At 64.3% G+C, this 85,111-nt stretch carries 83 protein-coding genes, 1 other RNA gene and 1 pseudogene; 67 read left to right on the top strand and 18 right to left on the bottom strand.

The window, feature by feature from the left end:
• Together GRZ55_RS19730 and GRZ55_RS19735 are read left to right on the top strand one after the other, a co-directional pair.
• A partial coding sequence (locus GRZ55_RS19730; RefSeq protein ID WP_169288680.1) for an IS3 family transposase occupies positions 1 to 118 on the top strand: 118 nt, incomplete at its 5' end.
• 647 nt (positions 119 to 765) lie between these two features.
• Positions 766 to 2,145: a UDP-glucose/GDP-mannose dehydrogenase family protein gene (locus tag GRZ55_RS19735; RefSeq protein WP_169288681.1), complete on the top strand. Its 1,380-nt coding sequence runs from the start codon at positions 766 to 768 to the stop codon at positions 2,143 to 2,145.
• Here the strand turns inward: GRZ55_RS19735 and GRZ55_RS19740 are convergent.
• Positions 2,140 to 3,072, bottom strand: coding sequence for a DMT family transporter (locus GRZ55_RS19740; protein ID WP_246734895.1), 933 nt, complete (start codon positions 3,070 to 3,072; stop codon positions 2,140 to 2,142). The two genes, GRZ55_RS19735 and GRZ55_RS19740, sit on opposite strands and share 6 nt — an antisense overlap.
• 132 nt (positions 3,073 to 3,204) lie before the next feature.
• Here GRZ55_RS19740 and GRZ55_RS19745 point away from each other — a divergent pair, with 132 nt between their 5' ends.
• The 5 genes from GRZ55_RS19745 (at position 3,205) to GRZ55_RS19765 (ending at position 6,413) form a co-directional block, all read left to right on the top strand.
• Positions 3,205 to 4,425 carry an alanine racemase gene (locus GRZ55_RS19745; protein WP_169288682.1) on the top strand — a complete coding sequence of 407 codons (1,221 nt, stop codon included), beginning with the start codon at positions 3,205 to 3,207 and terminating at the stop codon, positions 4,423 to 4,425.
• Positions 4,426 to 4,776 (top strand): VOC family protein, encoded by a 351-nt coding sequence (locus GRZ55_RS19750; protein ID WP_169288683.1) that lies wholly within the window; start codon positions 4,426 to 4,428, stop codon positions 4,774 to 4,776. It abuts the gene before it with no gap.
• Positions 4,777 to 4,895: 119 nt separating this feature from the next.
• Entirely contained in the window at positions 4,896 to 5,396 is a 501-nt protein-coding gene (locus GRZ55_RS19755) for a hypothetical protein (RefSeq protein WP_169288684.1), read from the top strand.
• Between the two features lie 76 nt (positions 5,397 to 5,472).
• On the top strand, positions 5,473 to 6,027 hold the full coding sequence (locus tag GRZ55_RS19760; RefSeq protein ID WP_169288685.1) for an RNA polymerase sigma factor: 555 nt from the start codon (positions 5,473 to 5,475) through the stop codon (positions 6,025 to 6,027).
• Between the two features lie 2 nt (positions 6,028 to 6,029).
• On the top strand, positions 6,030 to 6,413 hold the full coding sequence (locus tag GRZ55_RS19765) for a DUF6768 family protein (protein WP_169288686.1): 384 nt from the start codon (positions 6,030 to 6,032) through the stop codon (positions 6,411 to 6,413).
• Between the two features lie 21 nt (positions 6,414 to 6,434).
• On the opposite strand, the gene GRZ55_RS19770 is transcribed toward GRZ55_RS19765, so the two are convergent.
• Together GRZ55_RS19770 and GRZ55_RS19775 are read right to left on the bottom strand one after the other, a co-directional pair.
• The gene (locus GRZ55_RS19770; RefSeq protein ID WP_169288687.1) at positions 6,435 to 7,613 is read right to left on the bottom strand and encodes a lytic murein transglycosylase; all 1,179 of its coding nucleotides are present in this window, start codon (positions 7,611 to 7,613) and stop codon (positions 6,435 to 6,437) included.
• Between the two features lie 88 nt (positions 7,614 to 7,701).
• The gene (locus GRZ55_RS19775; RefSeq protein WP_169288688.1) at positions 7,702 to 8,532 is read right to left on the bottom strand and encodes a GH25 family lysozyme; all 831 of its coding nucleotides are present in this window, start codon (positions 8,530 to 8,532) and stop codon (positions 7,702 to 7,704) included.
• A gap of 164 nt (positions 8,533 to 8,696) precedes the next feature.
• Here GRZ55_RS19775 and GRZ55_RS19780 point away from each other — a divergent pair, with 164 nt between their 5' ends.
• The 7 genes from GRZ55_RS19780 (at position 8,697) to rnpB (ending at position 14,304) form a co-directional block, all read left to right on the top strand.
• Positions 8,697 to 10,061, top strand: a complete 1,365-nt coding sequence (locus tag GRZ55_RS19780) for a serine hydrolase (RefSeq protein ID WP_169288689.1) — start codon at positions 8,697 to 8,699, stop codon at positions 10,059 to 10,061.
• A 142-nt stretch (positions 10,062 to 10,203) separates the two neighbouring features.
• Positions 10,204 to 10,356, top strand: a complete 153-nt coding sequence (locus tag GRZ55_RS19785) for a hypothetical protein (protein WP_169288690.1) — start codon at positions 10,204 to 10,206, stop codon at positions 10,354 to 10,356.
• Between the two features lie 179 nt (positions 10,357 to 10,535).
• Positions 10,536 to 11,516 carry an aldo/keto reductase gene (locus GRZ55_RS19790; protein WP_169288691.1) on the top strand — a complete coding sequence of 327 codons (981 nt, stop codon included), beginning with the start codon at positions 10,536 to 10,538 and terminating at the stop codon, positions 11,514 to 11,516.
• Positions 11,517 to 11,547: 31 nt separating this feature from the next.
• Entirely contained in the window at positions 11,548 to 12,258 is a 711-nt protein-coding gene (locus GRZ55_RS19795) for a DnaJ family molecular chaperone (RefSeq protein ID WP_169288692.1), read from the top strand.
• Complete coding sequence (locus tag GRZ55_RS19800) at positions 12,255 to 13,013, top strand: N-acetylmuramoyl-L-alanine amidase (RefSeq protein WP_169288693.1); 759 nt, start codon at positions 12,255 to 12,257, stop codon at positions 13,011 to 13,013. Before GRZ55_RS19795 ends, GRZ55_RS19800 begins: the two co-directional genes overlap by 4 nt.
• A gap of 139 nt (positions 13,014 to 13,152) precedes the next feature.
• Complete coding sequence (locus GRZ55_RS19805) at positions 13,153 to 13,797, top strand: lytic transglycosylase domain-containing protein (protein ID WP_368856650.1); 645 nt, start codon at positions 13,153 to 13,155, stop codon at positions 13,795 to 13,797.
• 78 nt (positions 13,798 to 13,875) lie between these two features.
• Positions 13,876 to 14,304: RNase P RNA component class A (rnpB, locus tag GRZ55_RS19810), an RNA gene on the top strand.
• An 85-nt stretch (positions 14,305 to 14,389) separates the two neighbouring features.
• Here the strand turns inward: rnpB and GRZ55_RS19815 are convergent.
• A complete protein-coding gene (locus GRZ55_RS19815; RefSeq protein ID WP_169288694.1) occupies positions 14,390 to 15,505 on the bottom strand; it encodes a cystathionine gamma-lyase in 1,116 nt (371 codons plus the stop codon).
• A gap of 357 nt (positions 15,506 to 15,862) precedes the next feature.
• Here GRZ55_RS19815 and mraZ point away from each other — a divergent pair, with 357 nt between their 5' ends.
• The 22 genes from mraZ to GRZ55_RS19925 all read left to right on the top strand — a co-directional run bounded on the left by mraZ (position 15,863) and on the right by GRZ55_RS19925 (position 41,923).
• Positions 15,863 to 16,327, top strand: a complete 465-nt coding sequence (gene mraZ / locus GRZ55_RS19820) for a division/cell wall cluster transcriptional repressor MraZ (RefSeq protein ID WP_169288695.1) — start codon at positions 15,863 to 15,865, stop codon at positions 16,325 to 16,327.
• A complete protein-coding gene (gene rsmH / locus GRZ55_RS19825) occupies positions 16,324 to 17,343 on the top strand; it encodes a 16S rRNA (cytosine(1402)-N(4))-methyltransferase RsmH (protein ID WP_169288696.1) in 1,020 nt (339 codons plus the stop codon). Before mraZ ends, rsmH begins: the two co-directional genes overlap by 4 nt.
• Positions 17,344 to 17,349: 6 nt before the next feature.
• Positions 17,350 to 17,715: a hypothetical protein gene (locus GRZ55_RS19830; RefSeq protein WP_169288697.1), complete on the top strand. Its 366-nt coding sequence runs from the start codon at positions 17,350 to 17,352 to the stop codon at positions 17,713 to 17,715.
• Positions 17,712 to 19,430: a penicillin-binding protein 2 gene (locus GRZ55_RS19835; protein WP_169288698.1), complete on the top strand. Its 1,719-nt coding sequence runs from the start codon at positions 17,712 to 17,714 to the stop codon at positions 19,428 to 19,430. Before GRZ55_RS19830 ends, GRZ55_RS19835 begins: the two co-directional genes overlap by 4 nt.
• 54 nt (positions 19,431 to 19,484) lie before the next feature.
• Positions 19,485 to 20,939 (top strand): UDP-N-acetylmuramoyl-L-alanyl-D-glutamate--2,6-diaminopimelate ligase, encoded by a 1,455-nt coding sequence (locus GRZ55_RS19840; RefSeq protein ID WP_169288699.1) that lies wholly within the window; start codon positions 19,485 to 19,487, stop codon positions 20,937 to 20,939.
• On the top strand, positions 20,936 to 22,378 hold the full coding sequence (locus GRZ55_RS19845; protein ID WP_169288700.1) for a UDP-N-acetylmuramoylalanyl-D-glutamyl-2,6-diaminopimelate--D-alanyl-D-alanine ligase: 1,443 nt from the start codon (positions 20,936 to 20,938) through the stop codon (positions 22,376 to 22,378). Before GRZ55_RS19840 ends, GRZ55_RS19845 begins: the two co-directional genes overlap by 4 nt.
• A gap of 25 nt (positions 22,379 to 22,403) precedes the next feature.
• Positions 22,404 to 23,486, top strand: coding sequence for a phospho-N-acetylmuramoyl-pentapeptide-transferase (gene mraY / locus GRZ55_RS19850; RefSeq protein WP_169288701.1), 1,083 nt, complete (start codon positions 22,404 to 22,406; stop codon positions 23,484 to 23,486).
• Between the two features lie 6 nt (positions 23,487 to 23,492).
• On the top strand, positions 23,493 to 24,893 hold the full coding sequence (gene murD / locus GRZ55_RS19855; RefSeq protein ID WP_169288702.1) for a UDP-N-acetylmuramoyl-L-alanine--D-glutamate ligase: 1,401 nt from the start codon (positions 23,493 to 23,495) through the stop codon (positions 24,891 to 24,893).
• A complete protein-coding gene (gene ftsW, locus GRZ55_RS19860; protein WP_169288703.1) occupies positions 24,893 to 26,044 on the top strand; it encodes a putative lipid II flippase FtsW in 1,152 nt (383 codons plus the stop codon). Before murD ends, ftsW begins: the two co-directional genes overlap by 1 nt.
• Before the next feature lie 2 nt (positions 26,045 to 26,046).
• Positions 26,047 to 27,171 carry an undecaprenyldiphospho-muramoylpentapeptide beta-N-acetylglucosaminyltransferase gene (gene murG / locus GRZ55_RS19865; RefSeq protein WP_169288704.1) on the top strand — a complete coding sequence of 375 codons (1,125 nt, stop codon included), beginning with the start codon at positions 26,047 to 26,049 and terminating at the stop codon, positions 27,169 to 27,171.
• On the top strand, positions 27,168 to 28,580 hold the full coding sequence (gene murC, locus GRZ55_RS19870; RefSeq protein ID WP_169288705.1) for a UDP-N-acetylmuramate--L-alanine ligase: 1,413 nt from the start codon (positions 27,168 to 27,170) through the stop codon (positions 28,578 to 28,580). The genes murG and murC overlap by 4 nt, the downstream gene beginning before the upstream one ends.
• Positions 28,577 to 29,542: a UDP-N-acetylmuramate dehydrogenase gene (gene murB, locus GRZ55_RS19875; RefSeq protein ID WP_169288706.1), complete on the top strand. Its 966-nt coding sequence runs from the start codon at positions 28,577 to 28,579 to the stop codon at positions 29,540 to 29,542. Before murC ends, murB begins: the two co-directional genes overlap by 4 nt.
• 299 nt (positions 29,543 to 29,841) lie before the next feature.
• Positions 29,842 to 30,768: a D-alanine--D-alanine ligase gene (locus GRZ55_RS19880; RefSeq protein ID WP_169288756.1), complete on the top strand. Its 927-nt coding sequence runs from the start codon at positions 29,842 to 29,844 to the stop codon at positions 30,766 to 30,768.
• 74 nt (positions 30,769 to 30,842) lie between these two features.
• Positions 30,843 to 31,655 carry a cell division protein FtsQ/DivIB gene (locus tag GRZ55_RS19885; RefSeq protein WP_169288707.1) on the top strand — a complete coding sequence of 271 codons (813 nt, stop codon included), beginning with the start codon at positions 30,843 to 30,845 and terminating at the stop codon, positions 31,653 to 31,655.
• Positions 31,652 to 32,956 carry a cell division protein FtsA gene (gene ftsA, locus GRZ55_RS19890; protein ID WP_169288708.1) on the top strand — a complete coding sequence of 435 codons (1,305 nt, stop codon included), beginning with the start codon at positions 31,652 to 31,654 and terminating at the stop codon, positions 32,954 to 32,956. Before GRZ55_RS19885 ends, ftsA begins: the two co-directional genes overlap by 4 nt.
• Before the next feature lie 68 nt (positions 32,957 to 33,024).
• The gene (gene ftsZ, locus GRZ55_RS19895; protein WP_169288709.1) at positions 33,025 to 34,683 is read left to right on the top strand and encodes a cell division protein FtsZ; all 1,659 of its coding nucleotides are present in this window, start codon (positions 33,025 to 33,027) and stop codon (positions 34,681 to 34,683) included.
• Positions 34,684 to 34,959: 276 nt separating this feature from the next.
• Complete coding sequence (gene lpxC / locus GRZ55_RS19900; protein WP_169288710.1) at positions 34,960 to 35,910, top strand: UDP-3-O-acyl-N-acetylglucosamine deacetylase; 951 nt, start codon at positions 34,960 to 34,962, stop codon at positions 35,908 to 35,910.
• Positions 35,911 to 36,117: 207 nt separating this feature from the next.
• On the top strand, positions 36,118 to 36,939 hold the full coding sequence (locus GRZ55_RS19905; RefSeq protein WP_246734898.1) for an outer membrane protein assembly factor BamD: 822 nt from the start codon (positions 36,118 to 36,120) through the stop codon (positions 36,937 to 36,939).
• A gap of 15 nt (positions 36,940 to 36,954) precedes the next feature.
• Positions 36,955 to 38,625 carry a DNA repair protein RecN gene (gene recN / locus GRZ55_RS19910; protein WP_169288712.1) on the top strand — a complete coding sequence of 557 codons (1,671 nt, stop codon included), beginning with the start codon at positions 36,955 to 36,957 and terminating at the stop codon, positions 38,623 to 38,625.
• Between the two features lie 105 nt (positions 38,626 to 38,730).
• Positions 38,731 to 40,839, top strand: a complete 2,109-nt coding sequence (gene ligA, locus GRZ55_RS19915) for an NAD-dependent DNA ligase LigA (RefSeq protein ID WP_169288713.1) — start codon at positions 38,731 to 38,733, stop codon at positions 40,837 to 40,839.
• Positions 40,840 to 40,922: 83 nt separating this feature from the next.
• Entirely contained in the window at positions 40,923 to 41,630 is a 708-nt protein-coding gene (locus GRZ55_RS19920; RefSeq protein ID WP_169288714.1) for an AzlC family ABC transporter permease, read from the top strand.
• Positions 41,627 to 41,923 carry an AzlD family protein gene (locus GRZ55_RS19925; RefSeq protein ID WP_169288715.1) on the top strand — a complete coding sequence of 99 codons (297 nt, stop codon included), beginning with the start codon at positions 41,627 to 41,629 and terminating at the stop codon, positions 41,921 to 41,923. Before GRZ55_RS19920 ends, GRZ55_RS19925 begins: the two co-directional genes overlap by 4 nt.
• On the opposite strand, the gene GRZ55_RS19930 is transcribed toward GRZ55_RS19925, so the two are convergent.
• Positions 41,912 to 43,747, bottom strand: a complete 1,836-nt coding sequence (locus tag GRZ55_RS19930) for an aminopeptidase P family protein (RefSeq protein WP_368856653.1) — start codon at positions 43,745 to 43,747, stop codon at positions 41,912 to 41,914. The genes GRZ55_RS19925 and GRZ55_RS19930 overlap by 12 nt on opposite strands.
• A 228-nt stretch (positions 43,748 to 43,975) precedes the next feature.
• On the opposite strand from GRZ55_RS19930, the gene GRZ55_RS19935 reads away from it, so the two are divergent.
• Positions 43,976 to 44,167, top strand: coding sequence for a hypothetical protein (locus tag GRZ55_RS19935; protein ID WP_169288717.1), 192 nt, complete (start codon positions 43,976 to 43,978; stop codon positions 44,165 to 44,167).
• 61 nt (positions 44,168 to 44,228) lie between these two features.
• Here the strand turns inward: GRZ55_RS19935 and GRZ55_RS19940 are convergent, their stop codons facing one another.
• The 3 genes from GRZ55_RS19940 to GRZ55_RS19950 are packed head-to-tail and all read right to left on the bottom strand — an operon-like array spanning position 44,229 to position 45,868.
• Positions 44,229 to 45,101 (bottom strand): 50S ribosomal protein L11 methyltransferase, encoded by an 873-nt coding sequence (locus GRZ55_RS19940; RefSeq protein WP_169288718.1) that lies wholly within the window; start codon positions 45,099 to 45,101, stop codon positions 44,229 to 44,231.
• A gap of 7 nt (positions 45,102 to 45,108) precedes the next feature.
• Positions 45,109 to 45,684 (bottom strand): SCO family protein, encoded by a 576-nt coding sequence (locus GRZ55_RS19945; RefSeq protein ID WP_169288719.1) that lies wholly within the window; start codon positions 45,682 to 45,684, stop codon positions 45,109 to 45,111.
• A 40-nt stretch (positions 45,685 to 45,724) separates the two neighbouring features.
• Positions 45,725 to 45,868: a hypothetical protein gene (locus GRZ55_RS19950; RefSeq protein ID WP_169288720.1), complete on the bottom strand. Its 144-nt coding sequence runs from the start codon at positions 45,866 to 45,868 to the stop codon at positions 45,725 to 45,727.
• 115 nt (positions 45,869 to 45,983) lie between these two features.
• On the opposite strand from GRZ55_RS19950, the gene GRZ55_RS19955 reads away from it, so the two are divergent.
• The 3 genes from GRZ55_RS19955 (at position 45,984) to GRZ55_RS19965 (ending at position 47,806) form a co-directional block, all read left to right on the top strand.
• Positions 45,984 to 46,613 carry an antibiotic acetyltransferase gene (locus GRZ55_RS19955; RefSeq protein ID WP_169288721.1) on the top strand — a complete coding sequence of 210 codons (630 nt, stop codon included), beginning with the start codon at positions 45,984 to 45,986 and terminating at the stop codon, positions 46,611 to 46,613.
• Positions 46,613 to 47,101, top strand: coding sequence for a GyrI-like domain-containing protein (locus tag GRZ55_RS19960; protein ID WP_169288722.1), 489 nt, complete (start codon positions 46,613 to 46,615; stop codon positions 47,099 to 47,101). The genes GRZ55_RS19955 and GRZ55_RS19960 overlap by 1 nt, the downstream gene beginning before the upstream one ends.
• Positions 47,102 to 47,185: 84 nt before the next feature.
• Entirely contained in the window at positions 47,186 to 47,806 is a 621-nt protein-coding gene (locus GRZ55_RS19965; protein WP_169288723.1) for a LysE/ArgO family amino acid transporter, read from the top strand.
• On the opposite strand, the gene GRZ55_RS19970 is transcribed toward GRZ55_RS19965, so the two are convergent.
• Positions 47,798 to 47,950, bottom strand: a complete 153-nt coding sequence (locus GRZ55_RS19970) for a transcriptional regulator (protein ID WP_169288724.1) — start codon at positions 47,948 to 47,950, stop codon at positions 47,798 to 47,800. The two genes, GRZ55_RS19965 and GRZ55_RS19970, sit on opposite strands and share 9 nt — an antisense overlap.
• A 358-nt stretch (positions 47,951 to 48,308) precedes the next feature.
• Between GRZ55_RS19970 and cysS the strand changes: the two genes are divergently transcribed.
• From cysS to rarD, 4 genes are all read left to right on the top strand, one after another.
• Complete coding sequence (gene cysS / locus GRZ55_RS19975) at positions 48,309 to 49,835, top strand: cysteine--tRNA ligase (protein WP_169288725.1); 1,527 nt, start codon at positions 48,309 to 48,311, stop codon at positions 49,833 to 49,835.
• Positions 49,832 to 50,320, top strand: coding sequence for a GFA family protein (locus tag GRZ55_RS19980; protein ID WP_169288726.1), 489 nt, complete (start codon positions 49,832 to 49,834; stop codon positions 50,318 to 50,320). Before cysS ends, GRZ55_RS19980 begins: the two co-directional genes overlap by 4 nt.
• Position 50,321: 1 nt before the next feature.
• Positions 50,322 to 51,935: a citramalate synthase gene (gene cimA / locus GRZ55_RS19985; protein ID WP_169288727.1), complete on the top strand. Its 1,614-nt coding sequence runs from the start codon at positions 50,322 to 50,324 to the stop codon at positions 51,933 to 51,935.
• Between the two features lie 125 nt (positions 51,936 to 52,060).
• The gene (rarD, locus tag GRZ55_RS19990; RefSeq protein WP_246734899.1) at positions 52,061 to 52,999 is read left to right on the top strand and encodes an EamA family transporter RarD; all 939 of its coding nucleotides are present in this window, start codon (positions 52,061 to 52,063) and stop codon (positions 52,997 to 52,999) included.
• A 10-nt stretch (positions 53,000 to 53,009) separates the two neighbouring features.
• Here rarD and GRZ55_RS19995 read toward each other — a convergent pair whose 3' ends face one another.
• Complete coding sequence (locus tag GRZ55_RS19995; protein ID WP_169288729.1) at positions 53,010 to 53,402, bottom strand: GFA family protein; 393 nt, start codon at positions 53,400 to 53,402, stop codon at positions 53,010 to 53,012.
• Positions 53,403 to 53,476: 74 nt separating this feature from the next.
• Positions 53,477 to 54,085, bottom strand: coding sequence for a TIGR00730 family Rossman fold protein (locus GRZ55_RS20000; protein ID WP_169288730.1), 609 nt, complete (start codon positions 54,083 to 54,085; stop codon positions 53,477 to 53,479).
• A gap of 115 nt (positions 54,086 to 54,200) precedes the next feature.
• On the opposite strand from GRZ55_RS20000, the gene GRZ55_RS23500 reads away from it, so the two are divergent.
• From GRZ55_RS23500 to pssA, 5 genes are all read left to right on the top strand, one after another.
• Complete coding sequence (locus tag GRZ55_RS23500; RefSeq protein ID WP_246734896.1) at positions 54,201 to 56,318, top strand: LysM peptidoglycan-binding domain-containing protein; 2,118 nt, start codon at positions 54,201 to 54,203, stop codon at positions 56,316 to 56,318.
• Positions 56,319 to 56,383: 65 nt separating this feature from the next.
• Positions 56,384 to 56,740 carry a helix-turn-helix transcriptional regulator gene (locus tag GRZ55_RS20010; RefSeq protein WP_169288731.1) on the top strand — a complete coding sequence of 119 codons (357 nt, stop codon included), beginning with the start codon at positions 56,384 to 56,386 and terminating at the stop codon, positions 56,738 to 56,740.
• On the top strand, positions 56,737 to 58,623 hold the full coding sequence (locus tag GRZ55_RS20015; RefSeq protein WP_306785618.1) for an ABC transporter ATP-binding protein/permease: 1,887 nt from the start codon (positions 56,737 to 56,739) through the stop codon (positions 58,621 to 58,623). The genes GRZ55_RS20010 and GRZ55_RS20015 overlap by 4 nt, the downstream gene beginning before the upstream one ends.
• Before the next feature lie 82 nt (positions 58,624 to 58,705).
• Positions 58,706 to 59,404, top strand: coding sequence for a phosphatidylserine decarboxylase (locus tag GRZ55_RS20020; RefSeq protein ID WP_169288732.1), 699 nt, complete (start codon positions 58,706 to 58,708; stop codon positions 59,402 to 59,404).
• 27 nt (positions 59,405 to 59,431) lie between these two features.
• The gene (gene pssA, locus GRZ55_RS20025) at positions 59,432 to 60,208 is read left to right on the top strand and encodes a CDP-diacylglycerol--serine O-phosphatidyltransferase (protein WP_169288759.1); all 777 of its coding nucleotides are present in this window, start codon (positions 59,432 to 59,434) and stop codon (positions 60,206 to 60,208) included.
• A gap of 7 nt (positions 60,209 to 60,215) precedes the next feature.
• Here the strand turns inward: pssA and GRZ55_RS20030 are convergent, their stop codons facing one another.
• Entirely contained in the window at positions 60,216 to 62,426 is a 2,211-nt protein-coding gene (locus GRZ55_RS20030) for an AMP-binding protein (protein WP_368856651.1), read from the bottom strand.
• A gap of 433 nt (positions 62,427 to 62,859) precedes the next feature.
• On the opposite strand from GRZ55_RS20030, the gene rpsF reads away from it, so the two are divergent.
• The 9 genes from rpsF to purF all read left to right on the top strand — a co-directional run bounded on the left by rpsF (position 62,860) and on the right by purF (position 72,201).
• Positions 62,860 to 63,327 (top strand): 30S ribosomal protein S6, encoded by a 468-nt coding sequence (gene rpsF, locus GRZ55_RS20035; RefSeq protein WP_169288734.1) that lies wholly within the window; start codon positions 62,860 to 62,862, stop codon positions 63,325 to 63,327.
• On the top strand, positions 63,327 to 63,575 hold the full coding sequence (gene rpsR, locus GRZ55_RS20040; protein WP_019170551.1) for a 30S ribosomal protein S18: 249 nt from the start codon (positions 63,327 to 63,329) through the stop codon (positions 63,573 to 63,575). Before rpsF ends, rpsR begins: the two co-directional genes overlap by 1 nt.
• A 205-nt stretch (positions 63,576 to 63,780) precedes the next feature.
• Positions 63,781 to 64,398 (top strand): 50S ribosomal protein L9, encoded by a 618-nt coding sequence (rplI, locus tag GRZ55_RS20045; protein WP_169288735.1) that lies wholly within the window; start codon positions 63,781 to 63,783, stop codon positions 64,396 to 64,398.
• A gap of 135 nt (positions 64,399 to 64,533) precedes the next feature.
• Positions 64,534 to 65,835, top strand: coding sequence for a cyclopropane-fatty-acyl-phospholipid synthase family protein (locus tag GRZ55_RS20050; RefSeq protein WP_169288736.1), 1,302 nt, complete (start codon positions 64,534 to 64,536; stop codon positions 65,833 to 65,835).
• A 227-nt stretch (positions 65,836 to 66,062) separates the two neighbouring features.
• Positions 66,063 to 67,553 (top strand): replicative DNA helicase, encoded by a 1,491-nt coding sequence (locus tag GRZ55_RS20055; RefSeq protein WP_169288737.1) that lies wholly within the window; start codon positions 66,063 to 66,065, stop codon positions 67,551 to 67,553.
• A 3-nt stretch (positions 67,554 to 67,556) separates the two neighbouring features.
• On the top strand, positions 67,557 to 68,732 hold the full coding sequence (alr, locus tag GRZ55_RS20060; RefSeq protein WP_368856652.1) for an alanine racemase: 1,176 nt from the start codon (positions 67,557 to 67,559) through the stop codon (positions 68,730 to 68,732).
• A complete protein-coding gene (radA, locus tag GRZ55_RS20065) occupies positions 68,725 to 70,110 on the top strand; it encodes a DNA repair protein RadA (RefSeq protein ID WP_169288738.1) in 1,386 nt (461 codons plus the stop codon). The genes alr and radA overlap by 8 nt, the downstream gene beginning before the upstream one ends.
• A gap of 48 nt (positions 70,111 to 70,158) precedes the next feature.
• Positions 70,159 to 70,692 carry a CvpA family protein gene (locus tag GRZ55_RS20070; protein ID WP_169288739.1) on the top strand — a complete coding sequence of 178 codons (534 nt, stop codon included), beginning with the start codon at positions 70,159 to 70,161 and terminating at the stop codon, positions 70,690 to 70,692.
• 42 nt (positions 70,693 to 70,734) lie between these two features.
• A complete protein-coding gene (purF, locus tag GRZ55_RS20075) occupies positions 70,735 to 72,201 on the top strand; it encodes an amidophosphoribosyltransferase (RefSeq protein ID WP_169288740.1) in 1,467 nt (488 codons plus the stop codon).
• A gap of 9 nt (positions 72,202 to 72,210) precedes the next feature.
• Here purF and GRZ55_RS20080 read toward each other — a convergent pair whose 3' ends face one another.
• Positions 72,211 to 72,525, bottom strand: a complete 315-nt coding sequence (locus GRZ55_RS20080) for a multidrug efflux SMR transporter (protein WP_169288741.1) — start codon at positions 72,523 to 72,525, stop codon at positions 72,211 to 72,213.
• Positions 72,526 to 72,707: 182 nt separating this feature from the next.
• On the opposite strand from GRZ55_RS20080, the gene GRZ55_RS20085 reads away from it, so the two are divergent.
• A complete protein-coding gene (locus GRZ55_RS20085; RefSeq protein ID WP_169288742.1) occupies positions 72,708 to 73,451 on the top strand; it encodes an SDR family NAD(P)-dependent oxidoreductase in 744 nt (247 codons plus the stop codon).
• A 7-nt stretch (positions 73,452 to 73,458) separates the two neighbouring features.
• Here GRZ55_RS20085 and GRZ55_RS20090 read toward each other — a convergent pair whose 3' ends face one another.
• Both GRZ55_RS20090 and GRZ55_RS20095 read right to left on the bottom strand, forming a co-directional pair.
• A complete protein-coding gene (locus tag GRZ55_RS20090; protein ID WP_169288743.1) occupies positions 73,459 to 74,220 on the bottom strand; it encodes an ABC transporter permease in 762 nt (253 codons plus the stop codon).
• On the bottom strand, positions 74,217 to 75,161 hold the full coding sequence (locus GRZ55_RS20095) for an ABC transporter ATP-binding protein (RefSeq protein ID WP_169288744.1): 945 nt from the start codon (positions 75,159 to 75,161) through the stop codon (positions 74,217 to 74,219). The genes GRZ55_RS20090 and GRZ55_RS20095 overlap by 4 nt, the downstream gene beginning before the upstream one ends.
• A gap of 228 nt (positions 75,162 to 75,389) precedes the next feature.
• Between GRZ55_RS20095 and fabD the strand changes: the two genes are divergently transcribed.
• From fabD to gmk, 7 genes are all read left to right on the top strand, one after another.
• On the top strand, positions 75,390 to 76,334 hold the full coding sequence (gene fabD / locus GRZ55_RS20100) for an ACP S-malonyltransferase (RefSeq protein WP_169288745.1): 945 nt from the start codon (positions 75,390 to 75,392) through the stop codon (positions 76,332 to 76,334).
• 39 nt (positions 76,335 to 76,373) lie between these two features.
• Positions 76,374 to 77,111: a 3-oxoacyl-[acyl-carrier-protein] reductase gene (fabG, locus tag GRZ55_RS20105; RefSeq protein ID WP_169288746.1), complete on the top strand. Its 738-nt coding sequence runs from the start codon at positions 76,374 to 76,376 to the stop codon at positions 77,109 to 77,111.
• A gap of 218 nt (positions 77,112 to 77,329) precedes the next feature.
• Complete coding sequence (locus GRZ55_RS20110; RefSeq protein WP_169288747.1) at positions 77,330 to 77,566, top strand: acyl carrier protein; 237 nt, start codon at positions 77,330 to 77,332, stop codon at positions 77,564 to 77,566.
• A 39-nt stretch (positions 77,567 to 77,605) separates the two neighbouring features.
• The gene (gene fabF, locus GRZ55_RS20115) at positions 77,606 to 78,862 is read left to right on the top strand and encodes a beta-ketoacyl-ACP synthase II (RefSeq protein WP_169288748.1); all 1,257 of its coding nucleotides are present in this window, start codon (positions 77,606 to 77,608) and stop codon (positions 78,860 to 78,862) included.
• A 91-nt stretch (positions 78,863 to 78,953) separates the two neighbouring features.
• Positions 78,954 to 80,126, top strand: coding sequence for an endolytic transglycosylase MltG (gene mltG, locus GRZ55_RS20120; RefSeq protein ID WP_169288749.1), 1,173 nt, complete (start codon positions 78,954 to 78,956; stop codon positions 80,124 to 80,126).
• A gap of 61 nt (positions 80,127 to 80,187) precedes the next feature.
• Complete coding sequence (locus GRZ55_RS20125; protein ID WP_169288750.1) at positions 80,188 to 81,075, top strand: YicC/YloC family endoribonuclease; 888 nt, start codon at positions 80,188 to 80,190, stop codon at positions 81,073 to 81,075.
• 4 nt (positions 81,076 to 81,079) lie between these two features.
• Positions 81,080 to 81,742, top strand: coding sequence for a guanylate kinase (gene gmk / locus GRZ55_RS20130; RefSeq protein WP_210257435.1), 663 nt, complete (start codon positions 81,080 to 81,082; stop codon positions 81,740 to 81,742).
• Here the strand turns inward: gmk and rsmA are convergent.
• Positions 81,737 to 82,561 (bottom strand): 16S rRNA (adenine(1518)-N(6)/adenine(1519)-N(6))-dimethyltransferase RsmA, encoded by an 825-nt coding sequence (gene rsmA, locus GRZ55_RS20135; protein ID WP_169288751.1) that lies wholly within the window; start codon positions 82,559 to 82,561, stop codon positions 81,737 to 81,739. The genes gmk and rsmA overlap by 6 nt on opposite strands.
• On the bottom strand, positions 82,558 to 83,571 hold the full coding sequence (gene pdxA / locus GRZ55_RS20140) for a 4-hydroxythreonine-4-phosphate dehydrogenase PdxA (RefSeq protein ID WP_169288752.1): 1,014 nt from the start codon (positions 83,569 to 83,571) through the stop codon (positions 82,558 to 82,560). Before pdxA ends, rsmA begins: the two co-directional genes overlap by 4 nt.
• Before the next feature lie 185 nt (positions 83,572 to 83,756).
• Between pdxA and GRZ55_RS20145 the strand changes: the two genes are divergently transcribed.
• Complete coding sequence (locus GRZ55_RS20145; protein WP_169288753.1) at positions 83,757 to 84,254, top strand: hypothetical protein; 498 nt, start codon at positions 83,757 to 83,759, stop codon at positions 84,252 to 84,254.
• A 518-nt stretch (positions 84,255 to 84,772) separates the two neighbouring features.
• Here the strand turns inward: GRZ55_RS20145 and GRZ55_RS20150 are convergent.
• Positions 84,773 to 85,111: pseudogene (locus tag GRZ55_RS20150) on the bottom strand (hypothetical protein); the annotation flags it as partial.

Here is an 85,111-nt window from a genome sequence, read left to right on the forward strand (position 1 = left end):
CGATGCCAGGGCGGATGTGTTCGATTACATCGAGCGCTTCTACAACCCTCGGCGACGGCACTCGACACTGGGCTATCTGAGCCCCGTCGAGTTCGAGGAGCAAGCTATGTTAGCTTAACCTGGTGTCCGAAAAACCGGCAGCAGGCCAGCCTCCCGATCTGCAATATCGATCGCCCCCAGAAGCCGCTCCAGTTGCGCCTTAAGCTTCAGCTTTATTGTGTCCATTCGCCCGCGAAGACTCGGTTAGTACACCGTTGTGGAACGCTGGAAATCGCAACGCAATCGCTCGGGACAGCTCATAAACAGAGAATCAAGGGAAGCAATTGGGGGAGAGCAAGTTTACGTAGTGCCCTTTAGGTTCGCTGAACCTGATGAGGCGAACGGATGCAGAACATGGGGCCGAAAACGCCCTTTTGCGTAGTGCTCGCTTCCCGGATTTCCTAGGGTTCCAGCCCGGGCCACGATGTTGACATCGTAGGGGTCACAGGTTCAATCCCTGTCACGCCCACCATCCGGCCTTCAAATCACGATTGGCATCTGAAGCGATTCGCCCGAAGGCGAGACGGAGCCGTTAGAATCCGCTTATTTTGTACTTGAAGTTTTGACCACAAGTTGCCTGTACAACTGCGGAATTTTCAATTCACTGCTTCATCCCCTTCAGTGGCATAAAACTGCAATCCGACACCCGTAGGTTCAGACCTGCTCGGTTGATGTCTTGGCGTTCCGGAACCGAGCCCTGACGCCAATCATGCCGGGAGAACAGCGATGCGCGTTGCGATGGTCGGAACCGGCTATGTCGGTCTTGTTTCGGGCGCCTGCCTCGCCGATCTCGGTCATGAGGTCGTCTGCGTCGACAGAGACGCACAGCGGCTGGCAATGCTGCACGATGGCCGGATCCCGATTTACGAACCCGGCCTCGATCTGCTGGTCGCTGCGAACGTCGCCAGAGGACGCCTACGCTTCACCGGCGAAATTGGCGACGCGGTAGCTGGGGCCGAAGTCATCTTCATTGCCGTTGGGACGCCGCCGCGCGAATCCGACGGCCACGCCGCTATGAACTACGTCTATGCGGCCGCATCCGGGATTGCCGCAGCGCTCACGGGCTATGCGGTGATCGTGACGAAGTCCACGGTACCGGTGGGGGCCGGCGATGAGGTGGAGCGCATCATCCGTGCCCATCGGCCGGCGGCGGCCTTCGATGTCGTGTCGAACCCCGAATTCCTCCGCGAGGGATCGGCGATCGCGGATTTCATGCGCCCTGACAGGGTGGTGATCGGCGTTGGAAGCGAACGCGCGCGCGGCGTGATGGATCGGCTCTATGCGCCGCTCGCAAGAGACGGCGTTCCGCTTGTCCACTGCGAGCGCCGGACGGCAGAGATCACCAAATATGCGGCCAATGCGTTCCTGGCGATGAAGATCAGTTTCATCAACGAGATGGCGGATCTTTGCGAGCAGGTTGGCGCCGACATTGAGGAGGTTGCCGAAGGAATCGGGCTCGACCGCCGAATCGGGACGGGGTTTCTCAAGGCCGGGCCGGGATATGGCGGCTCGTGTTTTCCCAAGGACACGATGGCGCTCGTGAAGTCTGCGGAAGAGGTGGGCACGCGACTTCGCCTGGTGGAAGCCACCATCGCCGTCAATGAAAGCCGCAAGCGCGAAATGGGCAATCGTATTATCCGGGCGTGCGATGGCTCCGTGCGTGGCAAAACCATCTGCCTGCTCGGCCTCACCTTCAAGGCCGACACGGACGACATGCGCGCCGCGCCGGCCCTGGCCATTATCCGCACGCTTCAGGAGCATGGCGCATTGGTGACAGCCTATGATCCCGCAGGGATGGGAAAGGCGGCTGCCCTGCTCAAGGATGTGACCTTCGCCACGACTGCATATGAGGCCGCCGCGGGGGCCGATGCGGTGGCGATCGTGACGGAATGGGACCAGTTTCGGCAGCTGGATCTTTGCCGGTTGGCGGAGGTCGTGCGGGGGTGCGTCCTGGTAGACCTGCGCAATATCATCAGCGGGGAAGCGGCGGTGGCGGCCGGGTTCCGCCATCTTCCGATTGGGCGGGCGGCGACCTCTCAGGCACTGGCGGATACGGCGGCTATCAAGGCCGATCCGATGTGGCAGGGCATGCGCAAGGCTTCATGAGGCCTTTCTTTGCCAAGGGCGCCGGAAGATCCGGCCGTCGATCACCAGCAATCCCAGCAGGATCAGCGCCATCCCGGCCAGTTCGAAGGCCTCAAGGCGCTCCGACAGAAAGAGTGCGCCGAGCAGGATGGCGCTGACCGGTACCAGCAGAGTGACCAGCGATGCATTGGTGGCGCCGGCGGAGGCGATGATGGAGAAATAGAGGATGTAGGCGAAGGCGGTCGAGACGAGCGCAAGAGCCAAAACGGCCGCCCAGACGGGCGCGCTGCCGACAAATAGCGCGGCCGGCCCATAGGCGAACAGGACGATCGGGATCATGATGACGCTGGAGGCAGACAACTGCCCAGTCGCGACAATGGCGGGCGGCAGCTTGCGGAAGCGGCGGGCATGAAGTGCGCCTAGCGCATAGGAAAGGGCCGTGCCTATCAGGCAGAGCTTGGCCCATACCGGTCCGCCCAGGCCCGTCAGCAGGCCGGGGCCGATCATCACCGCCGTTCCGAGAATGCCGAGCAGGATGCCGATCAGTTTTGCGGTGGTGAATTTCTCGTCCTCGGTCAGGGCGTTGGCGAGGATCACCGTCCAAAAGGGCGTGGTGGCGTTGAGTACAGCCGCCAGGCCGGCGCCGATCTCGGTCTGGCCGAGAAACATGAGCGAAAATGGAATGACGTTGTTGATGAGGCCCAGCACCAGGAAGCTGCCGGCCAGCGGCAGGGCGAGCGAGAACGAGGGGCCGCGAACGGCAAGATAGATATGCAGCGCTGCTGCGGCCAGCACGACCCGGAACAGCACCAGCACCAGAGGCGGGATCTCTGCCACCGCTATCGCCGAAAAGAAGAAGGAGCCGCCCCAGAGCAGCCCGAGCGTAAACAGCATCGTCCAGTCGCGGAGCGACATCTGGGAGGAAGGGGTGGCGGCGGGTTTGGGCATCGGCACGGGTTGCGATTGCGGGACGCCTCGTCCTCTATAGATGGCCACTAGAGGAAACCACCCGAATCGGGATCTGGCACAGCGTATGGTGCGTTGTGGGCGGACTGGGGACGGCAGAACCAAGGGAACCACATGCGACGTTACGAAAATGCCCGGCAGGCGGCACTCGACCTTCGGCCCGACGAGCCCGTCTACGGATTTCGTCCGGAGGTTCTCAAAGCGGACGCGGTCGGCTTCATGGAGAAGTTCCCCGGCAAGACGGCCTATGCGGTCAAGACCAATGGTGAGCCTATGGTCCTGAAGACGCTGGCCGATGCCGGCATCTCGGCCTTCGACGTCGCGTCGCCGGCAGAATTCGCGGCAGTGCGGGCCGTCGCGCCGGCGGCGGAGATGCTCTACATGCACCCCGTGAAGGCGCAATCCGACATCAGGCTGGCGCTGGAGGAGTACGGCATCAGGGCGATCGCGGTCGATCACGAAGACGAGATCGCCAAGCTCAACCGTATGGTGCGCGCGCTCGACATCGATCCGGGCTCGATGACGGTCTTCGTTCGCATACAGACCAAGGGCAGCGCTGCTTACGAACTGTCGAAGAAATTCGGTGCCGGCCCGGCGGCAGCCGTCGAGTTGCTGCGGCGGCTGGACAAGTCGGGATACAGGGTCGGCATCTGCTTCCATGTCGGCAGCCAGATCGAAGACCCCGATACCTACGAGCGTGCCCTGGCTTCGGCCGACTGGGTGAGAAATCGCGCCGGGGTCAAGATTGCGGCGCTGGACGTAGGCGGTGGCTTTCCCGCCGAATACGGTCACGACCCCAACCGCAAGAAGCCGGACATGCCGTCGCTGGACGAAATCATGGCCCGGCTGCGCGGCGACATCACCGAATGGGGCTTCGACGACATGCCGCTGGTGGCGGAGCCGGGAAGGGTGATCGTGGCGCGCGCCTTTTCGCTGATCGTCAGGGTGCTGCTCAGAAAGGGCCGGCGGCTCTACATCAATGACGGCATCTGGGCGTCACTGTCGGATTCGTGGACCGGGAAGATCACGCTGCCGGCCCGCTTCATTCCCGATCCGGCCATCCGCAACCGAAATGGCGACCGCCAGAAGATCGTGCCGTTCAAAGTCTGCGGCGCGACCTGCGACAGCGTGGACATCCTGTCGCGGCCTTTCTGGCTGCCGGAGACCGTCGATACGGGCGACTGGATCGAGATCGGGCATATCGGAGCCTATTCTCTGTCGCTTAGGACCCGCTTCAATGGGTTTTATCCCGACACGTTCGTCGAGATCACCACGCCCTTCGAGGAGGGTACGCAACCGGAGGGCTTCGCCAGCCTCGAGACGATGGCGGATTGAATGAAGGTCAAGCGGATCGTCGCCAACCTCGCCACGCCTGATCTGGCGGCTGCGAGGACCTTCTACCAGGACGTGCTGGGACTGGATCTCGTCATGGATCTGGGATGGATCAACACCCTGGGAAACGGCGAGCAGATGAGCGTGCAGATCAGCGTAATGTCGGAGGGCGGATCGGGTACCGCTGTCCCCGACATCTCCGTCGAGGTCGACGACCTGGATGCCGCACTGCGACGGGTGGGCGCGGCCGGCATCGCGGTTGAATACGGACCCACCGAAGAGCCCTGGGGCGTGCGCCGCTTCTATGTTCGAGATCCCTTTCAACGCCTGATCAACATCGTGTGCCATCTGTGACGATTTGTTGGGTGCAGCCGCTCCCGATCAACTTTGGTCTATCCCGTGCAATGTGATTTTGCGAATCGCTGCTTTCATGGCCCGTAGGTGGTGAAGGGCTTTGATTCGGGACCACTGGGATGCGGAAATCACTCGTCTTCTCGGGGCTGGCGCTGGCCGGCCTGCTCATTGCTACATTTTCTCATGCGCGGTCTCCGGCGGAGGCCTTTCAATCGGTCTTCGGTCCCTGCCGCGGTGAGACCTGCGTGATCTCTTCCAATCCAGGCGGCAACGTGCGTCAGTTCCTGGCAGCGGCTTCCGAGATACTTCGCGGGGCCAAGCGCATGGTGGTGATTGATGGGACGTGTGCCTCGGCATGCGTCATTTTCGCCGACGTGGCGCGAGAACGGGTCTGCATTACGCGGAACGCTCGCTTTGCCTTCCACAAGGCGACGGTCTTCAGGGCCGAGCAGGGGCGCTCGGGTGAACACATGCGCGCCGTTGGCCGGCGCGATCCTGTCCATTCCCGCGACATTGCCAGTTGGGTCCACCGCAATGGCGGGTTCCCGGTCAATGGGATGCGGGTCATGAGCAATCGCGACGCCGGCCAGTTCTGGCGTCGCTGCCAGATCCGCCGCTGAAGCCGATTGGCATGGCCGATTGAACCGATCGGCCATTCCCGTCCACCTTGTCTCGAAGCCACAAGGTGACGACAGGTTGGAACAGGCACGGACAAGGGCAAAAGAAAGGGCGTTCGACGATTATCTCGTCGCGTCCTCCAGGCTCGGCGACGCCAAGGCCTTTGCGCTCTTGGTACGGCGATGGAACGGCCGGTTGATTGCCCATGCCTGGCGCCTTCTGGGCAATCGCGATGACGCACGGGAAGCAGTCCAAGAGGCCTGGACGGAAATCCTGAGTGGGCTAGCCGGCCTTCATGATGCCCGAGCCTTTCCGGCATGGGCCTACCGCATTGTCTCGCGTCGCTGCGCCCGGCAGATCGGTCAGGCGCAGGCCCGAAGGCGCTTGGCGGAGACAATAGCCAACCAACCCGAAATCCCGGCGGCAGAAGCCGTGGCCGCCAACGACATCGATCGGCTTCGTGTAGCGATCCGTGGCCTACCGGCAGCCCAGCGCGCTGCCGTCGCGCTCTTCCACCTGGAAGAGATGAGCGTGGCCGAGGTGGCGGTTGCGCTCGGCGTGCCTGCCGGCACGGTCAAGACGCGGCTCATGCATGCACGCGAGAAGCTGCGCAAGGTTCTGCAAGGAGAATGACGATGAGAGACATAGACAGAATGATCGATGAGGCGATCTATGAGGAGGAAGGCGAACTGCTGCGCCAGATCGGCGAGGAGCCAGGCTTCTTTTCCCAGTTTTTCAGTGTCTTCGGAGGGCGCACGGGATGGGTCAACGTGCTGCTCATGGTGGTGCAGACGGTGCTTTTCGTGGCCGGCGTGTGGGCGGCCTGGATGTTCTTTGCTGCCGCTGATCCCGTCTCCCAGTTACGCTTCGGCCTGCCGGCGGCGGTGCTCCTGCTCATGGCGCTGATGCTGAAAATGATGGTGTGGCCTGCGTTCCAGACCAACCGCTTGCTGCGCGAGATGAAGCTGATCCAGCTCCAGCTCGCGCGCAGGGGCGATGTAGAAGGCTCCAGCAAGTAGACGGTACGGCGTCAGAAGACCCTAGAGCCGTGACATCAGCGCCGGCGTCGGCCAGCCGTCGACCGGCAGGCCCAGCCGGATCTGTTCCTGGCGCACAGCTTCGCGAGTCATCACGCCCAGAATGCCGTCCGCGCCGCCGACGTCGTAGCCGAGCCCTTCCAGCCTGCGCTGCAACTGGATCATCTGATCGCGGTCGAGGCCGGCTTCGGGGCTGCGTCGGTCAAAGGCGGGCGCGCCGGCAAGGCGGGTTGCCAGGTGCCCGGCGGTCAGCGTGTAGATGAAGGACTGGTTCCACTCGAGATAGACGTCGAAATTCGGGTAGAGCAGGAAGGCCGGGCCGCGATGGCCCTGCGGCAGGGCGAGGCCCGCAGCCGGGCGGCTCGCATCGAGCGGGCTACCATCATGACGCGTCACGCCCCATTCGGCCCACTGCGAGATCGGCAGCCGATTGGATCGACCGGTTTCCTCCCACGGCAGGTTGGCGGGAAGGCGGACTTCCTCCATCCAGGGTTCGCCGGGGCGCCAGCCGCGATAGCGGATCTTGTTGGCGGTGGTGAGGATGACATCGGGCACCGAGCGGCGGATGTCGACACGCCCGTCGCCATCACCGTCGACTCCGAGATTGCGGATGTCGCGCGGCAGCATCTGTGTCTGGCCGATCTCGCCGGCCCAGGCCCCCTGCACGTCGGCGGGCAGCGCGCCTTCATCGATCAGCTGCAGCAGCGGCACGACGTGGGGCCGGAAGAGCTCGGGCCGCCGGCAATCATGGGCAAGCGTCACCAAGGCGTTCAGGGTGTTGAAGTCGCCCTGCACGGCGCCGAAATCGGTTTCGAGCGCCCAAAAGGCCGTAATGACCGCACCGGGCACGCCATATTCGCGCTCGGCGCGCTGAAACAGGTCGGCGTGCTGTTGCAGCAACTGCCTGCCGCGTTGCAGGCGATCGTTGCTGATCATGCGGCCGGAGAACTCTGTGAAGGTCTGCGAGAAGACGCGCTGGCCGCGATCACGTTGCAGAACGCGATCATCGATGCGGGCATTGGCGAATGCCTGCAGACCGCGCTGGCCGACGCCTTCGGCACGCGCTTCCTGTTCGATCTGCGCTTTCCATTCACCAAAATTGCCGCCGCATTGCTGGGCCAGCGCTGGGGAGGCCATGGCCAGAACGGCCGCCACTGTCGCAAATCCAGCCAAAAATCTCATCCGCACGCTCCGATGGTTGGGAAGTTGTCCTATCTAGCGCTAACAGTCGCGAAAAACAGGCGCAAATTGGGCGCTCGGTCCGCGGATTTCAGCGTAAGTGGGTTCTGAGCCATTCCTGCCACTGGGCCGCAGTCCCGTTGAAGACGTTGATGTCGGCGTCGCCTTTGATGCCGGGGACGATGCCGGTGCCGGTATATTGCCAGAAGCGATAGCTCTCGCCCGGATAACGCGCGACGGGGTGGGCGGCGACGGAACGCAGCCAGTAGTCATAGCCGCGAAACTCGTGCAGGCGGTTGTCGCGGTAGAAATCCACCGTCGTGTAGATGATGGGGCGCTTGCCGTAGTGGCGCTCGAGCGCGTCGAGGAAGATCTTCATCTCGCGCTGCACCTCGTCGGCAGGAGGGCGCAGCCGGCAGGTGGGCGAGAGGTGGTTCCACTCCATGTCGAGCACGTGGGGCAGCGAGGTTGCGTCGCGCGGCACGTTCTCGATGAACCAGCGCGCCTGTTCGATTGCAGGGCGGCAGAAATAAAAGAAGTGATAGGCAGAACGCGGGATGCCGGCCCGCACCGCACCGCGCCAGTGGCGTTCGAACATGGGGTCGCGCATGTCGCCGCCCTCGGTCGCCTTGATGAACACGAAGGAGATGCCACTGTCGCGGGCCGCTTCCCAATCGATGTCGCTCTGGTAGCGCGAGACGTCGGTGCCGTGGATCTCGTAGTGCCACGGCGTGCGCGCGGGCCACTCGACGGGCCGCCTGTCCTCGAAGCGGGGACTGCGCACAGCCGCTGCGAACGGTGCGAGGACCGAGCCGGTCGTCGTGGGCGCAGAGGTGGGCGCGAGGTCGGCGAGATTGTATCTACCGCTCGTGCAGGCGGTGAGGGCGATCAGCGTGGCAATCAGGAACAGGGTGTGGCGCATGTCTTTCCGGCGGCAAGGATTCGTGTGTCGGGGATGCCGCCCCCTCAAGGCACGACGTCGTCGGTGGATTGAACATTATCAGAGTTGCACGGGACTTGCCGAGCCGTTCTATATCCCGATTTGCGGCAGAAGGGTGCGACGCGACGCATCCGAAGGGGCGGGGCATGCGAATCATCTCGAAAATTCTGAAATGGGGTATCCTGGCCGCGCTCGCGTTGGCAGGCGGCCTGGCGGGGTGGCTGCATTTCGCTCCGCCTGATCTGGTTCGGCTCGGGACGGCCTATTCGGCGAAGATCGTTTGTTCGAACGTGTTCATTGCAGACCGGGACGGGCAGGAAGTGCTTTCTGTCGATGTCCAGTCGCCGGGCCATCCGCTGCTCGGATATATCGATGTGGATGTCGATCAGGAAAGCGAGATCGTGACGGCACGCCTTCTCGGCCTGTTCGCGCCGGCAGTCGCGGGCCATCGGGCGGGCTTCGGCTGCGCGACGATGCAGGATGGCACGGCAGGGGCCACCGAACTTCCTGCCCAACCGCCGCTACCTCCCGTCAACACGACCGCGCAATGGCCGGTCGGAGAGCGCGTAGCGGGTGAGAATCCGGCCATCGCTGCGATCATCGCCAATGAGGAGATCGCGGGGGCAGGCATGCGTGCGGTCGTGGTGGTGCATCGCGGCCGCATCGTGGCCGAGCGTTACGCGGATGGATTTTCCGCCGAAACGCCGCTGCTGGGCTGGTCGAAGACCAAGACGGTGACGGCCGCGCTGGTGGGGACGCTCGTGCGCGAAGGTCGCCTGTCGCTCGACCAGTCGGAACTGATGGACATCTGGTCGGTGGACGAACGCGCCGACGTCACGCTGGCCGATCTGCTTGCCATGTCGAGCGGGCTCGAATTCAACGAGGATTATGGCGACGTCACCGATGTCACGCGGATGCTCTATTTCGAGCCCGATATGGCGGGTTTCGCCTCTGGCAAGGAACCGGTGTCGCCGCGCGGCGCAAGCTTCAACTACTCGAGCGGTACCTCGGTGCTCGTCTCCCGCATCTGGCAGGATTCCTTCGGCGACCCGCAGGAGGCCCTGCGATGGCCGCGCGCGGCGCTGTTCGATCCGTTGGGCATGACCAGCGCGGTGCTGGAGACTGACGCCAGCGGAACCTTCGTCGGTTCCTCCTACCTCTATGCCTCGGCGCGCGACTGGGCCCGCTTCGGCCTCTTCCTGGCGCGCGATGGGCGCTGGTTCGGTCGGCAGATCCTGCCCGAAGGTTTCGTGGACTGGATGCGCGAGGAGGCTCCGGCCTCCGACGGCGTCTACGGGCGCGGCCATCTCTGGCTCGTGGGTCCAGGCGGCGACGATGCGAGCTTCGACCTACCGGAAGATGTATTCTGGCTGCGCGGCCACGACGGGCAGACGACGGCGGTCATACCCTCCTTGGATCTTGTCGTTGTGCGCTTGGGGCTGACGCCCTCGCGGCTTGGCTACCGTCCGCAGCAGATGGTGGCATTGATCGCCAATGCCGTCAGACAGTAGGACACGGGCAAGAACCTCATAACATGTGAACCACTGTTTCATCCTGTAACCCGTTGTTATGAAACGACTGGGCAATCCGCTCGTTTTTCCTTCAGCCTCGCAACCGAGGTGCACGAGTTTTCAACTGAGAAGGAGAACGACGATGAAAAAGTTTGTTGCAGCTTCGCTTTCCGCTTTTGCTTTTCTGGCGCTTGCCGCTTGCACGGATGAGCCCGCTGGAGATCCCGGCATGATGCAGGAGCCCGCGCAGACCGAGCCGGCACCGGCTACGCCGCCGGCTGACCCGGTGCAGTAAGCAACGGCACCATAACGGGGCACCCCTTGCGGGGTGTTCCCCTCAGGAAAGGTCGGGTCTTGCCCGGCCTTTTCTTTTTGTCGTTGTGTGTCAGGGGCTTGTTGCCAGCTGCTGGCGAGGAGATTCCATCGCGCGCCGAAAGGGGATAGGGTTTCGCGTGTGAGCACGAGAGGGATTCGATGGAATACAGGCGCATCGGCCAAAGTGGCCTGAAGGTATCGCAGCTCTGTCTGGGGTGCATGAGCTTCGGCGGGGCCGGCGGACCGACGCATCCATGGGCCATGGACGAGGCTGCCGCGCGGCCATTTTTTCGGCGCGCCGTGGAAGCTGGCATAAATTTCTTTGACACGGCCAACGCGTATAATCACGGAGCCAGCGAAGAGGTCACGGGTCGCGCATTGAAGGAATTCGCCCGCCGCGATGAGGTGGTGATCGCCAGCAAGGTGGGCTTGAGCATGGGCGAGGGGCCATTACAGCGGGGACTGTCACGCAAGCACATCATGGAGCAGATCGACGGTACGTTGCGGCGGCTCGGCACTGACCATGTCGATCTCTATTACATCCACCGGCTGGATCCGGACACGCCCTTCGAGGAGACGCTGGCTGCGCTGGACGATATCGTGCGGGCCGGCAAGGTACGCTATCTCGGTGCGTCCTCCATGTGGGCCTGGCAGTTCGTAAAAATGCGCGAGATGCAACTCGCCAACGGCCTCGCCCCCTTTGTCGCGATGCAGAATTTCTACAATCTCGCCTATCGCGAGGAAGAGCGCGAGATGATCCCCTATTGCATCTCGGAAGGCGTCGGTCTGATGCCGTGGTCGCCGCTTGCGCGCGGGTTTCTGGCAGGCGGAAGATCAGATAGCGCCCCTTCCAAGCGCGCGGGCGAGGACAATCTGCGCTCCAAGTTCTTCGGTTCGCCGGCCGATCTCGCTATTCTCAAACGCGTTCAGGGCGCAGCGGACCGCCTCGGCATTTCGGCGGCGCAGGTGGCGCTCGCATGGGTGATGGGGCGAGCCGGCGTCAGCGCGCCCATCTTCGGTGCGACGAAACTCGAGCAGCTCGAGGAAGCCATCAGGGCAACCGAGGTGCGGCTCGACGACCGGACCACGAGGTCGCTGGAATCGGCCTACAGGCCGCGTGCGCCCATGGGGCACGCCTAGGCCGAAGGGGAGCGAGGGGTAGGTCGGGTCCATGTCGGTCTGGTTGCGCATCGGAGAATTTGTCTCGCGGGTCTCATCATCGACTCTTTCGGGTCTGATCGAGGCGCTGCGCACGACCTTCACGGCCGATCCACAGTTGCGGCGCAACGTCGCCTTTTCCATCGCGATGATCGCGCTCTCCGCCAAGATGGCGAAAGCCGACGGCATCGTGACGGATGAAGAGGTGAAGGCGTTTCATCGCCTGTTCGAAGTTCCCGATGGCGAACTCCGCAACGTCCAGCGGCTCTTCGATCTCGCAAAACAGGATGTCGCCGGCTTCGAAACCTATGCCGAGCGGCTGGCCCAGTTGTGTGGTTCGGGGACCGAGAATTGCGAGATGCTGGGCGATATTCTGGACGGTCTGTTCCACATCGCGTCGGCCGATGGCTTCCTGCATGAGCGGGAACAGGCGTTCCTCACACGCGTGGCCGAGATATTCGAGATCGACCAGGAGCATTTCGATGCCATCCTGCGGCGCCATGTCGATGGCGGGAGGGAAGATCCCTACCGGATTCTCGGCGTGTCGCGCGATCACAGCTTCGCCGAAATTCGAAAACACTACCGGCGGCTCGTCTCGGAGAACCACCCTGACCGTCTGATAGCGCGCGGCGTGCCGGCGGAGTTCGTTGCGATCGCCAACAGCAGGCTGGCCGCGTTGAATGGCGCGTTCGAGCGGATCGAGCGGGACATGCGCGTCTCATGATCTCGCCGGAGCATGAGGGCGCCACCTTCGTGGCCTCGCCAAATTTTGGCGAACGCCGGGACGGTTTGCTGCCCGAGATATTGCTGTTGCATTACACCGGCATGGCCACTGGGCAGGCCGCGCAGGACTGGTTGTGCAATCCCGTCAGCGACGTGTCGTGTCACTATATCGTCCATGAAGACGGCAGGATCGTGCAGATGGTGCGCGAGGCCGACCGCGCCTGGCATGCTGGCCGGTCGTGGTGGCGCGGGCAAGGTGACGTCAACTCGCGGTCGATTGGCATCGAGATCGTGAATATCGGGCATGAGGGCGGGCTGCCACCTTTTCCCGTCGGCCAGGTCGACGCGGTGATCGCGCTTTCGCGAGGTATCAAGGCGCGCCACGGAATCTCCGACGCCAGGGTGCTTGCTCATTCCGATGTGGCCCCCGGCCGAAAGATCGACCCTGGCGAACGATTCCCGTGGGCTCGGCTGGCGCGCGAAGGCATCGGCCTCTACGTGCCGCCCGTCCCGCTTCTGGACGGCGAGGCGCTGCGCCAGGGCGACCGAGGTGCGGAGGTGGTCGCACTCCAGAGCAGGCTGGCCGCCTACGGCTATCATCTCCCAGTCGACGGGCTGTTCGGCACCACGACATGCAGGGTGGTCGAGGCCTTCCAGCGACATTTTCGACCGGCAAAGGTTGACGGCATCGCGGATCGTTCCACGCGTCAAACCCTTTCAATGCTTCTGGAAGCGGCCGATCTGCAAGCCTGCTGAGCAGGCGGAGCCTTACAGCCGGTCACGAAAAGTGACTGGTCTTGACATGTTTGCCGCAAATTGAACCGTCACAGACCGCGCCCGTTGCCGGGCCGTCTTTGTGTGTCGCCCGGTATCTCGTTCCAATCGACCGCCGCCCGTGGGCGTCGGCCAACAAGAAAATCGGGTGACCATGCACAAAATGACCGTTCTTGCCGCAGCGCTCGCTGCCGGCATCTCCAGCCTCACGCTTACTTCCAACGCTGGTGCGGCCGAGGACCAAATCACCAATCTTGAGGCCTATCAGCAAACCGGCATGGGCCGTTTCATGCTCGGCTTGTACGGGGAACCGCAGGAGGCGGACACGCAAAGCGCAGCCCTGGTCGAGGAAGGCAAGGCCGAGGCGCTGCAAGGGGCAACCACCCAGCGCCAGCAGCCGTATGCCGAGATCATTTCCCGCCATGCGCAGCGTCTCGGTGTGCCGGAAGGACTCGCGCATGCGGTGATCCAGGTCGAGAGCAACTATCGGGCTAGCGCGCGCGGCCAGGCGGGCGAGATCGGGCTGATGCAGATCAAGCCGGCCACCGCCCGTGGCATCGGTTTTTCGGGCAACACGCAGGCGCTCTTCGATCCTGAGACCAACATCCGCTACGGGATGAAGTATCTGGCGCAGGCCCGCCAGCTTGCCGGCGGAGATCTGTGTGGCACGATTTTGCGCTACAATGCGGGGCATGGCGCGACACGGATGAACCGCATCTCGTCGAACTACTGCAACCGCGTGCAGCGGATCATGGCGGGCGCCTGAGCGACGCCAGTGCCGCTTCCGGCGGAGCAGGCCGGAACGGCCTTGCGTTTTGTCGCCAAAGCACCTTTATACCGCTCACCAGCCGGCCGGGCGGCCGCGCGCGCATTCGCCGAAAGGCAGCGCGCGAGGAAAGTCCGGGCTCCGAGGAAACACGGTGCCGGATAACATCCGGCGGGGGCGACCCCAGGGAAAGTGCCACAGAAAGCAAACCGCCCCGCGCGCCGCTCGGCTCATGCCGGCGGAGCATCAGCGGGGCAAGGGTGAAAGGGTGGGGTAAGAGCCCACCGCGCGACCGGCAACGGAAGCGGCACGGTAAACCCCACCGGGAGCAAGACCGAATAGGGACGGCGTGAAGGGCAACCTTCGGGCAGTTTCCTGCCCAGCCGTCCGGGTAGGTTGCACGAGGCGGATGGCAACATCCGTCCCAGAGGAATGGCCGCCACGTCAGGGCGTCCCGCAAGGGGTACCCGGGCCATACAGAACCCGGCTTATAGGCCGGCTGGTAATTTTATGATTTTTCAGCGGCTTGGATCGGTCTCCCTAGAGGCCGATTCAAGCCGTTGCGAAACCGATTCAATCAGCCTCCCAGCGTTCAGGTCGCCACCTCGTCGAGCGCGGCCGAGATGGCAGCCCACAATTCCTCGCAGGGTTCGCAACCGATCGAGAGACGGACGAAACCCGGCTCGACAGCATCACCCCAGCGTGCGCGGCGCTCGGCGGAGCTGTGCACGCCGCCGAAAGAGGTGGCGGGCAGGATCAGCGTGCATGTCTCGATGAAGCGGTCGGCAGCCTCTGCCGAGGCCAGCGTCAGGCCGATCAGGAACCCGAAGCGGCGCATCTGACGGCGGGCGAGATCATGATCCGGATGGCCGGCCAGGCCCGGATAGACGACGGAACCAACTGCTACGTGTTCGGCCAGGCGCGGTGCGATTGTCTCGGCACTCGTGCACATCCGCTCAAAACGAAGTTCCAGTGTCTCCAGTCCGCGATGGACGAGCCAGGCTTCGAAGGGGCCGGGTATCGAGCCGGACAATTTGCGCCAGTCGCGCATGGCCTGAAGGAGCGGCTCATCGCGCGAGGCAACGTGGCCGAACAGCGCGTCGGAATGACCGTTGGGTGCCTTGGTGTCGGCTGCCACCACGATGTCGGCACCCAGGTCGAGCGGGTTCTGGCCGAAGGGCGTCATGGTCGTGTTGTCGACGACGAGCACGGCGCCCGCCTCTTTCGCCAGCGTCGCAGCCTGCTGCAGGTCGCAGAGGTCGAGGCCTGGATTGGAAGGTGTCTCGGCGAAGACAAGGCTGTAGCCTTCAAAACCTTTCTCAAGGAACTGGCGTGTGGGGCGCAGATCGAATGAGACGCCCAGGCGGTTCAGGAAGCGCTCGGAGAGGATGCGTGTCGTGTAGTAGCCATCGGCGGGTAGCAGGATGCGGTCGCCCGACTTCACCGCAGCGAAGATCGCCGCTGCGATGGCGGCCATGCCGGATGGAAAGGCGAGGGCGGGGGCGCCGTCGAGGTGACCGAGAAGTTCTTCCGTTGCCTCCCAGGTCGGATTGTCGAAGCGGCCATACTGCGCGAATCCGGCTGGATCGCCCGGCAGGTTGAATACGCTTGTGGGGGTGATGGGCAGGCTGACGGGCGCGCCTTTGCCCAGGCTGCGCTGGCGCAGATGCAGAAGCTCCGCGGCGCGTCGGGATATCGGGTCGGTCATGCTGGTTCCATGGTCGGTCGGCTTCGGATCTTGAGCAAGGCAACGGGCTCTAACACTTCGTTAGGCTTAATGGAGCATAAAGCAAAGAGGGCCTCCTCCCCGGAAATTTGGCGTGTGGAGAGCCCGCCAGTGTAACCTGTTCCCGTTGACGCCCATATGTGCCCATGGTATCCCTTCTGAACGTTCAAGACATCGTCTCAGCTTCGAGTGGCGCGTTCTTCGCACCGCTGATCCATGCGGTCGGCGGACAAGACAATTTTGTGCCGTCACGGCCGGCGACCGGCGCGATTTCGGGCGCTTGCGGGCAGGTGAGCAGGCAAATCAGGGAGAGCATGCCGTTTTCGGCGCCGGTGATGCATGGAGCGATTTCTCTCAAATGCGGTGAACAAGATCGACGCCAAGGGCCGCGTCTCGGTTCCGGCACATTTTCGCTCGGTTCTCGCCAAGAGGGGCTTCGACGAACTCTATGCATTGCGGTGTCTCGATCAGCCGGCTCTGGATGTCGGCGGCATGGATCTTCTGGAGCGTTACGAGGCGCGGATCGAGGCGGAGGATCCCTTTCAGCAGACGGCAGACGACATGTCCTATTTCATTCATGGGGACGGAGCGTTCCTGAAGCTCGATCAGGACGGACGCGTCACGGTCAACGATTTCATCCGCGAGCAGACGGGCATCTCATCGGAGGTGGCTTTCGTTGGGCGCGGGACATTCTTTCAGATGTGGGAGCCTTCGCGGCTCGCGACGCATGCGCGTCAGGTTCGCGAAAGGTTGTTGCGATTGAGGTCGGTGGGGGACAGCCGACGGAGCGAGGACCCGGAATGATGACGGATCCCGGCGCGGAGGATGGCGCCGGTGGCGGACCGATCCGTCACATTCCGGTCCTTCTCCAGGAAGTGTTGCGTAGCCTCTCCGCTGGTCCAGGTCAGACGATTGTGGACGGCACGTTTGGGGCGGGCGGCTATTCGCGGGCAATTCTGGAGGCAGGGGCGCGTGTCGTCGCGCTTGACCGCGATCCACGTGCGATCGCTAACGGGCAGCGGATGGTGCACGAATTCGCCGGGCGCCTGCGGCTTGTCGAGAGCGTATTCTCAGAACTCGATCAGGCCGTGCATGAACCGGTCGATGCCGTCGTTCTGGATGTTGGCGTCTCCTCAATGCAGCTCGACGAGGCTGAGCGCGGGTTCTCTTTCCGGGCGGACGGGCCGCTCGACATGCGGATGGCGTCGACAGGGCCGACGGCCGCCGAGATCGTCAACGGGTTCAAGGTCGGTGATCTGGCACGCATCTTCGGCTTCCTCGGCGAGGAGCGCCAGGCGGGGCGGATCGCACGGATGATCGAGCGCAAGCGCGCTGAACGTCCGTTTCGCACGACGCGCGAACTGGCGGAGGCGGTGGAGGCTGTCCTGGGGAATAATCCCAAGGTGAAAATTCATCCGGCGACGCGAACCTTCCAGGGGCTGCGTATCTTCGTCAATGACGAGCTGGGCGAACTCGCCAGGGCGCTTTTTGCCGCCGAGCGCGTGCTCAAACCCGGCGGTCGTCTCGTCGTCGTAAGTTTTCATTCGCTGGAAGACCGCATCGTGAAGCGTTTCATCGCCGACCGCAGCGAGGCGCCAGCGGGCTCACGCCATCTGCCGGTTCAGGCTGCGCCTGCGCCAACTTTCGAGAAACTCGGTGGCGTCGTGGCCTGCTCGCACGAGGAGGCCGAGCGCAATCCGCGTGCGCGATCCGCCAAACTGCGCGCCGCCCGACGCACTGATCGGCCGGCGCGTGCCAGCGACATTTCCATTTTCGGCCTGCCCGAGCTGCCCTATCCGGCTCGGGCCGAGAAGAGGTAGACCCGCGTGTTTCGAACCACGGACATCGTATTGATCGCGGTAATGATTTCAGCCGCCGCCTTCACCTACAAGACCAAGCACGACGCTGAAATCCGTTACTCGGAGATCCGCCGGCTTGAGTCCCAGATTCGGGTTCAGGAGAACGCGGTCAACGTCCTGCGCGCCGACTGGAGCCTGCTCACGCAGCCGTCGCGGCTGCAGCGCCTGGCAGAGCGCTACGAGGAGGATCTGGGCCTGGTGACGGTCGAGCCGCAGCAGTTCGGCCGTCTCGACCAGATACCGGTGCGCGAGTTTGGCATCGAGGACATTCTCGGTGGCGCCGGCGAAAGTTTCGCCGAGAGCGATACCGCCCAGTCGAGGACAGTGCGATGATCGGGCGCTGGTTTTCCAGGAAAGGCAGCAAGGGCTGCGAAGAGCAGGCCGCGCCGATTGTCGTCAAGGGCGCGCGCCAGCGCTCGGCGGGGGATGCGCGGCTGCGCATCGGCATGACCATGGCGGTCTTCTTCGGCATCTATGCCGTGATCGGCGGCCGTCTGGCGTATCTGGGGATGCAGGAGGTCGAGGCCGGCGGCCCACCTCCCGCCCGCGTGACCGCATCGCGCCCCGACATTGTCGACAGGAATGGCGAAGTCCTGGCGACCGACATCAATACCGCCTCCCTGTTTGCCGAACCGCGCCGCATCGTGGATGTGGACGAGGCGGTCGAGAAACTGCTCACCGTTCTACCCGATCTCGACGTCGAGATGGCCTATCGCCGGCTGAGCACCCAGGCGGGCTTCGTTTGGCTACGCCGGCAATTGTCGCCACGCCAGCAGCAGGCGATCATGGATCTGGGCGTTCCGGGCCTCGGTTTCCGCACCGAGAAACGGCGCTTCTATCCCGGCGGGCCGACGGCCGCGCACGTGCTCGGTCTCGTCAATGTCGACAATAATGGCATTGCCGGGATGGAGAAGTGGATCGACGATCAGGGGCTCGCCGAATTGCGCGCACTGGGTCTCGTGGACGAGGGTAGCCTCGAGCCGGTCCGGTTGTCGCTCGACCTGCGTGTCCAGCACATCGTGCGCGACGAACTCGTTCAGGCCATGGAACGCTACGACGCGATCGGGGCGGCGGCAACCGTGGTCAATGCGCGCACCGGCGAGGTCATGGCTATGGTATCGCTGCCCGATTACGATCCCAACAATCCGTTCAATGCGCATGAGAAGGATCGGCTCAACCGGATCACGGCCGGCGTCTACGAGATGGGTTCGACCTTCAAGATCTTCGCGACCGCAATGGCGCTGGATTCCGGTCTCTTCAATCTCAATTCCCGCTTCGATGCCAGCCATCCGATCCGGATTGCCGGCCACTGGGTGCGCGATTTCCGCGGCCGTGGCCGCGTCCTGACCTTCCCCGAGGTTTTCATCTACTCCTCCAACATCGGCACCGCGCGCATGGCGGATGCCGTGGGAATCGAGGGTCACCGTGAGTTTCTGGCCCGCCTCGGTCTGCTCGACCGGATGAAGACGGAACTGCCCGAAGTGGCCCGTCCGACGGAGCCGGCCACCTGGCGCAAGATCAACTCGATCACCGCCTCCTTCGGTTACGGCGTCTCGACGACGCCGATGCAGACGGCCATCGGCTCGGCCGCGCTGCTCAATGGCGGTAAACTGATCAACCCGACCTTCCTTCCGCGTTCGGAAGAAGACGCGATGGCCAATGCCGTGTCGGTGGTCGATCAGTCGACAGTGGACGCCATGCGCTACATGTTCCGCGTGACAGTCGAATCCGGCACGGCGACGCGCGCCGAAGTCCCCGGCTACTTCGTCGGCGGCAAGACCGGCACGGCGGAGAAGGTCGAGAACGGTCGCTATGTCAGCGGCAAACGCTTCAATGGCTTCGTGTCGGCGTTCCCCTCTCAGGATCCGGAATATGTGGTTCTGGTGGTCCTCGACGAGCCGAAACCGGAACGCCCCGGTATCGGCGCGACGGCCGGCCTCAATACTGCCCCGGTTGGGGGCAATATCATCCGCCGCTCGGCAGCCCTGCTTGGCGTGAAGCCCGATTTCGGCCAAGACAGTGGGACATTGCTGGTTTCGCACCAGTGATTCTGCCGTGCCACCAAAGAAGGGCAGCCATTCGTTGCTGATGACCGGACAATCATGAAGCTTGAGGCCTTAGCGCCAGTACTGCCGCTTGCCGATGCCCGCCGCGGCGAGATTGAGATCACCGGCATTGCCTCGGATTCGCGGCGGGTCGAGAAAGGTTTCCTGTTCGCTGCCCTGAAGGGGAGCAAAGATGATGGGTCGCGCTATCTGGGTGACGCCATTGCCCGGGGCGCGGCTGCAGTGATCGTCGCGCGCGGCGGCAGTCACGGCGGAGCGAGCGTGCCGCTGATCGAGGTCGATGATCCACGGCTGGCCCTCGCGCAGGTTTCCGCTCTCTACCACGGCCGCCAGCCGGAGACGATGGTCGCGGTGACGGGTACCAGTGGCAAGACGTCGGTCGCTTCCTTCGCGCGGCAGATCTGGGCGCACGCAGGCCTTGCGGCAGCCAGTATCGGGACGACGGGCGTGACAGCGCCGGGACGGGTCGAATACGGCTCTCTCACGACGCCTGATCCAGTCGCGCTGCACGCGCTCCTGGCAGAACTCTCCGAAGCCGGCGTCACGCATGCGGCCATGGAAGCCTCGAGCCACGGTCTAGATCAGCGCCGACTGGACGGGGTGCGACTGGCTGCCGGCGGCTTCACCAATCTCGGCCACGACCACATGGACTACCATGCCTCGCTGGAGGAGTATCATGCCGCCAAGATGAGGCTGTTCGATACGCTGCTTCCAGCAGGCGCGCCGGCAGTGATCTTTGCCGACGACGAATGGTCCGACCGCACGATCGCGGTAGCCGCCGCCGCCGGCCTCGATGTGCGAACAGTCGGCCGCAAGGGCGATTTCCTTCAACTGAAGCGGGTCGAACACGAACGTTACCGCCAGCGCGCGGAGATCGTGGCCGAGGGGCGTATCCACGAGGTCGAGGTGCCGCTGGCCGGTGGCTTCCAGCTTTCCAACGCCCTTGTCGCGGCCGGTCTCGCGATCTCGACAGGCCTGTCGCCTGATGTGGCTCTGGCTGCGCTGAAACATCTGGAAGGCGCGTCGGGAAGGCTGGAACTGGTCGGGACGGCCCCGAATGGCGCGCCAGCCTACGTCGATTACGCCCACAAGCCCGAAGCGCTGGAAAACGTGCTGACCTCCGTGCGGCCCTTCACCACCGGCAGGGTGGTGGTGGTCTTCGGATGCGGCGGCGATCGGGACCGGCTGAAGCGACCGATTATGGGGGAGATCGCCTCCAGGCTTGCCGACGTGGTGATCGTGACCGATGACAACCCACGCTCCGAGGAACCCGCCTCGATCCGCGCGGCGATCATGGCCGCGGCGACCGGCGGCTTGGAAATCGGCGACCGGCGGGAGGCGATCCGCCATGCTGTGGGCCTGCTGCAGCCCGGCGATACACTGATTGTCGCGGGCAAGGGCCACGAGGAAGGCCAGACCATCGGCGAAGAGACGCTGCCCTTTTCCGATCATCAGGAGGTCAGGGCGGCGCTTTCGGGAGCATCCGCATGACGCCGCTCTGGACGAGCCAGGCGCTCGTGGCGGCGGTCTCAGGACGCCCCGTCGGGAAGATGCCGGAAGGTGTCTCCGGCATCTCAATCGATAGTCGAACTTTGAAGCCAGGCGATGCCTTCTTCGCCATCAAGGGCGAGAAATTCGACGGACATGATTTCGCGACCGCCGCAATAAAGGCGGGAGCTGGCGTGCTGGTGGTGGCCGAAGGGCGGCTGCCCGCGCTCGGGCGCATCAATGTGCCGATGATCGTCGTGCCGGACGTGCTGGCGGCGCTCCAGAAGGCAGCCGTTGCGGCTCGTGCGCGGACACGGGCACGCATCATCGCCGTGACGGGGTCGGCTGGAAAGACGACGACCAAGGACATGCTGCGCGAGGTATTGTCGGCAGCTGGCACCGTGCATGCGGCCGACCGTTCCTTCAACAATCATTGGGGCGTACCGCTGACGCTCGCCCGCATGCCGGCCGACTGCGACTACGCGGTGTTCGAGATCGGCATGAACCATGCCGGCGAAATCCGGCCGCTGTCGCAATATGTGCGTCCTCACATCGCGATCGTGACCATGATCGCCGCAGCCCATCTCGGCCATTTCGCCAGCCTCGAAGAGATCGCGATGGCCAAGGCGGAGATATTCGAAGGCGTGGAGAAGGGCGGTCACGCGCTGATCAACCGCGACGACAAGCGCTGGCGCCTGCTTGAAAAGGCAGCCCGGGAGACCGGCGTCGAGCATGTCTGGGGTTTCGGGCAGAACGGTAGAGCGACCTTCCGGCTGATGGAATGGCAGCAGGGCAGCGAGGATTCGACGGTAAAAGTGCGGCTTGCGGGCGAGGAACACACGGCGCGCATAGGGCTTCCCGGACGCCATATCGTGCAGAACGCGCTGGCAGTGATGGGCGCAGCCTATTTGGCCGGTGCCGACATGTCCAAAATCATGATTGCGCTGTCGGCTGTGCGGGCGGGCGAGGGCAGGGGCCGGCGTCACCGACTGGCGCATCCCAAGGGAACGTTCACGCTGATCGACGAAAGCTACAACGCCAATCCGGCTTCGATGAAGGCGGCAGTCGATCTGCTCGACGCGACCACGGTTGGCGAGGGCGGCCGCCGCATCGCGGTTCTGGGCGACATGCTGGAACTCGGCATCCACTCGCAGAAGCTCCATGCCGAACTCGCCCAGCTGATCGCGGGATCGCAGATCGATCTGGTTCTTCTGGCCGGCGAGGAGATGCGCGCATTGGCCGAGGCCGCACCAGAAGGGCGCGAGGTCCGCCACTTCGTCAGCCTTGGCGATCTCGAACAGGCACTCAACCAGGCAGTCGGGCCCGGCGACGCCGTGATGATCAAATCATCCAACGGTATCGGCTTTTCAAAGCTTGTCGCGGCGATGCTGAAGTTCTATCCGGAAGCCAAATCCGCAACGCGGGGCGCCAAGGCGCAATAAGAAGTAGGGTCGGGGGACAGGTTCCATGATGCTGATGCTTGTTGGACTGGCCGACCAGTTTTCGGTGTTCAACGTCTTTCGCTACATTACATTCCGTTCTGGTGCAGCACTGATCACGTCCGCGCTGATCGTCTTCATGTTCGGGCCGATGATCATCAATTCGTTGCGTGTGCGCCAGGGCAAGGGCCAGCCCATTCGCGCGGACGGCCCGCAGACCCATTTCAAGAAAGCCGGCACCCCCACCATGGGTGGGCTGATGCTGATGACGGGTATCCTGGGCTCGACGCTGCTGTGGGCCAATCTCAGCAGCACGCTGGTCTGGGTCGTGCTTATGGTCACGGTGTGCTTCGGCGCCATCGGTTTCTATGACGACTACATGAAAGTGACGAAGCAGTCGCATATGGGCATTTCCGGGAAGGTGAGGCTGGGGCTTGAGTTCCTCGTTGCAGGCATTGCCTCCTATCTCATCATGCAGACAGGCCCGCAGCCATTCTCCTCGTCGCTGACCTTTCCGTTCTTCAAGGATTTCCTGATAAATCTTGGCATCTTCTTCGTGCCTTTCGCGGCCTTCGTGATGGTGGGGGCGGCCAATGCGGTGAATCTGACCGACGGGCTCGACGGCCTGGCCATCGTGCCGGTGATGGTAGCGGCGGGGGCCTTCGCGGTGATTGCATACCTCGCCGGCAATGTCGTCTTCGCGGATTATCTTCAGGTCCACCACACGCCGGGCACGGGAGAACTCTCCGTGGTGCTGGCGGCGGTGATCGGGGCAGGGCTCGGCTTTCTCTGGTTCAACGCGCCGCCGGCTGCGATCTTCATGGGCGACACGGGCTCGCTCGCCATGGGCGGATTGATCGGCGCGATCGCGGTCGCCGCCAAGCACGAGATCGTTCTGGCCATCATCGGCGGACTGTTCGTGGTGGAGGCGCTGTCGGTCATCATCCAGGTGGGCTGGTTCAAGCTGACCGGCAAGCGCGTATTTCTCATGGCGCCGATCCACCACCATTTCGAGAAAATCGGCTGGACGGAAAGCCAGATCGTGATCCGCTTCTGGATCATTGCCGTCATCCTGGCGCTGATCGGCCTGTCCACGCTCAAGCTGCGATAGGGCATCATGATTCCCGCCAAGTGTTTTGCCGGCAAGCAGGTGGCCCTGTTCGGCCTGGGCGGATCGGGCGTGGCGACAGCCGAAGCCTTGATGGCCGGGGGGGCAAATGTCGCGGCCTGGGACGATAATCCGGAAACGCGCGAGCGGGCTTCTGACAGCGGCATTGACCTGGTCGACCTGCGCTCCGCGGACTGGTCGGGCTTTGCCTGCCTTGTCCTGTCGCCCGGCGTGCCGCTCACCCATCCCCAGCCGCATTGGTGCGTCGAGCTTGCGCGTCAAGCCAAGGTCGAGATCGTCGGCGACATCGAACTCTTCGCACGCGAAAGACGGGCAGTGGCGCCCGGCTCGCCCTTCATCGCCATCACCGGCACCAACGGCAAGTCGACCACCACGGCGCTGATCGCGCATGTGATCGCGGCATCGGGGCGGGATGCGCAGATGGGCGGCAATATCGGACGCGCCGTACTGACACTCAAACCGCCAGCGACCGACCGCTATCATGTGGTGGAATGCTCCTCCTACCAGATCGACTTGTCGCCGACGCTCGATCCCTCGGTCGGCATCCTCCTGAACCTGACGCCCGACCACATCGACCGTCACGGAACCTTCGCCCGATACGCGGCCGTGAAGGAAAGGCTGGTTGCCGGCAGCCGGACGGCGATTGTCGCGGTGGATGACGAGCACTGTGCGGCGATCGCCGACCGGGCCGAAATTCATGGGCAGAAAGTGATCCGGATTTCGACCGGCCGGGTCCTGCCCGACGGCTACTTCCTCCAGGAAACAGCATTAATGCGCGCCGAGAACGGGCATCTGCGGCAAGTGGCCGATCTTGCCGGCATGGCGACCCTGCGCGGACGCCACAACGCGCAGAACGCGCTCGCCGCTGTCGCTGCGCTTGAGGCAGCGGGACTTGAATCGTGGGAGATTGATGCCGGGCTGCGCAGTTTCCCCGGGCTGGCGCACCGCATGGAGTTGGTGGGGCGGCGCGACAAGGTTCTCTTCGTCAATGATTCCAAGGCCACCAACGCCGAGGCGGCCGCGCCGGCTCTTTCTACCTACGACCGCATCTACTGGATCGTGGGCGGGCTTGCGAAGGAGGGCGGTATCGACTCGCTGCAGCCGCTTTTCGGGCGCATCGCCAAGGCCTATCTCATCGGCGAGGCGGCCCCGGCCTTCGCCGCAGTCCTCGGCGCAACCATTCCTTATGAGATTTCCGGCACGATTCGCTCAGCTGTGGAAAACGCCGCGGCTGATTCGGCCCGTGACGATTCGCCCGAAGCGGTGGTGCTTCTCTCTCCTGCCTGCGCGAGTTTCGACCAGTTCAGGAATTTCGAAGTGCGGGGAGACGCGTTCCGTCAGGCTGTGATGGAACTGGATGACGTGGAAGCGATTGGAGAGACAGACTGATGGTTAGCCGCGTTGATCGCAGTCCGATGGCGAACTGGTGGTGGACGGTCGACCGCTGGTTCCTGGCCGCCTTCCTATGCCTCATGGGGCTTGGAGCGGTCCTTTCATTCGCCGCGAGTCCCGCGGTTGCCGAGCGCATCGGCCTCGACAGCTTCCATTTTGTGATCCGCCAACTCGTATTCATGATACCGGCGGTGCTGGTCCTGATCGGCGTGTCGTTCCTAGACCGCCGCAACGTTCGGCGTCTGGCGCTGGCGATGCTGATCGTCGCCCTGGCAATGATGGTGGCGGTGCTGTTTGTCGGCGCCGAGATCAAGGGCGCGCGGCGCTGGCTATATCTCTTCGGCGTATCCCTGCAGCCTTCCGAATATCTGAAACCCGCTTTCGTGGTGATCTCCGCCTGGCTTTTTGCCGAAAAGGCCCGCAACCCCGATATTCCGGGCAATCTTCTGGCCCTGCTTCTGCTGGCGGCGGTGCTCGCGCTTCTCGTGGCGCAGCCCGATCTCGGCCAGACGCTGCTGGTAACGGCGACCTGGGGCGCGATGTTCTTCATGGCGGGCATGCCCTGGCTGTGGATCATGCTCATCGGCGGCATCGCTCTTGGCGGTGCGGCCATGGCCTATACGGTATTCCCGCACGTGGCCGGCCGTATCGACCGCTTCATCACCGGCGAAGGCGATACCTATCAGGTCGACATGGGCCGCGAGGCGTTTGTGCGCGGCGGCTGGTTCGGTCAGGGACCGGGCGAAGGCTCCGTCAAGCGTATCCTGCCTGACAGCCACACAGACTTCATCTTCGCGGTCGCCGGCGAAGAATTCGGTCTGGTTGCCTGCATGATCATTCTCGGCCTCTTCGCCTTCATTGTCCTGCGCGGGCTCAACGCGTCCCTGCGCGAGCGGGACGACTTCACCCGCTATTCGGTGGCGGGACTGGTGGTGCTCTTTGGCCTACAGGCAATCATCAATATGGGCGTGAACGTGCAGCTCCTGCCGGCGAAGGGCATGACGCTGCCCTTCATCTCCTATGGTGGTTCCTCGCTCATCGCCATGGCGATCTCGATGGGCATGGTGCTGGCGCTGACGAGGGTACGGCCCGACAGGCTGAGCCGGGCAACTTTTGCCGATGCCCACCTGCCTGCCGCCGCGCGCTAGCCATGGCCAAGGGCAAGATCCTGCTTTCGGCTGGTGGCACCGGCGGGCACCTCTTTCCCGCGGAGGCACTGGCGCATGAGCTCAAGGCAAGGGGCTGGGAGCCGCATCTGGCCACCGACAGCCGGGCCGAGCGCTTCGCAGGCGACTTTCCCGCCGCAGACATCCATCCGATTCGGTCGGCTACTGTTGGGTCGAGGAACCCGATCGCCATGGTGCGCGCCTTTATGGCCTTGTGGACCGGCTTTCGCCAGGCCTCGGCGCTGATCGCGCGGCTGCAGCCGAAGGCCGTCGTGGGATTTGGCGGCTACCCGACCTTGCCGCCGGTCTTCGCGGCGAGCCGGCGCGGCGTGCCGACGATCATTCACGAGCAGAACGCCGTGATGGGACGTGCCAACAAGGCGCTTGCAGCGCGGGTGAGCGCCATCGCCGGCGGCTTCCTGGAGGCCAGCGGGCCGCTGGCCGGCAAGATCGTGCAGACGGGCAATCCGGTTCGCCCCGCGGTGATCGAATCGGCCGCAACACCCTATGCGCCAGCCTCGCCCGACGGCCCGTTCCGGCTGCTCGTGTTCGGCGGCAGCCAGGGCGCACAGTTCTTCTCGCAGGCGATCCCCGATGCCGTCGCCCGACTGCCGAAGCATCTCCGCGACCGGCTGCGCATCGTCCAGCAGGCCCGCGCGGAAGACGAAGCTTCGGTCCGCGATGCCTATCGCGAACTCGGCGTGGAAGCTTCCGTGGCGCCCTTTTTTACCGATCTGGCACGGCGCATGGCGGACGCACATCTGGTGATTTCGCGCTCGGGCGCTTCCACCGTTTCCGAAATCGCGGTGATCGGGCGGCCGGCCATTCTCGTTCCGTTTCCCCATGCGCTCGACCATGACCAGGCTGCGAACGCGGCGGCGCTGGCGGCGCAGGGCGGGGCGGAAGTCTATCCCCAATCCGAGCTTTCGGCGGAGCGCCTGTCCGAACTGATCGGCACGATGGCGGCATCGCCCGAGCGGCTGTCACAGATGGCGGCGGCTGCGCGCGCAACGGGCCGGCCACATGCCGCCGCCTTGCTTGCCGATCTCGTGGAAGCTATTGCCAGCGGCCAAACAGTCATCGAATTCGCCAAAGGAGCCGCCCCATGAAGATGCCTCAAGCGATTGGTGTCGTGCACTTCGTGGGCATCGGGGGCATCGGCATGAGCGGTATCGCCGAGGTCCTGCACAATCTCGGCTATCAGGTGCAGGGCTCCGATCAGGCCGAAAGCGCCAATGTCCAGCGCCTGCGCGACAAGGGGATCGAGTGTTTCGTGGGACACCGGGCCGAGAATCTCGGCTCGGCCGAGGTCGTCGTCGTCTCGACGGCAATCAGGAAGGATAATCCCGAGCTCCTCGCGGCGCGCGAGCGGCTCCTGCCGGTGGTACGGCGGGCAGAGATGCTGGCCGAACTGATGCGTTTCCGCCAGGCGATCGCTATCGGCGGTACGCATGGCAAGACGACCACCACGTCGATGGTCGCGACCCTTCTCGAAGCCGGCGGGCTCGATCCGACGGTCATCAATGGCGGCATCATCAATGCCTATGGCACCAATGCCCATATGGGCGAGGGCGAGTGGATGGTCGTGGAGGCCGACGAAAGCGACGGCACCTTCCTGAAACTGCCGGCCGAGATCGCCGTGGTCACCAACATCGATCCCGAACATCTCGACCACTACGGATCCTTCGACAAGGTCCGCAAGGCGTTCCGCCGCTTCGTCGAGAACGTGCCGTTCTACGGCTTCGGCGTGATGTGCATCGACCACCCGGAAGTGCAGGCCCTGGTCGGGCGTATCGAAGACCGCCGGCTCGTGACCTATGGCGAGAACCCGCAGGCAGACGTGCGGTTCTCCAACCTGCGCGTCGAGGGCGCCAGTTCGACCTTCGATCTGGCTATCCGCGACCGGCGGAGCGGCGAGATCCTGCGGATGTCCGATCTGGTGCTGCCGATGCCAGGGCGACACAACGTGTCCAACGCGACCGCCGCCATCGCCGTGGCCCATGAGCTGGGTCTCGACGAGGCCGCGATCCGCAAGGGACTTGCCTCCTTCGGTGGCGTCAAGCGTCGCTTCACGCGAACGGGGTCCTGGAACGGGGCCGAGATCTTCGACGATTACGGACATCATCCGGTCGAGATCAAGGCGGTGCTGTCGGCGGCGCGCCAGGGCTGCAGGGGACGCATCGTGGCGATTGCGCAGCCGCACCGCTACACCCGCCTGCACGACCTCTTCGATGATTTCGCGGCCTGCTTCAACGATGCCGATACGGTGCTGGTGGCGCCAGTCTATGCAGCGGGCGAGGAGCCGATCGAGGACGTGAATTCCGAGACGCTCGTTTCGCGAATCCGCGCCGGTGGCCACAAGGATGCCCGTCACGTCAACTCGCCCGACCAATTGGCACCCCTGGTGCGCGAACTGGTGGGCCAGGGCGATTTCGTCGTTTTCCTGGGCGCCGGCAGCATTACCCAGTGGGCCTATGCGCTGCCCGGCGAACTCGCGGCGCTGGAGCAGGCGGCGTGAGCGAAGGTACCAAGCTACTCGAACGTCTTGGCGACGCGGTCGCGGACATCCGTGGAAGAATGACGCCCGATGCGGGCATGGACGCGGTCACCTGGTTCCGCGTCGGCGGGCCGGCCGATCTTCTCTTCCAGCCGGCCGACGAAGCGGATCTGGCGGCGTTCCTCAAGCTCTTGCCCGAAGACGTGCCGGTGACTGTCGTCGGCATCGGCTCCAATCTCCTGGTCCGCGACGGTGGCATTGCCGGCGTCGTGATCCGGCTGTCGGCGAAGGGTTTCGGCCAGGCGGCGGTCGAAGGGGATAACCGCATACGGGCAGGCGCGGCCATTCCCGACAAGCGACTGGCTGCCCTCGCGCTCGATGCCGCCATTGGCGGGTTTCATCTCTATCATGGCATCCCGGGCGGCATTGGCGGCGCGCTGCGCATGAATGCGGGCGCCAACGGGGTGGAGACGCGCGAGCGCGTGGTCGAGGTCAGGGCGCTCGACCGCAAGGGCGAGGTGCATGTGCTGTCCAACGACGAGATGGGGTATGCCTATCGCCATTCGTCGGCGCCGGGGGGCCTGATCTTCGTCGAGGCGCTGTTCGAGGGCTATCGCGACGAGCCGGACGCCATCAAGGCGGCAATGGACGAGGTGCAGCATCACCGCGAGACCGTGCAGCCGATCCGCGAGAAGACCGGGGGTTCGACCTTCAAGAACCCGCCCGGCACCTCGGCCTGGAAGGAAGTCGACGCCGCCGGCTGCCGTGGGCTGATGATCGGCGGGGCGCAGATGTCGCCCATGCACTGCAACTTCATGATCAACACCGGCACAGCCACAGCCCACGATCTCGAACAGCTTGGCGAAACGGTGCGGGCGCGCGTGCTGGAGCATTCAGGCATCAGGCTTGAATGGGAGATCAAGCGCCTTGGCCGCTTCAAGACCGGGCAGGAAGTGCAGGAGTTCCTGGGGCAGATGCTCTAGGTTCTTTCATGTTTCCGAAAGAGCGACGGGCTCGGCGGGCCGGAAGGTCTTCTCGGCCCATGAGGACATGATCGGCGGCCCAATTCCTGAGCGTTTTGCCGGCAACTCGCGCCGAAAAATTCTTCCCGCCGCTTGCCACGGAATCAACTCTCTGATTCTTTGGGGTGCGGCGTTTATCTGATTTGAGTCGGTCGCGATTGTTCGCGTTTCAGCCCGGTGAGGGGTCTCCGGGGTGTGGACGGATTCGGCTCGGCACCCGGGATTTTTCTTCCCGCCGCGAGAGGGGAATTTTGCTGGCGATGGCCAAGAAACACGTAGCTGTACTGATGGGGGGATTCTCCTCCGAGCGACCGGTGTCTCTGGCATCGGGAAATCCCTGCGCGGATGCGCTCGAGGCAGAAGGCTATCGTGTCACGCGTGTCGATGTGGGACGCGATGTCGGGGAGGTTCTGCGGGATCTTCGGCCCGATGTCGCCTTCAACGCCTTGCATGGCCCCTTCGGCGAGGACGGCACCATTCAGGGCGTGCTGGAGTTCCTCGAGATTCCCTATACCCATTCAGGAGTGCTGGCCTCGGCGCTCGCCATGGACAAGAAGCAGGCCAAGATCATCGCGAAGGCGGCCGGCATCCCTGTTGCCCAATCGCGCGTGATGAACCGTTTCGACATCGGAAACGTCCATCCGATGGAGCCGCCCTACGTGGTCAAGCCGGTCGCGGAGGGCTCCAGTTTCGGCGTGGTGATCGTCAAAGAGGGGCAAGCCAATCCGCCCCAGATGCTGGCCACGTCGGAGTGGCGTTACGGCGACGTCGTGATGGTCGAGCGATTCGTTCATGGGCGCGAACTGACCTGCGCCGTGATGGGCGATGTGGCCCTTGGAGTCACCGAGATCGTGCCGGTCGGCCACAGCTTCTACGATTACGATGCGAAATACGTCGAAGGCGGCTCAAAGCACGTCTGTCCGGCGGAAATTTCACCAAATATTTACCAAAAGATTCAGACATTGTCGCTCAAGGCACACCAAGCGATCGGCTGCAGGGGCGTGACCCGCTCGGACTTCCGCTACGACGACCGCCATTCCGAAAACGGCGAACTCATCTGGCTGGAGATCAACACGCAGCCGGGCATGACACCGACGTCGCTGGTGCCCGAACTGGCCGCCCATGCGGGGCACGGTTTCGGGGAGCTTGTAAGCTGGATGGTGGAGGACGCTTCGTGTCCGCGGTGAAGTCAGTCAGAGTTGGAACATCAGCGGGTCAGGCCTTCGTGCTGCCGCGCTGGCTACGGCGCCCCGCGCGCGCCATGGGTCGACTGACCTCGGGCGAGGTCGAGTTCCCGCGTTTTTCGGCGACCATCGCCTCCGCACTTCTCATCGGCTCGGCCAGCCTTTACGGCGTGGTGCTCGGCGGGCACGGCGCCTCGGTGGCACAGGCCGTTTCCGCCCGCTCCGGTTTCGCCATCGAGGACATCAAGGTCACCGGCAATCGGCAGACATCCGAACTCGACATTTTCGACCGCATCGGTCTCGACGGCTGGACGGCACTGATCGGCTTCGATGCCGGCGAGGCACGCGATCGCATTGCAGGCCTCCCCTGGATCGAGCAGGTGGCCGTGCGCAAGGTCTATCCCTCGACCCTTGAGGTCGACATCGTGGAGCGTCAGGCCTTTGCCGTCTGGCAGCAGGGTCGGCAACTGGCGGTGATCGACGCAGCCGGCCAGTCGATCGCGCCCACTGCCGGACGTCGGCATGCCAACCTCCCGCTCGTGATCGGGCAGGGCGCCGCCGAGGCCGGCAAGGAATTCCTCGCCGTCATGGAAAAGCACCCCGAACTCGCCGCGCGCGCGATGGGCTACATCCTCATCGCCGAGAGGCGCTGGGATGTGCGGCTCGACAATGGGGTTACCATTCAGCTGCCCGAAGATGGCGTGGACCGGGCGCTTCGCGACATCGTCGAGCTCGACCGCCAGCACGGGATCTTCTCGCGCGACATCGTTTCGGTCGACATGCGCTTTCCCGACCGCCTGATCCTGCGGCTGACGCCGGAGGCGAAGGAGACGCGCGATGCAGCACTCAAGAACAGAGCCGGTGCGTCCGGCACGGGGCGTCGCACATGAAGTGGAACGCGTCTGCTGCCAATCCCCGGTCAGGCATCATCACCGTCCTCGACGTCGGCTCGAGCAAGGTCTGCTGCATCATCGCCAAGCTCAAGCCTCGCGAGGAAAGCCCCCATCTTCCGGGCCGCACGCATCAGGTGCGAATCCTGGGTCTCGGGCATCAGAAATCGGTCGGCGTGAAATCCGGCATGGTCATCGAGCTCGACCGCGCCGAACAGGCGATCCGGCTGGCCGTCGATGCCGCCGAACGCATGGCGGGCGTGACGGTGGATTCGCTGATCGTCAATCTCAGCGCCGGGCGCATGCGCTCCGAAAAATTCTCAGCCGACATCGAACTCGGCGGCCATGAGGCCAATGAGAGCGACGTCAAGCGGGTGCTGACCGCCGGCGGGCGCCAGGCACTGCGCAACGAGCGGCAGATCGTTCATTCTCTGGCCACGGGCTTTTCGCTCGACGGAGAACGGGGGGTGCGTGATCCGCGCGGTCTCGTGGGCGATCGTCTCGGCGTTGACATGCATATCGTGTCGGCCGACGCCTCGCCGATCCGCAATCTCGAGTTTTGCGTCAACCGCTCGCATCTGAGCGTGGAGCGCATGGTCGCGACGCCTTATGCGAGCGGACTTGCCGCGCTGGTCGACGACGAATCGGAGATGGGGGCGGCCTGCATTGATATGGGTGGCGGAACGACCACCTTCTCGGTCTTCTCGGAGGGCCGGTTCGTGCACTCCGACGTGCTGCCCATCGGCGGCCATCATGTCACCATGGATCTGGCGCGCGGCCTTTCCACCAGCCTCGAACAAGCTGAGCGACTTAAGGTTCTTACCGGGTCGGCCCTCCCGGTGGGGGGCGATGAACGAGAGACAGTGAATGTCCAGCCCATCGGCAACGACGATACCGCGCAGCTCCTCCAGATCCCCCGCACGGTGGTCAATCGCATCGTGCGCGCGCGCATCGAGGAGACGCTTGAGATGATCCGGGATCGGCTGACCGCCTCCGGATACTCGGCCCTGGTCGGGCGGCGGATCGTTCTGACGGGTGGCGCCAGCCAGCTGCCGGGTCTTGCCGAAGCCGCGCGCCGCATTCTTGGACGGAACGTCCGGCTAGGCCGGCCGCTCGGCGTCTCGGGGCTCCCCGAGGCGATGAAGGGTCCGGCATTTTCCACCACTGTGGGGCTTCTGATCTATCCCCAGGTGGCCGGTTACGAAAGCCGTGTCAGCGCAGGGGGATTCTTCGGCTGGCGGGGTGTGGCATCTGGTGGTCGTCTGCAACGAGTGGGCAGATGGCTCAAGGACAGTTTTTAGCAGGGGCGGGGCCCTATCGAAGTCGGCCGTGCGGCGATGCGGCGAAGTGGCAATAAGGACGAGGACAAATGACCATCAATCTTCAGAAGCCGGACATCACTGAGCTGAAGCCGCGCATCACCGTGTTCGGCGTCGGCGGCGGCGGCGGCAACGCCGTCAACAACATGATCACCGCCGGTCTTCGGGGCGTCGACTTCGTCGTTGCCAATACCGATGCCCAGGCGCTGACCATGTCGAAGGCCGAGCGGCTGATCCAGCTTGGCGCCAACGTGACCGAAGGTCTCGGCGCCGGCTCACAGCCCGAGGTCGGGCGCGCGGCCGCCGAGGAGTGCATCGACGAGATCGTCGACCATCTCTCCAACACCCATATGTGCTTCGTCACCGCCGGCATGGGCGGCGGCACGGGCACCGGCGCTGCGCCTGTCGTCGCCGCCGCGGCGCGCGAGCGTGGCATCCTGACCGTCGGTGTGGTCACCAAGCCGTTCCACTTCGAAGGCCAGCGCCGCATGAAGACGGCCGACATGGGTATCGAAGAGCTGCAGAAGAGCGTCGACACGCTGATCGTCATTCCGAACCAGAATCTCTTCCGCATCGCCAACGACAAGACCACCTTCGCCGACGCGTTCGCGATGGCCGATCAGGTGCTCTATTCGGGCGTGGCCTGCATCACCGACCTGATGGTCAAGGAAGGTCTGATCAATCTCGACTTCGCCGACGTGCGTTCGGTGATGCGCGAGATGGGCAAGGCGATGATGGGCACGGGCGAAGCTTCCGGCGAGGGTCGCGCGATGGCCGCTGCCGAAGCAGCGATCGCCAACCCGCTGCTCGACGAAACCTCGATGAAGGGTGCCCGTGGCCTGCTGATCTCGATCACGGGTGGCCGCGACCTGACGTTGTTCGAGGTCGACGAGGCCGCCACGCGTATTCGCGAGGAGGTCGATCCGGAGGCCAACATCATTCTGGGCGCAACCTTCGACGAGGATCTGGAAGGCGTGATCCGCGTGTCGGTCGTGGCGACCGGCATCGACAAGGCCGCAGCCGACATCGCGGCGGCGCCGCAGGTCCAGCGGGTTGCCGCACCGGTCAAGGCCGATCGTCCCGCCCAGCCGCAGCAGCGGCCGGCGGAACTGCGCCCGGCCATTGCCGAGGCCGCCCCGCAGCCTCGTCCTCAGCCCGCCCCGGCGGCCGACCCGGTGGGCGACATCATCCGCGAAAGCGAGATGGCCGCAGCGCAGACCGCGCCCGCACCGCGCCCGCAGCCGGCCCCCGACATGCCGCGCAATCGCCTCTTTGCCGAACCGGAGCAGCCGCACCAGCCTGCGCCGCGTCCGCAGCCGATGGCGCAGCAGCCGGTTCCGCAGCCGGCAGCCGAAATGCCCCGCCTGCCGCGCGTCGAGGATTTCCCGCCGATGGTACAGGCCGAGATTGCCTCGCCCGATCATCAGGGTCACGACGAAGATCGTGGGCCGTTGGGCCTGCTCAAGCGGCTGACCAACGGCCTCTCGCGCCGCGAGGAAGAGCCTGCACGCCTGCAGCCCGCCGCCCAGCCGCGCGAGCCGCGTCTGCGACAGGCGCCGCAGGAGGCGCGCCGTGCGGCCGAGGATCAGCTCTATGCGGGCCGCCGTGGCCAGCTTGACGACCAGGGCCGCGTGGCCGTGCAGCGTCGGGCTGCCGACGACGAGGATCAGCTGGACATTCCCGCCTTCCTGCGCCGCCAGGCCAATTGATCGCGAAGATGTAACGAACTGTAACGGACGGTATCGGGACTTGGCCTCCGACGGGGTCAAGTCCCTTTTCAAAACAAGCGCTTAGTGTGAGTGACGACGTTATCCGGCGCCGTAACATTGAGTAAGAATCCGTGATTTGGACTATCTGTGGCGGCCCGGTATCTTCCGATCGCAAATCAGGCTGCCAAGGGATTCTAGGGGATGGTTTCCCGACCGGGCCGCGTAATTCGAGCCGTGCGCACACGCGGCCGTGCACACACCATCGGGACGGGCTTTATGGGGTTTGAATCGAACGACTATCAGACGACACTGAAGTCGCGCATATCTCTGTCGGGTGTCGGCGTTCACGGGGGGCAGCCCGTTTCGATTCACTTCTCCCCGGCGGATGCCGATACCGGCATCGTCTTTTCGGTCATGCGGGACGGGCGCCAACCGGTCGAGTTGCGCGCTCTGGTCTCCGAGATCGGCGGCACCGACCTGTGCACCGTCCTCGGTGACCCGGCCGGCGTCCATGTTGCCACCGTCGAGCATCTGATGGCCGCGATCTTCGGTCTGGGCATCGACAATCTTCTGATCGAAGTCGACGGCAGCGAGGTTCCGATCCTTGATGGAAGCGCGGAGAGCTTCGTGCATGCTTTCGAGCGCGCGGGCTTCGAGACGCAGTCCATCAAGCGTCGCTACATTCGCGTCCTGAAGCCCGTCCGCATCGAGAACGGTGCCTCCTGGGCCGAGTTCCGGCCCTATGACGGCACGCGTTTCGAGGTCGAGATCGATTTCGACAGCCCCGCGATCGGCCGTCAATCCTTCGCCACCGATATCAATCCCGGCATCTTTCGCCGGGATATCTCGCGCGCCCGCACCTTCGGCTTCATGAAGGATGTCGAGCGTCTGTGGGCTGCCGGCTACGCGCTTGGCTCCTCGCTCGAGAATTCCGTTGTGATTGGCGACGATCACCGTGTCATCAACATGGAAGGCCTGCGCCATCCGGATGAGTTCGTGCGTCACAAGATGCTCGATTCGCTGGGTGATCTCGCGCTTGCCGGTGCCTGCTTCATCGGCTGCTTCCGGTCTTTCCGCGGCGGCCACAAGTTGAACGCGGCTGCGCTGCGGCGCCTGCTTTCGGATCGTACCGCTTTCGAGATCGTCGAGACGACGCGGCGTGAACGCGGCCGCATGGCCGAGATGATTGCCGTCAACGCGCCCGTCTACGCGCCGTGGATGCTCTGATCGCCTGATGGCGGCTTTGCTTCGGAACATGGTCGGCATACAGCCGCATGCCACAAAATCGCGCCATTGCCGGGCGATAGCGTTGCCGATGAATGGTGGTTGTGTTTAATGGCCGCCATTATGAGATGTTTCAAAGACGCTCGAGGGGCGGGTAACACCATGTCGTTGAACGGTTCAGTCAGCGCGCGCAGGCGCCTCGGGATTGGAATGCTCGGCGTGCCGGTCGTGGCCGTCGCACTCGCCATTTCCGGTTGCCAGTCCAATGGCGACAATCTCGACCTCGCCATGCTGGTCGAGAATGTCGAGCCGGCGGATGCGCTCTACAATCAGGGTCTTGCGAACCTCAACGCAGGTCGTCTCAGCGAGGCAGCTGCGAAATTCGAGGCTGTCGACCGCCAGCATCCCTACACCGAATATGCGCGTCGCTCGCTCGTCATGGGTGCCTTCACCCAGTATCGCCAGGCGCAGTACGAAGAGGCGATCAATTCCGGGCGCCGCTACGTGCAACTCTATCCCACGTCCGACGATGCGGCTTATGCGCAGTACATCATCGGGCTGAGCTACTGGCGCCAGATCCGCGACGTGACGCAAGATCAGGCCGAATCGCGCCGTACCATCGAAGCGATGCAGGAAGTCGTGCAGCGCTGGCCCGATTCCGAGTATGTCGATGATGCCCAGCAGAAGATCCGCTTCGCGCGTGATCAGCTCGCCGGCAAGGAGATGCAGGTCGGCCGCTATTATCTCGAGCGGCGCGAATACATCGCGGCCGCTCGCCGGTTCCGCAACGTGGTGGAGGACTATTCCACGACCCGCCACGTCGAAGAGGCACTCGCGCGCCTTACCGAGACCTATCTCGCCATGGGGCTGCAGTCCGAGGCGCAGACGGCGGCAGCCGTGCTGGGGCACAATTTCCCTGACAGCCAGTGGTACAGCGACTCCTACCGTTTGCTTCAGTCGGGCGGTCTCGAGCCACGCGAGAACCGGGGCTCCTGGATTTCGAGAGCCGGGGCTCTGATCATGGGCAGCTGACGGTCCAAGCCCGTCATGCTCGCCCATCTGTCCATCCGCGACATCGTCCTCATCGAAAGGCTGGAGATCGATTTCTCCGCCGGGCTTTCGGTGCTGACAGGCGAGACGGGCGCAGGCAAGTCCATCCTGCTTGATTCCCTGTCGCTTGCGCTCGGCGCAAGAGGGGATGCCTCCCTGGTGCGCCAGGGCGCCACCCAGGGCCAGGTTACCGCCCTATTCGACGTCGCCGGCGACCATCCCGCACGCCATCTCCTGCGCGAGAATGCCATCGAAGACGAGGGCGACCTCATCCTGCGCCGCGTGCAGACCTCTGATGGGCGTACGCGAGGCTTCATCAACGACCAGCCGGCCTCCATGACCTTGATGCGCGAGGTCGGTCGCCACCTCGTCGAGATTCATGGCCAGCACGACGAGCGCGCCCTCGTCGACGAGACGACTCACCGCGCGCTGCTCGACGCCTTCGGCGGGCATTGGGAAGCGCTGAGACTTGTGCGCCAGGCATGGAAGGAATGGCGTCAGGCGGAAACGGAACTTGCCCGCCACCGTGCCCGCGTGGAAGCAGCGACGCGCGAGGCCGATTATCTCCGTGCCAGCGTCGAGGAGCTTTCCAGGCTCGAGCCGATGCCGGGCGAGGAGGAAGAGCTTGCGGAGACGCGCGCGCGCATGATGCGTGCCGAAAAGCTCGCCACCGAGATCGACGATGCGCGCGAGGTGCTGTCAGGCCCGACATCGGCAGTGCCGCAGCTGGCGAGCCTCTTGCGGCGCCTGCAGCGCAAGTCGGAGGAGGCGCCGGGGCTGCTCGAGCCCATCATCGAGACGCTGGACCAGGCGCTTCTCTCGCTGGACGCCGCACAGGGTGCGGTGGAGGAGGCGCTGCGGGCGGCCGAATTCGACCCCGCTGTCCTCGAGCGCACCGAAGAGCGGCTGTTCGCCCTTCGCGCGGCCGCTCGCAAGCATTCCATCCAGGTGGAGGATCTCGCCGCGCTGCGCGACCGCATGGCCGGTGAGCTGGCCGAACTGGATGCTGGCGAAGAGCGTCTCGGACGGCTGGAGCAGGCGGCACGGGAAACCCGTACGACCTACGATGCGGCCGCAGCCCGGCTCTCGGAGGACCGCGCCGTGACCGCCGGCGCGCTCGCGCGCTCGGTGATGGACGAATTGCCGGCGCTCAAGCTCGAACGCGCAGAGTTCATCGTCGAACTGGCGAGCCAGCCCGAGGACAGGGGCGAGGACGGCATCGATTCCGTCGAATTCTGGGTCCGCACCAACCCCGGCACGCGGGCAGGGCCGATCATGAAGATCGCCTCCGGCGGCGAGCTGTCGCGCTTTCTGCTGGCGTTGAAGGTGGCGCTGGCCGACCGCGGCTCCGCCCCGACCCTCGTATTCGATGAGATCGATACGGGCGTGGGCGGCGCGGTCGCCGATGCGATCGGGCAGCGCCTCGCGCGTCTGGCCCAACGCGTGCAGGTGCTGTCCGTAACCCACGCCCCGCAGGTCGCAGCGCGGGCCGTCACGCATTACCTGATATCGAAATCGGGCAGCGAGAGCGTGTCCACGGGCATCCGCTCGCTCGAGATCGCGGCGCGGCGCGAGGAGATTGCGCGCATGCTGGCCGGCGCAACCATCACCGAGGAAGCGCGCGCGGCCGCCGGTCGGCTGTTGCAGGAAAACACGGCAGCAGGCTGACGGGAGAGGTGTTCGAGGGAACCGTTTGCGGTTTACTTCGTATCGGCATTGGAAAAGAGTGCCCCGCCGCGACGCGCGGGATTCGAAGCTTTTTCGGACCGATACATGACAATTGCAGCAAAGCCCGTCGACCAGCTCACGCTTGAAGAGGCCACGGCCGAACTGGCGCGGCTGGCCGCAGAGATCGCCGAGCACGACCGGCACTATCATGGCGAGGACGCGCCCACCATTTCGGACGCCGAATATGACGCGTTGAGGCGGCGCAACCTCGCCATCGAGCAAACCTTTCCCGATCTGGTGCGCGAGGATTCTCCCTCCAAGCGGGTCGGCGCACCGGTCTCGGAGAAGTTCGAGAAGGTCCGGCACAAGGTGCCGATGCTGTCGCTCGACAATGCTTTCTCCGACGAGGACGCGATCGAGTTCGTGGCCCGCATCCGCCGCTTCCTCAAGCTCGGAGCGGACGCGCCGGTCATCATGACGGCGGAGCCGAAAATCGACGGTCTATCGCTTTCCTTGCGCTACGAATCGGGACGGCTCGTTTCCGCCGCCACGCGGGGCGACGGGCAGGTCGGCGAAAACGTCACCGCCAATGCACGCGCGGTCGCTGACATCCCCAATGTTCTTTCGGGCGAGTTTCCCGACATCATCGAGGTACGCGGGGAGGTCTACATGACCCATCGCGACTTCCTGGCGCTCAATGAACGCCAGGAGAAAGAAGGAAAGCAGACCTACGTCAACCCGCGCAACACGGCCGCCGGCTCGCTCCGCCAGCTCGATTCCGGCATCACAGCCAGCCGCCCCCTGAAGTTCTTCGCCTATGCCTGGGGCGAGGTCAGCGAGATGCCGGCCGAGACCCAGATGGGCATGGTGGAGGCGCTGGCAAGCTACGGGTTCAGCACCAACGAGCTGATGCGGCGTTGCGAGACGGCGGAAGAGCTCATCGCGCATTATCGCGCCATCGAGGCCGAACGTGGAAGCCTGAGCTACGACATCGACGGCGTCGTCTACAAGGTGGACGACCTCGCCTTGCAGCAGCGGCTGGGCTATATCTCGCGCACGCCGCGCTGGGCCATCGCCCACAAATTTCCCGCCGAAAAGGCCTCGACCATCCTGCGCGGCATCGACATTCAGGTCGGCCGCACCGGCGCGCTGACGCCAGTCGCGCGGTTGGAACCGGTGACGGTAGGCGGCGTGGTGGTGACCAATGCGACGCTGCATAATGCCGAGGAGATCGAACGGCTCGGCATCAAGATCGGCGACACGGTCACTGTGCAACGGGCTGGCGACGTGATCCCGCAGATTCTCGGCTATCTTCCCGAGCACCGGCCGAAGGACGCGGAGGGATTCGTGTTTCCGACCGTCTGCCCTTGTGACCTGAAGACCCCGGTCGTGCGGGACGCCAACGCCGGCGGCGGAGAAGGGGTGGTGCGCCGCTGTTCGGGCGAGTTCGCCTGTCCCCATCAGCGTATCGAGCATCTGCGCCATTTCGTATCGCGCCGCGCCTTCGACATCGATGGGCTGGGAGAAAAGCAGATCGAGTTCTTCTTCCACGATCCCGACCTGCCGGTGAAGGCGCCAGGCGACATCTTCACGCTGGCCGAGCGGGACGCCGGGAATCTGAGGAAGCTCAAGGACAAGGAAGGGTTTGGCACAGTCTCCGCACAGAAGCTCTTCGATGCCATCGAGGCGCGTCGCACGATCCCGCTGGAACGGATGATCTATGGGCTCGGTATTCGCCATGTGGGCGAGCGCACGGCAGTGACGCTGGCGCGCGGTTACGGCACATGGGCTGGTTTCCACGATGCCGCTCTGGCTGTCGCGGAAGGCGATGAGGCCGCCCGCGAGGAGATGGATGCGCTGGACGATATTGGCGGGGCGGTGATCGACGCCGTCGCCACCTATTTCGGCGAAGCGCACAACCGCAAGCTTGTGGAGGAACTGGCCGACCAGGTCGAGGTCGAGGAAGCCGAGCGCCCTGCCACGAATTCCCCCGTCGCCGGCAAGACGATCGTCTTCACCGGCGCACTGGAGCGGATGTCGCGCGACGAGGCCAAGGCCATGGCCGAGCGGCTCGGCGCCAAGGTCTCCGGCTCGGTCTCGAAAAAAACGGACCTGGTGGTGGCCGGTCCGGGCGCCGGCTCCAAGCTCAAGCAGGCCAGCGAACTCGGCATCGAGGTGATCGACGAGGATGCCTGGTTCGATCTGGTGGGGTAGGGAAAAGCATCGCATGTCAACGGCATGCGCTGGCTCAATTGAATTGGCGTGACAGGTCAGGCTGGCTGACCTAAACGGGCCTCATGACCTCCTCAACAGTACGGTCCGAATTCCTGCTGGGCGCCAAGGCCTCGATCCCGGTCGTGGTGGCGGCGCTGCCGTTCGGGCTCCTGTTCGGGGCGCTGGCGGTGGAAAACGGGCTGAGCGTGACTGAAGCCGTTCTCTTCAGCGCTCTCGTCTATGCCGGTGCCAGCCAGATGGTGGGTATCGATCTTTTCGGGCAGAACGTGGCGCCCTGGCTGATCGTCCTGTCGATCTTTGCGGTCAATTTCCGCCACGTCCTCTATTCGGCGGCCATCGGCCGACGGCTCGGGCACTGGTCGACCCCGCGCAAGGCCCTTGGCTTCTTTTTCCTGATCGATCCGCAATATGCCGAGAGCGAGCGCAAGCTCCAGAACGGTCAATCCATCAGCTTCGCCTGGTACATGGGCATGGCGATCCCGATCTATGTCGCCTGGGTTTCGGAGGCGGCGATCGGCGCGATCTTCGGCGGGCTGATCGAGGATCCCGAATCGCTCGGCCTCGATTTCCTGCTGCCGATCTATTTCCTCGGTCTCGTGATGAGCTTCCGCAAGAGCCCGGGCTGGCTGCCGGTCGTCGTCATCAGCGCCGCCGCCTCGATCCTCGCCTTTGTGACCGTCGGTTCGCCATGGCACGTGTCGATCGGCGCGGCCGTAGCCATTCTCTATGCGGTCATCCGTGTGCCCGGCCAGCCGGGGGCCAGGACATGACGGTCAATCTCTGGATCATCCTGGGCGGGGCGCTGATGACCTATGTGGCGCGCGCCGGCGGGCATCTGGTACTCTCGCGCTTCAAGACGATCCATCCGCGCGTGCAGGCCGGCCTCGACGCGGTGCCGGCCGCCGTGCTCACCACGCTGGTCGCGCCGGCCGCCTTCAATGGCGGCCTGCCGGAACTGGCGGCGCTGCTCGTGGCCGGGCTGGTGGCGCTGAGGGCAGGGATGATCCCGCTCTTCCTCGCCGGGGCCGTGGTTCTGATCTTGCTGCGGCAGCTAGTCGGCTAGCGGCGCGGCCGCCTTTTCGAGCCACTGGCGTTCGTCGGGGTCGATGTGGGGCGAAAGGACATCGAGGACCCGAGCGTGGTAGGCGTCGAGCCAGTTGCGCTCCCAGCCATCCAGCATCGCGGGGTCGATCAGGCGGCGGTCGAACGGCGCCAGGGTCAAGGTCTCGAAGCCGTGCATCGCGGTGTCCCCGCCTTCGATCTCACGCGCCTCCTCGACGACGATCAGGTTCTCCAGCCGGATGCCATAGGCGCCTTCCTTGTAGTAGCCGGGTTCGTTGGAGACGATCATGCCGGGCAGGAGCTTGTGTTCGCCCATGCGCGAGATGCGCTGCGGGCCTTCATGGACCGAGAGGAAGGAGCCCACGCCATGGCCGGTGCCATGGGCGTAGTCGATGCCGGCCTGCCAGTGGGCACGGCGCGCGAAGGCGTCGATGTCGCGACCGCGCGTGCCTTCCGGAAAGCGCAGCGTCGAGATCGCGATCAGCCCCTTGAGCACGGTCGTATAACGGGCGCGCATCTCCGCGCTTGGCTTGCCGATCGCCACCGTGCGGGTGATGTCGGTGGTGCCGTCGCGATACTGCCCGCCCGAATCAACGAGATAGAGCTCGCCTGCGCCGAGTGCGCGGTTGGTGCCGGTGGTGACGCGATAGTGGATGATCGCCCCGTTCGGGCCGGCGCCCGAGATGGTGTCGAAGGCGATCTCGCGCAGCGGTTCCTGAAAAGCCTCGCCGGCTGCCCTGCGGCAATCTTCAAGCCGCGTGGCGGCGCCGATCTCGTCGATACTGCCCGGCTCCTGCAGGTCCAGCCAGCGCAGGAACCGCGTCACTGCCACGCCGTCGCGCAGATGGGCGCGGCGTGCCCCCTCGATTTCGGTTGCGTTCTTCGTGGCGCGGGGCAGTTGGGCGGGATCCGCCATCTCCACGACCGAGCCGCCGGCCTCCTCGATCAAGCCGCGCAGCCGGTCGGCGGCGAGCGCCGGGTCGAGACCGATGGCGGCCGCATGGCTGCAGAGTTCAACCAGCGCGGGGGCGAGGTCGTCCGGCGCTGACAGCTTTGCATGGTTTTCCAGATGCGCGCGGCTTTCCGCCGAAAGCTTGGCCGGATCGAGAAACAGGCGATGAGCGCCGTCGACTGCAAGGATGGCGAAGCCGAGGGCCAGCGGCGTGTGTTCGACGTCGCAGCCGCGAATGTTGAAGGCCCAGGCCAGCGAGGACGGATCCGTGAGCACGCAATGGCTGGCGCCTGCCGTCTCGATGGCGCCGGCAAGCGCCGCAAGCTTCTCCGCCACCGACTGGCCGGCAAGGCAGTCGGGATGAACGTCTACCCGACCGAGCGGGGCGGCCGGCTGGTCTTGCCAGATGCGATCGACGAGGTTCTCGTGCAAGGGCACCAGGGTGGCGCCCTGCTTCGTTGCCGCCTTTTCGAGTTTCCTGACTTCCGCGATCGTGTGCAGCCACGGGTCGATGCCGACGCGCCAGCCTTTCCGGGCGTGGGCCTCCAGCCATTTGACCGGCGGGTTTCCGACGAGGTCCCCGATCTCAAACAGTTCGACATCACACTGGGTGCGCGCCTGAAGCGTGTATCGTCCGTCCACGAACAGGATTGCGCGGTCCGTCATGATCAATGCCATGCCGGCCGACCCGGTGAAGCCGGTCAACCATTTGAGCCGTTCGGCACGAGCAGGCACGTATTCGCCCTGATGCTCGTCGGCGCGCGGGACCAGAAACGCGTCGACGCCCGCCTGCAGCATGGCCTGGCGAAGTCGTGCGATTCGCGGCGCGGCATGCGAGGGATCGGTCTGGACGTCGAAGGTCTGGAACATGATTGGGCATCCCAAGTGGTGAAATGCCCGGTCTAGCGCCACAGGCCAACAGGCGCAACGCGCGGCCAATCCATGGTGCCGACGATCTGTGCATGCTGCAACGCAAAACGTCACTTCGCATATGCGAAATCGCAGATGAGCCATGCATTCCTGTCACTGGTAAACAGGTCAGCTATGCTTACCTTTCAACTCGTGGAGGACACGTCTTCCAGAGAAACAAGGAGAAACATCATGGCTCATTCGAATGCACGTCGCGGCTTCTTCCGCAGCGCCATGGATGCCATCGTCGAAGCTCGCACGCGCCAGGCAGACCGTTACGTCAACGGCGCTCTGCTGATGCTCGACGACGAGACCCTGCGTTCGCACGGTTACAATCCCGACGAGATCCGTCAGCGCGGTGGCCGCGCCGGCTACATGTTCTGATCGGTATCGACAAAGCATCCAGACGAAGGCCCCGCGAGGGGCCTTTTTCGTTTCCCGGTCCTCACCGCTTCAGCCAGAGCGTGACCCAGCCCTCGCGGGGGAGGGTTCGCACATGGCGGAAGGACTGGCCCACATAGGCGGCAAGCACGGCGTTGCGCTGCCGCTCCAGAATGCCCGAGAGCACCAGCGAGCCGTTGGGCGCGATGTGGCGCGCCATGTCGGGCGCGAGCTTCATGAGCGGACCGGCGAGGATGTTGGCGACGATGAGGTCGAAAGGTCTGCCGGCGGCAAAGACGGGGTGATGAAAGCCGGTCGCCGTCGCGGTCTCGACCAGATGGCCGACCCCATTGATGTGCGCGTTCTCGCGCGCCACGGCGACCGCGACCGCATCGATGTCGGTCGCCAGAACCGGAATGCGGGCAAGCTTGGCCAGGCCGATCGCCAGCACTGCGCTGCCGGTACCGAGATCCAGCGCGTTGCGCGGCTTCTCGCGCGTCACGACACGGTCGATCATGTCGAGGCAGCCTGAAGTCGTGCCGTGGTGGCCGGTGCCGAAGGCAAGGCCGGCTTCGATCTCGATTCCGATATCCGGGGTGCGCCTGCGGGCGCGGTCATGCGACCCATGCACCAGGAAACGACCGGCACGGACCGGCTTCAACCCCTCCAGCGAGCGGGCAACCCAATCGACGTCGCCCAGGACCTCGCGTTCCAGGTCCACCCTCTCGTCCGCCTCTGCAGCGAGCGCTCGCATGCGCTCTTCTGTCGCCTCGACGTTGTCGTCGACATAAATCGACACTTCGTGAATGCGCTCTTCCTCGTCGGTGGCGAAAATTGCGATCGGGAAGCCGTCATCCTCGAACGCGACCTCCATCAACGCATAAAGCCGTTCGGCCACCGTCTTCTCGGCGGCGAAGTGGATGCGGGTCTGGCTCAATTCGGTCTCAGCTTCCTGCCAGGCGGCGCAGCTTGGCCATGGCGTTGTCGGGATTCTCGCCATAGGCGATGGTGCCGGCAAAGTCACCGGTGCTGTCGATCATCAGGATCGAGGCCGTGTGATCGATAGTGTAGTCGCCGTTTTCGAGATCCACCTTGCGCACATAGATGCCGAAGGAGCGCGCCATCTGCGCGACATCCTCGGCTTCGCCCGTGATGCCGGTCACCTTGTCGGTGACATTCGCGATGTAGCGGCCGAGGACCTCGGGGCTGTCGCGCTCGGGATCAACCGAGACGAAGTAGGCACGGATATTCTCCCCTTCGGGCCCGAGTTCGTTCAGCCATCCATCCAGCTCGAACAAGGTCGTGGGGCAGACATCGGGGCAGTAGGTGAAGCCGAAGAAGACGGCCGACGGGTGCCCGCGGAAGGCGGCCTCAGTGATCTCGTCGCCATTGTGGTCGACGAGCACGAAAGGCTCGCCGAAGGTCCGGCTCATATGCTGGCCGCGGTACCAGTCGAAGGTGATCCATCCGACGGCCGCCGTCATGACGACCAGAATGCCGACGAGGATGATGCGCATCATGGGTGAATGTGTCCGCTTGCTGCCAGGAATAGGAGTGGCGTCAGAAGCACCAGCCGAGGCCCGATTGCCCCAACGAGGCGAGAATCTCCGGTGCGTGCCCGATCCAGCCTGCGAAGGCGGCACCGGTTCCGGCGGCCATCAGCATGGCCGCGCCTGAAAGGCCCAGATATTTCCCTGCCGTCATGGCCGGCTCCTTTGCACCCGATATAAACCCGAAAGACCCTGGGAGAAAGGGCGCCAGATTGACGCTGGCGTGATCCATCTTGCGGGAAAGGGCACTGCCGCGTAAGCCTCCGCGCATGAAGACGCCCGTTTCCCGCAGCGACGAACCGCGCATCCATTCGACCGCGAGGTTGAGCGGGTGCCGACTCGGCCGTCACGTGGAGATCGGCGAAAGGGTGAACCTGCACGAGGTCTCGGTGGGCGACTATTCCTATATCGAGCGTCATGCCGAGGCCATGTATGCCGAGATCGGGAAGTTCTGCTCCATTGCCGCCGCGACCCGCATCAATGCGGTGGAGCATCCGATGGAACGGATCACCACCCACAAGATCAGCTACCGTCCCAACGAATATTTCCTCCATGCTCCACTCGATCACGCGTTCCGGGAGCGCCGGCGCGCCCGGCGCGTGACCATCGGGCACGACGTCTGGATCGGACATGGCGCCGTGATCCTGCCGGGCGTGGCCATCGGCAACGGCGCCGTGATCGGGGCCAGTTCGGTGGTAAGCCGCGACGTCGAGGCCTATACGATCGTCGCTGGCACTCCCGCGCGCATCTTGAGGCGGCGCTTTCCGGCGGAACTCGCTGCCGACCTGGCAGCGCTCGCCTGGTGGGACTGGCCGGGGAAGCGGCTAGAGGCCGCGGTCCTGGACATGAGCCGTCTCACGGCGGCTGAATTCGTGGCCAAATGGAAGGGAACGGACTGATGTGCATGATGTGCGGCACGCCCGGAGCGCACCGCTATTCGCTCGCCACCCGGCCCGAGCACAGGCTGGTCGGACGCCACTGGGAAGGCAGTTTCGCGGCAGCTGCCGCTGGTGCGTTGCATCCGCTGATCGAGGACATCAAGGCGCTGTCGGCACGGCACGAGCGGTTCTGGCGCAGCCCCATCGTCGGCCTGTCCTGGAACGACCGTGAAGACGGTTTCCGCTATTTCGCAGGCTTCGCGCTCGAAGGCGAGGATTGCCCCGAGGGCTGCAGCGCGCTCTATCTGCCGGAGATGGAACTTGCCGATGTCTGGCATGGGCCGGGCGATGGTGACGTCATCGAGAACTACCGGGCAATGCTGGAGTGGATGGGCGACAGCCAGTTGCGCCACGACACGCTGCACTTCCACCAGCGCGAGGAATACTCTCCCGACGTGGACCTCTCGGCGCCGCCCAGCCTCCGCCTGATGCTGCCCGTGAGACGGTGAGGAAAGTGGTCCAGCCGGGCCAGATTTTTGGTGCAGCCCCGTTTTCGGGTGGTCCGGTGCGCCAGAACCGGTAACAGCCCTCGCATGAGCGGACTGAACCTCGCCCCCTTCTTTTCCGGTTTCGGGCTCGGCCTTTCGCTGATCGCGGCGATCGGCGCGCAGAACGCCTTCATCCTGCGCCAGGGGCTGATGCGGGCTCATGTCTTCGTGCTGTGCGCGATATGCGCGCTCGCCGATGCGGTGCTGATCGTGGCCGGCGTTGCGGGGCTCGGATCGCTGGTCGCGCAATCGCCCGTGCTCATCGTCGCTGTCACGGTGGGCGGCGCGGCGTTCCTGCTCGGTTATGCGGCGCTCGCCTTCCGTCGAGCGCTCGCGCCAGGCACCCTGCAAGCGGCGCGACAGGGCGAGCGCGATCTCGGGCGGGCGGTGCTGGCCTGTCTCGCCTTCACCTTCCTCAACCCGCATGTCTATCTGGATACGGTGGTGCTTCTGGGCGGCCTGTCGGCCGGCTTTGAAGGGACGGCCCGGATCGCCTTCGGGTCGGGAGCCGTTACGGCTTCCTTCGTCTGGTTCTTCACCTTGGGATACGGCGCAAGGCTGCTCGCGCCGTTCTTTGCCAGACCATCATCGTGGCGCGTGCTCGACACGGCCATCGGCGCGATCATGGTGCTGATCGCGCTCGGGCTGCTTGCGCGCCTATTTTGAGCGCGCGGCCGCCTTCACGTTGCGCAATCGCGGCGTGCACAAGAGGGCTGCGGTGATGGCTGCAGGACCGATGGCGCGGTACTGGCCTGCGAGAGTGGATTGAGGCGGGCGCTTGGCCTGCTTCTTGGCGGTGGTCGGCTGCATCTTCTGGTCCCCTGGACGCGGTTTCATGATGCTTCGCAATTGGCGGCGGTTTGGGTCCAAATCGTGGCCGGGCCGCCTTGCCGGCTATCGATTGGATAAAATCCCACAAACGCGCTTAACGGCTGATTAACGAAAAGCTCCAGCCGGCCTGATTTGCGGGATCTTGCTGTGCTCTGTTTGGCCAACGACATTCGGCTTGACCTCGTTCCTTCACGGCGCGATAAAGCCCGTCATGAAAACGGCATGCACGATCATCTGCATCTGCATTATCGGCTAGCGCCACAGCTGGTCCGGACGTTTTCGCCTTTTGCCCAACGAGGAAAAACCGCCCGGCCAGCAGGCCAGGAAAGGTTTTTGCATGGGCGAGGGCTCGAAGGGTTTGCGGCTTTACAACACGCTGACGCGCACGAAGGAGGATTTCGTCCCCCTCGATGCCAAGAACGTGCGCATGTATGTGTGCGGTCCCACCGTCTATGACTTCGCCCATATCGGCAATGCGCGGCCCGTCATCGTCTTCGACGTGCTCTACCGGCTGCTGCGCCATCTCTACGGCGAAGACCATGTCACTTATGTGCGCAACATCACCGATGTCGACGACAAGATAAACGACCGCGCGCTGCGTGATTTCGGGTCCGAGATCGCGGCTGGAACCATGTCGCTCAACGAGGCGATCGGCCGGGTGACGCAGACGACCGCCGACCAGTTTCATGCCGACGTGGCCGCACTCGGTTGCCTTGAGCCCACATTCGAACCGCGCGCCACCCAGCACATCGACGGCATGATCGCCATGGCGCAGACGCTGCTCGACAAGGGCCATGCCTATGTCGCTTCCGGGAACGAGGGCAGGGAGGTGCTGTTCGACGTCTCGACCATGCCCGATTACGGCAAGCTGTCGAACCGGAAGCTGGAAGACCAGCAGGCCGGCGCGCGCGTCGAGGTGGCCTCGCACAAGAAGAACCCCGGCGATTTCGTGCTGTGGAAAGAGAGCAGCAAGGACCAGCCCGGCTGGCCGGCGCATTTCCACTTCGAGGGCAAGGCCCACGACATATTCGGCCGGCCCGGCTGGCACATCGAATGCTCGGTCATGAGCCGGCATCATCTGGGCGAAGTGTTCGACATCCATGGCGGCGGGCTGGATCTCATCTTCCCCCACCACGAAAACGAGATCGCCCAATCCTGCTGCGCCCACGGCACCGACGCGATGGCCCGCTACTGGCTCCACAACGGCTATCTGCAGGTGGAGGGGCGCAAGATGTCGAAGAGCGAGGGGAATTTCGTCACGATCGATGACCTCTTGCACACGGAGAAATTCGGCGGGCGCAAATGGCCGGGCGAGGTGCTCAGGCTGGCGATGCTGATGACGCATTACCGGCAGCCAATTGATTTCAAACAGTCCACGTTGGTCGAGGCGCAAGCGCTTTTGGCGAAATTTCGTAAAACGCTGGCAAAGTTCAGTGATCTCTCAGCCATCCCGCCCTTCTCGGTGATCCAAAGCTTGTTGGATGATCTCAATACCCCCGGGGTTGTCTCGGTGCTAAGCCACCTTGATGCTCGGGCCAGTGGCGTCGTTGACGATCCCTCCGCATCCGAATGGACCGAAGCTCAAGTCCTTGAGCACCAACGGGAGTATGCGGGGCTGTTATGGGCGAGCCTCGATCTACTTGGGCTGGCTCCAAAAGTTGACGTCGAAGGCGATAAGCTGACGGAAAATCTTCGGTTCCAGATCGGTGGGAGTATAGAAGATCGCCTCTCTTTCCTCCGCGACAAGAACTTCGCCGAGGCCGACCGCATCCGCGACGAGCTGGCGGCGCAGGGAATCCAGCTCATGGACTACAAGGACCCCGAGACCGGGGAGCGGAAGACGAAATGGGAGGTGAAGAGATGAGCCTCGCCAACATCCCCACCTATTCCGGCGGGTGCCAGTGCGGCGCGGTGCGGTTTCATATCGAGGGCGCGATGGGCCAGCCGTCGATCTGCCATTGCCGCATGTGCCAGAAGGCGTTCGGCGCCTTCTACGCGCCGCTGGTCAATATCCGCTCGGCCAGGCTCGCCTGGACACGCGGCGCGCCCAAGCGGTTCCAGTCCTCCAATCACGTCAGCCGCGGTTTCTGCGAAGGATGCGGCACGCCGCTGACCTACGAGGCGCCGGGCTGCGTGGCGATTTCCATCGGCGCCTTCGACCAGCCGGAGGAACTTGCGCCCGCGGTGCAATGGGGGATCGAGGAAAAGCTGCCCTATGTGGACCGGCTGCACGAATTGCCCGGCCACGCCACCATGGACGACACGCAGGATGCGCCGTTCCTGCACGACCTCGTTTCCTACCAGCACCCTGACCACGACACCGAAACATGGCCGCCAGAGCGGAAGTGACATGAGCAAAGAACGCATCTACCTGTTCGACACCACGCTGCGCGACGGCGCGCAGACGCCGGGCATCGACTTTTCGGTGGAAGACAAAATCGCGATCGCGCGCATGCTGGATGAATTCGGCATCGACTATGTCGAGGGCGGCTACCCCGGCGCCAACCCGACCGACACCGAGTTCTTCAGCAAGAAACGCACGAAAAATTCCGCCTTCGTCGCCTTCGGCATGACCAAGCGGGCAGGGGTCTCGGCCTCCAACGACCCGGGCCTGGCCGGTCTCCTGCAGTCGCGGTCCGACGCGATCTGTTTCGTGGCCAAGAGCTGGGACTACCATGTGCGCCTCGCGCTCGGCTGCACCAACGAGGAAAACCTGGACGCGATCTCGGCGTCGGTCGAGGCGACCCTTGCCGCTGGCAAGGAGGCAATGGTCGATTGCGAGCATTTCTTCGACGGCTACAAGGCCAATCCGACCTATGCACTGGCCTGCGCCAAGGCCGCACATGAGGCGGGCGCGCGCTGGGTGGTGCTGTGCGACACGAATGGCGGCACGCAGCCCGACGAGGTGCGCGAGATCGTGCGCGCGGTCATTGCTTCCGGTATCCCCGGCGCGCGGCTCGGCATCCACGCCCATGACGATACCGGCCAGGCGGTAGCCAACTCGCTGGCGGCGGTGGATGCCGGGGTGCGACAGATCCAGGGCACGCTGAACGGCATCGGCGAGCGCTGCGGCAACGCCAATCTCGTCTCCATCATCCCGACGCTGATGCTGAAGCCTGCCTTCGCGCACCGGTTCCAGCTGTCACTCGGAAAGGAAGCGCTGTCCGGCATAACCCGGCTGAGCCGCGCCTTCGACGAGCTCATCAATCGCGCACCCGATCACCAGGCGCCCTATGTCGGGGCGTCGGCCTTCGCCACCAAGGCCGGCATCCATGCCTCCGCGCTGATCAAGGAGCCGCAGACCTACGAGCACGTGCCGCCCGAAATCGTCGGCAATCAGCGCAAGCTCATGGTGTCCGACCAGGGCGGCAAGTCGAACTTCGTCGCTGAACTGAAGCGCCGCGGCATCGCGGTGGACAAGGCAGATCCGCGCCTCGACACGCTGATCTCGATGGTCAAGGAGCGCGAGGCACAGGGCTATGCCTATGAGGGGGCCGATGCGAGTTTCGACCTCCTGGCGCGGCGCACGCTCGGCCGGGTGCCCGAATTCTTCAAGGTCGAGAGTTTCCGCTGCATGGTGGAGCGCCGCTTCGATGCGATGGGTGCGCTCAAGACCGTCTCGGAGGCGATCGTGAAGGTTACCGTCGACGGCGAGGAAAGAATGTCTGTCGCCGAGGGCCATGGTCCGATAAACGCGCTCGACATCGCGCTGCGCAAGGATCTGGGCAAGTTCCAGGCCGAGATCGAGGACCTCGAACTGGTCGACTACAAGGTGCGTATCCTCAATGGAGGCACCGAGGCGATCACGCGGGTGCTGATAGAATCCGAGGATTCGTCGGGCGAACGCTGGTGGACGGTGGGCGTCTCAGACAACATCATAGACGCGTCCTTCCAGGCGCTGATGGATTCGATCGTCTACAAGCTGGTGAAGAACCGCGACACGACCGCGGTGGCAGCAGAATAGATCTATAAAGCGGATTGATCCGACACATCAGACATACTTGATGGCGATGCCCGGCCCGTCTGTGCATCAGGTTCGAGATGACCGCCGGCAGAGCCGCAGGCAAGAACAACATGGCTATCAAGCAGATGACGAATGCGGAAACAGGCGGCGCCACGGAGACCGGCGACACGCTGGCGGGCTTCATGTTCGCCCTGTCGGCCTATGGGCTGTGGGGGCTGATGCCGCTCTACATGAAGCTGGTCGCGCATATCCCCGCGGCGGAGGTGGTCGCCCACCGGGCGCTCTGGTCGGTGCCGGTTGCCGGAATCGTGCTGCTTGCCCTGCGGCGTACGGCAGACATCACGGCGGCACTGCGGTCGCCGCGCACGATTGCGATGGCCGCGCTGACGGCAGCGCTGATCTCCGTCAACTGGGGCATCTATGTCTGGGCGATCGCCGTCGACCGTGCTGTCGAGACCGCGCTCGGCTACTACATCAACCCGCTGGTCGCAATCCTCATGGGCGCGGTCCTTCTGGGCGAGAAGCTGAGCCGCGCCCAGATCGTCTCCGTGCTCCTGGCCTGCGCCGCCGTGGTCGTGCTGACGGTGGATGCCGGCGGGCTTCCCTGGGTGTCTCTGGCCCTGGCCTTTTCCTTCGCCTGCTATGGCTTCCTGCGCAAGACGCTGCCGATCGGGCCAAGCCAGGGCTTCTTCCTCGAGGTGATCATCCTGTCCGTCCCGGCCTTGGGCTTTGCGACGTGGCTGGCAATGACCGGCCAGACCCACTTTCGCATGGACGAGCCGATGGACATGCTTCTGCTCATCCTGTGCGGTCCGGTCACTGCCGTGCCGCTGATCCTCTTTGCCTTCGGGGCCAAACTCCTGCGCTATTCCTCGATCGGCATCATGCAGTATGTGGCGCCGACCATGATCGCCATCATCGCCGTCTTCGTCTTCCAGGAGCCGTTCGGTCCCGGCCGGATCACGGCTTTCGCGCTGATCTGGATGGCGCTTGCGATCTTCACCTGGTCGATGCTGAAGCAGAGCCGTGAGGCCGCCGCGGCAAAGGCGCCCGCGGCTCACTGATGCAGCCCACTCAGTCCTCCGTGCGGCCTTCGCTTTCGCGATCGCGCTCGTAGCAGCGCTCGACAGGAAAACGCGGCAGCCAGGCTTCACGCCGGACGGTCCAGCTCTCATAACTCGGCTTGAACTGATCCGGCATGTCGAGGGAGCCGAGATGGATCTCGATTTCGGCACCCAATCTGGCGAAGACCGATGAACCGCATCGCGGGCAGAAATGTCGACCTTCATAATCGCGCGTGTCGCCCCTTATCGTGACGGCATCCTGCGGAAAGATTGCCGAGGCGTAGAAGAGGGCGCCGTGATGCTTACGGCAGTCGAGGCAGTGACAGATCCCGACCCGGTAGGGCCGGCCCGATGCAACGAAACGGACATCGCCGCAGAGGCAGCCGCCAGTGGAACTGTCCACGTCCTTCTCCTTCCGTCGCTTCAGGCAACCATGCACGAAATGACATGACGGTCTCGCTTCGGCGATGGCGCCAGCTACAGCCGGTCGATGACCCCGGGGTCGCCGCTTTCCGGCGTTTCTGCCGCGAATGCCTCGAGCAAGGCGGGCACGATTTCGTCGGCCTCGTCTACCACCATCGGGCGGATGCGCTGCAGGGAGTGAAGGAAGCCTTCCTCCTTCATGTGATCGATCAGCGCGAGCACCGGGTCCCAGAACCCGCCAATATTCGCGAAAACGATGGGCTTGGAGTGTCGACCGAGCTGGGCCCAGGTCATGATCTCGACGATCTCCTCCAGCGTCCCGATGCCGCCCGGCAGTGCCACGAAGGCGTCGGACTCCTCGAACATGAGGTGCTTTCTGGCATGCATATCCTCGGTCACGACCAGTTCGAGGTTCGCCACCTGCACAGGGCCAGACGTCTCCTTGCCGATCAGGAAACGCGGGATGATCCCCAGGATAGTCCCGCCGGCATCGGAGGTTCCCCGCGCAACGGCGCCCATGACGCCGTTGGTGCCGCCGCCATAGACGAGGCGCATTCCGCTGCCGGCCAGGTCACGGCCCAGATCGCGGCCAGCCTGGAGATAGGTTTCGCCGCGCCCGTCGGAAGAACCGCAATAGACGCAGATGGATCGAATCGAGCTCATGGCTGCATTGGTCTTCGCCAAAACGGTGGCGGTCAAGCAGTAGCCGCCCTTTTTCTTGTGGCAGTGCGAAAAACACGCTATGGCCCGACGATCCGGCTAAGGAACGAGAATCGTCATGGCTTATTGGCTCAAGGTACTGCTCTTCGGCGGCGGCGTCGCAGTTGCCGGCGTCGGCACAGCCTATCTGAGCGGGGCACTCGACCCCTGGTTCGAAACGACCGAGCAGCCGGTGGTCGCCTCGTTGCCGGAGGGTGAGACCCGTGCCGAGCCTGCCGCGTTACAGGTCGAGGACGGTGACGAGATCGACGCCGAGGGTGCCGATATCGAGGACACCGCCGCCGCAACCGTCGGCGAGGATCTGGTCGTACCGGAATTCGACCTCGTCCGGGTCGAGCCGGACGGCTCCATGGTCATTGCCGGGCGCGCAGAGCCCGATGCCACCGTCGAGGTGCTGACGGGCAGTCGGGTGCTGGCTACCGTAGGGGCCGGGGCGGGCGGCGACTTCGCGGCCGTTCTGGACGAGCCGCTCCCACCCGGCGACTATCAGATCGTTCTGCGCTCGACGTCCGAAGCAAATGTCGTGTCATCCGTCGAAACGGCGATCGTCTCCGTGCCCGAGACGGCGGATGGACAGGTGCTCGCACTGGTCGAGGAGCCCGGCAGTCCTTCGCGGCTGATCATGGTCCCGGAGGCGACCGAGGCGCCGATTCTGGATGAAGACATCGATCTCGCGGACGCTTCGCAGGATCGTCCCGAGGGTGAAGCGGCCGCACAGGCAGCCGCCGAGGAACCCCAACCCGACGTTTCGGTTGCGGAGCTCGACCTTGCTGAATCCGCGCCCGAGCCGCAGCAGCCAGTGGAGGCCGAGGTCACCGAGATGGAGCCCGACGCCGAATTGGCTGAGGAGGCCGTTGCCGGTGCCGAGGAAACCGAAGAGGACGTAGCGGAATCGGCTTCAGCCGAAGAAGAAGTCGCCGGCGTCTCTGCGTCGGCAGGCGACGCGACGTCTCCGGTTGTCACAGACGAGCCTTCCCAGGATGCTGTCGCCGATGGTGACGAGGCTGGGGTCGGGCAGGATGAGCCGGTCGAAACCGCCCAGGTGGAAGAACCCGCCCAGCCCGCAGACACGACCGATGGCACGGAGCTGACCGAGACGGAGCTGGATATTGCCGCGCTTCCGCTGGAAGAATCCGATGAACCCGCAACGTCGTCATCGGCTCCGGTTACGGACATTTTTGTCGAGGCTGTCGAGATCGATGGCGAAACGGTCTTTGTCGCCGGGCATGCCGAGCCTGGGCGTTTCGTGCGCGTCTATGCCAACGAGATATTGCTGGGGGAGACGCGTGCATCGGAGGGTGGTCGTTTTCTCATCGAAGCACGGGTTGACCTGCCGATAGGCGACTACATCATTCGAGCCGATCTTCTCGGCAGCGACGGCAGTGTGATTGCCCGCGCTGCTGTTCCTTTCGAGCGGGAACCGGGTGAGTCGATTGCCGCCGTGGCGCCTCGGGCACCGGCTACCCAGCCCGAACCGGCCGGGCAGGGCGATGCATCGGCCGGCGTGGAAATGGAAGCGGGTGCGGACGAGCGCGCTGCCGAAACGGCAGCGGCGCCGGCGGAAGAGCGACAGGAAACCGCAGCCGCAGCGCCGGAGGCAGGCGAACTCTCGGACGAAGGCCAGGCGGCCGCCGCTGGCGCCACGACGGAAGACCAGCCGGCTGCAGCGATGGCGCCTTCCGAAGGCGAGCCGGCTGTCGAATCTGGTGATCAGGCGGCCGCCGCAGACGAGGCCGAGGAGACCGTTCCCAGCCCGGCGGCGTCACAGCAGCCTGAGCTTTCTGCCGCTGAGACCTCCGACGCGCATGCCGAAGAACAGGTGGCGGCGCCCGCGGGTACGCCAGACACATCGGGCGCTCCCGGGGAGCAGATGGCGGCAGCCGAGCCGGGCGCTGATGCGACCCTCTCGCCAGCGTTGGAGCGCGTGGACGGCGCGGTCATCATCCGCCGGGGCGACAATCTGTGGCGGATTTCGCGCCGCGTCTATGGCCAGGGCGTACGCTTCTCGACCATCTATCTCGCCAACCAGGACCAGATCCGGAACCCGGATCTCATCTGGCCCGGTCAGGTCTTCACGGTTCCAGCCGAGACGGCGCAAGGCGAGGCGGCCGATCTTGAGGCGCTGGGCGAACAGGCAGTCGATCCCTCGCAGGTGCCGGGCGAAATCATTCGCTGATCCTGCCCGATGTGACCGAAAGACCGCTTGCCCATTCATCGTTCATCGTATATCGCCGATGAACGATGAATGATCTTCAATCAGCTCACTCCGCTCAGGCGGATTCCGTCCGTCGCGGCATCGCCGGGCAGCTCGGCGCGCTGGCGCACCCGGCGCGCATCCATATTCTCCAGCATCTGTCGGGCTGCGACGCCTGCTGTTGCAAGGATGTGGTGGAAAGGCTCGATCTCGCGCAATCGACCGTCTCCCAGCATCTCAAAGTGCTTGTCGACGCCAGGCTGGTGCGGATGACTTCCGAAGGCCAGCGCTCTCGCTACGAGGTCGACCGTGAGGCGCTGGCCAAGCTTTCGCATTCGGTGGGCGGCCTGCTGAATGCCTGCTGCGCCGGCACGGCAGAGAAAAATCAAGGTTCTGAAACTTGAGCGATACCACGAAAGTCTCCGCCGAATCGGGCTCGGTTTTCCAGACGCTCGTTCACTTGTGGCCCTATATGTGGCCCGATGACCGTCCCGACCTGAAGAGCCGCGTCTTATGGGCCTCCGTCTTTCTGGTCATTGCCAAGCTCATACTGGTGCTGGTGCCCTATTTCTTCAAATGGGCAACCGAAGCGCTGACCGGGGAATTCGAGCCGATAGACTGGGTACCTGCTGTGCTGCTGGCGCCCGTCATGCTGGTAATCGCCTACAATGTGGTGCGGGTGGTCCAACTCGGCTTCAACCAGCTGCGCGATGCGCTGTTTGCGCGCGTCGGCCAGCATGCCGTGAGGCAACTGGCCTTCAAGACCTTCAAGCATATGCACGAACTGTCCCTGCGCTTCCATCTGGAGCGGCGGACCGGCGGGCTGTCACGCATCATCGAGCGCGGGGTGAAGGGGATCGAGGCGATCGTGCGCTTCACGATCCTCAATACGGTCCCGACCATCCTGGAATTTGCGCTGGTCGCGGTGATCTTCGCGATCACCTATGGCTGGATCTACGTGACGATCATCGCGGCGACGCTGTGGCTCTACACATGGTTCACGGTCAAGGCGAGCGACTGGCGGATCGCGATTCGCCGGCAGATGAACGACAGCGATACCGAAGCCAACACCAAGGCGATCGACTCGCTGCTCAACTACGAAACCGTCAAATATTTCAACAATGAGGAGATGGAGGCGGAGCGCTTCGACCGTTCGATGGAACGTTACGAGGCGGCCGCCACCAAGACCTGGACGTCGCTCGGCTGGCTCAATTTCGGGCAGGGCCTGATCTTCGGCGTGGGCATGGCGGCGGTGATGGGGCTTTCGGCCTGGGAAGTCACGCGCGGCACGCAGACGATCGGCGATTTCGTGTTCATCAACGCCATGCTCATGCAGCTTTCGGTGCCGCTGAATTTTATCGGCTTCATCTATCGCGAGATCCGTCAGGGCATCACTGATATCGAGAACATGTTCGAGCTCCTGAACGTGCCGGCGGAGGTGCGCGACCGGGCCGGCGCCGCGCCGCTTGTGGTCCGGGAGGGCATGGTACGCTTCGACAATGTTCAGTTTTCCTACGATCCGAACCGGCGCATCCTCAAGGGCATCAGCTTCGAGGTGCCGGCCGGCAAGACAGTCGCCATCGTCGGGCCCTCGGGGGCGGGCAAGTCGACCATCTCGCGGCTGCTCTTCCGGTTCTACGAACCGCAATCGGGCACGATCTCCATCGACGGTCAGAACATTGCCGACATTACCCAGAAATCGCTGCGCGAGGTGATCGGCATGGTTCCGCAGGATACGGTTCTGTTCAACGACACGATTGCCTACAATGTCCGCTATGGCCGGTTTTCGGCCAGCCAGGAGGACATCGACAAGGCCGCCGAGATGGCCCAGATCGCCGGCTTCATCAAGCGGCTGCCCGAGGGCTACCGCACCATGGTGGGCGAACGCGGCCTCAAACTGTCCGGCGGCGAAAAACAACGCGTGGCCATTGCCCGCACCATATTGAAGGCGCCGCCGATCCTCATCCTGGACGAGGCGACCTCGGCGCTCGATACGCAGACCGAACAGGAAATCCAGTCGGCGCTCGACACGGTCAGCCGTGGTCGCACGACCATCGTCATCGCCCACCGCCTCTCGACCGTCGTCAGTGCCGACGAGATCATTGTCCTGAAGGATGGCGAGATCGCCGAGCGGGGACGCCATGGGGAACTGTTGGAAAAGGCAGGCCTCTATGCGGCGATGTGGGACCGCCAGCGCGAGGCCACCGAGGCGGAGGAGCGATTGCGCAAGGCCCGCGAGGACGACGAGATGGGCGTCGTCGTTCGCCGTCGCCCCGCGGAGATCTGAGCCGACGGCGGCAGGTTTCGTTGCGGGGCATTCCCGTTTGGTCTAAGCAGGCGCGGCAACAACGTCGAGGGCATTTCGCGTCATGAGTCTGGTCGACACGATCAAGAACACCTTCGTTCCCATCAACCGGGAGGGCTGGCCGTTCATCGCGGGCTTCGCCGGGGTGACGCTCATCTTCGCGCTGTTTTCGACGACGCTGTTCTGGATCGGCCTCATCCTGACGGCCTGGTGCACCTACTTCTTCCGTGACCCGGAGCGTGTGACACCGGTCGACGACCGGCTGGTCATCAGTCCTGCCGACGGCATCGTCAGTTCGGTCGGGCCCGCCATACCCCCGCGGGAACTCGATCTCGGCGCCGCCGAAATGACGCGCATTTCCGTCTTCATGAATGTCTTCTCGGTGCATGTGAACCGTGCGCCGGTGCGCGGCCGCATTACCCGGATCGAATATCGGGCCGGCAAGTTCCTCAACGCCGAAATGGACAAGGCGAGCATCGAGAACGAGCGCAACGGGGTGGTGATCGAGAGCCCCCATGGCGCCGTCGGCGTGGTCCAGGTGGCGGGGCTCGTTGCCCGACGTATCGTGTGCTGGGTCGAACAAGGCAACGACCTGTCCGTGGGCGATCGTTTCGGCATCATCCGCTTCGGATCGCGGCTGGACGTGTACCTGCCGACGGCCGTCGTGCCGCGTGTCGCCGTCGGCCAGACGGCGATCGCGGGAGAAACCATCATTGCTGAATTCGGCGAGGCTTCGGCTCTGCCGCTGGTCAGGATCAGCTGAGTGCCACGCGGCCCCGATGACAGCCGCATGAAACGGCGGCGCAGGTTGCCGGCCATCCCGTTCAAGCTGTTCGTCCCCAACCTCATTACCGTCCTTGCAATCTGCGCGGGTCTGTCCGGGGTAAGGATGGCGCTGGAAGGGCGCATCGACATCGCCGTGATGCTGGTGCTGGTGGCTGCGCTCCTCGATGCCGTCGACGGCAAGGTGGCGCGTCTTCTCAAAGCAACTTCGCCCTTTGGCGCGCAGATGGATTCGCTGGCCGACATCGTCAATTTCGGGGTCGCACCGGCGCTGGTATTGTATGTGTTCGTGCTCGAAATGGCCGGGGCAATCGGCTGGACGGCCGCCCTCATCTACGCCATCGCCTGTGGCCTTCGTCTGGCACGCTTCAACATCATGCTGGACGACCCTGATCGACCGGTGTGGAAGAATGACTATTTCGTGGGCGTGCCCGCTCCGGCCGGCGCGATCCTCGTCATGCTGCCGATCTATCTGGGGCTGCTGGGCCTTGAGGTCGATACCGGGTTCGCGCTGGTGGCGGGCGTCTATGTCGTCTTTGTCGGCGTGCTCATGATCAGCCAACTGCCCGTTTATTCCGGCAAGGCAAGCGGGCCACGGGTGCGCCGCGACCTTGTTATGCCGCTGATGCTGCTCATCGTCGCCTATGTGGCATTGCTGGCGAGCTTCACCTGGTTCACTCTGACCTTATCCGTCCTGGCGTTTCTGGTCTTTCTCCCGTTCAGCTACAGGGCATATCGTCGGCGCGAGAAGCAGAGCCTCCCGCCGTTGCCGAAAGAAGGCTGACTAAGCGTCAGGCTGCCTTGGTGCGGGAGCGGCCGACCGATGCGGCGACGATTTCGCGCGCCCGCGCCTCGTCGGGAAGGCCGTCCTTGCCCAGAGGGAGGGCCGGTATCGTGATGATCTCGGAGGGTAGGAGGCTGTCTTCGAGGCCTAGCGAGCGTGCGAGCTTTCTCAGCGTTGCCTTGTCGGCATCGATCTGCGTGGTCAGAAGAACAATCCGTTCGCCCTTGCGCCGGTCTTCTGCCGCCACGGCCAGATGATGGGATTGCGGCCACGCGCGCGCGGCCACGGCTTCGACCGGCGAAAGCGGTCGTTGGTTGCCATCCAGGGTCGCGAAACGGTCCGCACGGCCGAGCCAGTGGATGAAACCTTCGCGGTCCAGGCTCACGAGAGTACCGGTATCGACCCAGCCCTGCGGCGAAGCTTCCGGACGGTCGGGATCATTCGCGTAGATGCCCTCAGGCAGGGCCATGCCGGATGGTGAGACCTGTAGTTGTCCCCCGCGCTCGATGCCCGGGATATGCAGCAATCTGTGTCGCAGCGAAGGCAGGACGCGGCCAAGCGTGCCGGCTCGCCGGTGGCTCGCGCTGGAAAGGGTTACGAGCCCTGTTTCGCCAGCAGGGGCGAAGGCCTCAAGGATTTCTATTCCGGGCTGGAGAGGCGGAAGAGCTACATAGGCGTGAGACTTGCCGTTTCGGCACGCGATGACGCGCAGATGGGTCGCATCATTTTGTCCTGCGGCGACAACCGTTTGCGCCTGATCGACCGGGACGAGCACGATCACGGTCCCGTCGAGATTGAGGATGGTGGGATCGACATCCCCGCTGTCCTGAATCCTGAACGGCGTTCCGCTCGCCAAAGGCAGGAGCATGCCGACCGTCAGGCCAACCGTATGCGTTGGGGGAAGAGTGCTGACGAAAGCGCGCGCGTCGCGCAGCCTCAGCCGTGCGGCCGCCTGAGCCACCGAGGCCAGCAGACGGCGATGCGAAAGCGGCAGCAAATCTCCGCCGCCATCGTTTGCCGGCAGCAAGACGGCCGGGACATCGGGCGAGGGGTGCGCCACGGGCCGATGGCGCATCAGGCCCGCAACGAGGCGATGGCCCGCGCCCGCAGCGTCCAGGATGTCCTCCAGATATTGGATGCGGGCGCCTGCCGACGCCATGGCCGCGAGCATTAGCTGGCTGGTTTCGTCGGTAAGCTGGCGACTCGTCAGGACCTTTCGAATGGGGGCCTGCTGGATTGTTCTCGAAAGAACCTCCGGCCCGACGGTGTTGTCGAGCAGGACCGCCCCAACGCCTGCCGACTGGGTTGCCAGGAAAGCCGGGACGAGGCGAGTTGACCCGGGCAGGTACAAGCCAACCAGATCGCCTTCCTGCGTTTTGCGGGCGATTCGGTCGGCAATGAGCCGCGCTTCGCGCAATATCTCGCCGAAGGTGAAGACCTGGCCCGGTCCCGCCAAGTGGATTACGTGTTCATTGCCAAACCTCCTTCCAGCGCGCGCCACGGCCATGAAGCTGGTGCCGAGATGCTCCTTGTCGCAGATTCGGGTCTGTGCGACGCGATCGAACAACGCGTTGGATGCAGTGATCATGGTCTCGCCTGGCCGCTGGCGGAGTTCCGCTATCGTGGCGGGTGAAACAACGCTCAGAGCAAGCCCGGGCCGGGGCCAAGCACGGATGGGAGCACGCCGGGAACGGTCGGAGACAGCGCCGCCGGGCGCGCCCAAACGTATCGGCACGATGGCGGCATCCGCCTTGAGGGCGATGCGGCCGACAGCCCTGAACAGCCTGAAGGCGCGGGTGTCGGGCTCGGCGTCGTCGGGGAGGTAGACGGCGATGGAACCGTTGCCGCGCAGCAGCCGCACAAGCCGCCGGCTCACGAAGACATGGGTTGCATTGAACGGAATGGTGCGCGCCAGATCGCGATACGGCTCCATCCACCAAGACTTGGCCGTGTCGTGATCCAAGATATGGAGTGTATCCGCAGGCAGCAGCGACAGCATAACCGCGGGGTCGAGCCGGGACCGGTGGGAGACGACATAGATCGTTCCGCGGCCCTTGGCCAAAGGCAGAGGGCCGTCGTTCCGGATGATGAAGACGGCCTTCACGGGAGCGTAAAGCAGGGCCTGACGGAAGGAAATTCGCAACCTGAAAGCCAGGTACCCGGCCGCCACCGCCCAAAGGCACGCCACTCCAGCCAGGCAAGAAAGGGCCCAAACCATTTCGACCTCCGGCAGCCTTCCGCCTCGGCTCTTGCCGACCGCACCCCCTCAGCGTAGCGGATGAGACGCCGAGGTCAACGCGTTTCCGATCCGGACCACGCTGCTCTCACCAAACGGGTTGGAGGTTGCGGGGTTCCGGGCAATTGTGCCTCGTGGCGCGGGAGAAGAACCGATGGAGCCTGGGCCTTTCCCTGCGTGAGCCTTGCAAAGCGCGAGATATCCTGTATATCCGCGCCAATCTGCCGGTCTCGTCTGGGGGCTGAACGGAAGGCCGTGGGTTTTCCCATGTCGAGGACAATGAGGTCCTCAGCTTCCCGTGTCTCCGCTCTCGACCGTCTCGAATGCGCCTTTCTTTCCACCATCGGTGGAAAAGAGAAGTCGCGGAGGCTTAGCCGTCGAGTCCGGCCAGAGGAACAGAAAGGCAAGACACCAAATGTCACTTTACGAGCACGTGTTCCTTGCCAGGCAGGATCTGTCGCAGCAGCAGGTCGATGCCCTTGTCGAACATTACAAGGGTATCATCGAAGCTGGCGGCGGTTCGCTGGGCAGGGTCGAGAACTGGGGCCTCAAGTCCCTGGCTTTCCGGGTCAAGAAGAACCGTAAGGCTTATTATACGCTGATGGACATCGATGCGCCCTCTGCGGCAGTGGCCGAGATGGAACGTCAGATGGGTCTGTCGGAAGATATCCTTCGCTTCATGACCATCAAGGTCGAAGCGCACGAGGAAGGTCCTTCCGCGATGATGCAGAAGCGCGACGATCGTGGTGATCGCGGTCCGCGTGGCGATCGCGGTCCTCGCGGCGACAGGGATCGTGGCGATCGTGATCGTGGTGATCGCGGCGATCGGGGGCCGCGCCCGCCGCGCGAAGGCCAGTCCCAGGGTGAAGGAGCAAGCGCATAATGGTCGACATCAATCAGATCCCCACGCGCCGGCCCTTCCATCGCCGCCGCAAGACCTGCCCGTTCTCGGGCGCCAATGCCCCGAAGATCGACTACAAGGACGTACGTCTTCTGCAGCGCTATATTTCGGAGCGCGGAAAGATCGTGCCGTCGCGCATCACTGCCGTCAGCCAGAAGAAGCAGCGCGAGCTCGCCAAGGCGATCAAGCGCGCGCGTTTCCTGGGCCTTCTGCCCTACGTGGTGAAGTGATCTTGCTGCGGGCGGTTCGCCGCCCGCGCTTACCCCTCCGCGACGGGCGCGGGACGGGTTCAACAAATCCCGGGTTGGGGCGCCGTGGGCGTCCCTAACTGCCCCGACGGGCAGGACAGCGACCGAGAAGCCACCGTGCTTTAGAGGCGTCCTTGCCCGTCCCCCGATTCTGCCGTCATCGACGGCGCAGACAAAGGACAAGGACATGCAAGTCATCCTTCTCGAGCGTATCGCCAAGCTCGGCCAAATGGGCGAAGAAGTTAAGGTGCGCGATGGTTTTGCGCGCAACTTCCTCCTCCCTCAGGGCAAGGCGCTGCGCGCCAATGACGCCAACCGCAAACGTTTCGATTCCCAGCGGTCGCAACTCGAAGCCCGTGATCTCGAGCGCAAGAGCGACGCGCAGAAGGTCGCCGAAAAGATCGACGGCAGCACCTTCGTGGTCGTCCGCTCGGCCGGCGAAACCGGACAGCTCTACGGTTCGGTCTCGACGCGCGACATCGCCGACATCCTGGCGGCCGAAGGCTTCAACGTCCATCGCAACCAGGTCGAACTCAACAACCCCATCAAGGCCATCGGCCTGACGACGATCGCGCTGGCACTTCATCCTGAGGTCGATGTGAGCATCACGCTCAACGTCGCTCGCTCGGCCGACGAGGCGGAGCGTCAGTCCCGCGGTGAAACGCTGGATTCGGCGGAAGCAATCTACGGCGCCGATTACGACGAGGCCTCCAATCCCGATGAGTTCTTCGAGGATGCTCCCGAAGAGTTCTCCGACGAGGCCGGGGCTGGCGAAACCGGCGAAGACCGCGCCGAGCAGGGCTGATCCCCAGCCCAAATCCATGGACGTCAGAACGCCCGGGCCCTGGCCCGGGCGTTCTGCTTTTGTGGCAGAATTTGCTTCGCTGGTTTTGTGCGCTATTCTTGTGAATTGCGACGGGATCATGACGAGGCTGGTGTCATGAATTGGCTGTTCAAACGTCTGTGCGAACGGGTCTTCCGAAAGGGCAATCTGCGGGTAACGGATCCGCAGGGTTCCCTGCATTCCTTCGGCGACGGTGCCGGAGATCTCGTTCACCTCCACATAAAGTCCATCGCGGCCGAGCGCGCGATTCTACGCAATCCCGACCTCGGCTTTCCCGAGATGTTCATGGCGCAGGAGGTGGACTTTGTCGAAGGCGATCCGCTCGCCTTCATGAAGATTGCCTATACAAACATGAGTTGGGCTGGTGCGCGGCCACCATGGGTCATGGGAGTCATGGACGGTATGCGCTATGCGGTGCGCCGGCTCCAGCAGATCAATACCACCGGTCGTTCGCGCTCCAACGTCCAGCATCACTACGATCTTTCAGTCGACCTATATCGCCTCTTCCTCGACGAAGACATGCAGTATTCCTGTGCCTATTTTGGCAGCCCGTCCATGACGATCGAAGAGGCGCAGCTTGCCAAGAAGCACCATCTCGCCGCCAAACTCCGTCTCGAGGCGGAGCAGAATGTGCTGGATATTGGCTGCGGCTGGGGCGGGCTCGGCCTCTATCTGGCGCGCCGCTTCGACGTGAACGTACTCGGTGTGACGCTGTCGGACGAACAGCATGCTGTTGCGACGGAGCGCGCACAGGCCGCCGGGCTCGATCATCAGGTTCATTTCGAGATCCGCGACTACCGCAAGCTGCAGGAACGTTTCGACCGCATTGTATCGGTCGGCATGTTCGAGCATGTGGGTGTCAACCACTACCGGACCTTCTTCAACCAGTGCGCGCGCCTGTTGAAGCCGGATGGGGTGATGGTGCTGCATTCGATCGGGCGCTCGGGTCCGCCCTCGTCGACCGCCCCGTTCATCCGCAAATACATCTTCCCAGGCGGATACATACCCGCACTCTCCGAGGTGCTGCCGGCAATCGAAAAGGCAGGGCTGGTCGTCTCCGATGTCGAGATCCTGCAATTGCATTACGCCGATACGCTCAAGGCGTGGCGCGAGCGCTTCCTTGCCAATCGCGAGAAGGCCAGGGCGATCTATGACGAGCGCTTCTGCCGAATGTGGGAGTTCTATCTTGCGGCTTCCGAGGCTTCGTTCCGCTGGTCGGATCTCATGGTGTTCCAGATCCAGCTCACCAAGGGCAACGGCACGACGCCGATGACGCGGGACTACATGGTGGATACCGAGCGTGAACTCGCCAGGCACGATGTGTCGCCGAGACCCCGCAAGGCTGCAGCCGCTTCGCGTCCCGGAAAGAGCACACGGCGCAGGCGCCAGGACAGCTAATCCTGCCCCTTCGCGGTCCTCGTGTTGTAGACTGATCCTGCACCCGCCGATTCGTTCGCGATGTCGAGGCGTTTGTGATGAATGCCGTTTTGCGCTGTTGATGCTGTGGATAGCGTTGACGCCCGCGCAAGGTGGTTTCCTCCGGCGCAGGCAGTCGTTAGGACAAACGGGGCCGGGGGCCGGGAGTGTTCGATGCTCGCCGGTGGGCAAGTTGACAAGGCGATAAGATGGCTGAAGCGCTCCGCAAGCAGGCTGCGGCGGAAACACCGCTGTTTCGTGAGGCACCGCATAATCTGGAGGCCGAACAGGCGCTTCTGGGGGCCATTCTCGTCAATAACGACGCCTTTTACCGGGTGTCGGACTTTCTGAAATCATCGCATTTCTACGAGCCCCTTCACCGCAAGATCTACGAAGTCGCTGCCGACATGGTCCGGATGGGCAAGATCGCCAATCCGGTCACCATGAAGACCTTCCTGCCGGCCGACGAGAAGGTCGGCGAGATGACGGTTACGCAATATCTTGCAAGGCTGGCGGCAGAAGCCGTCACGGTCATCAATGCCGGGGACTACGGCCGGGCGATCTACGACCTGGCGACGCGCCGCGCGCTGATCACGGTCGGTGAGGACATGGTCAACATCGCCTTCGACGCCCCCGTCGACATGTCGCCCGGCGCGCAGATCGAAGATGCCGAACGCCGTCTTTTCGAGTTGGCCGAGACCGGCCGCTACGATGGCGGCTTCGAGACCTTTTCCGATGCCGTCAATCTCGCGATCGACATGGCCGGTGCCGCCTATCAGCGCGATGGCCATCTTTCGGGCGTATCGACGGGCCTGCGCGATCTCGACCAGCGCATGGGCGGGCTGCAGGCCTCGGATCTGATCATCCTGGCGGGACGTCCCGGCATGGGCAAGACGTCGCTGGCCACCAACATCGCGTTCAATATCGCCCAGGCCTACGAGCCGGTTCAGCAAGCCGACGGGTCGTTCTCGGCCAAGAATGGCGGCGTGGTCGGTTTCTTCTCGCTGGAAATGTCGTCGGAGCAGCTCGCCACACGTATCATTTCAGAGCAGACCGAGATTCCGTCTTCGAAGATCCGGCGCGGCGAGATCTCGGAAGGCGAATTCGAGCGTCTCGTCGCCTGCTCGCAGGTGATGCAGAAGATTCCGCTCTTCATCGATCAGACGGGCGGCATCTCGATTGCCCAGCTGACAGCACGCGCGCGGCGGCTGAAGCGCCAGCGCGGGCTCGACGTCATCGTGGTCGACTATGTTCAGCTGATGCAGGGCTCGAGCGCCAAATCATCCCAGAACCGCGTCCAGGAGATCACCGAGATCACCACCGGGCTCAAGGCGCTGGCCAAAGAACTCAACGTGCCGATCATCGCGCTCTCCCAGCTGTCGCGCCAGGTCGAAAGCCGCGAGGACAAGCGCCCGCAGCTCTCCGACCTGCGTGAATCAGGTTCGATCGAGCAGGATGCCGACGTCGTCCTCTTCGTGTTCCGCGAGGAATACTACATCTCGAACCGGGAGCCGGAGCCGGGCACGCAGGAGCATCTGGACTGGCAGACCAAGCTGGCAGCGGCACAAGGGCGGGCCGAGGTGATCATCGCCAAGCAACGTCACGGGCCCACCGGCACCGTCAGCCTTGCCTTCCAGGCGCAGTTCACACGCTTCTCCGACCTCGCGGACGATGCCCGGCTGCCCGAGCATTTCGAGTAGACCGTGCACATCATCGCCTCCCAGGAACGTTCGAATCCTGACCCCCGCGTTGCCGGCGGCCGCCTGACGGTCGACCTGGATGCGCTTCGCGCCAACTATCGCCGTCTGCGCGAGGTGGCCGGTGGAGCCGAGGTCGCGGGGGTGGTGAAGGCGAATGCCTACGGGCTGGGGATCGACAAGGTGGCCTCCGCGCTGTGGGCGGAAGGCTGCCGCGCCTTCTTCGTCGCGCTGCCGCAGGAAGGGGCCACGCTGCGCGCGGTGCTTCCTGAAGCCTATATCTACGTGCTGGCCGGCCTGTTCGAAAACGGTTCGGCCGACATCTTCCACGAGTTCGGTCTGCTTCCGGTCGTGAACTCGCGCACGGAACTGTCGATCTGGGAGGCGCATGGCTGGGATGGGGACGTGCCGCGCCCCTGTGCAATTCACGTCGATACGGGCATGAACCGGCTTGGCCTGTCTGCCGATGAGGCGATTGCATTTGCCGCCGACAACGCACTCACCGGTGCAGTCACGCCGCTGCTCGTCATCAGCCATCTTGCGTGCGCGGATGAGGCGGGCCATCCGCTCAATGTCCGGCAACTTGAATCATTCCAGGCAGTTAGGGGCGCTTTTCCCCACGCCGATTCAAGTCTGTCCAATTCCGCTGGAACGATGCTCGGGCCTGACTATGCGTTCGACCTCGTGCGCCCCGGTATCGCGCTCTACGGCGGCAACCCGGTCGCGGGCGAGCGCCCGATGCTCCCGGTCGCTACCGCCGAAACGCGGGTCATCCAAGTGCGGGCGGCAAAGGCCGGCGAGACAGTCAGCTATGGCGCTGCCCGGAAACTGTCGCGCGACACCCGTATCGCGGTCGTGGCGGCGGGCTACGCGGATGGCTATCCGCGTTCTTTGTCCGGTTCCGGCGTACCGCTCCGCCAGACGCTGGCGAAGGGCGGCGAAGGTTTCGTCCATGGCCAACGCGTGCCCGTTCTTGGACGGGTCACCATGGATCTCACCATGTTCGACGTCACCGATCTGGGTGAGGAAGTCGGCTATGGCGACTGGATCGAACTCTTCGGCCCCAATATCCCCATCGACGAGGCGGCCGCTCGGGCCGGAACGATCGCCTACGAGTTGCTGACCTCGCTTGGCGATCGCTACGACCGCCGATATCTGGGCGCGGAAATCAGCGATGGCTAAATCCAGAGTCCAGTTCGTATGCCAGAACTGCGGCACCGTGCACGCGCGGTGGGCGGGCAAATGCGATGGCTGTGGCGAGTGGAACACGCTGGTGGAGGAAGGTTCCGACGGCGGCATCGGCTCCGGGCCGGGCTCGATGCGCTCAGCCCGCAAGGGCAGGTCAGTCGCGCTGACCACGCTTTCGGGTGAGATCGAGGAAGCGCCGCGCATCGTTTCAGGTATCGGAGAACTCGACCGAGCCACCGGCGGGGGCTTCGTGCGCGGCTCCGCGCTGCTGGTGGGCGGGGACCCCGGTATCGGGAAGTCCACGCTGCTGACCCAGGCGGCGGCGGCGCTGGCCATGGCCGGTCACCGGGTCGTCTATGTCTCCGGCGAGGAGGCGGTAGCCCAGATCAGGCTGAGGGCGCAACGTGTGAATGCGGCTTCAGCGCCCGTAGAATTGGCGGCTGAGACCAATGTGGAGGATATCCTTGCCACCATCGCCGATGGCAAGCGGCCCGACCTTGTCATCCTGGATTCGGTGCAGACACTCTGGACCGACGCAGCGGATTCGGCGCCGGGCACGGTGACGCAAGTGCGCGCTTCGGCCCAGAAGATGATCCGCTATGCCAAGTCGACGGGGGCCGCGGTGGTGCTCGTCGGACACGTGACCAAGGAAGGGCAGATCGCCGGACCGCGTGTCGTCGAGCACATGGTCGATGGCGTACTGTATTTCGAGGGCGAAGGCGGCCACCACTTCCGCATCCTGCGGGCCGTGAAGAACCGCTTCGGTCCGACAGACGAAATCGGCGTGTTCGAGATGTCGGACAAGGGCTTGCGTGAAGTAGCCAATCCGTCCGAGCTGTTTCTAGGCGAACGGGCCGCAAAGGCTCCGGGAGCGGCCGTCTTCGCCGGAATGGAGGGCACGCGGCCCGTCCTGGTCGAGATCCAGACGCTCGTCGCGCCGTCCCCTCTCGGCACGCCTCGGCGGTCGGTGATCGGCTGGGATGGGGCCCGCCTCTCGATGGTTCTGGCCGTGCTGGAGACCCACTGTGGGGTGCGGTTCGGCTCGCATGACGTCTATCTCAACGTGGCAGGCGGCTATCGTATTTCCGAACCCGCCGCAGATCTTGCGGTCGCGGCCGCCCTGGTTTCATCGCTGACCGGCCTTGCCCTGCCTGCCGATAGCGTCTATTTCGGCGAAATCAGCCTGTCGGGGGCTGTGCGGCCGGTTGCGCATGCCCAGCAGCGCCTCAAGGAAGCCGAAAAATTGGGGTTCGGTCAGGCGGTCATCCCGGCTGGCAGCGAGGAAGCAGTGGCGTCGCAGGCCATCAGTATCTTTCAGCCGGCTATTCTGGCCGATCTCGTCGTGCGTATTGCAGGCAGCAAGCCGGACTAGTACGAAGCAGACGCGGTGCAATGCCGGTCTCTTGGAGTGGAACAGGGAATGCCGATTACTCTTCTGGACGGAATTCTGATCGGATTCACGCTCGTTTCAGCGATTCTCGCCATGGTGCGCGGGTTCTCGCGCGAAGTGCTTTCGATCGTGTCCTGGGTCGCGGCCGCTATTGGCGCTTACTATTTCTATCCGCTGGTGCTGCCCTACCTGCTCCCGCACATCAACAACCAGACACTGGCGCTGGCGGTGGCGGCCGGCATCGTTTTCATTATCGTGCTGATCATCGTGACGATTCTGACCATGAAGGTGGCGGATTTCATCATCGATTCGCGCATCGGCGCGCTCGACCGCACGCTGGGGTTCCTCTATGGCGCCGCGCGTGGCGTCCTTGTGGTGGCCGTCGCCTTCCTGTTCTTCTCATGGCTGGTCGGATCAAATCCGCCGGCCTGGGTGAGCGAGGCCAAATCTCGGCCGCTTTTGGAAGGTATCGGAAACTGGCTCGAGGGCGTCCTTCCGGACGATCCCGAGCGCTCGATCTTCGATCGTATCCAGCGGCCGGGTGACGAGCCGACTGGAGAATAGGGACGCCGCCGGCGATCCCGCACATAGGCGAGGCAGCCTGCCATGGCGGATATGGATGACACCCCCTTTGCCGGAGGAGACGACCGCTTTCACGACGAGTGCGGCGTCTTTGGTATTTTCGGTCGCCAGGATGCCGCGGCGATCGTGACACTCGGCCTTCATGCGTTGCAGCATCGTGGGCAGGAGGCGGCCGGCATCGTTTCCTTCGACGGTTCGCAGTTCCATGTGGAGCGGCATGTCGGCCTCATCGGCGACACCTTCACGAAGCAGGCCGTCATCGACCGGCTATCGGGTACACGCGCTATCGGCCATACCCGCTATGCGACCACTGGCGGGTCGGGCCTGCGCAACGTCCAGCCGCTCTTTGCCGAGTTGGCGGAGGGCGGAATTGCCATCGCACACAATGGCAACATCACCAACGCCATGACCGTGCAGCGCAACCTGCAGAAACAGGGTGCGATCTTCTCGTCCACATCCGATACAGAGACCATCCTGCATCTCGTGGCGACATCGCGCGAGCGCGACATCAATTCGCGCTTCATCGAAGCGGTACGGCAACTCGAGGGCGCCTTTTCGCTGGTCGCCCTGACCTCGAAGAAGATGATCGGTTGCCGCGATCCTTTGGGCATCAGGCCGCTCGTGCTCGGGGATCTCGACGGTGCTTGGATTTTCGCATCCGAGACATGTGCACTCGACATCATCGGCGCCCGCTTCGTGCGCGACCTCAAGCCCGGCGAGATGGTCGTGGTGACCAAGAACGGGATAGAGAGCCACTTCCCGTTCGAAACCCAGAAATCGCGCTTCTGCATCTTCGAATATGTCTATTTCGCGCGCCCTGATTCCTCCGTCGAAGGGCGCAACGTCTATGACGTGCGCAAGGCGATCGGCGCCGAACTGGCACGCGAGAACCCGGTCGATGCCGATATCGTGGTTCCGGTCCCCGATTCCGGCACGCCCGCGGCGATCGGCTTTGCCCAGGCATCGAACATCCCCTTCGAGCTCGGCATTATCCGAAACCACTATGTCGGGCGAACCTTCATCCAGCCGACGGACGCGATCCGTCACATGGGCGTGCGGCTCAAGCACAATGCCAACCGCAAGATGATCGAGGGCAAGCGGGTGGTGCTGGTCGATGATTCCATCGTGCGCGGAACGACCAGCCAGAAGATCGTGCAGATGGTACGCGACGCTGGCGCCAGCGAAGTCCACATGCGTATAGCTTCGCCGCCGACGCGCGCCTCCTGCTTCTATGGCGTGGACACGCCCGAAACGGCCAAGCTGCTCGCTTCGCGTATGACCATCGAGGAAATGGCGAGTTTCATCCGCGTGGATTCTCTGGGTTTCCTGACCATAGATGGCCTTTACCGGGCCGTCGGCGAAGCAGGGCGTGACAACGACAGCCCGCAATATTGCGATGCCTGCTTCACGCGCGACTATCCCACCCGGCTGACCGACTTCGACGGTGCAGACAATGTGCGCACGCTCTCCGTGCTTGCGGGCGGCGGGTGAGGCTCCTCTTCAGGAAAGCAGCTTCAACCCTCCTATGCCGGCTACGATCAGCATGATGCAGCCCAGGCGCGCGGCGCTGGCGGGTTCGCCCAGGATCAGGACACCGAACAGGACCGTTCCCACCGTGCCGATGCCGGTCCATATGGCGTAAGCGGTGCCGAGCGGGAGCGACTTGAGGGCAAGGCCGAGGAAGCCGAGGCTGATCGCCATGGCCAGGACGGTTGCGATGGTCGGCACCACGCGCGTGAAGCCCTGCGTGAATTTGAGCCCCACGGCCCAGCCGATCTCGAACATTCCCGCCAATGCAAGGTAAAGCCACGCCATCACTCATCTCCATCTTCGTGGCGATGAGGTCGTCCTCAACTTTTCGGGGCTGAAACGGCGCGGGTCGTCCCGTCCGAGACTTCATCTAGGTCTTGTCGGCTGAAACGGCAAGCCGGCTGGCTTCCGTCGGCGGCGCAAAGCGTTTATCAGCCTTCGCGACAGACATAAGCAGGGGACACGACATGACCGCTCCAGACCTTTCCGGCCGTACCGCCCTCGTGACAGGCGCCTCGCGCGGCATCGGCTATTTCCTGGCCAAGGAATTGGCGGCTGCCGGCGCGCATGTGATCGCGGTCGCCCGCACGGTGGGCGGTCTCGAGGAGCTCGACGACGAGATCAAGGCGGCGGGCGGGCAGGCCACGCTGGTGCCGCTCGACCTTGCCGACATGGCCGGTATCGACCGCATCGGCGGGGCGATCAACGACCGCTGGGGCAAACTCGACATCATGATCGCCAACGCCGCGGTGCTGGGCGTCATCGGGCCGATCGGCCACATCCAGGCAAAGACCTTCGACAAGGTGATGATGCTGAACGTGACGGCGACATGGCGGCTGATCCGTTCGGTGGACCCGCTGCTGCGCAAGTCCGATGCCGGCCGAGCCGTGCTGATGTCGTCGGGCGTGGCGCACAGCGCGCGCGCCTTCTGGGCGCCTTACGCCGCTTCCAAGGCCGCTGTGGAGGTCCTGGCACGGTCCTGGGCGGACGAGACCAAGAACAGTGCGCTGAGGGTCAATTCCGTCAATCCCGGCGCCACCCGCACCGCGATGCGCGCGCAGGCGATGCCGGGGGAGGATCCGGAAAGCCTGCCGCACGCATCGGAGGTCGCCGCCCGCATGCTGCCTCTGGTCAGCCCGGATCTCCAGGAGACCGGCCGGCTGTTCGACGTGCGCCAGAACCGGTTTCTGACCTATCACATGCCGGACTGAGCGAAGCTCAGGGTCGCAGCTTGTAGCCCGTCTTGAATATCCACCACAGCACCGCGATGCAGACGGCGAGGAACACGCCGACCATGGCGGTCGAGAAGAAGATGCTGACGTCGGACGTTTCGTAGAAGCTCCAGCGGAAGCCGCTGATCAGATAGACCACCGGGTTGAAAAGCGACACGGTGTGCCAGAAGGGCGGCAGCATCTCGATCGAGTAGAAGCTCCCGCCGAGGAACACCAGCGGCGTGATGATGAGCAGCGGAATGAACTGCAGCTGCTCGAAATTGTCCGCCCAGATGCCGATGATGAAGCCGAAAAGGCTGAACGTCAGCGCCGTCAGGAGCAGGAAGATGATCATCATCAGGGGATGTGCGATGGTCAGGTCGACGAAGAGACTGGCCGTCGCCAGGATGATCAGGCCAAGGATGACCGACTTGGTGGCCGCCGCCCCGACATATCCCAAGAGTATTTCCACATAGGAGATGGGTGCGGAAAGGATCTCGTAGATGGTGCCCACGAATTTGGGGAAGTAGATGCCGAAGGCGGCATTGGAAACGCTCTGCGTGAGAAGCATCAGCATGACCAGGCCCGGCACGATATAGGCCCCGTAGGAGACGCCGTCGATCTCCTCTATCCGCTGGCCGATCGCGGCACCGAATACGATGAAGTACAGCGAGGTGGTCAGGATGGGCGCGACGACGCTCTGGAACATGGTCCGGCGCCAGCGTGACATTTCGAAGATATAGATGGCCTTGACGGCGTGAAAGTTCACGAGCGGTCCCTCACGATGCTGACGAAGATGTCTTCCAGCGAGCTGCTGCTGGTCTCCAGATCGCGTACCGCGATCCCGGACCGGTTGAGATCGGCGAGAAGAGAAGTGATGCCGGTGCGCGCGGCCTGGGTGTCGTAGGTGTAAATCAGGCGCTGGCCCTCATTGGTCAGTTCCAGGTCGTAGCGGCCCAGAGCCTCGGGCAGGGCCTCGACGGGCTCGCGCAGTTCCAGGGTGAGCTGCTTGCGGCCGAGCTTGCGCATCAGCTCAGACTTCTCCTCGATCAGCAGCATCTCACCCTTGTTTATGACGCCGATCCGGTCGGCCATCTCTTCGGCCTCCTCGATGTAGTGCGTGGTCAGGATCACGGTGACGCCGGTTTCGCGGAGCTTGTGGATGAGCTGCCACATGTCCTTGCGCAATTCGACGTCGACGCCGGCGGTCGGCTCGTCGAGGAACAGGATGCGCGGCTCGTGGCTAAGCGCCTTGGCGATCATCAAGCGCCGCTTCATCCCGCCGGAGAGTTCGATGACCTTGTTGTCCTTCTTGTCCCACAGGGTGAGGTCGCGGAGGATCTGCTCGATGAGTTTGGGGTTGGCCGGCTTGCCGAAGAGGCCGCGGCTGAAACTGACGGTCGCCCAGACGGTTTCGAACGATTCCGTATGGAGTTCCTGAGGCACCAGGCCGATCAGGGATCGGGCAGCGCGGAAATCGCGCCTTATATCGTGGCCGGCGACCGTGACGGTGCCGGTCGACGGATTGGCGAGCCCGCAGATGATCGAGATCATCGTCGTCTTGCCGGCGCCGTTGGGACCCAGCAGGGCAAGTATCTCGCTCTCGCGGATCTCCAGATCGACGGACTTCAGTGCCTGGAAACCGTTTTCGTAGGTCTTCGACAGTCCTGAAACGGAGATGATCGGCGCGGTAATGGATTTTTGGAGCATGGGCTTTTCAGAAATGACGGCGCGTCACAAGGCGCGGCGTGAGAGCAGGGCAAGAGGCCGGATATAGTGTTCGGTGTCCATGCTTCCAATGGCCCAGCCAGGGTGGCGATCATGCTCCTGCCAGTTTCTTGCCAAGGGTCGATCGAGACGGGCCCTCTCGTGTTAGCCTTGACTTGCGCGTCCGGCATGCCAAACAGCGGCACGGAAAACAATCCAAGGGAGCAGGCGATGGCCATCGCATTCACCTTTCCGGGCCAGGGCAGCCAGGCGGTCGGCATGGGCAAGGAACTTGCCGACGCCTTCCCCGAAGCGCGGGCCGTGTTCGATGAAGTCGACGAGGCGTTGGGCGAAAAGCTGACGACCACGATGTGGGAGGGCCCCGAGGAGACGCTGACGCTCACCGCAAACGCCCAGCCGGCGTTGATGGCCGTATCCATGGCGATCATGCGCACGCTGGAGGCCAGAGGTTTCCAGCTGCAGGGCAAGGTCGATTATGTCGCCGGCCACTCGCTCGGCGAATACTCGGCGCTGTGCGCGGCGGGCATGTTCACCATCGCCGACACCGCCCGGCTTCTGCGCATTCGCGGCAAGGCGATGCAGCAGGCCGTGCCGGTGGGAGAGGGCGCCATGGCCGCCATCATCGGGCTCGAACATGAAGCCGTCGAGGCCGCCTGCGCCGCGGCCTCGACCCAAGGCGGCGTATGCCAGATCGCCAACGACAATGGCGGTGGGCAGATCGTTATCTCCGGCTCCAAGGAAGCGGTCGAGACCGCCGCCCGCGACTGCACCGAGAAGGGGGCCAAGCGGGCGATCCTGCTGCCGGTTTCCGCGCCGTTCCACTCTTCGCTGATGGCGCCGGCCGCCGACGCGATGCGTGTCGCGCTCAGCGAAGCGAGGAAGAAGGCACCGGTCGTGCCGGTCATTTCAAACGTCGTGGTGGAGCCGCTGTCGGACCCCGAACTCATCGCCGAAAAACTCGTGGAGCAGGTCACCGGACGCGTGCGCTGGCGCGAGACCGTGGAATGGTTTGCGGCCAACGGCGTCACCACGCTTTACGAAGTGGGTTCGGGCAAGGTGCTGTCCGGCCTGGCGCGGCGCATCGACCGCGACATCGTGACGGTGCCCGTCAATACGCCGGGCGACATCGAAACCGTACTCGCTGCGCTGGGCTGAGCTGGCCGGCGCATTCTTGTTCTGAAGGAAGGGTTACACATGTTCGAACTGACCGGGCGCAAGGCCCTCGTGACCGGCGCGACCGGCGGCATCGGCGAGGCCGTGGCACGGATGCTGCATCAGGCCGGCGCGACCGTGGGCCTGCACGGCACCCGGGTAGAGAAGCTGGAAGGCCTTGCAGCAGAACTCGGCGAGCGCACGAAGATATTCCCCGCCAACCTGTCCGACCGCGACGAGGTCAAGGCGCTCGGACAGAAGGCCGAAGCCGAGCTCGAGGGCGTGGACATCCTGGTCAACAATGCCGGCATCACCCGCGACGGGCTCTTCGTGCGCATGAGCGACGAGGACTGGGACGCGGTGATCGAGGTCAACCTCACCTCGGCCTTTCGCCTGACACGCGAACTTACCCATCCGATGATGCGGCGTCGCTACGGGCGAATCGTCAACATTACTTCGGTCGTGGGGACGACCGGCAATCCGGGACAGGCAAACTACTGTGCGTCAAAGGCCGGGCTCGTCGGCTTCACCAAGTCCCTTGCCCAGGAGATCGCTTCGCGCAACGTCACGGTCAATTGCGTGTCCCCGGGCTTCATCGAATCGGCCATGACCGACAAGCTCAACGAGAAGCAGAAAGACGCCATCATGGGCGCGATTCCCATGCGCCGCATGGGCAGCGGCGCCGATATTGCCGCGGCCGTTCTCTATCTTGCATCGGAGGGGGCAGGATATGTCACGGGACAGACGCTCCACGTCAACGGCGGCATGGCGATGATCTGACCGCCGTCTGGGGCCTTGGAAGGTCAGATCTTTTCGTGTATTGCCGCGCACAACATGGCCCGCGGCGGCCACGGATAGCTTTTCCACGATGGGAAGCATCAAAATGGCGTGCGGCGAAGGTCGAAAAGCCCGGCCCGCCCGCCAGCATCTTTCAACTTGATTAGCGGCGGACCTGTCGCTAACGAAGGCATCACAACACCAAGTCGAGGGTTTCCGAAATGAGCGATACCGCAGAACGGGTCAAGAAAATCGTTGTCGAGCATCTGGGCGTCGACGCCGACAAGGTCACTGAAGGTGCAAGCTTCATCGACGACCTCGGTGCGGACAGCCTGGATACGGTCGAGCTCGTGATGGCTTTCGAAGAAGAGTTCGGCGTCGAAATCCCCGACGATGCAGCCGAGACGATCCTGACCGTCGGCGACGCGGTCAAGTATATCGAGAAGTCCACCAGCTGAGTTGGACGGGCAGCAGTTCGTTCGTCCGGGAGTGAAGCCATGAGACGCGTCGTTGTGACGGGCCTGGGCCTGTTGTCGCCGTTTGGCGTCGGCGCAGAGCATGCGTGGAAGCAAATCCTGGCGGGACGAAGTGCAGCCCGACGCATCGAGAACTTCGAGGTTGACGATCTTCCCTGCAAGATCGCCAACCCGATCCCCCGGCAGGGCGAAGGTGCCTACAGCCCGGATGATTTTCTGGAGCCCAAGGACCAGCGCAAGATCGGCGAGTTCATCGTCTACGGCATGGTCGCAGCCGATCTCGCTCTCGCCGATTCCGGCTGGAAGCCCGAAACCGAGGACGAGCGCTGCGCCGCCGGCGTAATGATCGGTTCGGGCATCGGTGGCATCGAGGGTATCGCGGAAAATACCCTGACGCTCGAGCAACGCGGTCCGCGTCGCATCAGCCCCTTCTTCATTCCTGGAAACATCATCAATCTGGTTTCGGGACAGGTATCGATCCGGCACGGGCTGAAGGGCCCAAATCACGCCGTGGTCACGGCCTGTTCGACGGGGGCGCACGCGATCGGCGATGCGGCCCGCCTCATCATGTTCGGCGATGCGGACGTGATGCTTGCCGGCGGCGCCGAAGCGCCGCTGACCCGTCTCTCCATCGCGGGCTTCTCCGCCTGCAAGGCGTTGTCGACCGCCTATAACGACACGCCCGAAAAGGCTTCGCGCCCCTATGATCGCGATCGTGACGGATTCGTCATGGGCGAGGGCGCCGGCGTGGTGGTGCTCGAAGAACTCGAGCACGCCAAGGCGCGCGGCGCCAAGATCTATGCCGAAGTCGTGGGCTACGGCATGTCCGGCGACGCTTTCCACATCACCGCACCGGCCGAAGATGGCGATGGCGCCTATCGCTGCATGGCGGCCGCTTTGAAGCGGGCCGGGGTGACGGCGGCGGAGGTCGACTACATCAACGCGCACGGCACATCGACCATGGCCGACACGATCGAGCTCGGCGCGGTAGAGCGCCTGGTGGGCGATGCAGCCTCCAAGATCTCGATGTCGTCCACCAAATCCTCGATCGGTCACCTGCTGGGTGCCGCGGGCGCGGCCGAAGCGATCTTCTCGGTCCTGGCGATCCGCGACAACATCGCCCCGCCCACGATCAATCTCGACAACCCAGCCCGCGAAACCGCGATCGATCTCGTGCCAAATCAGTCGCGTGCGCGCCAGATCGACGTGGCCCTGTCGAATTCGTTTGGCTTCGGCGGCACCAATGCCTCCCTGGTGTTTCAGCGCTATAATGGTTGATCGCTCGTCGCCGAGCGTTGCAAGCCAGTATTTTAGCCATATTCGCCGCTAATTTCGCGGGCCGAGGGATATAAGAAGAGCAGCAGACGGGATGACGAATCAGTCTCACGAGAACGATGGTTCACAAGCGCCTCGCGAGCAGCCCCGGCGGCTCGTGCCCAAGTCGGCCAGCGAAGCGCTGAGACCCCAGGCAGGCACGCCGCCGCCGAGGCGCTCGCGCCAGTCGCGAAACCAGTTCGTGGTGTTCATGAATTTCCTCATGTCGCTCGTGGTGCTGGTCGTTGTCGTGGGGGGGCTGGGCTTCTTTCTCGGCAAGCAGGCTTTCGAAGGGCCGGGCCCGCTGCAATCCACGGACACCGTCCTGATCCGTCCAAATACCGGCGTGACGGAGATCGCCGACATACTCGAACGGCGCGGCATGATCTCGGACGCGCGGCTGTTCAGGCTGGGGCTTCGGGCCTATGGCCATGATGCCAGCCTGCGTGCGGGCGAGTACGAGGTTCGGGCGGGCGCATCCATGTATGAGATCATGGAACTGTTGCGCAGCGGGCGCTCGGTGGAATATGCGCTGACCATTCCGGAGGGCTTCACGGTCCACCAGGCGTTCCAGCGCATTGCCGCCATGGAAGAGCTGGAAGGTGACATGCCCGGCGAGTTGCCGCCCGAGGGCAGCATTGCGGCCGACACGATCCGGTTCACGCGCGGCATGCAGCGGCAGGAACTCATCCGCCGGCTGAGCAACGACCAGCAGCGCATGATCGAATCCATCTGGGAGCGCCGCATCGATGGGTTGCCGATCAACGACATCAACGAGTTCGTGACGCTGGCGTCGATCGTCGAGCGGGAAACCGGCCGGTCGGACGAACGCTCGCGGGTCGCGGCAGTGTTCATCAACCGCCTGAACCGCGGCATGCGCCTGCAGTCCGACCCGACCATCATCTATGGCATCTTCGGGGGAGAAGGCCTGCCGCCGGGCCGCCCGATCTATCGTTCGGACATCGACACGCCAACGGACTACAATACCTATACCATCAACGGCCTGCCGCCCGGCCCCATCGCCATCCCCGGACGGGCATCGCTCGAAGCGGTGGCAAATCCGTCCCAGACCGACGACCTCTACTTCGTCGCCGATGGCTCGGGGGGGCATGCCTTCGCCCGCACGCTGGACGAGCACAATTCAAACGTCGCCCGCTGGCGTGCGATCGAGCGCCAGCGCGCGGAGGCTGCCGCACAGCGCGAAGCGGAAGAGGAAACCGCGGAGTGAGCGGAGCGCCATCCCTTCCGGACAAGTGCCACGCGGCGGCGTCGAAGGGAGCGTCCCTCATATGAGTCTTCAGAGCATGACGGGGTTCGCTCGCGCCACGGTCGAACGTGGCGGAACTTTCGCGACCTGGGAATTGCGCTCGTTGAACGGCAAGGGTCTCGATCTGCGCCTCAGGCTGCCGCCGGGGCTCGACCGCATCGACCAGACCGTTCGCCAGGCGGCGCAGAAGCGGTTTTCGCGCGGCAACATCCAGGCTGTCCTGACGCTTTCCGGCGCGGCCACACAGGTTCAGCCGGTGGTCAACGAGACATTCCTGCAGGATGTCGCGGAACTGGCGCGCCGGCTGCAGGATCAGTATGGGCTGGCCCCGGCGAGCGCGGATGGGGTGCTGGCGCTGCGCGGCGTTCTGGAGCTGCCCGACCAGGGCGACGACGAAGAAACGCGCGGCCTTGTCGATGCTGCGATCAGCGAGGCCTTCGAGGCGGCGCTTGGCGAATTGGAGTCGGTTCGCCGTACGGAGGGCGCGGCGCTGCGTGAGCTGATGCTGGGGCATCTGGCCCGCATCGAGCAGCTCGCCGCCCAGGCGGAAGCCGATCCGTCGCGCGAGACGGAGGCGATCCGCAAGCGGCTGGGGGACCAGGTTCGCCTGCTGATGGAATCGGGCGCGGCCATGGACGAGGCGCGGCTCCACCAGGAGGCGGCTTTCCTGGCGGCCAAGGCCGACATCCGCGAAGAGATCGACCGACTGAGGACCCATGTCGAGGCGGCGCGGGTGCTCCTTGCCGGTGGCGGCGCGGTGGGTCGCAAGCTCGATTTCCTCTCCCAGGAGTTCAACCGCGAGGCCAACACGCTTTGCTCGAAATCCAATGCGGCGACGGTGACCGCCATCGGGCTCGACCTGAAGGCCGTGGTCGACCAGTTCCGCGAGCAGGTTCAGAATCTGGAGTAGGGCGATGGCGGGCGAGGGCACTTTGACCACGATCAGGCGGCGCGGGCTGATGCTCGTCCTGTCCTCGCCGTCGGGCGCGGGCAAGTCGACCATCGCGCGCAACCTGCTGGAGAGCGATCCGGCGCTGGAGCTTTCAGTCAGCGTGACCACGCGGCCGCGGCGGCCCAGCGAGATCGACGGGGTGCATTATCATTTCGTTTCGCAGCGCGATTTCGACCGGCTGCGCGACACCGATGCGCTGCTCGAATGGGCCGAGGTACACGGCAATTGTTATGGCACGCCGCGCGAGGCGGCCGAGCAGGCGATGTCGGAGGGCCGCGACATGCTGTTCGACATCGACTGGCAGGGCGCCAACCAGCTGGTCGACAAGATGCCGACCGATATCGTGTCGATCTTCATCCTGCCGCCCTCGATGGGGGAGCTGAAATCGCGGCTGCAGCGGCGGGCGGAAGATTCGGCCGAGACGATCGAGAAGCGGCTTGCCAATGCGCGCGAGGAGATCGGCCACTGGCAGGAATATGATTATGTCGTCGTCAATGACGATCTCGACCGGGCCTATGGGGCGGTGCGGGCGATCGTGACGGCCGAGCGGCTGCGCCGCAACCGTCGGCCGGGCCTGTTCGATTTCGTCAACGGGCTGCTCGACCAGAAGACGGTGCGCTCATAAAGCGTTGGCGAGCCGCACGAACTCCTCCACGGACAGCGTCTCGGCGCGCCGTGTCGGATCGATGCCGGCCCTTTCCAGAAGTGCCTCTCCACCCAGCGACTTCACGCTCTGGCGCAGCATCTTGCGGCGCTGGCCGAAGGCAGCCTGGGTGACGCGACCGAGCGTCGCCGTGTCGGCCGGAAGAGGCACCTCGCGCGGCTCGATATGGACCACTGAGGAGATCACCTTCGGCGGCGGAGTGAAGGCCTGGGGCGGCACGTCGAAGGCGATGTGGGAGGTGGTTCGCCAGCCGGCGAGCACAGCCAGCCTGCCGTAATGGTTGGACCCGGGCGCGGCCACGATGCGCTCGGCGACCTCGCGCTGGAACATGAGGGTGAGGGATTTCCAGTAGGGCGGCCAGGGCTCGGTCGTCAGCCAGCGGATCAGCAGCTCGGTGCCGATATTGTAGGGCAGGTTCGCGACGATGCGGATCCTGCGCCCCCCCGCCATGGCGGCGAAGTCGGTCGCAAGCGCATCGCCCGAGACGATCTCCAGCCGGCCGGGATAATGCGCGGCGATTTCCTGCAGCGCGGCGATGGCGCGGTCGTCGCGCTCGATCGCGATCACCTGCGCGGCACCGGCGAGCAGAAGCGCGCGGGTGAGCCCGCCGGGGCCGGGACCGACCTCGATCACCGTCTCGCCCGCGAGGCTGCCGGCGGCACGCGCGACCTTGGCCGTGAGGTTGAGGTCGAGCAGAAAGTTCTGGCCGAGCGACTTCTTCGGCGCCAGGCCGTGGCGCTCGATCACCTCGGAGAGTTTCGGCAGGCCGTCGGCGCTCATGGGCGGGCCTCCGCATCGGCCATGGCGCGCGCCATCTTCAGCGCCGCGATCAGACTGTCGGGACGGGCGACGCCCTTGCCCGCAATGTCGAAGGCGGTGCCGTGGTCGGGCGAGGTGCGGATGAAGGGCAGGCCGAGCGTGACGTTGACGGCCTCGTCGAAGGCCAGCGTCTTGGCCGGGATCAGGGCCTGGTCGTGATACATGCAGATGGCGGCGTCGTAGGCTGCCCGCGCGCGGGGGTGGAACATCGTGTCGGCGGGCAGGGGGCCCGTGGCATCGATACCCATGGCTCGAAGCCGTTCGACGGCGGGGCGCACCACCGCCTCGTCTTCAGACCCCATCGACCCGCCTTCGCCGGCATGCGGGTTGAGCCCGGCAATCGCCAGGCGGGGCTTTTGAAGACCGAAGCGGGCGGAAAGATCGCTTGCGACGATGGTGGCGGTTTCCACGATCAGTTGCTCGCTCAGGAGAGCGGGCACCTGGGCCAGCGCGACATGGATGGTGACGGGCACGGTGCGCAGGTCGGGGCCGGCGATCATCATGACCGCGCGGGCGGGGTGGCCCCAATGGCGTGTCGCGAGCTCGGCCAGGAACTCGGTGTGGCCCGGATGGGCAAAGCCCGCCTCGTAAAGCGGCCTCTTGGCGATGGGCAGGGTGACGAGGGCGGCGGCGCGGCCGTCGCGCACCAGCGCTACGCCGCGTTCGATCGCCTCGATCGTGCCGGCGGCATTTTCCGGACGCGGCGCCCCGGGCGAATCGACGAAGGCATTTTCCAGCTTGAGGACGGGCAGGGCGGTCTCGAAGATCGCGGCGGCTTCCTGCGTGCTGGCTTCGGCGATGTCGACGGCCAGGCCGAGCGTACGGGCGCGGGCGGCCAGAAGGGCAGGATCGCCGATCAGGAGGAAGGCGGGCAGGGCATCTGTCTTGCGGCGCTGCCAGGCTGCAAGCGCGATCTCCGGGCCGATGCCGGAGGGATCGCCGATCGACAGCGCGAGGGGGAGGGTGGTCACGGGCTTGGCGTCCTTTTTGTCGTTCGCCAGAAAGCGCGGATCGGGCGCGATGTCCAGTGCGCCGCGGGGTTGCGGCAAAAGTGGCGGGCCTGTCACGAAATGACCGCGTTTGTGGCAGGAACGCTCGCCCGGCCCAAGGGTTTTGGCAGCGAAGGGATCGCAACAACAATACGAGGAACCACACCATGAAACGCATTCTTGCACTCACCACCGCCGCCCTGATGTCGACCGCCATTGCCGGAACCGCCGTCGCGCAGGACGCGGAGTTCGAGGTCGAGACGGGCGTCGAAGCCGGTGCCGGCACCGACATGGACACCACGACGGGCGCGACCGGAACGGGCGCAGCCGCTGGTGGCACGATGGGCGCGGCAGGCGCCGGCGCCAATGTCGGCGCGGTCGTCTCCTCCATCAATACGGGCCAGTTCGGCACCGCCGATGTCGAGAGCGCCACTGAAATCTCGTCCATCAACGTGATCCGCATCGACGAGCTCCCGGGCGGCGAGGAACAGGCCGCCATCGATGGCGCGCTCGAGCGCCACCAGGACGGGGTCGATGATCTGCGCGCCGCCATCGAGGACAATGACGCGTTCTACGAGGCGCTGCAGGACGAGGACGTGTCGAGCGACGACGTCGTCTCGGTCCAGGGCACTGGCGACGGCAACTTCACCGTCTATGTCCGCTAATCCATCCCCCACGGGATGAACTGGAAATGCCGGCCTTCGGGCCGGCATTTTTTTTGTGCTCGCGGCCGAGCGCTCGCCTTGCTCGCTGGCCTCCGCGAGGGCCTCGCATGAGCTCGGACGCCCGGTCGGGCTTGCGGCCGGCGGCCGTTTTTTCGCTCGCGGGGTCGCACCGCGCTTTGGGAAGGACGCCCCCCTCCGGCCCTTCGGGCGTTCATGCTTCAATCGACAAATCTTTGTCGATTGATCGGCCTACGGCCGAGCGCTCCTCACCCCCCGCTTCGCAGGGGAGGATTGGGCGCAGACGGGCGTGACGGCTTGATCCTCCCCTGCGAAGCGGGGGAGGGGGACCATGCGCAGCATGGTGGAGGGGGCGCCCTGCACCACCCTTGACGGGAAAGCCGCAACACAGTTGCCGCCCGGGGGTGAAGTAGCTCCACCTCCCTTGCCGGGGCCGACCCCCTCTCCGCCTCGCTGTGCTCGGCACCTCTCCCCCTCAAGCGGGGAGAGGATGGGGGCTGTCACGACGTGTCGGGGCCTTCCAGCGCGTGGAGCGCCAGCGAATGGGCGTGCGCCAGGATCTCGTCGATCACGCGGATATTCGGGGGATGGGTGATCGAAGGATCGTAGCGCAAAAGCCGGCCGCCGGGCGGCACGCGACGGATGGGCAGGCGGGCCGTCTGGCGGCGCGCTTGCCAGCGGGCGAAGCGCCTGGCCTGGCCGGGGAGATCGTCAAGCGCCGCGGCAAGGGCTGCGAGGCGCTGGGTCAGGCGCGTGGCGCTGATGAGGTCGTCGGAGGAAGGTGGCGGCGGAAGCGGTGCGGGTTCGGTCACGCCGGGCACGACAATGCGCGGGGCGGC

It is taken from the genome of Chelativorans sp. ZYF759, from assembly GCF_012911015.1.
In the GTDB taxonomy this organism is placed as follows: Bacteria; Pseudomonadota; Alphaproteobacteria; order Rhizobiales; family Rhizobiaceae; genus ZYF759.

What these genes read in the sequence shown, in the direction of transcription:
- GRZ55_RS19735 (WP_169288681.1), top strand. Translation starts at nt 766, where the DNA reads ATGCGCGTTGCGATGGTCGGAACCGGCTATGTCGGTCTTGTTTCGGGC.
- GRZ55_RS19740 (WP_246734895.1), bottom strand. Translation starts at nt 3,072, where the DNA reads ATGCCCAAACCCGCCGCCACCCCTTCCTCCCAGATGTCGCTCCGCGAC.
- GRZ55_RS19745 (WP_169288682.1), top strand. Translation starts at nt 3,205, where the DNA reads ATGCGACGTTACGAAAATGCCCGGCAGGCGGCACTCGACCTTCGGCCC.
- GRZ55_RS19750 (WP_169288683.1), top strand. Translation starts at nt 4,426, where the DNA reads ATGAAGGTCAAGCGGATCGTCGCCAACCTCGCCACGCCTGATCTGGCG.
- GRZ55_RS19755 (WP_169288684.1), top strand. Translation starts at nt 4,896, where the DNA reads ATGCGGAAATCACTCGTCTTCTCGGGGCTGGCGCTGGCCGGCCTGCTC.
- GRZ55_RS19765 (WP_169288686.1), top strand. Translation starts at nt 6,030, where the DNA reads ATGAGAGACATAGACAGAATGATCGATGAGGCGATCTATGAGGAGGAA.
- GRZ55_RS19770 (WP_169288687.1), bottom strand. Translation starts at nt 7,613, where the DNA reads ATGAGATTTTTGGCTGGATTTGCGACAGTGGCGGCCGTTCTGGCCATG.
- GRZ55_RS19775 (WP_169288688.1), bottom strand. Translation starts at nt 8,532, where the DNA reads ATGCGCCACACCCTGTTCCTGATTGCCACGCTGATCGCCCTCACCGCC.
- GRZ55_RS19780 (WP_169288689.1), top strand. Translation starts at nt 8,697, where the DNA reads ATGCGAATCATCTCGAAAATTCTGAAATGGGGTATCCTGGCCGCGCTC.
- GRZ55_RS19785 (WP_169288690.1), top strand. Translation starts at nt 10,204, where the DNA reads ATGAAAAAGTTTGTTGCAGCTTCGCTTTCCGCTTTTGCTTTTCTGGCG.
- GRZ55_RS19790 (WP_169288691.1), top strand. Translation starts at nt 10,536, where the DNA reads ATGGAATACAGGCGCATCGGCCAAAGTGGCCTGAAGGTATCGCAGCTC.
- GRZ55_RS19795 (WP_169288692.1), top strand. Translation starts at nt 11,548, where the DNA reads ATGTCGGTCTGGTTGCGCATCGGAGAATTTGTCTCGCGGGTCTCATCA.
- GRZ55_RS19800 (WP_169288693.1), top strand. Translation starts at nt 12,255, where the DNA reads ATGATCTCGCCGGAGCATGAGGGCGCCACCTTCGTGGCCTCGCCAAAT.
- GRZ55_RS19815 (WP_169288694.1), bottom strand. Translation starts at nt 15,505, where the DNA reads ATGACCGACCCGATATCCCGACGCGCCGCGGAGCTTCTGCATCTGCGC.
- mraZ (WP_169288695.1), top strand. Translation starts at nt 15,863, where the DNA reads ATGGAGCGATTTCTCTCAAATGCGGTGAACAAGATCGACGCCAAGGGC.
- rsmH (WP_169288696.1), top strand. Translation starts at nt 16,324, where the DNA reads ATGATGACGGATCCCGGCGCGGAGGATGGCGCCGGTGGCGGACCGATC.
- GRZ55_RS19835 (WP_169288698.1), top strand. Translation starts at nt 17,712, where the DNA reads ATGATCGGGCGCTGGTTTTCCAGGAAAGGCAGCAAGGGCTGCGAAGAG.
- GRZ55_RS19840 (WP_169288699.1), top strand. Translation starts at nt 19,485, where the DNA reads ATGAAGCTTGAGGCCTTAGCGCCAGTACTGCCGCTTGCCGATGCCCGC.
- GRZ55_RS19845 (WP_169288700.1), top strand. Translation starts at nt 20,936, where the DNA reads ATGACGCCGCTCTGGACGAGCCAGGCGCTCGTGGCGGCGGTCTCAGGA.
- mraY (WP_169288701.1), top strand. Translation starts at nt 22,404, where the DNA reads ATGATGCTGATGCTTGTTGGACTGGCCGACCAGTTTTCGGTGTTCAAC.
- murD (WP_169288702.1), top strand. Translation starts at nt 23,493, where the DNA reads ATGATTCCCGCCAAGTGTTTTGCCGGCAAGCAGGTGGCCCTGTTCGGC.
- ftsW (WP_169288703.1), top strand. Translation starts at nt 24,893, where the DNA reads ATGGTTAGCCGCGTTGATCGCAGTCCGATGGCGAACTGGTGGTGGACG.
- murG (WP_169288704.1), top strand. Translation starts at nt 26,047, where the DNA reads ATGGCCAAGGGCAAGATCCTGCTTTCGGCTGGTGGCACCGGCGGGCAC.
- murC (WP_169288705.1), top strand. Translation starts at nt 27,168, where the DNA reads ATGAAGATGCCTCAAGCGATTGGTGTCGTGCACTTCGTGGGCATCGGG.
- GRZ55_RS19880 (WP_169288756.1), top strand. Translation starts at nt 29,842, where the DNA reads ATGGCCAAGAAACACGTAGCTGTACTGATGGGGGGATTCTCCTCCGAG.
- GRZ55_RS19885 (WP_169288707.1), top strand. Translation starts at nt 30,843, where the DNA reads ATGGGTCGACTGACCTCGGGCGAGGTCGAGTTCCCGCGTTTTTCGGCG.
- ftsA (WP_169288708.1), top strand. Translation starts at nt 31,652, where the DNA reads ATGAAGTGGAACGCGTCTGCTGCCAATCCCCGGTCAGGCATCATCACC.
- ftsZ (WP_169288709.1), top strand. Translation starts at nt 33,025, where the DNA reads ATGACCATCAATCTTCAGAAGCCGGACATCACTGAGCTGAAGCCGCGC.
- lpxC (WP_169288710.1), top strand. Translation starts at nt 34,960, where the DNA reads ATGGGGTTTGAATCGAACGACTATCAGACGACACTGAAGTCGCGCATA.
- GRZ55_RS19905 (WP_246734898.1), top strand. Translation starts at nt 36,118, where the DNA reads ATGCTCGGCGTGCCGGTCGTGGCCGTCGCACTCGCCATTTCCGGTTGC.
- recN (WP_169288712.1), top strand. Translation starts at nt 36,955, where the DNA reads ATGCTCGCCCATCTGTCCATCCGCGACATCGTCCTCATCGAAAGGCTG.
- ligA (WP_169288713.1), top strand. Translation starts at nt 38,731, where the DNA reads ATGACAATTGCAGCAAAGCCCGTCGACCAGCTCACGCTTGAAGAGGCC.
- GRZ55_RS19920 (WP_169288714.1), top strand. Translation starts at nt 40,923, where the DNA reads ATGACCTCCTCAACAGTACGGTCCGAATTCCTGCTGGGCGCCAAGGCC.
- GRZ55_RS19925 (WP_169288715.1), top strand. Translation starts at nt 41,627, where the DNA reads ATGACGGTCAATCTCTGGATCATCCTGGGCGGGGCGCTGATGACCTAT.
- GRZ55_RS19935 (WP_169288717.1), top strand. Translation starts at nt 43,976, where the DNA reads ATGGCTCATTCGAATGCACGTCGCGGCTTCTTCCGCAGCGCCATGGAT.
- GRZ55_RS19945 (WP_169288719.1), bottom strand. Translation starts at nt 45,684, where the DNA reads ATGATGCGCATCATCCTCGTCGGCATTCTGGTCGTCATGACGGCGGCC.
- GRZ55_RS19950 (WP_169288720.1), bottom strand. Translation starts at nt 45,868, where the DNA reads ATGACGGCAGGGAAATATCTGGGCCTTTCAGGCGCGGCCATGCTGATG.
- GRZ55_RS19955 (WP_169288721.1), top strand. Translation starts at nt 45,984, where the DNA reads ATGAAGACGCCCGTTTCCCGCAGCGACGAACCGCGCATCCATTCGACC.
- GRZ55_RS19960 (WP_169288722.1), top strand. Translation starts at nt 46,613, where the DNA reads ATGTGCATGATGTGCGGCACGCCCGGAGCGCACCGCTATTCGCTCGCC.
- GRZ55_RS19965 (WP_169288723.1), top strand. Translation starts at nt 47,186, where the DNA reads ATGAGCGGACTGAACCTCGCCCCCTTCTTTTCCGGTTTCGGGCTCGGC.
- GRZ55_RS19970 (WP_169288724.1), bottom strand. Translation starts at nt 47,950, where the DNA reads ATGCAGCCGACCACCGCCAAGAAGCAGGCCAAGCGCCCGCCTCAATCC.
- cysS (WP_169288725.1), top strand. Translation starts at nt 48,309, where the DNA reads ATGGGCGAGGGCTCGAAGGGTTTGCGGCTTTACAACACGCTGACGCGC.
- GRZ55_RS19980 (WP_169288726.1), top strand. Translation starts at nt 49,832, where the DNA reads ATGAGCCTCGCCAACATCCCCACCTATTCCGGCGGGTGCCAGTGCGGC.
- cimA (WP_169288727.1), top strand. Translation starts at nt 50,322, where the DNA reads ATGAGCAAAGAACGCATCTACCTGTTCGACACCACGCTGCGCGACGGC.
- rarD (WP_246734899.1), top strand. Translation starts at nt 52,061, where the DNA reads ATGACGAATGCGGAAACAGGCGGCGCCACGGAGACCGGCGACACGCTG.
- GRZ55_RS20000 (WP_169288730.1), bottom strand. Translation starts at nt 54,085, where the DNA reads ATGAGCTCGATTCGATCCATCTGCGTCTATTGCGGTTCTTCCGACGGG.
- GRZ55_RS23500 (WP_246734896.1), top strand. Translation starts at nt 54,201, where the DNA reads ATGGCTTATTGGCTCAAGGTACTGCTCTTCGGCGGCGGCGTCGCAGTT.
- GRZ55_RS20010 (WP_169288731.1), top strand. Translation starts at nt 56,384, where the DNA reads ATGAATGATCTTCAATCAGCTCACTCCGCTCAGGCGGATTCCGTCCGT.
- GRZ55_RS20020 (WP_169288732.1), top strand. Translation starts at nt 58,706, where the DNA reads ATGAGTCTGGTCGACACGATCAAGAACACCTTCGTTCCCATCAACCGG.
- pssA (WP_169288759.1), top strand. Translation starts at nt 59,432, where the DNA reads ATGAAACGGCGGCGCAGGTTGCCGGCCATCCCGTTCAAGCTGTTCGTC.
- GRZ55_RS20030 (WP_368856651.1), bottom strand. Translation starts at nt 62,426, where the DNA reads ATGGTTTGGGCCCTTTCTTGCCTGGCTGGAGTGGCGTGCCTTTGGGCG.
- rpsF (WP_169288734.1), top strand. Translation starts at nt 62,860, where the DNA reads ATGTCACTTTACGAGCACGTGTTCCTTGCCAGGCAGGATCTGTCGCAG.
- rpsR (WP_019170551.1), top strand. Translation starts at nt 63,327, where the DNA reads ATGGTCGACATCAATCAGATCCCCACGCGCCGGCCCTTCCATCGCCGC.
- rplI (WP_169288735.1), top strand. Translation starts at nt 63,781, where the DNA reads ATGCAAGTCATCCTTCTCGAGCGTATCGCCAAGCTCGGCCAAATGGGC.
- GRZ55_RS20050 (WP_169288736.1), top strand. Translation starts at nt 64,534, where the DNA reads ATGAATTGGCTGTTCAAACGTCTGTGCGAACGGGTCTTCCGAAAGGGC.
- GRZ55_RS20055 (WP_169288737.1), top strand. Translation starts at nt 66,063, where the DNA reads ATGGCTGAAGCGCTCCGCAAGCAGGCTGCGGCGGAAACACCGCTGTTT.
- radA (WP_169288738.1), top strand. Translation starts at nt 68,725, where the DNA reads ATGGCTAAATCCAGAGTCCAGTTCGTATGCCAGAACTGCGGCACCGTG.
- GRZ55_RS20070 (WP_169288739.1), top strand. Translation starts at nt 70,159, where the DNA reads ATGCCGATTACTCTTCTGGACGGAATTCTGATCGGATTCACGCTCGTT.
- purF (WP_169288740.1), top strand. Translation starts at nt 70,735, where the DNA reads ATGGCGGATATGGATGACACCCCCTTTGCCGGAGGAGACGACCGCTTT.
- GRZ55_RS20080 (WP_169288741.1), bottom strand. Translation starts at nt 72,525, where the DNA reads ATGGCGTGGCTTTACCTTGCATTGGCGGGAATGTTCGAGATCGGCTGG.
- GRZ55_RS20085 (WP_169288742.1), top strand. Translation starts at nt 72,708, where the DNA reads ATGACCGCTCCAGACCTTTCCGGCCGTACCGCCCTCGTGACAGGCGCC.
- GRZ55_RS20095 (WP_169288744.1), bottom strand. Translation starts at nt 75,161, where the DNA reads ATGCTCCAAAAATCCATTACCGCGCCGATCATCTCCGTTTCAGGACTG.
- fabD (WP_169288745.1), top strand. Translation starts at nt 75,390, where the DNA reads ATGGCCATCGCATTCACCTTTCCGGGCCAGGGCAGCCAGGCGGTCGGC.
- fabG (WP_169288746.1), top strand. Translation starts at nt 76,374, where the DNA reads ATGTTCGAACTGACCGGGCGCAAGGCCCTCGTGACCGGCGCGACCGGC.
- GRZ55_RS20110 (WP_169288747.1), top strand. Translation starts at nt 77,330, where the DNA reads ATGAGCGATACCGCAGAACGGGTCAAGAAAATCGTTGTCGAGCATCTG.
- fabF (WP_169288748.1), top strand. Translation starts at nt 77,606, where the DNA reads ATGAGACGCGTCGTTGTGACGGGCCTGGGCCTGTTGTCGCCGTTTGGC.
- mltG (WP_169288749.1), top strand. Translation starts at nt 78,954, where the DNA reads ATGACGAATCAGTCTCACGAGAACGATGGTTCACAAGCGCCTCGCGAG.
- GRZ55_RS20125 (WP_169288750.1), top strand. Translation starts at nt 80,188, where the DNA reads ATGAGTCTTCAGAGCATGACGGGGTTCGCTCGCGCCACGGTCGAACGT.
- gmk (WP_210257435.1), top strand. Translation starts at nt 81,080, where the DNA reads ATGGCGGGCGAGGGCACTTTGACCACGATCAGGCGGCGCGGGCTGATG.
- rsmA (WP_169288751.1), bottom strand. Translation starts at nt 82,561, where the DNA reads ATGAGCGCCGACGGCCTGCCGAAACTCTCCGAGGTGATCGAGCGCCAC.
- GRZ55_RS20145 (WP_169288753.1), top strand. Translation starts at nt 83,757, where the DNA reads ATGAAACGCATTCTTGCACTCACCACCGCCGCCCTGATGTCGACCGCC.